Origin of the sequence: Enterococcus sp. AZ191, from assembly GCF_051713845.1 — a bacterium.
GTDB lineage: Bacteria > Bacillota > Bacilli > Lactobacillales > Enterococcaceae > Enterococcus_B > Enterococcus_B durans.
Window position 1 is genome coordinate 833,015 of the sequence record NZ_JBIOQS010000001.1, and the last position, 115,343, is coordinate 948,357.

At 35.6% G+C, this 115,343-nt stretch carries 103 protein-coding genes, 6 pseudogenes, 1 riboswitch and 2 other annotated features (1 of these 112 cut by a window edge); of the genes and pseudogenes, 82 read left to right on the forward strand and 27 right to left on the reverse strand.

Annotated elements, in window-relative coordinates; all coding sequences use genetic code 11:
• Positions 1 to 4 precede the first annotated feature (4 nt).
• A complete protein-coding gene (locus tag IGI47_RS03960) occupies positions 5 to 178 on the forward strand; it encodes a hypothetical protein (protein WP_161569456.1) in 174 nt (57 codons plus the stop codon).
• 99 nt (positions 179 to 277) lie between these two features.
• Here IGI47_RS03960 and IGI47_RS03965 read toward each other — a convergent pair whose 3' ends face one another.
• Together IGI47_RS03965 and IGI47_RS03970 are read right to left on the reverse strand one after the other, a co-directional pair.
• The gene (locus IGI47_RS03965; RefSeq protein WP_438783401.1) at positions 278 to 1,450 is read right to left on the reverse strand and encodes a glycoside hydrolase family 73 protein; all 1,173 of its coding nucleotides are present in this window, start codon (positions 1,448 to 1,450) and stop codon (positions 278 to 280) included.
• 173 nt (positions 1,451 to 1,623) lie between these two features.
• Complete coding sequence (locus tag IGI47_RS03970) at positions 1,624 to 3,102, reverse strand: helix-turn-helix domain-containing protein (RefSeq protein WP_438783402.1); 1,479 nt, start codon at positions 3,100 to 3,102, stop codon at positions 1,624 to 1,626.
• Positions 3,103 to 3,236: 134 nt separating this feature from the next.
• On the opposite strand from IGI47_RS03970, the gene IGI47_RS03975 reads away from it, so the two are divergent.
• The 8 genes from IGI47_RS03975 (at position 3,237) to IGI47_RS04010 (ending at position 11,047) form a co-directional block, all read left to right on the forward strand.
• Positions 3,237 to 4,934, forward strand: coding sequence for a hypothetical protein (locus tag IGI47_RS03975; protein WP_438783403.1), 1,698 nt, complete (start codon positions 3,237 to 3,239; stop codon positions 4,932 to 4,934).
• Between the two features lie 147 nt (positions 4,935 to 5,081).
• Positions 5,082 to 5,663: a hypothetical protein gene (locus IGI47_RS03980; protein ID WP_438783404.1), complete on the forward strand. Its 582-nt coding sequence runs from the start codon at positions 5,082 to 5,084 to the stop codon at positions 5,661 to 5,663.
• 52 nt (positions 5,664 to 5,715) lie between these two features.
• Positions 5,716 to 5,967: a hypothetical protein gene (locus IGI47_RS03985; RefSeq protein WP_438783405.1), complete on the forward strand. Its 252-nt coding sequence runs from the start codon at positions 5,716 to 5,718 to the stop codon at positions 5,965 to 5,967.
• A gap of 53 nt (positions 5,968 to 6,020) precedes the next feature.
• Positions 6,021 to 6,266 (forward strand): hypothetical protein, encoded by a 246-nt coding sequence (locus IGI47_RS03990; protein ID WP_438783406.1) that lies wholly within the window; start codon positions 6,021 to 6,023, stop codon positions 6,264 to 6,266.
• Positions 6,267 to 6,811: 545 nt separating this feature from the next.
• Positions 6,812 to 7,558, forward strand: a complete 747-nt coding sequence (locus IGI47_RS03995) for a hypothetical protein (RefSeq protein WP_438783407.1) — start codon at positions 6,812 to 6,814, stop codon at positions 7,556 to 7,558.
• Between the two features lie 17 nt (positions 7,559 to 7,575).
• Positions 7,576 to 9,990, forward strand: coding sequence for a hypothetical protein (locus IGI47_RS04000; RefSeq protein WP_438783408.1), 2,415 nt, complete (start codon positions 7,576 to 7,578; stop codon positions 9,988 to 9,990).
• A gap of 65 nt (positions 9,991 to 10,055) precedes the next feature.
• A complete protein-coding gene (locus IGI47_RS04005; RefSeq protein ID WP_438783409.1) occupies positions 10,056 to 10,592 on the forward strand; it encodes a hypothetical protein in 537 nt (178 codons plus the stop codon).
• A 95-nt stretch (positions 10,593 to 10,687) separates the two neighbouring features.
• Positions 10,688 to 11,047: a DUF7006 family protein gene (locus IGI47_RS04010; protein WP_438783410.1), complete on the forward strand. Its 360-nt coding sequence runs from the start codon at positions 10,688 to 10,690 to the stop codon at positions 11,045 to 11,047.
• Between the two features lie 73 nt (positions 11,048 to 11,120).
• On the opposite strand, the gene IGI47_RS04015 is transcribed toward IGI47_RS04010, so the two are convergent.
• Positions 11,121 to 12,131, reverse strand: a complete 1,011-nt coding sequence (locus IGI47_RS04015) for a YncE family protein (RefSeq protein ID WP_438783411.1) — start codon at positions 12,129 to 12,131, stop codon at positions 11,121 to 11,123.
• 1,479 nt (positions 12,132 to 13,610) lie between these two features.
• Between IGI47_RS04015 and IGI47_RS04020 the strand changes: the two genes are divergently transcribed.
• The 5 genes from IGI47_RS04020 (at position 13,611) to IGI47_RS04040 (ending at position 16,683) form a co-directional block, all read left to right on the forward strand.
• Positions 13,611 to 14,315, forward strand: coding sequence for a WxL domain-containing protein (locus tag IGI47_RS04020; protein WP_438783412.1), 705 nt, complete (start codon positions 13,611 to 13,613; stop codon positions 14,313 to 14,315).
• Positions 14,316 to 14,379: 64 nt separating this feature from the next.
• On the forward strand, positions 14,380 to 15,399 hold the full coding sequence (locus IGI47_RS04025) for a DUF916 and DUF3324 domain-containing protein (RefSeq protein ID WP_438783413.1): 1,020 nt from the start codon (positions 14,380 to 14,382) through the stop codon (positions 15,397 to 15,399).
• On the forward strand, positions 15,396 to 15,887 hold the full coding sequence (locus IGI47_RS04030) for an LPXTG cell wall anchor domain-containing protein (protein ID WP_438783414.1): 492 nt from the start codon (positions 15,396 to 15,398) through the stop codon (positions 15,885 to 15,887). Before IGI47_RS04025 ends, IGI47_RS04030 begins: the two co-directional genes overlap by 4 nt.
• Position 15,888: 1 nt before the next feature.
• Positions 15,889 to 16,095 (forward strand): hypothetical protein, encoded by a 207-nt coding sequence (locus IGI47_RS04035; RefSeq protein WP_311930345.1) that lies wholly within the window; start codon positions 15,889 to 15,891, stop codon positions 16,093 to 16,095.
• 51 nt (positions 16,096 to 16,146) lie between these two features.
• Positions 16,147 to 16,683 (forward strand): hypothetical protein, encoded by a 537-nt coding sequence (locus tag IGI47_RS04040; protein ID WP_438783415.1) that lies wholly within the window; start codon positions 16,147 to 16,149, stop codon positions 16,681 to 16,683.
• A 56-nt stretch (positions 16,684 to 16,739) separates the two neighbouring features.
• On the opposite strand, the gene IGI47_RS04045 is transcribed toward IGI47_RS04040, so the two are convergent.
• The 8 genes and pseudogenes from IGI47_RS04045 to IGI47_RS04080 form a co-directional block, all read right to left on the reverse strand.
• Positions 16,740 to 17,249, reverse strand: a complete 510-nt coding sequence (locus IGI47_RS04045) for a hypothetical protein (protein ID WP_438783416.1) — start codon at positions 17,247 to 17,249, stop codon at positions 16,740 to 16,742.
• A gap of 192 nt (positions 17,250 to 17,441) precedes the next feature.
• Complete coding sequence (locus tag IGI47_RS04050; RefSeq protein ID WP_311931384.1) at positions 17,442 to 17,945, reverse strand: YbhB/YbcL family Raf kinase inhibitor-like protein; 504 nt, start codon at positions 17,943 to 17,945, stop codon at positions 17,442 to 17,444.
• Positions 17,946 to 18,077: 132 nt separating this feature from the next.
• Complete coding sequence (locus tag IGI47_RS04055; RefSeq protein ID WP_311931383.1) at positions 18,078 to 18,404, reverse strand: winged helix-turn-helix transcriptional regulator; 327 nt, start codon at positions 18,402 to 18,404, stop codon at positions 18,078 to 18,080.
• Positions 18,405 to 18,537: 133 nt separating this feature from the next.
• The gene (locus tag IGI47_RS04060) at positions 18,538 to 19,554 is read right to left on the reverse strand and encodes a hypothetical protein (protein WP_438783417.1); all 1,017 of its coding nucleotides are present in this window, start codon (positions 19,552 to 19,554) and stop codon (positions 18,538 to 18,540) included.
• A gap of 407 nt (positions 19,555 to 19,961) precedes the next feature.
• Complete coding sequence (locus IGI47_RS04065; RefSeq protein WP_438783418.1) at positions 19,962 to 21,986, reverse strand: putative mucin/carbohydrate-binding domain-containing protein; 2,025 nt, start codon at positions 21,984 to 21,986, stop codon at positions 19,962 to 19,964.
• Between the two features lie 45 nt (positions 21,987 to 22,031).
• Positions 22,032 to 23,876 (reverse strand): M60 family metallopeptidase, encoded by a 1,845-nt coding sequence (locus IGI47_RS04070; RefSeq protein ID WP_438783419.1) that lies wholly within the window; start codon positions 23,874 to 23,876, stop codon positions 22,032 to 22,034.
• Positions 23,877 to 24,083: 207 nt separating this feature from the next.
• Positions 24,084 to 24,589: pseudogene (locus tag IGI47_RS04075) on the reverse strand (transposase); the annotation flags it as partial.
• Positions 24,590 to 24,712: 123 nt separating this feature from the next.
• Positions 24,713 to 24,973, reverse strand: coding sequence for a hypothetical protein (locus IGI47_RS04080; protein ID WP_438783420.1), 261 nt, complete (start codon positions 24,971 to 24,973; stop codon positions 24,713 to 24,715).
• A gap of 493 nt (positions 24,974 to 25,466) precedes the next feature.
• Here IGI47_RS04080 and IGI47_RS04085 point away from each other — a divergent pair, with 493 nt between their 5' ends.
• Complete coding sequence (locus IGI47_RS04085; protein WP_438783421.1) at positions 25,467 to 28,766, forward strand: immunoglobulin-like domain-containing protein; 3,300 nt, start codon at positions 25,467 to 25,469, stop codon at positions 28,764 to 28,766.
• Between the two features lie 176 nt (positions 28,767 to 28,942).
• Here the strand turns inward: IGI47_RS04085 and IGI47_RS04090 are convergent, their stop codons facing one another.
• The 3 genes from IGI47_RS04090 to IGI47_RS04100 all read right to left on the reverse strand — a co-directional run bounded on the left by IGI47_RS04090 (position 28,943) and on the right by IGI47_RS04100 (position 33,765).
• Entirely contained in the window at positions 28,943 to 30,298 is a 1,356-nt protein-coding gene (locus IGI47_RS04090; protein ID WP_438783422.1) for a hypothetical protein, read from the reverse strand.
• A gap of 1,252 nt (positions 30,299 to 31,550) precedes the next feature.
• The gene (locus IGI47_RS04095; protein ID WP_438783424.1) at positions 31,551 to 31,871 is read right to left on the reverse strand and encodes a hypothetical protein; all 321 of its coding nucleotides are present in this window, start codon (positions 31,869 to 31,871) and stop codon (positions 31,551 to 31,553) included.
• A 952-nt stretch (positions 31,872 to 32,823) separates the two neighbouring features.
• Positions 32,824 to 33,765, reverse strand: a complete 942-nt coding sequence (locus IGI47_RS04100; protein WP_438783426.1) for a glycosyltransferase family 2 protein — start codon at positions 33,763 to 33,765, stop codon at positions 32,824 to 32,826.
• Positions 33,766 to 33,997: 232 nt separating this feature from the next.
• On the opposite strand from IGI47_RS04100, the gene IGI47_RS04105 reads away from it, so the two are divergent.
• Positions 33,998 to 34,468, forward strand: coding sequence for a methylated-DNA--[protein]-cysteine S-methyltransferase (locus IGI47_RS04105; RefSeq protein WP_438783427.1), 471 nt, complete (start codon positions 33,998 to 34,000; stop codon positions 34,466 to 34,468).
• Positions 34,469 to 35,198: 730 nt separating this feature from the next.
• On the opposite strand, the gene IGI47_RS04110 is transcribed toward IGI47_RS04105, so the two are convergent.
• Positions 35,199 to 36,239 carry a YeiH family protein gene (locus IGI47_RS04110; RefSeq protein ID WP_438783428.1) on the reverse strand — a complete coding sequence of 347 codons (1,041 nt, stop codon included), beginning with the start codon at positions 36,237 to 36,239 and terminating at the stop codon, positions 35,199 to 35,201.
• Between the two features lie 159 nt (positions 36,240 to 36,398).
• Positions 36,399 to 37,361, reverse strand: a complete 963-nt coding sequence (locus tag IGI47_RS04115) for a TDT family transporter (RefSeq protein WP_438783429.1) — start codon at positions 37,359 to 37,361, stop codon at positions 36,399 to 36,401.
• Positions 37,362 to 37,694: 333 nt separating this feature from the next.
• Between IGI47_RS04115 and IGI47_RS04120 the strand changes: the two genes are divergently transcribed.
• The 13 genes and pseudogenes from IGI47_RS04120 to sufB all read left to right on the forward strand — a co-directional run bounded on the left by IGI47_RS04120 (position 37,695) and on the right by sufB (position 49,237).
• The gene (locus IGI47_RS04120) at positions 37,695 to 38,534 is read left to right on the forward strand and encodes a LysR family transcriptional regulator (protein ID WP_438783430.1); all 840 of its coding nucleotides are present in this window, start codon (positions 37,695 to 37,697) and stop codon (positions 38,532 to 38,534) included.
• Positions 38,535 to 38,703: 169 nt separating this feature from the next.
• Positions 38,704 to 39,891 carry an FtsW/RodA/SpoVE family cell cycle protein gene (locus tag IGI47_RS04125; protein ID WP_311931398.1) on the forward strand — a complete coding sequence of 396 codons (1,188 nt, stop codon included), beginning with the start codon at positions 38,704 to 38,706 and terminating at the stop codon, positions 39,889 to 39,891.
• A 6-nt stretch (positions 39,892 to 39,897) separates the two neighbouring features.
• On the forward strand, positions 39,898 to 40,254 hold the full coding sequence (locus tag IGI47_RS04130) for an arsenate reductase family protein (RefSeq protein ID WP_311931399.1): 357 nt from the start codon (positions 39,898 to 39,900) through the stop codon (positions 40,252 to 40,254).
• A 1-nt stretch (position 40,255) separates the two neighbouring features.
• Positions 40,256 to 40,594 (forward strand): glycine cleavage system protein H, encoded by a 339-nt coding sequence (locus IGI47_RS04135; protein ID WP_311931400.1) that lies wholly within the window; start codon positions 40,256 to 40,258, stop codon positions 40,592 to 40,594.
• A gap of 85 nt (positions 40,595 to 40,679) precedes the next feature.
• Positions 40,680 to 40,944: a binding site (T-box leader), on the forward strand.
• A gap of 65 nt (positions 40,945 to 41,009) precedes the next feature.
• Entirely contained in the window at positions 41,010 to 42,044 is a 1,035-nt protein-coding gene (locus IGI47_RS04140) for a methionine ABC transporter ATP-binding protein (protein ID WP_438783431.1), read from the forward strand.
• Positions 42,037 to 42,723, forward strand: coding sequence for a methionine ABC transporter permease (locus IGI47_RS04145; protein WP_081134545.1), 687 nt, complete (start codon positions 42,037 to 42,039; stop codon positions 42,721 to 42,723). Before IGI47_RS04140 ends, IGI47_RS04145 begins: the two co-directional genes overlap by 8 nt.
• Positions 42,724 to 42,746: 23 nt before the next feature.
• Positions 42,747 to 43,601, forward strand: a complete 855-nt coding sequence (locus tag IGI47_RS04150) for a MetQ/NlpA family ABC transporter substrate-binding protein (RefSeq protein ID WP_005879211.1) — start codon at positions 42,747 to 42,749, stop codon at positions 43,599 to 43,601.
• A 102-nt stretch (positions 43,602 to 43,703) separates the two neighbouring features.
• Positions 43,704 to 43,835, forward strand: a pseudogene (locus IGI47_RS04155) (DUF3788 family protein); the annotation flags it as partial.
• A 244-nt stretch (positions 43,836 to 44,079) separates the two neighbouring features.
• Positions 44,080 to 44,850 carry a Fe-S cluster assembly ATPase SufC gene (gene sufC, locus IGI47_RS04160; protein WP_438783432.1) on the forward strand — a complete coding sequence of 257 codons (771 nt, stop codon included), beginning with the start codon at positions 44,080 to 44,082 and terminating at the stop codon, positions 44,848 to 44,850.
• 12 nt (positions 44,851 to 44,862) lie between these two features.
• Positions 44,863 to 46,152 carry a Fe-S cluster assembly protein SufD gene (gene sufD, locus IGI47_RS04165; RefSeq protein WP_438783433.1) on the forward strand — a complete coding sequence of 430 codons (1,290 nt, stop codon included), beginning with the start codon at positions 44,863 to 44,865 and terminating at the stop codon, positions 46,150 to 46,152.
• Positions 46,149 to 47,384, forward strand: coding sequence for a cysteine desulfurase (locus tag IGI47_RS04170; RefSeq protein ID WP_438783434.1), 1,236 nt, complete (start codon positions 46,149 to 46,151; stop codon positions 47,382 to 47,384). Before sufD ends, IGI47_RS04170 begins: the two co-directional genes overlap by 4 nt.
• Entirely contained in the window at positions 47,371 to 47,841 is a 471-nt protein-coding gene (sufU, locus tag IGI47_RS04175) for a Fe-S cluster assembly sulfur transfer protein SufU (RefSeq protein ID WP_113845315.1), read from the forward strand. Before IGI47_RS04170 ends, sufU begins: the two co-directional genes overlap by 14 nt.
• Positions 47,842 to 47,845: 4 nt before the next feature.
• Entirely contained in the window at positions 47,846 to 49,237 is a 1,392-nt protein-coding gene (gene sufB / locus IGI47_RS04180; RefSeq protein WP_438783435.1) for a Fe-S cluster assembly protein SufB, read from the forward strand.
• Between the two features lie 154 nt (positions 49,238 to 49,391).
• On the opposite strand, the gene IGI47_RS04185 is transcribed toward sufB, so the two are convergent.
• Complete coding sequence (locus IGI47_RS04185) at positions 49,392 to 49,694, reverse strand: tyrosine-type recombinase/integrase (protein ID WP_311930025.1); 303 nt, start codon at positions 49,692 to 49,694, stop codon at positions 49,392 to 49,394.
• A 276-nt stretch (positions 49,695 to 49,970) separates the two neighbouring features.
• Here IGI47_RS04185 and IGI47_RS04190 point away from each other — a divergent pair, with 276 nt between their 5' ends.
• The 10 genes from IGI47_RS04190 to IGI47_RS04235 all read left to right on the forward strand — a co-directional run bounded on the left by IGI47_RS04190 (position 49,971) and on the right by IGI47_RS04235 (position 58,633).
• Positions 49,971 to 51,362, forward strand: a complete 1,392-nt coding sequence (locus tag IGI47_RS04190) for a radical SAM protein (RefSeq protein WP_438783437.1) — start codon at positions 49,971 to 49,973, stop codon at positions 51,360 to 51,362.
• A gap of 225 nt (positions 51,363 to 51,587) precedes the next feature.
• Positions 51,588 to 52,451, forward strand: coding sequence for an ATP-binding cassette domain-containing protein (locus tag IGI47_RS04195; protein ID WP_438783438.1), 864 nt, complete (start codon positions 51,588 to 51,590; stop codon positions 52,449 to 52,451).
• Positions 52,452 to 52,494: 43 nt separating this feature from the next.
• Complete coding sequence (locus IGI47_RS04200) at positions 52,495 to 53,271, forward strand: ABC transporter permease (protein WP_438783439.1); 777 nt, start codon at positions 52,495 to 52,497, stop codon at positions 53,269 to 53,271.
• 328 nt (positions 53,272 to 53,599) lie between these two features.
• Entirely contained in the window at positions 53,600 to 54,307 is a 708-nt protein-coding gene (locus IGI47_RS04205) for a LytR/AlgR family response regulator transcription factor (RefSeq protein ID WP_438783440.1), read from the forward strand.
• 1 nt (position 54,308) lies between these two features.
• Positions 54,309 to 55,598, forward strand: coding sequence for a sensor histidine kinase (locus tag IGI47_RS04210; protein ID WP_438783441.1), 1,290 nt, complete (start codon positions 54,309 to 54,311; stop codon positions 55,596 to 55,598).
• Between the two features lie 15 nt (positions 55,599 to 55,613).
• Positions 55,614 to 57,365, forward strand: a complete 1,752-nt coding sequence (locus IGI47_RS04215; protein WP_438783442.1) for an ABC transporter ATP-binding protein — start codon at positions 55,614 to 55,616, stop codon at positions 57,363 to 57,365.
• A 154-nt stretch (positions 57,366 to 57,519) separates the two neighbouring features.
• Positions 57,520 to 57,642: a hypothetical protein gene (locus IGI47_RS04220; protein WP_311930032.1), complete on the forward strand. Its 123-nt coding sequence runs from the start codon at positions 57,520 to 57,522 to the stop codon at positions 57,640 to 57,642.
• A 203-nt stretch (positions 57,643 to 57,845) separates the two neighbouring features.
• Entirely contained in the window at positions 57,846 to 58,025 is a 180-nt protein-coding gene (locus IGI47_RS04225) for a hypothetical protein (RefSeq protein WP_311930033.1), read from the forward strand.
• A 133-nt stretch (positions 58,026 to 58,158) separates the two neighbouring features.
• Positions 58,159 to 58,398, forward strand: a complete 240-nt coding sequence (locus IGI47_RS04230; protein WP_438783443.1) for a hypothetical protein — start codon at positions 58,159 to 58,161, stop codon at positions 58,396 to 58,398.
• 10 nt (positions 58,399 to 58,408) lie between these two features.
• On the forward strand, positions 58,409 to 58,633 hold the full coding sequence (locus IGI47_RS04235; RefSeq protein WP_438783444.1) for a hypothetical protein: 225 nt from the start codon (positions 58,409 to 58,411) through the stop codon (positions 58,631 to 58,633).
• Positions 58,634 to 59,429: 796 nt separating this feature from the next.
• On the opposite strand, the pseudogene IGI47_RS04240 reads toward IGI47_RS04235, so the two are convergent.
• A pseudogene (locus tag IGI47_RS04240) lies at positions 59,430 to 59,666 on the reverse strand (transposase); the annotation flags it as partial.
• 83 nt (positions 59,667 to 59,749) lie between these two features.
• Between IGI47_RS04240 and IGI47_RS04245 the strand changes: the two are divergent.
• Entirely contained in the window at positions 59,750 to 59,917 is a 168-nt protein-coding gene (locus IGI47_RS04245) for a hypothetical protein (RefSeq protein WP_438783445.1), read from the forward strand.
• Positions 59,918 to 59,964: 47 nt separating this feature from the next.
• Here the strand turns inward: IGI47_RS04245 and IGI47_RS04250 are convergent, their stop codons facing one another.
• Positions 59,965 to 60,759 (reverse strand): helix-turn-helix domain-containing protein, encoded by a 795-nt coding sequence (locus tag IGI47_RS04250; RefSeq protein WP_438783446.1) that lies wholly within the window; start codon positions 60,757 to 60,759, stop codon positions 59,965 to 59,967.
• Between the two features lie 79 nt (positions 60,760 to 60,838).
• A complete protein-coding gene (locus IGI47_RS04255; protein ID WP_438783447.1) occupies positions 60,839 to 61,138 on the reverse strand; it encodes a hypothetical protein in 300 nt (99 codons plus the stop codon).
• A 207-nt stretch (positions 61,139 to 61,345) separates the two neighbouring features.
• On the opposite strand from IGI47_RS04255, the pseudogene IGI47_RS04260 reads away from it, so the two are divergent.
• From IGI47_RS04260 to IGI47_RS04285, 6 genes and pseudogenes are all read left to right on the forward strand, one after another.
• Positions 61,346 to 62,215, forward strand: a pseudogene (locus tag IGI47_RS04260) (glycoside hydrolase family 3 N-terminal domain-containing protein); the annotation flags it as partial.
• Positions 62,213 to 63,544, forward strand: a complete 1,332-nt coding sequence (locus tag IGI47_RS04265) for a glycoside hydrolase family 3 C-terminal domain-containing protein (RefSeq protein WP_438784442.1) — start codon at positions 62,213 to 62,215, stop codon at positions 63,542 to 63,544. The pseudogene IGI47_RS04260 and the gene IGI47_RS04265, both read left to right, overlap by 3 nt.
• 22 nt (positions 63,545 to 63,566) lie before the next feature.
• Positions 63,567 to 64,445: an ROK family protein gene (locus IGI47_RS04270; RefSeq protein WP_311930041.1), complete on the forward strand. Its 879-nt coding sequence runs from the start codon at positions 63,567 to 63,569 to the stop codon at positions 64,443 to 64,445.
• Complete coding sequence (locus IGI47_RS04275) at positions 64,445 to 65,794, forward strand: glycoside hydrolase family 1 protein (protein WP_438783448.1); 1,350 nt, start codon at positions 64,445 to 64,447, stop codon at positions 65,792 to 65,794. The genes IGI47_RS04270 and IGI47_RS04275 overlap by 1 nt, the downstream gene beginning before the upstream one ends.
• Before the next feature lie 22 nt (positions 65,795 to 65,816).
• On the forward strand, positions 65,817 to 66,815 hold the full coding sequence (locus IGI47_RS04280; protein ID WP_438783449.1) for an alpha/beta hydrolase: 999 nt from the start codon (positions 65,817 to 65,819) through the stop codon (positions 66,813 to 66,815).
• The gene (locus IGI47_RS04285) at positions 66,812 to 68,509 is read left to right on the forward strand and encodes a DUF4091 domain-containing protein (RefSeq protein WP_438783451.1); all 1,698 of its coding nucleotides are present in this window, start codon (positions 66,812 to 66,814) and stop codon (positions 68,507 to 68,509) included. The genes IGI47_RS04280 and IGI47_RS04285 overlap by 4 nt, the downstream gene beginning before the upstream one ends.
• A gap of 183 nt (positions 68,510 to 68,692) precedes the next feature.
• On the opposite strand, the gene IGI47_RS04290 is transcribed toward IGI47_RS04285, so the two are convergent.
• Positions 68,693 to 69,745 (reverse strand): zinc-binding alcohol dehydrogenase family protein, encoded by a 1,053-nt coding sequence (locus tag IGI47_RS04290; RefSeq protein WP_438783452.1) that lies wholly within the window; start codon positions 69,743 to 69,745, stop codon positions 68,693 to 68,695.
• A gap of 379 nt (positions 69,746 to 70,124) precedes the next feature.
• Between IGI47_RS04290 and IGI47_RS04295 the strand changes: the two genes are divergently transcribed.
• The 4 genes and pseudogenes from IGI47_RS04295 to IGI47_RS04310 all read left to right on the forward strand — a co-directional run.
• Entirely contained in the window at positions 70,125 to 70,298 is a 174-nt protein-coding gene (locus IGI47_RS04295) for a hypothetical protein (RefSeq protein WP_311930046.1), read from the forward strand.
• Positions 70,299 to 70,432: 134 nt separating this feature from the next.
• Positions 70,433 to 71,128 carry a DUF4767 domain-containing protein gene (locus IGI47_RS04300; RefSeq protein WP_438783453.1) on the forward strand — a complete coding sequence of 232 codons (696 nt, stop codon included), beginning with the start codon at positions 70,433 to 70,435 and terminating at the stop codon, positions 71,126 to 71,128.
• A gap of 206 nt (positions 71,129 to 71,334) precedes the next feature.
• Complete coding sequence (locus IGI47_RS04305; protein WP_438783454.1) at positions 71,335 to 72,219, forward strand: diacylglycerol/lipid kinase family protein; 885 nt, start codon at positions 71,335 to 71,337, stop codon at positions 72,217 to 72,219.
• A gap of 101 nt (positions 72,220 to 72,320) precedes the next feature.
• Positions 72,321 to 72,455 (forward strand): annotated as a pseudogene (locus IGI47_RS04310) (DUF3788 family protein); the annotation flags it as partial.
• 212 nt (positions 72,456 to 72,667) lie between these two features.
• Here the strand turns inward: IGI47_RS04310 and IGI47_RS04315 are convergent.
• Genes IGI47_RS04315 through IGI47_RS04325 form a run of 3 tightly spaced genes read right to left on the reverse strand, consistent with a single transcriptional unit; the run spans position 72,668 to position 75,364 of the window.
• Complete coding sequence (locus tag IGI47_RS04315; protein WP_438783455.1) at positions 72,668 to 73,150, reverse strand: PTS sugar transporter subunit IIA; 483 nt, start codon at positions 73,148 to 73,150, stop codon at positions 72,668 to 72,670.
• A gap of 11 nt (positions 73,151 to 73,161) precedes the next feature.
• Positions 73,162 to 74,664 (reverse strand): PTS transporter subunit EIIC, encoded by a 1,503-nt coding sequence (locus IGI47_RS04320; RefSeq protein ID WP_311930050.1) that lies wholly within the window; start codon positions 74,662 to 74,664, stop codon positions 73,162 to 73,164.
• A 10-nt stretch (positions 74,665 to 74,674) separates the two neighbouring features.
• Positions 74,675 to 75,364 (reverse strand): N-acetylmannosamine-6-phosphate 2-epimerase, encoded by a 690-nt coding sequence (locus tag IGI47_RS04325; protein WP_311930051.1) that lies wholly within the window; start codon positions 75,362 to 75,364, stop codon positions 74,675 to 74,677.
• Positions 75,365 to 75,524: 160 nt separating this feature from the next.
• Between IGI47_RS04325 and IGI47_RS04330 the strand changes: the two genes are divergently transcribed.
• Both IGI47_RS04330 and IGI47_RS04335 read left to right on the forward strand, forming a co-directional pair.
• Positions 75,525 to 76,343, forward strand: a complete 819-nt coding sequence (locus IGI47_RS04330; protein WP_016177002.1) for a MurR/RpiR family transcriptional regulator — start codon at positions 75,525 to 75,527, stop codon at positions 76,341 to 76,343.
• 161 nt (positions 76,344 to 76,504) lie between these two features.
• Positions 76,505 to 77,698: an MFS transporter gene (locus IGI47_RS04335; RefSeq protein WP_438783456.1), complete on the forward strand. Its 1,194-nt coding sequence runs from the start codon at positions 76,505 to 76,507 to the stop codon at positions 77,696 to 77,698.
• 183 nt (positions 77,699 to 77,881) lie between these two features.
• Here IGI47_RS04335 and IGI47_RS04340 read toward each other — a convergent pair whose 3' ends face one another.
• The gene (locus tag IGI47_RS04340; protein WP_438783457.1) at positions 77,882 to 79,090 is read right to left on the reverse strand and encodes an MFS transporter; all 1,209 of its coding nucleotides are present in this window, start codon (positions 79,088 to 79,090) and stop codon (positions 77,882 to 77,884) included.
• Positions 79,091 to 79,349: 259 nt separating this feature from the next.
• Between IGI47_RS04340 and IGI47_RS04345 the strand changes: the two genes are divergently transcribed.
• The 19 genes and pseudogenes from IGI47_RS04345 to IGI47_RS04435 all read left to right on the forward strand — a co-directional run bounded on the left by IGI47_RS04345 (position 79,350) and on the right by IGI47_RS04435 (position 97,771).
• A complete protein-coding gene (locus tag IGI47_RS04345) occupies positions 79,350 to 79,721 on the forward strand; it encodes a winged helix-turn-helix transcriptional regulator (protein WP_016177004.1) in 372 nt (123 codons plus the stop codon).
• Positions 79,722 to 79,848: 127 nt separating this feature from the next.
• Positions 79,849 to 80,175 carry a nucleotide pyrophosphohydrolase gene (locus tag IGI47_RS04350; RefSeq protein WP_438783458.1) on the forward strand — a complete coding sequence of 109 codons (327 nt, stop codon included), beginning with the start codon at positions 79,849 to 79,851 and terminating at the stop codon, positions 80,173 to 80,175.
• A 21-nt stretch (positions 80,176 to 80,196) separates the two neighbouring features.
• On the forward strand, positions 80,197 to 80,910 hold the full coding sequence (locus tag IGI47_RS04355) for a class A sortase (protein ID WP_311930055.1): 714 nt from the start codon (positions 80,197 to 80,199) through the stop codon (positions 80,908 to 80,910).
• A gap of 237 nt (positions 80,911 to 81,147) precedes the next feature.
• Positions 81,148 to 81,999, forward strand: a complete 852-nt coding sequence (licT, locus tag IGI47_RS04360; protein ID WP_311930056.1) for a BglG family transcription antiterminator LicT — start codon at positions 81,148 to 81,150, stop codon at positions 81,997 to 81,999.
• Positions 82,000 to 82,123: 124 nt separating this feature from the next.
• Complete coding sequence (locus IGI47_RS04365; RefSeq protein WP_438783460.1) at positions 82,124 to 83,992, forward strand: beta-glucoside-specific PTS transporter subunit IIABC; 1,869 nt, start codon at positions 82,124 to 82,126, stop codon at positions 83,990 to 83,992.
• Positions 83,993 to 84,005: 13 nt separating this feature from the next.
• The gene (locus tag IGI47_RS04370) at positions 84,006 to 85,448 is read left to right on the forward strand and encodes a glycoside hydrolase family 1 protein (protein ID WP_438783461.1); all 1,443 of its coding nucleotides are present in this window, start codon (positions 84,006 to 84,008) and stop codon (positions 85,446 to 85,448) included.
• Between the two features lie 450 nt (positions 85,449 to 85,898).
• Positions 85,899 to 86,600, forward strand: a complete 702-nt coding sequence (locus IGI47_RS04375) for a GntR family transcriptional regulator (protein WP_311930059.1) — start codon at positions 85,899 to 85,901, stop codon at positions 86,598 to 86,600.
• Positions 86,601 to 86,895: 295 nt separating this feature from the next.
• Positions 86,896 to 88,233, forward strand: a complete 1,338-nt coding sequence (locus IGI47_RS04380; RefSeq protein ID WP_438783462.1) for a PTS sugar transporter subunit IIC — start codon at positions 86,896 to 86,898, stop codon at positions 88,231 to 88,233.
• A 24-nt stretch (positions 88,234 to 88,257) separates the two neighbouring features.
• On the forward strand, positions 88,258 to 89,355 hold the full coding sequence (locus IGI47_RS04385) for a DUF871 domain-containing protein (protein WP_438783463.1): 1,098 nt from the start codon (positions 88,258 to 88,260) through the stop codon (positions 89,353 to 89,355).
• The gene (locus tag IGI47_RS04390; protein ID WP_311930062.1) at positions 89,355 to 90,464 is read left to right on the forward strand and encodes an amidohydrolase/deacetylase family metallohydrolase; all 1,110 of its coding nucleotides are present in this window, start codon (positions 89,355 to 89,357) and stop codon (positions 90,462 to 90,464) included. The genes IGI47_RS04385 and IGI47_RS04390 overlap by 1 nt, the downstream gene beginning before the upstream one ends.
• The gene (locus IGI47_RS04395) at positions 90,451 to 91,551 is read left to right on the forward strand and encodes a DgaE family pyridoxal phosphate-dependent ammonia lyase (RefSeq protein WP_438783465.1); all 1,101 of its coding nucleotides are present in this window, start codon (positions 90,451 to 90,453) and stop codon (positions 91,549 to 91,551) included. Before IGI47_RS04390 ends, IGI47_RS04395 begins: the two co-directional genes overlap by 14 nt.
• Positions 91,552 to 92,292, forward strand: a complete 741-nt coding sequence (gene dagF / locus IGI47_RS04400) for a 2-dehydro-3-deoxy-phosphogluconate aldolase (protein ID WP_438783466.1) — start codon at positions 91,552 to 91,554, stop codon at positions 92,290 to 92,292. It abuts the gene before it with no gap.
• Between the two features lie 9 nt (positions 92,293 to 92,301).
• Positions 92,302 to 93,309, forward strand: a complete 1,008-nt coding sequence (locus tag IGI47_RS04405; RefSeq protein ID WP_438783467.1) for a sugar kinase — start codon at positions 92,302 to 92,304, stop codon at positions 93,307 to 93,309.
• Between the two features lie 1,032 nt (positions 93,310 to 94,341).
• On the forward strand, positions 94,342 to 94,704 hold the full coding sequence (locus IGI47_RS04410; RefSeq protein WP_438783468.1) for a MarR family winged helix-turn-helix transcriptional regulator: 363 nt from the start codon (positions 94,342 to 94,344) through the stop codon (positions 94,702 to 94,704).
• Positions 94,705 to 94,797: 93 nt separating this feature from the next.
• The gene (locus IGI47_RS04415; RefSeq protein WP_438784443.1) at positions 94,798 to 95,100 is read left to right on the forward strand and encodes a hypothetical protein; all 303 of its coding nucleotides are present in this window, start codon (positions 94,798 to 94,800) and stop codon (positions 95,098 to 95,100) included.
• Positions 95,033 to 95,522, forward strand: a pseudogene (locus tag IGI47_RS04420) (ATP-binding cassette domain-containing protein); the annotation flags it as partial. The gene IGI47_RS04415 and the pseudogene IGI47_RS04420, both read left to right, overlap by 68 nt.
• Before the next feature lie 513 nt (positions 95,523 to 96,035).
• Complete coding sequence (locus IGI47_RS04425) at positions 96,036 to 96,611, forward strand: TIGR00730 family Rossman fold protein (RefSeq protein ID WP_311930069.1); 576 nt, start codon at positions 96,036 to 96,038, stop codon at positions 96,609 to 96,611.
• The gene (locus IGI47_RS04430; RefSeq protein WP_193808799.1) at positions 96,611 to 97,051 is read left to right on the forward strand and encodes a nucleoside 2-deoxyribosyltransferase; all 441 of its coding nucleotides are present in this window, start codon (positions 96,611 to 96,613) and stop codon (positions 97,049 to 97,051) included. Before IGI47_RS04425 ends, IGI47_RS04430 begins: the two co-directional genes overlap by 1 nt.
• Before the next feature lie 15 nt (positions 97,052 to 97,066).
• Entirely contained in the window at positions 97,067 to 97,771 is a 705-nt protein-coding gene (locus IGI47_RS04435) for a deoxynucleoside kinase (RefSeq protein ID WP_081133976.1), read from the forward strand.
• Positions 97,772 to 98,373: 602 nt separating this feature from the next.
• Here the strand turns inward: IGI47_RS04435 and IGI47_RS04440 are convergent.
• On the reverse strand, positions 98,374 to 98,799 hold the full coding sequence (locus tag IGI47_RS04440) for an LptM family lipoprotein (protein ID WP_081133974.1): 426 nt from the start codon (positions 98,797 to 98,799) through the stop codon (positions 98,374 to 98,376).
• Positions 98,800 to 99,127: 328 nt separating this feature from the next.
• Here IGI47_RS04440 and IGI47_RS04445 point away from each other — a divergent pair, with 328 nt between their 5' ends.
• The 4 genes from IGI47_RS04445 to IGI47_RS04460 all read left to right on the forward strand — a co-directional run bounded on the left by IGI47_RS04445 (position 99,128) and on the right by IGI47_RS04460 (position 104,911).
• A complete protein-coding gene (locus IGI47_RS04445) occupies positions 99,128 to 100,525 on the forward strand; it encodes a glycoside hydrolase family 1 protein (protein WP_438783469.1) in 1,398 nt (465 codons plus the stop codon).
• Positions 100,526 to 100,978: 453 nt separating this feature from the next.
• Positions 100,979 to 101,566, forward strand: a complete 588-nt coding sequence (locus tag IGI47_RS04450) for a hypothetical protein (protein ID WP_311930072.1) — start codon at positions 100,979 to 100,981, stop codon at positions 101,564 to 101,566.
• A gap of 191 nt (positions 101,567 to 101,757) precedes the next feature.
• Entirely contained in the window at positions 101,758 to 103,833 is a 2,076-nt protein-coding gene (locus IGI47_RS04455) for an LTA synthase family protein (protein ID WP_438783470.1), read from the forward strand.
• A gap of 205 nt (positions 103,834 to 104,038) precedes the next feature.
• Positions 104,039 to 104,911 carry a helix-turn-helix domain-containing protein gene (locus IGI47_RS04460; RefSeq protein ID WP_438783472.1) on the forward strand — a complete coding sequence of 291 codons (873 nt, stop codon included), beginning with the start codon at positions 104,039 to 104,041 and terminating at the stop codon, positions 104,909 to 104,911.
• Between the two features lie 109 nt (positions 104,912 to 105,020).
• On the opposite strand, the gene ndk is transcribed toward IGI47_RS04460, so the two are convergent.
• Positions 105,021 to 105,473: a nucleoside-diphosphate kinase gene (gene ndk, locus IGI47_RS04465; protein ID WP_311930075.1), complete on the reverse strand. Its 453-nt coding sequence runs from the start codon at positions 105,471 to 105,473 to the stop codon at positions 105,021 to 105,023.
• Between the two features lie 184 nt (positions 105,474 to 105,657).
• Positions 105,658 to 105,832: riboswitch (M-box (ykoK) riboswitch) on the forward strand.
• Between the two features lie 350 nt (positions 105,833 to 106,182).
• On the opposite strand from ndk, the gene mgtA reads away from it, so the two are divergent.
• From mgtA to nhaC, 7 genes are all read left to right on the forward strand, one after another.
• Entirely contained in the window at positions 106,183 to 108,831 is a 2,649-nt protein-coding gene (gene mgtA, locus IGI47_RS04470) for a magnesium-translocating P-type ATPase (protein WP_438783473.1), read from the forward strand.
• Between the two features lie 348 nt (positions 108,832 to 109,179).
• A complete protein-coding gene (locus IGI47_RS04475; protein WP_081134021.1) occupies positions 109,180 to 109,851 on the forward strand; it encodes an HAD family hydrolase in 672 nt (223 codons plus the stop codon).
• Between the two features lie 75 nt (positions 109,852 to 109,926).
• Positions 109,927 to 110,163, forward strand: a binding site (T-box leader).
• A gap of 342 nt (positions 110,164 to 110,505) precedes the next feature.
• Complete coding sequence (locus IGI47_RS04480) at positions 110,506 to 111,579, forward strand: methionine ABC transporter ATP-binding protein (RefSeq protein ID WP_005877242.1); 1,074 nt, start codon at positions 110,506 to 110,508, stop codon at positions 111,577 to 111,579.
• A gap of 1 nt (position 111,580) precedes the next feature.
• On the forward strand, positions 111,581 to 112,261 hold the full coding sequence (locus IGI47_RS04485) for a methionine ABC transporter permease (RefSeq protein ID WP_311930078.1): 681 nt from the start codon (positions 111,581 to 111,583) through the stop codon (positions 112,259 to 112,261).
• A gap of 14 nt (positions 112,262 to 112,275) precedes the next feature.
• Positions 112,276 to 113,118: a MetQ/NlpA family ABC transporter substrate-binding protein gene (locus IGI47_RS04490; protein ID WP_311930079.1), complete on the forward strand. Its 843-nt coding sequence runs from the start codon at positions 112,276 to 112,278 to the stop codon at positions 113,116 to 113,118.
• 28 nt (positions 113,119 to 113,146) lie between these two features.
• Positions 113,147 to 114,373 carry a M20 family metallopeptidase gene (locus tag IGI47_RS04495; RefSeq protein ID WP_438783474.1) on the forward strand — a complete coding sequence of 409 codons (1,227 nt, stop codon included), beginning with the start codon at positions 113,147 to 113,149 and terminating at the stop codon, positions 114,371 to 114,373.
• Between the two features lie 384 nt (positions 114,374 to 114,757).
• Positions 114,758 to 115,343 carry the beginning of a Na+/H+ antiporter NhaC gene (gene nhaC / locus IGI47_RS04500; protein ID WP_438783476.1) on the forward strand. The gene runs 830 nt beyond the window's last position, so 586 of the gene's 1,416 nt are visible here — the first part of the coding sequence; it begins with the start codon at positions 114,758 to 114,760; the stop codon falls past the right edge of the window.

Here is a 115,343-nt window from a genome sequence, read left to right on the forward strand (position 1 = left end):
AAAAATGCAAGTATGTCTGGACAAAAGAAAAATGTATCAATGCAAAGTAATTGGAGAAAAAGAGACTTATCAAGTTCGCATCGTAACTATTTTAGAAAGAACAGTGGTTGTTGAGATAACAGATGGTGTCGCTAAACTGGCCTTAGCTAGAAAATCAGAATTGAAAGAAATTGCTTAACGGTTCAATCATGGGATATACGCAAATAAGACTGCCTCACATCGGATTCTTGATCAGATGTGAGGCAGTAATGTGTTTATTTGATGTGTTTATCAGGAATCAGTTTCCATAAAAAGCTATACCTTCATAACGCCAGCCTCTTTTTACTAAGGTGTTTTTTTCATTAACATCAGCGGTGTAATGATGCGTGCCTGTTTTGGCATTTGGATTAAATAGTCTTAGAATTGCTTTTGAGCCACCAGAATAAAAGCTCAGTCCTTCATAACGCCAACCAATCTTAGTCAGTGAGTTGATTTCTCCTTGATTTGACGTATAGTGGTGGTCTCCATTATTCGGATTATACAGACGATAGACAGGGGTTCCTCGATTAGGGGCAGACCACGCAACTCCTTCGTAGCGCCAACCAATGTTTGCTAACTGATTTTTTTCAGCAGCATTCAATGTGTAGAAATGTTCACCAGTATGTCGATTATACAGACGATACATCGCTGAATAAGTTGCTGAATTATTGGATGAAACACTATCATACTTTGTTAGGTTATATGTCTCGATAATATTATTTAATTTAGATCCATAATTTGGATCAGTTGCATAACGACCAGTTAACCAAGCGGTTGCTTCTTTATAGGATTTTGTATTGCTTTTCCAAGCGCCACTATAATAATAAACACCAGGTTGAAAAGAAGTCGTTTTTAAAATTTTTGCGTTATCTTCTAAAGATTCTTTGTAAGAAGGGTATTTTCTAAAAGCTGCTTGAACTGTTACCCATTTGCCATTTAGATACTCCTGTGTAGGTAGCGTAACAGATTGTCCATTATAGGTGCCTTTGATTCCAAATAAATTGTGATTTGGGTAAGAAGCTAGCGTACTTTTCCCCCAGCCACTTTCGATAATCGCTTGAGCAATCATAATGGAGGCATAGAGATTATTTTGATGCGCTAATTGTTGTGCATCACTCGCAATAGACTGGATAAAAGTTTGTTGACTATTCCTAGCAGTAGCTGAAAAAAAAGCTTCGTCTTCGGTTGTAGAAGTACTTTGATGAATCAACGTTTCTCCAGTAACCAAAAGATTTTCAATTGTAGTCGGACCAGCCATAGGATCCTCACTATTTTCTACGGGGATCGCCCCCTGTATTGATTCTTGTGACTGCAAATGTGATGATGTGGTCTCCTCACTAGAGTAAGGGACTTCGTTAGCAAATGTCGGGGTAGTCACTGAAAATAATGTCCATAAGCAATAAGTATAAATTAGAGTTTTCTTTCTTTTCATCCTCTTCTCCTTTTATTTTTGATATCACAAAAATAATAGTAAACAAAAAAAACAACATTTTTTTTCTGAATTTGAAAAAAATGTTGTTTTTTTGGGAGAAAATGAAAAAATAAGTTTTTTAGCATTCGAATGCAAGGCTTATTTTGTGAAAGAAATTAAGTTAGCCTCGCTTGTTATTCATTTTTCTGTTTGAATAAAATATTCGGATTCATTAAGTTAAGTTCATAAAAAGAATCAACAATGTATTTTGTATCTTTGAGTAAGGTATTTCTTGAAATATAAAAGAAATTGGGTTCTAACTGTGTGTATCTTGTTTGCAGAGTTCGTTCACAGACAATAATGTGAGGCCATTGTTCACGATAGACAGGGATATCATCTATCGAATAATAGAGATTTTCATCGATAAAAATAAATTCTGGATTTAACCATTTTTTGAGTGTATGACGATAAATAATATGGGATAACTCTGTTTCTGCAATAATCATACAGACATATTTTTTCTCTCTTTTTATGGTCAAACTAGGCAAAATCTCGGAGGTGAATTTCACGATAGATAATGGATTAAAATGAAGTGTATTATCATTAGTCGTTTCCTTCCAACGATTGAGTACGTTTTCGACCCGCGATACATAATGGAGTTGTGTTGTAGACAAATAGTAGTTTCTTTCTAAATAATAATTTTGGATATTTTCCCATAATGAATAAACGAAATAAATAAAAGGAATCTCAAAACTTTCATTATGGAAAAGGACCGTTTCGAATTCTTCTTCAAATAAATTAATAAGATATTTGATCTGTTGTTGATTCTCAATAATCCGGATACGTTCATTTTGGTAATTTAATTCAATTATGGAATAATTTTTTGCTCGAATTGGTAGAATACTACAAATCGCAGTTAAAAAAGTCAGACTTTTTGAAGAAAGCTCATTTTTTTTGAAAATTTTTTTTGCAATTACTGAAAGTTGTTGGTATTCAATTCTAGTTTGAGTAGTTGTTTCATTTGCAAAAAACATCTGTTTTTCTGATCTTGAAAGGCAAAGATACGTATGGTAAAGCAAAAATTTATATTGACGATTATTTAAATGATAATTAGAAGAAAAAGTCTCAAAGATTTGTTTCACAAAAGAAGAAGCTAATACTAGGAGTTGTTGATCGATTATTTTGTTGATAAGATCTGTACGCATCCAAATAGTAACGAAAAGCATCCGATAAGTTAATTCGTCGGCTTTAAATTGTTCTCCAATTTTTTGAAAGTTTTGAGCAATTAAAAAATTTTCTACATTTTTTTTAGTACGAAAAGCTTTCGTTGTTGACACAAAATCTTCCTCAACAATTGTTAAATAATTTGTTTCTCCCAGTAAATAGCGAGCAACGACTTTAAGGAAATGCGATTCTTTATACACTTCTTTGACTAAATCATAATCAGTTGCTTCTTTTGAAAATAACATCGTGATATGTGTCGTAGTAAGCATATTATACGTAATAAAAGGTGCTAATTCTAACATCAGTTTATGGATGTCTGCTTTTATTGTATTGACAGTAACATCAAGTCGTTCACTTAGTTCACGTAAGCTAATCGTTTTTAATTCGAAAATATATTCCACTAATTTTACTCGACGAATAACATCTTTTTCAATAAATTCTTCAATCATACGTTTATGTTCACAACCCTTTCTTTCCTACTTATGGTCTATTAAATCATAAAAATCAAAATTATGAAAATAATGATGAAATAAAAGGCTCGTTTTTTCTTCAGGTCTATCATAGTAGAAAAGGAGTGAGTGATGTGCTTGAAGAAAAACTACAATTGTTACAAGGATTATTAGCACAGGAACCAGCTAATAAATTTGAACTAAAAAAAATAATTTTTACATTATCTTCATCAGAAAAAAGCGAAATTATCGATCGATTGTCTCCTAAAGAACAAAAAAAATTTATTGAAGTTACATTTTCAACTGAATACAGATTCTATGTTCAAGCTTTAAAACAAGGCCAAGAAGAGTATAAGAGATATCGTCATTCACAAGATTATATAAAGGATTTAATGAAACAACATGTTCCAATAAATAAAAAATTAGCCCAAGAAATGATAAAAGAAGTAGAGAAAGAACGAGCAGAGTTAGTTCATAGTGAAGAATATGCTTCACTTTTGTATAGTGCATTATGCCAACATGCAAATTATCAACATAGTAATTTAACGATTTTAGATTATCTATCACAATTAGATTTGAATTTGGAATATTTGACACTGTATTTAGATTTTTTGACAATGCATGCAGATCAATTCATGGAAAGAAATGTGGATTCTTTAAAAGAATCGATTAAAAACAGTATTTATTGTTCCAGAAAACCATTACTTCTAGAGCAAACATTAGCTTCCTTGGAAAATAATAATAAGGATTCTTTTTTAGTTTTACCAGTGATTCAAATGCTTCCTCAAAATGGTGTTCATAGCAGTTCGTTAATTGTCCATAAAGAGGACAACAAAATTAAAGTGACGATATTAGACAAAGGTATGCATTATTTAGATAAAATAAGCAATACTTTACCAGGAATCAGTGTGAAAGAAATCTCAGATCTAGGGATTGGTGGTTTTTTAAAAGGATTATTTATAGGAGGAATTGACAAAAATCTTAAAGTTGCTCTTCCTTATGTTTTGAAATTTCCCAATACGTCAGAAATGAGAACACAATTGACTTATATTTTTGCGTTGGGAACGACATTTATAGGTAGAGATCTACAGTTAAGCCTGTTTTCTGAGAAAAAGGAATCCCTATTGATACAGAGTAAGCTTTTAGAATTAGCAGAATCTTCTTATTGGGGAAGACAAATATATGACGGGCAATTTTTTGGTAAAAATTGTTATATCAAATCTGTTAGCGCCGCAATGCAACACGTTTTAGGAGACAAACAAACGACGAATAAGTATATGGTAAATGGGAAAGAGGCAGAATTAAGAAAAATCCCTGGTCATTCTGCAAAAGAAGTTCTTGTTACACTAGCGGAAATAATGAAAATTCGTGTACAAAAACTCGGCTATTCTTCAAAAGCAGTTGAAGCAATTGACGCATTAACAGCTGAATACTGTGAACAAAAGGCCCGCCCACGCACGGCAAGAGAAAAAATCAATGATTTAAAAGAACTAGGTTCAAAATATAATATGAAAACAATTGAGTTGTTTGAAAAATTAACACCTGCTAGAGTAAATGTTGCTTTAAGTCCAGTAGTACAATCTTCTCTTTATTTTGCAGCACAACATAAACTAGGAAATTTTGGAAAGAGCACTGAACAAAAGATTCTACAACTTTGTTCAGTGGAAGAACTCGAAACAGTAAAAGCAGCAATCCAAACAACTTTATCCGCTTACCAAGATAAAACAGCTGAAAGACGAACGTTAAGTGAAGTTTCCAAGACGAAAAATGATTGTAGTAAAATGAAGGAATCTCCAGAGAAACAATCCCAAAAGGATAGTCTAGAACGCTAATTACTTAAGTGAATGACAAAATACTTTTTTTAATGGAACCTTTATTTCTCACTATTTTCAAAAAAAAGAAAAAACTGATCTTGTAAGATGAATATCATAAACGAGTAATAGAATGAAGAAATAAAATATTTTTAAAGGGGAGTAAAAATGGGTAGAGTACGAAAACTTATTGAAAAATTTGAAAAATTTGTAAAAAATAAAGCAACTAAAAAGCCAAAACATATGCCTCAGAAAAAACAACCTGAGGCACAATACCCAATGCATTATGGAACAATGCTAGAAGAAATGGTCAAGCGGTTACCTGAAAAAGAGAACCAACGACCAATTGTTTTTTTTCAAGAGTATTCACAGGTATTTGATCAAGTTCATCAAAAAGAGGAAGAGCATATCTACGATGAGATTGATCCAGAACCAATCTATGATCGAGTATCTGATGAAGGAATCTATACCACTATTATGAAGGAAAACTTTTACTCGGGAGAGGAAAAGAAAGAAACACCTAAAAAACCATTACGTCGTAAATTGTTGCAACAACAACATACGTATGAAAATACATTTCCTAAAAAGGATCCAATTTATGACCAAGTACCAGGCTCAGGTAAACCAATTATTCCACCTAAGCCGAAGTTAACTAAGGAATTTTTGGATGAAATGAAACAAAAGTCTCATCGTCAGAATCAACAAAAAAAACTGCATGAACCATTAAATAAGCAGAATAAGGAACGATAATCGTTCTTTGAGCAGTATAATAACAAGTGGCAATAAGTGGAGGAGCATTCATATGAAGTATTCAGGAATCATTAGTATTTTAATTGGTATTTATGTCAATTTAGCTCTATTTACCCAACTGTTTGGCATGATTTTTGATACGGTGATCCCAGTTTTTTTAATTGGCTTTGCGGGAATAGCTGTAGCTATACTAAGTTTAAGAGAAAACAAAGGAACCTATTATACTTGTTTGTCCAGTGTCGGGCTATTAGTCAATCTGCTACCATTGATGGTTTTTCTTTACCTTTTGATTGGTATTGGTTAAAGAGCGTATATTGAAAGCAATTTATAACATATAGAGAAACAGAGGAACTAATTATGAAAATTTTAGGAATACCTAGCATTTTAATTGGTGTGTATATTAATGATGCGCTATTTATTCATCTATTTACATCAGCTTTTGCAATAATGATAATATTCCTCATTGGTTTGATTGGGATCCTCTTTGCCTTTACTAGTTGGAAAACAAGCAATGAAAAAGGGTATCGTTATTTGTCCATTATCGGATTATTATTAAATGGGTTGCCTATGTTGATCTATCTTTATCTGTATGTGATTCTCTAAGAAAAAAGAGACAACTTCGAGAGAAACAAAGTATCTAGTTCTTAATAAAATGACTAGATTGTTCTTGTTTCTTTCGAAGTTTTTACTATGCATTAAAAGTTTTTTCAAATGCTTGCATCGAAATCACAAGTCAAAAATGATTCACCTCTATTTTTTATCTTTTAGGAATGATTTTTCTTATTCATGTAAAAAGTGAGAATGAATAAGGAGATTTCTAAATAAATATTTTTCTTTTTTTCAGAATTATGCTTTCTACTGAATAAAAAATGACATTTAGTTAAAAAATAAGAAGATAAGAGAAGCAGACAAAACTTTGAGATAATCTTTAAAAGTTGTGTTTACTTCTTTTTTAATAAACAAAAAAAGAAGTGATATGTGTTGTAAATCACAAAATAATCGATTTGTGATTTGTCAATAACTAAAAATCACTTTTTTAAAAAATGAAAAAAATTTGGTATTACTTTTTGTTTATATTTTTATGTCACATGTGTTTATGAGTTTACAAAGAAAAATTTAATAAATGTTAGTACTAGAAGGAGTCTGAAATGAAGAACAAGAAAAAACAAGCAATTTATGACAAACAAAATAAAAAGTACATAACTTATCAGACTAAAAAAGAAATGGAACAACAACATTCCGATGGTAACTATCTTGTCATCGGAGAAGTTGAAAAGAACAGCAAACCATCAAAAAAAGAAGGGATCAAAAAAAAAGTAGGAGATCAAGAACTAACGATGTATCCTATTGGGACTTATGAGGAAAAACGGTATTATACCGTTGGATATATTCCTTGTAACGAGACAGAATACATTGCTGTCAAGGGTAGAAGACACAACTATTTTCTTTTTATTCTAGTGTTGCTATCGCTTTTTTTCGCAGGTTATTATTTTTTCAACCAAGCAACAGTTACAGATATTGATCCACAAGCGGAAGACTATCTGTCTCAGTTGAAACGTCCAGAGAACATCGATGATTCTAAAATACTGATTCCAGGATATGGTACGTTTACTTTAACTAAAGGGAGTGACACGATCGATACGGTTTTATTCAATCCAGAGGATAATCCATGCTTCTTTAAATTTATTTTAACGGATAAAGAAACTGGAGAGACACTATACGAAAGTAAACTTGTCGCTCCAGGAAAAGGAATCAGCCCAATCAAATTGGTAAGACCATTTACTGAAACAGGTACGTATGAAGCAGTATTGATGTTTCAAACATTTGATTTGGAAGACACAGACATTGCATATAACTCCTCAAACGTTGATGTAAAAATCAATGTTGTGGATTAAAAGGAAAGGAGGAAAAGATGGAAAGGAAAAAGAATTATCTCTATCGAAGAATTGCGTGGTTAACAATTTTTTTGCTGACAGTTGGTTCATTTCGTATCAAAGAAATCGTCGAAGCCATTACGGCTGCCCCATTGATTGAAGCCAATGTAGTATATAACGAAAATCAGACGAAAGCGAGTATCGTATTTGACCTAGCAAGTGTTGATCAAGGAACGAATGAAATTGTCAAGATTACAAGTGAACGTGAGGGGGAAGTCGTTTATGATGCGAGTCTTATCAATCAATCCTCTGACTATGATGTAGCTGAAAATGGGAATTACCAGTTTACTGTGACGTATCGTTCGACTTCTTTGTTAGTCAACCAAAGTGAATCTACTTCAGTTGAGTCAGACGTACTAGAGACCACTCAGGTGAATGTCCAAGTTGATGGCATCCAACCAACATCTGAGACAATCAGTTCAGAACAATCATCAAGTGTTGATTTTGAGGGGGATATTGAAGAATCAACAATAGAAACAAGTGAAGTAGTCCCAAGTACTGAAGTAGTTGAAACTGTTTCTTCTACAGATATGTGCCAAGAACAAACAGAAATAAGCACTACAGAAGAAACAATTACTTCCACTGAGACCAGTCAACTGGAGAAAGCCAATGAAATGCCAGTAAAAGAAAATAAGGCAACTACGGCGTATCCGCAAGAGATATTGCTCAAAGGAATCGTCGGAAATGGAAAAGCACAAAAAGCTAAATTTACTGTGGATCCATCTACATTTCGGTTTACTGGAACAGTTTTAGGAACAGTTGGTGGATACCATCAGAATGTTTCAGGGACGTATTATAAAGTTACTGCATACAAAAGAAACTCTAAATTACATGATTCAGGGACAGTTGTTTTCGAAGTAAAAGGAAAACAAACTCCAAATAAGTCTGACTTTACTACTATTGAAGCGTTTAATTTTGAAGAAGGTGATATGATAGAAATTTGGTCTGCAGAAAATAAATTTAATTTTATAGGAGATCCTGTTATTGCAACTGATAATGTTAGTACGATTGATTATTCCAATCGCACTGTTCCAAAGGAAAAATTTAGAAATTCAGTTTATGAGATAACGAGCCGAGGATTTAAAGAAATTTATAATGCAGTACCTACAGCCACGGGTCAAGAAATTCCTTTATATTCCCTTTATGGGCAAGGAGATTGGTCAGATGGCGGCTTGCAAACTGCACCAATCTATTCTGATATGGTTTTTAGAGATGATCGAGACGAACAAGGTATATATCAATCTAATGGCTATACGATTAATGAAAAAATAGGCTCAATTAATTATGTCGTTACAAATAGGCCAGCAGATGATATCGTTTCTGGTGGTTGGACAACAAGTTATATGATTACTGATTCATGGGGCAGGCAAGCTACTATAAGTCGCTTAACTATTAAGTTGCCTAAATTTGACCCTAGGATAACGATTAGTGAGATGGAGGATAAAATTGTCGCTGGGAAAAAAGTGGAAGGCTTTGTCCATTTTCCTAGAGCAACAGTTAACACAAAGGATCAGATAGTGACACTAGCTTCTAGCGCAGTTATCAATGCTGATGCACAAGACGAAGATTTTTTAATTATTCCCTATGGTACAACTAGACAAACCAGAATGTTAAAAAGTCTTACCGGAGATTTACAAGAAGTCGACCTTGGAGGGAAATATAGTATACCAACTGACCATGTGATCTCTGTAACGATAACAAAAGATCCCTTGACAGTGATTGCAACAGATTATCAAGTGAATTTATCAGAAACACAGATTGTCTCTTTAGAGGAACCTGAGCTAAAAGAAAAAATCAAAGAACAATTAGCTCAAGTAATTGGAACGACTAGTTCGGAACTTTCTGATGCAGATATAGTTCTTGATACGACTTTAGATAAAACGAACCCAAAGGCAGGGAATTATCAAGCAACTCTTAAGTTTACAAATACAAGTGGAACCATCGAACAAACCTTTAGCTTAGAGGTAACCGAAAATCCTTGGAGTTATGATACACCAGAGCGTACAGAAACGAATGGTGCCTCCGGTTTTGTAGTGATTCCAAAAGGGATTAATTTGCAACGTGATAAAACTGATACGAGTCAACTTTCAGCAACAGCAGAAGTTTATTTTGCAAATTATGGGAATGCTACAGGTGTCAATTACCAAGTTTCCGTAGATGAAACTTTTGAGATGATGAATGTTGTAGATACTTCCAATAAATTTACTGTAACAGCTACCTCAAAAAATGGACAAACAGGAGCGACTAATAACATTCTTTCTCTAGGTAACTTAGCGTTGACAAATACTAGAGGAAATGGGCTAAGTGTCACTTTTACTGCTCCAGCAGAGCAAGTTAATAAGACCAAAGGACGCTGGCAAGGAAATGTTCAATTTTATATTGAACGTCAATGATTATGTGATCAACATAGGCAACTATGTTTGAATAAAAAATTAACAATTAAAGGAGATTAAAATAGATGATCAATAAAAAAATGATGGGTACAGTAGCAGCATTAGGGATGATGCTAACAGGAGGTACGTTGGTTAGTGCACAAACCAGAACAGCACCGTCTGATGAGAATATTCCTGTAACTTATGACAATAGAAATGTATTACCAGATAGCAATGCACAGTATGGAATGGTTATTCCTACTGCACTTTCATTTACAGATAATAGTCAAACCGCAGATGCGTTATTAGAAATTGTCGGTATTGGTGGATATGATATTGACAACGATTGGCAAGAATTAGAAATTAATGTAAAAGTTTCTTCTAAAAATGGATTCAAACTAAAAAAAGATACACAAGAAGTGGATTATAGATTAACAGTAGGTACGGATGAGTTTACTTCTGGAACTGACGAAAAAATAATTACAACGAAATTTGGCAAAGGAAACAGTACAGTAAAAAAACAAACAGGTACTGCTAATTTAGTAGGAAAAGCAAAAGAAAAAGGTCAATATACAGATACACTAACTTATAAATTTGAAGAAACAAAAAATACACGTGTATAATGTCTGAGAGCTAAACTAATCTAGTTAAAAATATATTTTAACTAGATTAGTTTATTCCATAATATATAAATACTTATTTTTTTAAAGGAGATATCATGAACCATCAAAACTATTTCTCCTACTTTCAGCAAGAATGTCAAAAGGATTATTTAGCATTGGGCTATCCTTTGATCAAAGCGGAAGTGGAGGAACTATGCTTAGTGATGCAGGAAAAAATTGCTGGTATCAATAGCAACAACTTTTTTGAAACGCATGCAGAGATTTTGGGGATTGATGCGCGCTTACAAATCATTTTTTCACTGTTGACAAAAGAAGAAAATGGCATTTTAAGCTATTTAAGTGAGGAAGAAATTTTAGAATTATCAAGGAAAGATTATCCGTATTATATGCGTGAATTATGTGGGTTTCGATCGATTGAATCGACCCCTCATTCGTTGCATTTTTATTGTCAGTAAAAACGGTTCAACCATTGATTCATTGAGACACCAAAGAGGCGCTGTTGCTTAGTTCAACAGCGCCTCTTTGGTTTTAGGCTGTGAGCGTGTCCAAAATGATGCCCTTTTGGTAATCGATGATTGCAACAGACAAATCTTCATTTAAGACGTAGGCTTGATTGGCTGTTTGACTGAGTCCGATTGCTTGACGTGGTGCTTTCAATCCTTGAATGGTTCGAATAACTTGGTTCGTAGTTAAATCAATGACAGAAACCTGGTTACTTCCTTTTTCACCGGTTAAAAGCAGACTCTGATTTACGAGTAAAATACAGCCATAGGGTTCTGTCCCCACAGGTATTTTATTCAAGAGGTTTCCTGTAGTAGAATCAACAATGTTGATCGTATTTTCACTGCTTGAAGCACCGTATAGCAAATTATTTCCTTCATCGAGCGCAATTCCACGAACTTGAGGAATATTTTTTAGGGTGTTGATGATTTGCTTCGTAGTGAGATCTAAGACACGGACATCATCGCCTTGGAAATTGGTGACGTAGGCATAATTATCCGTTGAATCGATCAAAATCCCTTGACGAGGACCAGAAAAACCAGGGATGATTTCTTGTTTTTTCGTAGTGAGGTCAAGAATTGTGACAGAATTTTCGGCTTGATTATTGGCGATGATTTTTTTGCCATCTGCTGTTAAAGCAAACCCAAATACTCCTTTTTTCATAGGATAATTGGTAATGCGTTCAAACGTCATAACATCAAATTCTTGGATACTTCCTAAAGAGCTATCAGAAACAAAAAAGGAACTACTATCTTTTGAAAAAATAATATTTCTTGGAGTAAGGAATCCCGATAATTCTTTGATTTTTTTCTTTGTTTTTAGATCGTATACGAGTAGTTTTTTGCTATCACTTTTACCGACGATTACGATATCTCCTTTTGGTCCAACTGCTAATGTATTATTTTTGATTTCTGGATCAAATAAATTAGAAGACAATGATTTGTTATCATTGGTTTTCGGACGATGGGTATAAAAGCTATACAGGAGACCTGTAACAAATAATAAAATCGCTAAGATATAAGCAGTTTTTTGAAACATAGAAAATCAAACCTTTCATTTTAAGTAGTACATATTTGTTTAACTATCTAATATTAGATAGGAATAATTTCTTTTATTATTGAAATAAGATTGCTCTTAATCATTGAATGATAAAGAATTTTATCAAGAAGGGAATAGGACACTTATAAAGTATATAGTTATATAGTAAGCTATTTTTGAATATGGCTGTATGCTTCAATCGTGATTGTTTTAGATTAGTAGTGCATTAAATATATAGGAATAGAAATGAAAACTGGGGTACTCTTCACCCCAGTTTAGTTGATTTATCTAGATAGTAGAAATACATAGTTTTTAATGTAATCAGGATGAGGGTGTTTAATATAAACTTAAATTCTACTATCTAGATAATATAAATTAAGGGAAAAATATAAATAAACAGGATAAAGACATCATAAAATAAAAAATAAAAGGAGATAAAAAAAAAGCAAAAAATTCTTTTTTTCTTTTTTTTAGATATTTTTTCATTATAAGAAGTATAAAAATATATATTTTAATTTTTTCTAAAATAGTTAGTTTTATTTTTGTATAATTGACAAAAAGTTCTAGAATTTTGTTGTAGTTATACTTAAGTAAGAATAATTTTTTTATTAAATAAAGTGAAAGAACGAAGTGGTAGAATTAGGCTAGGTTGGACTTGATAATGTTTTATTTTTTAGTAGAAATTAACAGATTTCTGTATATGAGATTGATCCAATAATATTGGATCATAAAAAAGAAAAAGTACAATTGATGAGTTCCTAATGAAAGAATATTCATATTAATCAAAGAAACTGTCAGTGTTTACCAATGAATTAGGTGTACTAGTAGACAGAGATTTCCTTAAGAGAAATACATAGTATAAAAAATCGAGTAAAGAGCTTAATGATAAGCTGTTAGATGTTGTTGAAAAAAGTTTTAGTATTATATTGTTAGAAATATACGATTAAGGAGAAAGAGTTCTGCTTTTAGTATTTTTATTCTCCACAGGATTATTTCAATCCTTTATCTGTAGTATGTGCTGTATTGACATTAAAAGATATAAAATGAGGAACAAGATGAATTTTATTGACAGAAACTAGTTAATCATAAAAATAAGTTATTAATATAAAAGAGGTTGAGATAAAAGTGTTTCGCATCAAGAAATAAGAAGGAATTTTCGAAAATGCTACTTTTGTCTCATCGTTTATCCGTTTTTAGAGATATTAAAAGAGACTGAGACATGTGTTGTCTCAGTCTCTTTTTGAAGTTGAATATTTGTACAACTTCTTTGTTCTGAGTGTAGAAAAATAAAAAATGGTTAGTATAGAAAAATGGAGAATGTAATTAGTTGATATCTTATCAGATTCAACTAATTACATTTTATCATTCTAAAAAAAAATAAAAGATAATAATCGATTTTTTGGATAAAAAGAAAAAAGTGATATATAGGATTTTGATATCATTTTATCAAATCAGATGGAAAGGAGAATAGAGAAAAGAATGAAAAAAAGGCTGTTTGTATTAGCATTAGTAACGTTTGGAATGTTAGCGAGTGGACCAGCATTTTCGGAAGAAATAAAAGAAGAGACGACTCTTGGTGTGACAATTACTATACCAGAAAATGGAGGAGAAACACCCATTCCACCCTCTGCTGCGTCTGATTTTACAATTTCCGATCCAGAGAATCCTGGTAATAAAGGAAATAATTTACAGTCTGCTTTTGGGATAGCTTATCAACCAGACATCTTTAATTTTGGACAAGTAGTGTTAAAAGAAAACGGGGGACAAGAAATTTTAGCTAAATTACCACAAACAGGAGATAAAAAATTCCATGTTGGCGTAAAAGCGAAACAGAGAGATGCAACAGGTTGGACATTGAAAGTCGGATTGAAAGGGGCGCTAACTGAACAAGCAGGAATAACGATTGAAATAGGAAATGGAACTGGTGAGGTAAAAGTAAATCAAGGAGACGCTGTGGCTGCTCTTTTGATGGACGCTCCTACAGATATGGTTTTTGGTTCAAAAAATATTCCTGTCAGCAAAACTGAAACTATTGTCATGAAAGGGAAATCTGGTGCAATCCATAATGATGTTTATGACTATGAACTTGGTGAAGTAAAGATGAAGATTGCTGAAGTGAGTCAGGTTAAGGTAGGCGATTACTCTCAGTCATCCTTACAGTGGAATTTGGAAAAGGCACCATAATTGATGTAGGAAGCACCATTTTTAACTTAACAGAGAAAATGATAAGCAAGAGAGGATAAACAAATTGAACAAGATCTGGAAATTATTGGGGGTAGCTTACCTATTGTTTAATTTCGGAATACAGCCTGTAGCGGCCAAAGAAATGGGCGGGTATACCATTGAGGGAGTGCCGAATATCAATCAACTTGATCCTAATCTGGGTTATTTTTACTTACATGAAGAGGTAGGTTCTACTGATACCGTCAAAGTGAAATTGATCAATACTTCCTCTAAAGAAAAAATATTACGAGTAAAAGTGACAAACGCTGTAACTAATAGTAATGGTTTAATTGACTATACCGGAATTTTAGCAGAACATTCTTCGTTGAAGTATCCACTTACAGAGCTTGCAGAAGTTACTCAAAAAGAAGTGGTGGTTCCACAAGAAAGTGAAGTGGAAACAGAAATTAAGCTTACGATGCCAAAAGAACGATTATCAGGAGTAATCATTGGCGGGATCGTTGTATCAGAAAAGTCAACGGAAAACCAAACAAATGGACAGATCTCCTTAGAAAATGCGTATAGCTATACTTTAGGATTAGTGGTTACCAATGAATTAAAAGTAGAACTGAATAAGCATCTGTCAATTGAACTAGAGAAGGTACAAGCAAAATTAGATGCTGGAAGAAAAATCATCGAAGCAAGCTTTTTAAATCCAAATCCTTATATATTTTCCGATGCAAAAGTACAAGGGACTATAGTGAATAAAAAAAATAATCGAGTAATTAAACAATTAACAACGGAATCTGTCAATATTGCCCCGTATTCGGTATACCCTTTCCAATTGGATTGGAAAAAAGAAGATTTAATGCCAGGAACTTATCTATTTAAGGGAATAGTCACAGCCGTGGACAAAAAATGGACACTTGAGAAAGAATTTTCCATTAGCAATGAGCAAGCGAAAACGATCAATCAGGAATCTGTTTATAAAATATCTATTCCATCATGGTTACGTTATATGACTTTGGGAACAGTTAGCGGTAGTTTCTTTGGAACCTTTTATTTGATCTTGAGGAAACGAGTGAAAGTGAGGAAACAAAAATGAAAAAAGCTATATATTTTTTCTTATTGAATAGTTTAGTGTTTACACTGGCTACAGCACAGATAGAGGTCGAGGCAGATGAAAGATCAGAAACTGAAATCGGTGTAACGTTTGTGCGCCCTATTACACCTAATCCGGATAATTTACCTGGTGGAATGAATTCGGAAGAACATAATGGGAATACAGATAACAATAATGAAGAAACAAATAATACACAAGATGAACAGCATGAAAATACGACTAATTATTCAAGTAATCAATCAGTCTCTTTACCTTTCCAAAAGGTAGAAGTGACTACTTTATTAAATAAGAAAGAAGATCACAATAGTAAATATTCAATACCGGAAGATAAAAATTTTACTTTAGGATCACAGGTAAAAAGTTATCCTTCTACAGGCGAAAAGTCCGATCATTTTCTAAAATGGATAGGAGGAATTTTACTGATACTTTGTGTCTGGTTATGGAGAAAAAAAATGAAAGAAGTGGTATAAAATGTATTGGCAACCTATTTTATTATTGGGAATAGGCGGATGCCTACTGATTGGAAATGTCCTCATTTTACTCAGAGATTATAAGCATAATCTGATAGTAGAAGGCCGCAAGAACAAACTTTGGATAAATGCTTTAGTAATTCTTTTATCTATTGGGATTGCTGTCCTAGGGACGATCTATCTTTTTATAATTGATCAGCAACTATAAATAATAGACTAACTTAGGGAGAAAATATGGGAGTATAAAGAGGGAAAAAAGATGAAAAAAAAGTATAAATCAATTGTGTTATTAGCGACAGTAAATCTACTTGCGTCGCCTGTCATCACAACGTATGCGGAAGAGATTCTAGCTAATCCTAAAGTAATGATTGCTGAGGGAGAAGAGAAGAATAAAGAGAAAACAGTAGAAACTGTTTCTACTGCTAATCTTAGTTCGAGTGAGGGAACAGTGCAAACAACAGAAACTTCAACTTCCGAAAAAATAAAAGAAAACCAGGAAGTAGTGACAGATTCATCGAAAAATGGACTGATTAAGTCTACTGATCAACAAGTTACAAGCAGTATCAGTGAAAAGATCGAAACGTCTGTCAGTGAACAGGATAGTGCAGTAGAAAAAAGTGAATCATCAGTAAATAATTTAACTGGAACTAGTGAAAAAACAACGGAAATAATTACTTTTGATTTTTTGGGATTGAGCAATCGTAACTTTGCGACGCTACAATACGAAAATAATGGAAAACTTTCACTGACATTTAAGGGTGGACAAGCACATTCGGGATTTGGAACAAGTACGTAATTTGTTCAGAATACAAAAAATTATTCATATTAGTCATTAGTCTTTCTATCGAAGACTTAACGCTCATGTCCTATCCCAATTTTTTGTTGTTTCAGAGAAGCTTTCGTTTGTGCTATTCCTGATGTCATCCATGGAAATACCCTCTCATAAAGATTATCTAGTGATTGTCGGGATTGATCTTTTAGATTTTCATAAATCGGTTCTGTTTTTCTAGAAGCAGATGTTCCCTTAATTTCAGCATAGATTGTTTCAGGTTTTCTAATATGTGAGCCTATTCCTTTACTTGATGTACTTAAGTCAAGATCAGCATAGATAATTTCTTCCACTTTTACAGTTACATCACTAATTTTTTCTTCTAGTCTTCTTTGGGAGACTCTTTCTCTGTTTCCTTGATTTTTTTTAGCAGATTCCAGTAACCTTTTGCAAATTTCTTCTTTTTGTTGTTTAGTCATAGAGGTATCCACTTTTTTATAGCTAATTGTCGTTTCTTTTCTCTTAGGACGATCTGCTTGCTCTTGTTTTTTTCGTGGCTTTAAGTTTTCGACTAATTGACTAAGCTTTCCCATATGAAAACACTCCTATCAATTTATTTCTGTATAGCTATTTTATTCAGAAACACCTATATAGATTGAATCTATTCGTTTTTTATTGGATTTTGAATATTATGATAAAAATAGCATTAGCAAAAAACAAACCAATATGAAAATTGGTTTGTTTTTTTATTTTGATATAATACTTCTTACCATTTAATACTATCTTTAATTACGATATCTTCCTTTTAGCGTATACATAGCTAATACCTTACCTTCCATCTTTTGAAATAGCTCATTGAACATAAAACCATTTTCTAATTCTAACAAGGTATTTAACGCATACACATGAAATTCATAAGTGTGTGGTTCGTTTGGCGGTGCCATACCTCCATAGCAAGCAGATAATTCTTTTTCTTGCTTGCCTCCTTGTATACTGATCCAGCTATTTAATCCTTGGACAAAATCCTTTGCTTGTTGACTTTCATTTTCTTCGATTTTGGTTCGCGTGATATTAGCAGCTACCCAATGAACCCAAGAAAAACCACCACTGATAGGACAGGCATCTTTATCTTCTAAAAAAATAGCAAAGCTTTTTGTTCCTTCAGGCGCATCAAAAATTTCAAAGGGAAGAGAATAGGTAGGAATCCCATTTTCATTAAAGTGTGTTCCATGTTTTCCATATTTATCGTCAATTATTCCATTTACAACTCCCGAGCTAATCACATACATTGACAACATCCTTTCATCATTATTTTTTCATTTATTATAATGTGCTTTTTTCCCTAGGTAAATTACCCACAAATTTGTCAGTAAGATTTTTCTAGTATTTTTGAAAAACACTATTAACCTTATAGCTTGATCTTATTGTTGATTTTTTTCAATTTCTATACCGATCTGTTGCATGATCATCAAAGCTTGAATGATCTGTTGACCAAAGCTGTCTGTTAAAAAGTATTCTGTTTTTAAAGGATAGACTTTCGTTGCCTCTTTGTCGACAAAACCATCCACCTGTAATTCCTTTAAATGTTCCAACAACATTTTTTGTGAAATTCCTTTGATGTCTCGTTGTAATTGAGCTAGTGTTGTTTTTCCCAAACGTAAACGCCATAAGATAATGGGTTTCCATTTACCACGAATCATGTCATGAACTAGCTCTAAAGGACAGGTATATTTTTTTCTACGTTTCATTTTACTTCCTCCTTTTTTAATAAAAATTTTCTTCCTGCTCTATAGATAACATGTTACTTGAATCAACTATATACCACCATGTTTTCATCATAAAAAATACACTTCCATTTCCAATTTAAACCTATTTGGTCGCTTATCTACATACTAGAGAATCACGTGATAAAAAATCAGTTGGAACTTTAATCGATCCTTGGTATCCCTCCTTAGAAATATATTTTGCTCTACTTACCTTTTTACTTAGTGGTACTTTTTTTGAATGATCCAACTTAAATACTTGGATTTTTTTCTGGATTTCTTTGATTTCTGCTTTCTTTTTTTCAGGAATTTCTCCTGATTTAAAATGCGTGTGAATTAGCTTTTTCGTGATTTTATTCTCTGCAGTTTCTAAGTGTTTAACTTGTTGGACTAAGGCTTTTTTCAAGTGTTTATCTGATACTACTTTCTTTCGCCCAATTTTTTTAATAAAGGATTTATTCGTGTACTCATTCACGAATGATGCCCCTTCCAAGTCATTTAGTTTCTCCAGTAAAGTTAATCGCTGGATTTGGCATAGTTTCTTTTTATAGATCAAAAAGTCACTAAAAGTATATTTCAGCGTTATTTTATCGCAAGAAATTCTATTTGAAAGAGGTAAATTAAGACAAATCCCCCGTAAAGATATTTTATAAGACAGTACTTCTTCTAATTGTTGTGCTAGTATTTTAACCACTTCACTCATTTGCATTTTGCTTTGATTTTGTATTTCTCCAGGAGTAACTTTTGCTTTAGAAAAATTAGTATGTAATTGATCGACATTGTAAGAAGCCATCAATTTATTTAATCCGGCTTTATTCCTATCAATAATCCGTTCCGTCACTTGATTGGTCGATTCTATGACTAATTTTCTCAGTTTATATTTGTTAGTTCCTGTATAAGCCTTCTGATTAATTAACTTCAATACTTCTTCAAATTGATGATCCGCAAATCGTAAAGATTTTTGAATATCTTTTTCTTCAATCTGCAAAGGTAATTGTTTTAATGATGGCAACGAGCCACTTTCAAACGCCGTCAGTAGAAAAATCATCTTCTTTTGATTTGATTTCCTTAATAAATTTAGTTCGACCATATTAGTGTAAAATTTTACTAATTGATTTTTAATAATTGGATCCATTATATTCACCTTTCTTGATATACCTAAATTTTGCTACCAAGGTGAGATTATAAAGATGGCGTTACTTGCTGTCTAATATAATTTTTTATTTTTTATTGATAAAAATAAAAAAAAAAGAAAAATAGTGATTTCGATCAATTTATTTTATTTTTCAATTTAATAGAAAACAGTTTGTATCAAATATATTAATTATTGATTAATCTAATTTAAAAATTTGTTTTTTTAGTTAATATAAAACGAAAGATGAAGAGGATATGATAAAAATGATGAATCAGTCTATTTTCCAATTCCTATCAAAAATAAGCTGAAAACTCTGAAAATAGCTTCACCTATTTTCAATATTTTCCAGCTTAGTACTTCACTAAAATCTCCAACTACAAGAATCTAACTCTTTAATTCGTTATTATTTACGGAGCAGAAGTCAAATTCCATTCAATCATTGCTTGATAATCACCTTTTGCAACAGTTTCAACAGCAGGAATCTCTAAAGTAACCTCTTCTAAGTTATAATCATAGACTCCATCTACCATCGGACTTTCTCCACTCATCAAAACAGAAGGGACTGTATCAATTTTAACATGCGAGTAACCAGTCAATGTCGGATGACCAGACAACTCTTTTAAATCAGTCGTTGCATCGAATTTTTTTGATCCGTCATTGATGTTTTTAGTTATTTTTCCTGTTTCATTCGTGGTCTGAATATAGGCCCCAATAATCAGATCTTTTAACCATTTTAATTTAGCCGTCAATGTCCATGAGCTAGGGGTTTGTCGTTGGTCAAGAACTCCCACATTAAAGGATTCTTTTTTCTTTACTGGGATACTTTGTTCACCTTTTTTATTTAATATCGTGGTATCTGCTTCAAAATTTTTAGGAAAATATGCAATTCCAAACGAATCATAGATATAATCCACTTTATGATTATCACTCGCAGAATAGATCGAGGCTTCTTTCCAACTTGCGATATAAACAGTATCTAATAATTCAAACACTGTGTCTTTATTTTTTTCCTGATTAGCTTTCCAACCATTAAACTCATACCCTGCTCTAACAGGTATGTTTGCTTCTTTAAATGCTTCAAAATTCGCTAATTGGATTTGTTCTACTGTAACAGCACATGAAGTTAAGTAGTGTTTTACTGTCGCAGTATTCGTCGTCCCATCTTGAAAAGTACCACCATTAGCCATTAACTTAGGGAAAGTATGTGGTATCCGATGATCTGATGTAAAAGTGTACTGAAATAATCGTTGATCTTTTGTAACTACCACCAAAGATTTCTGCTGATAAACAAAAAACATGAAACCTTTATCTGTAACATTACTTAAATCAAAACTTGACAAGTCAATTTTTTCTAGACTATCACATTCATTGAACATACGGTTCATATTCGTTGCTGCACTCGTATCAAAGCCAGTCAGTTGAACATTTACAAGTTTTTTACAATTAGAGAACATTCGGGAAAAATCTTTAACTCCTGCTGTATCTAAACATCTAAGATCGACCTCTGTCAAATTAGGGAACGTATCAAATGCACTTTTTAACGTTTTGTTTTGTAACGTCACTTTTCCTGTACCTTCCTGACTAATCGAAAAACTTGTAATATCTTTTGGTATGACAGTACTATTGATTGCTTTTAATTGGACTGGTAAGCCATTCATTGTTTTCGGTACAACAACTTCTTTTGAGGTACCAATATACTTAGTCAAAATGATAGAGTTTTCTGTTTCAGTGTAGTCCCAATCTTGTTGAACTTTAGAAATTTTTCCCTCTTCATCAATCTGATAATTAATAGTGGTTTGATTTCCCTTGGCTTTTAAATTCTCATCATTTACCTGTAATCGGCTTGGCTCAACATGTGTCATTGTGATTATGGTTCCAGCTTTTAACGTCCAACTAAATGTTTCAGCCGATAATTTTTCAGTAGCATTTATTTTTCGATCATAAATTACTGTACCATCTGCTTCCTTAATTTTCAGCATAAAGTAAACTGAATTCCCATACGAAGAATGGGGTTGTGTGCTGCTTGTAGTGAATGAAAAACGATTGCTACCATCTTCAAAATACTTAATTCGACCAAATGTTGCATTACCTAATCCTTTGGTTAGCCATTGTTTAAACATTTCTTGCGCTCTTTCAACTAATGCTATATTCGCTTCTTTTTGTGGACCATCAGCTAATTCGTCTACTAGTACTTTTGCACGATCAATTTTTTCCTGTGTTAAATCACTTACTAAGGTAGTATATTCATTCGTTTCATAAAGTTCTTGTACTCTTTTTAAAATATAGTTATTGATGGCAGTTAACTCTATCGTTCCATCTTCTTTTACATAGAGATACTGTTTATCAAAGAGCACCTGATCATTACTTGATTCAATCGAGTAAACTCCATTCGGCATATTTTCAAAACTTACCTGATTTCCTTTTACTACCACTTCTTTGACAATATCCTGACCATTTTTTAAGCGTAATGAGCTATTTTATATCAATTCGCTATTGTTGATTTTAATGGTCACTTGGCTCTTTAAATTTAGTTTCTGTAATTCATGATTTGTAACAAGTGTCAGTTGTGAGTCAAGATCACTAGACAAGCCTAAATTTTGTAAAGCCTGCGTGATTTGGTTTTCTGGAACCACTTGGGTTACCATAGCAACTGGCTGACTATCATTTTTCAAAAATTGATTGGCAGTTCGATCATCAACCGTCAAGTTCAACAATTGAAAATACGGGATCAGATTATAGTTTTGGGACTGATAACCAAACTCAATAAATAATTGTACAAGATCATTGACCGTCTTTCCTTTACTTGCTAGCTTACGGTGATATTTATTAAATTCGGCAAAACCTTTTTGACCTAACCGCTCTGCAATGAGCATAAATAAAAGTAATTTTTCTTGATAGCCCTGTTGATTATATCCTACATGATTGTCTAGTAAACTTGTTTTTACTCTGTTGATTAATCCCTGTTTATCATTTCTAAATAGCCAACTATCTTTAATAAAATTCGTTAAATATTTTTGCTGATAGTACGTACCATAGACATTATTCAACACATCAACAACGGTCATTTCCTTACTTGGTACCTCATAACCATGGGCAATTTCATGGATCGGTAACCAATTGATTGAAAGATAAGAGGCCATACTTGTAGAATTTTGTGCAGTCCAGTTCCTTCCATAATAGGCTGCACCAGCACCGTGGGCATCTGCTTTGATGAAATATCGTTGTTTTTCCTCTTCATGAATTGGGTCTGGACTGTTGACTTCTAGTCCTGTTAGCTCATCAATCAATTTAAAAACCTGATTATCATATTCATAAACTAATTTAGGAAGGTCAATTTTTCGGATAGTATTGAGATCATTGATAGGAATCAACATTTGAAATTTTTGTCCCTTCACAACAGCAAAACTTGCTTTGCTCTGATTCCATTTATCAAGAAAATCGTTTATTTTTGTGTGTTCATCATAAGCAGGAATTTTTTTAGCTACGCCTTTAGTGATCTTTATTTCAATTTTAGGTTTTTCATTCATCTGTGTACTTGAATACGGTGTGTCGATATATGGAACTAATGAATTAGCTACGTCGATCGTCGTCCACTCCGTAGAAATAGTTTTAGACATTTCCAATTTTGAATCATTTCCAAGCAAACGTAAAGTCACATTCGATTTATACTGACTATTGATTTGACGCACTTGAATCTGTGTTTTACCTTCAAGTACGATGCCTAAGTCTTGTCTATCATGATTTGCTGCCATACGTCGACCTTCTTTTAAAAGATGAGAAGGTTGTGGTAGAGTAAAAATTTCTTGAGTAAGAACACTATTTACTGGGACTATTTCTCCTATCTGATCCAACAGTTTTTGAGCATCTGTTAATATCTGTAATAAGTCAGTCTTCTCTTGTTCTCCAAGTTGATAAGTTCCACTCATCAACTTATTGGTCAACTCGTTGATTTTTACTTGATTGGCCGATTCTGATAACTCTTTTTTTTCTTCATTTTTAAAAAGCGCTAGCACTTGTTCTTTGAGATAAGTACTATCTGTTATATTTGTCAAGGTTTTGTCAGATGCTACTTTATAAGTATACGTTTTTAACGTTCCATCCTTTGACTTATAGTTTTCATCATACACCTTAAAACGGCTAGGTTCAGCGTGATAAATCGTAAGTTGGTCTCCTTCTTTCAATGTAATTTCCTCTTTTTTATTGGATAACCATTCATTACCTTTTATCACTTTAGTATAGGTCTCTATTCCTTGATTTACTATTTTAATTGATACATAAAGTAAATAGACGTAGATATTAATAAACTGAAGATGAAGTAACAATGTGCTTCTTTTAGTGTTTTTTAGGAGTAAGACATGGCGGGGAGGTATTTGTTTTCCTTTGTACGCTTATAAAGAAAAATAAATATGGCTTTTCGTCAAATGGTGTTGGGAGAGATAAATTTGAATAAAAACTTAGTTCAATATCCGGTGTGTACTGTGTGTTCATATTTTTCGGTTTTCAAAAATTAGTCCTTGTTGCAAATAGATTCATACACGAAAATGATAGAATTTGTGGTAACCAAAAGCAATTCGTTTGATCAACCTGATTTTGTTGTTTAGGCCTCTGTGAAGTCATCTAGTGAGATACGTTGAAGGAATTCGAAATATCCGATTGGTAGTATCAAAAGATCATGAATTTATTTTTAAACGATTGCGGAAATGTAGGTGCAAGCATTTAAACTTCTTTTGAAAACCGTTCTGATTTTGTTTAACAAAATAATAGTGTAATAATTAACTAAAGGAATACGTTGTTCGCGTAGCTTCATTGTAGCTTAAGAGTCCATCAACGATTTCTGTTTGACTGATTCGTCATTTAAACAGCTTGTGATAATGACTTTTGATTGGCTTCAATGTCTAGAGATCTTTGAGTAATAGTTCTCAACATCACTTAAGTTGGGTCCTTTTTGATATTCAGCGTGTGAGAGTTGCAAATGATTCATGATCTGTATACGTAATTAACTGAAGCTATAATTGATATGTTGGACAATGTTAAAGTGTCTAGAACAAAATATTGTAGAACCCCAAAAATTACAGTATTTATTGGTAATTAGAAAAAGAAATCCTTGACCAAAACGGCCAAGGATTTCTTTTTAATTTCATATAATAATGATTACTTATTAGCCAATAGCAAAAATAAAAAAGATAAAGTAGGCTATTGGAAGTATATTGATTGTGCAACCAATTCCACAAATCACATAAGAATACCAATTTGTTAACTTTATAAATCCGATAATAGCAAAAACTGTCCCAATAATACTTAAAATAAAAACTGGAATTACTGTAGTAAACCCAATAGCTAAGCTTAAATTATCGACGAATAATAAGAGATTAACTAAAATACCTAGCAGTATACTTAAAATTCCTGAATATTTTATCATTATTACTCACTTCTAATAATTTTTATATATTTATTATAAGTAATCTATTAATTATGAATTCTAATTATTCTAATTTTTATAATATATGAAATAAATGAAAAAATTCACATTGTATTAAATGCTGATAGTAAAAAATTTCACTAAATTATAGACTGATAAAATTGCAAAAATAAAGTTGATGTCTGATTTAAAAAAGTAAATAGTAGTTTTTTGAGTTGTTTTTCCTAAAGAAAGCTAACTAATATAAGTAAGATAGTAGAGTTATTCATGTATATTTAATTTTAATTACATTAAATATCTAAATTTTTCAAATAATGAAAAAATAGAAAATGAATAGTATGATAATATCTAATGCATACTCGAAAGTAAGGGAGTGAAGCATATAGTTTTTTACAATATAATCCTTTAAGGCTTTAGACTAAGTTTTATGGGGATAGCACATAGTTATAAATATAATGATTTTAAAAATAATTATATAAAGAGGAAGATAAGTTTGGATTTCTATATTTTAAAAAAATATATTTTTTTATCTTTATTTACTTTTATATTATGTTGTACATGTACTATCAGTGTTTATGGAGAAGAAAATACTATTTATTATTCCCAATCTAGGCCACCAAGATTTTATGGTGCTAAAGAAGTACATTTGAAAGTAGGAGAAGACTTCGATGTTAATGATTCAAGGTATAGAGTTTTTGCGATAGATTTTGAAGATGGTGATTTAACAAATAAAATAGAAATCAAAAGTAACAATGTTGATATTCAACACGTGGGAAATTACGAAGTTGTTTATAGAGTAAACGATTCACATGGTAACGAAACGCTGTTTGAAACAACCGTAATTATTTCAGAATCTCCAGACTCAAAAGTTATTCGTAAAGTATATAATAATTTTTCAACTTGGAACACAACGTTACAAGGAATCTTAAGGGGAGACCATCAAGATCGGCAAATGTTAGGGATAGGGATCCCAGAAGGAAAAGTAGCAGAAGTAAAAGTGATAGAGGGACCAGATTTAAAAATTAGTACTTTAACAAATGATTCCCATAAAGATGGTACAAAAATGAATATCACTAAAAATAGTTATACACAGGTTTCTAGTGTATCAGATAATTCTGTCCCTTTTGTTTATACTCCTTTGAATACTAAAGAAGAAGCCGATTTAGAAAAGGAAATTTTGCTTGAAGTTAAATTAAGTGATGGTATAGAAAGGATTCCTTATTATCACCAAGGTGATGATGAAGTAGCTTTTTTTGATATGTGGGAAAAACAAGTAGATAGATATGCCGTGATAGAAGGTGAAGCGCTAACTGTACTTGTTCCATATATGGATAGAAAGAAACTAGTGAACCATTGGGCAAAATCCTTTAAAACATTAGATGATTTTTTATTATATTATAAAAAAGTCAGAGATCGTTATGATCAACTAATAGGATTAGAAAGACAGCCAGTTGATGTGTTAGATCAAGTAGTAAATACTAGATTTTTTGTTCGTGCAAATGCTCATGGCATAGGAGCCGCTTATTATGGAACAGATCATATTGGAGTAAATAATACAAGCGTTGCTTCCTTTTTCGAGGCTAATTGGGGAGGTCTTCACGAGCTTGGGCACGGTTATCAAGGAGATTTAAGAGATGGGGCCATGCAATTGGGAGAGGTTTCTAATAATTTTTTAGCTTATGAGATCCAACATGATAAAGAAATTTATCCTTGGAATGATTATTATATGTATATTAGTAGAGATGAACAAAAATATAATAATCAAAGATTAAATGAAAATAAAACATTTTATGATGTAGATATCACTGGTAAGCTATATATACTAGAAAATTTACTTCAATCATTTAATAACAAAAATGCTATTTATAGTGAAATGAATAGCTGGTATAGAAGACAAAAATCTCAAGGAAATAGTCCAAGAAATGAAGAAGCTTGGATCAGAGCGTTTGCTAAAGTTTCCGATGTCAATATATTGCCATATTTTGATTCATGGGGAATTACTGTATCTGAAGAATTAAGGGAAGAAATTTCCAACATAAAACATTTGAAGAATAGTTCTATTTTAGGTGACATCATTAAGGATAAAGCTATAATAGAAGAAATTAAAGGAAATAAAAGTAAAGATACGTATTCAGCTGTTACGAATAGCGAAGTTGCAGAATATGGGCTCAATGGGTCTTTAACTATTAAACTCTCTGATGAAATTTATGATCTAGTACAAAATAAAATTATTCAAATTATTGATGAAAATAATATAATCAATAATATCACTATAAATCAAAAAGAAATAGTACTTAAAAATATACCTATCGGGACTTTTTCGATAGTTACTCCATATATTAACGAAAATTATTTTATAGAACCTCAGTGGGTAACCGTTCGCCAAAATGAGAATAGTGAAGTTAATGTGAACTATGACAAAAGAACAGAATTCACATATGATGGGGATCAATTTTATATTCAAGGTATATACAATACAGATGGAATTAGGGGGATACTGAATAAAGATTTAACAAGTTTAACCATTAAATTAGGTGCTGCCAATTTAGGAAATGGTTCTTGGCCAGAAAACCAACTATATTCGAGTGTGTCTATTATTAATAAAGAAGATGGTTCGATCAAGAAATCATATCAAGTTAATGGTAAAGGGTACTATTCTTATCTTGATCCAGATAATCTAACTCAGGAAATTCCGATTAAAATAGGTGATAGAATAAAGATTTATCATGAACAACCCCATAAAATTAGTTTTGTTAGTGGAATCACTAATGAGGTAATCAAAATTAATGCTACAAATACAAAAGAAACAGAATATATTATTACTTCAACCGGGTTTAAGAAGCTTGACTTATCTGATACAATCTATCAGGATTCTATTTATCAATTGAAAAAAAATCAGACTAATATAATATTAAGAAATGCAATGAATGAACTAAGTCAAGAAGAAATAGAAAATAGAACTGTCAAAATCAACTATAAAAACAATTTGATTTTACTATATAATTCTTTGCTAGAAATAGATAAAACCGAATTTACAGATTTTATAGAAAAGATAAAAAAAGGTGGATCACCTAGGTTACAAAGTATTTCTAACAATATTACTCTTAAACAAGATGAAATAATCGATTTATATTCTTTGATTAAGGCAATAGATCCAGAAGATGGAGAATTAACTATCAGTCCTGATAATACAAAAATAGAAACAACATTTAATCCATCAATTATAGGAACATATCCTATAAAATATACTGTTTTTGATTCGGACAAAAATGAATCAACTATAGAGTTAAGTATTCAAGTCATTAGTAATGATAACACTAATAACAGTAGTTCAGAAAACACTGAAGCAAGTGAAGATACGAGTACTAGTGATTCGGTAAGCGCTGGAACGAGTGGAGATACAGGTACTAGTGATTCAGTAGATGCTGGAACAAATGGAGAGACAAGTACAAGTGATTCAGTAAATGTTGAAATGAGTAGTAAGCCAAGCAATAATGATTCAGAAAATATCAACTCAGAAAGTAAGGAAATCAGTAAAAATAGTAGTTTAGGAAATAGAGGGACAAGAAATTTTAACGATAGAAGTATGTCAAAAATCGATAGGGCTAGTGATCTAACTGGAGGTTCTAGAAAGAATTTCTCAACAGAAAAATTGAATGAATCTAAAAAAGAATTTCCACGTACCAGTGAAAATTCTTCACTTAATAGATTATTTAGTATCTTAGGAATAGTCTTACTTCTCTTGTGTATAATTCAGAAAAAGTATTTAAAACGAATAGAACGAGCGAAGTAATTATATAAATCTGAAAAGAAGTAAATAAATCATATGTGAACAGAAAGATGTCTCTGTTCACATATGATTTTTAGTTATTTAATAATATTCAACAAGATTTTATCAATTAAATAATGTAAAGTAATTATTTGATTATTTATGGAAATTATTAATTTACTAGATAAAGTATACAATTATTATAATGAATGATCAGGTTGCTTATAGATAATACTTTTTTTGAATTTTTTTTGTTGTGATTTTTTTTCTTTTTTTGCTACATCTTTTAGTAAGTGTAAATGTTTAGGTACACTAGTTGATTCTTGATTTAACAAGTATTTGATAGAATTGATATTCTGGATGTTCATATGAAGATGATCAGTATGAATATTTGTAGAAATACTTTTTGAAATAGATAAATTTTGATTTTTATAAAATTTATTTGTTAAATAAGTTTGTAATTTTTTTGTCAGAGGACTATTTTCACGGCAACATTTTAAATAGGAATAAATGGAAAAAATATCTATTGCTATTTCTTTGCTCATTAAAGAATCAAATTTTAATGTATCTAAACGATCTAATAATATAGATATCAAGGATAGGTAGATTTCTTTAGTTGAACTAATCCCTGGTATTTTAGAAGTATATAAATATCTACCTTGAATCCCTTGTAAAGAAGGAGAGAATTTTATTTTGGAAATTTCACTAAATTTCCTTTCTCCTAAAGCTACTTTTAGAGCAATATCTAATTCTTTAATTACACAATTTCCAACGAGGTTTTGTGAAGTACTAGTAATGTCACCATAATGTTCATTTATAGAAAGATTCTTTATTTTAGAAAAAAATATTTCTTGAATATTTGATTTTTCTTTATTTTGACTATATTTTTGAGATTCTTTTTTTGTAATAATTTCATTAATTTGATTGCGTACATGTATAGTTCCTAATGAAAGAATGAGAGATAATTGATTTATTTTTTCCGGAGAAATAATATAGAAATAATTAATAATGTCCCTTTTATTACGTATTTTAGAATGGGGATCCATAGTTACTTGCTTGAAGTTTTTTCTGAGAGAATGAAATTGGTGTGCTTTATCAAAAAATTCTAGTTGAATATAATTATTTTTATTTTGTATCCTGCAGCTGATTTCATGGAGACTCCAATCTACTAATAAAGTATCATAGGAAACTATTGTAAGGGGGAGTAATAAAAAACTCTCCTTCTTATTAGGAACTAATTTTTTTATTTCAAAAGCTAATAGCTCGGGTACAATTGTGGCATACATACTATTATCTAAAGACTTTTTTAATAATTCTATATCCTGTGAATTGAAACTTTTTTCATTTAGTTCTAGATAATTTTTATATAAAGAAATAAGTTCAATACTAGGTTTATATTGTTCTATTTCTAACAGAGATATTTTATTTTCCATTAGATTGAGGAGTTGTAAAATAATCTGCATTGAAAAAAAACCGTATTTTTTAGAATTAATAAATGATGTTCTCTGAGATTTAGCCCAGGATAATAAATGTGAGTAGTACTCATCTTGATTCATGCATGGACACTCTCCTTTTTAATTTAATGATAATTAAAAACTGATTACAGTTGATAGATTTATCAAAAAAATCTAAAAAAAAACTATTTGAGAGATGTTTTCTCAGCATTAATTGAGCAACAAATGATAGTTTTTATTACCAATAATAAAAGAGGTTATTATACAAAAAGAATTTATAAAAATGACTAGAAATGGCAGTATATGAACCTAAAGTTGAAGTTTGATTTATTCTAGATGGCCTATATTAGTTCATAAAGATAAGGAATTCGACTGTATTAAGAAATCAGAATTATGTTATATTTATAGGGATTGATATATATTTGAGGGAGATATAGAATTTTTTGAATAAAAGAATTGTATACCCTTCTTTGGTCTAATATTATAGACTGGAGAATAGGTATATATCTAAAAAAAATATAAAGAGATTTTTTATGCTTTATAAGTCTCTACTTTCTTCAAACCAATATTTTTCTTTCTATCAAGCATGGTGTCAAATTCCATAAACGGGTTCAATTTTGGATAAATGCTTATCGAGAAATTAGAGAAGAAGTACTCCTGAGAAAACGACGAAATCAGAAATATTCTATTCAAGCCAAATACGACAGAGTAATATCAAACAAGTAAGATGTCCTACCGTGAACTGTCCAACACCTTAAAAATAAACAATTCAGCACTTATTATAGCTTAGATGCGTCAATTTCGTATAGCGAAAATTGAGGAACTCTCCAAATCGAAAGGACGTCCACGTAGCTTGACTAAAAAATGAGCACCCGAATAAATCAATATTAAAACAACAATCGAAGACCAATATCATATCAATACGCTCCAAAAATAAGTGCGCTTGCTTCAAATTGAAAATGCTTTTTTAAAATAATTGAGGAAGCGATTCAGGTTATGGATGATTGTCCGTATTACCGTATATTCCAATCAGATCAAGGGGAGATCAAATGAGTGCTTATTCGTATAAACTGAAAGAACACAACATTTTCTAAAGCATGTCGCAAAAAGCGAAGTGTTTAGATAATTAACCAATGGAAAGTTTCTTTGGCTTATTGAAGCGAGCGATAGATCAGTATATTTATTATTACAACTATAGGAGAATGAAAACGAAATTGAGCTGGTAAGACCCCGTTCAATTTTATGAAACAACACAATTAGATGACTAATATTTGATTTTTTGCACGAAAAAAAGAGTGGATTTCTCCACTCCATCTAACTTTTTGGGATCACTACAAAATGATAGGTCTTTGTATTATAGTTCCATATTACTTTGTTGGAATCGATTCATTAGTTGGATATTCTGTTTAGTATGTGGTGGATTTTGCGGAGCAAATCGTGCTAGTAGTTCTTGTAATGATTTTCCCTCGTGCCCACTTTTTCCTGGATAAGGTGTGTTTACAGTTGGATATCCAGACATCTGTTGTTGAACAAATCGTGCTTCTTTTTGTACTCTTTTAAATGTACCTCGGTCACATGGATTTTTTATAAAAAATAGATTTTTAGCTTGTACTGTTGCCGATGATCTATGTTTGGTATGTTTAAATAGTTTGGTAAATAAATTGAGTTTATTCATATATATCACTCCATGGCTTTTTAATTTTTGCTTATTTTACTATCGTGACATCATAAAAAAATTTTTTTGTCTTTTTTATTTTTTTAGAGAGAAATTTGGTGTACATTCTCTACAATTTATTGATGAAATCTGAATAGAGTTAGATCAATTGACTAAGATTTTAGTTTCATTTTTTTAATATAGTTTATCTCTCTGCTACAAACTATACTAAAAAATTTCTTACTCTTTTGAAAGAAAAATACCTAGAATAAACAATACTACTAAAATGATTAGTTAATACTATAATTGCTTGGGTCAATAGAAGTTATCGTGTTGTTTGGTTATAATGGTTATTTACATTTTTATAGTATGATAGATAGAAATAGGAAAACAAGTAATAAATACATAATTAATAAGAGAAGCATTTATAAAAGGAATAATCCAATATAAAATTCCAAAGCTGAATCGAGTCGAAAAGAACGTTCTTAATCATCGTTACACCTAGCGACTTATTTGATATGGCTAAATTGTGATAAGTTATCTGGCTGTATGGGTGAATTGTATACAAGACTAGTTGATGAGGAGAAATTAACTAGTCTGTCAGGAACTACTTATGGTCCATCTGGTAAACAATTTTTACGTTTGAATGTTGGGTGTTCAAGACAAAAGTTAGAGGATTTATGAGGATTGACCAAAAGGCTTCAAACAGGCCTTGCGTGTGATGTCTCGTCGTTTAGCGAAAGGAATTTAGATGATCAAATCATTTAGCGGATGGCCTAAAGATTAGCAAAAAGAGGCTGGGACAATACTTGTCTCAGCCTCTTCTCGTATCTCTAAAAACGGATAAACGGTGAGACAAACGTAGCATCTTCGAAAATAAGCTGAAATTTACCAAAAATTTGAGAAGCAATTTTCGAAAAATCCCCTCTTGTTTCTTAATGCGAAACACTTTTATCTCAACCTCTTTTTAGTTTTATTCATCAATTCGAGGCGTTTTTTTCTTTTCGGTTTCTCGGATGATATAAACTGGCCGTTGTTTAGTTTCTAAGAAAATCTTACCAATATATTTTCCGATGATCCCTAGACAGAGCAATTGGATTCCGCCAATAAATAAGAAGATGGATACCATAGATGGCCAACCAGAAGTTGGATCTCCAAATAACAGCGCACGAAAAATAATAAATAGTATGGCGATCCCCGAACCAACGCAAGACAATGCACCTACAAAAGAGGCAATTGTTAGGGGAGTATCAGAGAAATTGATGATCCCATCGATTGAATAATTGAATAGTTTCCAAAATGACCATGATGTTTCGCCAGCAGCGCGCTCACGATTTTCAAAAGAGATGTATTCTGTTTTAAAACCAACCCAACTAAAGAGGCCTTTTGAAAAGCGATTGTATTCAGTCAATTCTAATACGGCATCGACCATTTGGCGAGTCATCAAGCGAAAGTCTCTCGCACCATCAACCATTTCTGTATCGCTGATTTTATTGATCAATCGATAGAATGCACGGGCAAAGAAACTACGAAGGACTGGTTCTCCTTCACGTGTTGAGCGTCGAGTTCCTACACAGTCGATATCCGTAGTAGTGATTTTTTCGATCATGACTGGCAGTAGTTCGGGTGGATCTTGTAAATCCACGTCCATCACCGTGATCAGTTCACCAGTTGAAGCTTGTAAGCCGGCATAAAGAGCAGCTTCTTTACCAAAATTTCGGGAAAAAGAAATGAATCTGACGTAGTGGTAGTTTTTGGCTAACTGTTTGATAGCCTGTAGCGTACCGTCTTTCGATCCATCATCAATAAACAAGTATTCAAATTCATGAGGCCCTTTAAATTTTTCTACTTCATCGAAAAAAAGTGGTATTGTTTTTTCTTCATTAAAGCAAGGGACAACAATTGATATTTTCATCGTTTTGATCCTTTCACGTAGAGATTACTTTTGTATTATATGAATAGTAAACTTATCCTCAAATAAATACGCATATAAGAATAGTTTTTTTAGAAGACGTCAGTTTTAGTTTACCATCTGGAGTAAATTTAATAAACTTTTAAATTGCAAGTTTCATAAAAATAAAGGAAGATAAATGAAAATATGTAAAAGTGAGGGAAGTCTAGATCAATGAAGATCATTAGACGATGAGATGAAAATAAAAACAATAATCGGAGATATATGGATGGCTGCGGACAATTGTGGCTTGACCTCTGTTTCGTTTCAACCAATTGTCGAAGGAGAACAAGCAAATCAAGAAATTTTACTGCTGGGGAAAAAACAACTCCAAGAGTATTTTCGAGGGGAACGACAATCATTTGATGTGCCACTATCAATCAATAGAGGGACGATTTTTCAAAGGAAAGTTTGGCGAGCACTACAGGCTATCCCATTTGGTGAAATACGAAGTTACAAAGAGGTTGCGATAGCTGTCAGCAGTCCTAAGGCAGTGCGAGCGATTGGACAAGCCAACCGTACGAATCCTTTGCCAATCTTGATTCCTTGTCATCGAGTTATTGGTCAAAATGGTCAATTAACAGGATATATGGGAAATATAGAAGAAGGGATTGCGATCAAACGTCAATTGTTAGTATTAGAAGGATATTTTTCGGAGAATGAATAGAAGAAGGGGTTTCTAAATAGAAAATAGCTGTAGGCAAGAATGTGGTGCGCTCCAAAAGTTGTATGTGTAAAGGACAATTTTGGAGGTGCACTTTAAAAGTAGTTGCCTCACGCTTAAAAATGAATAAACGAGCAGAAATAGTTCCTTCGAATATGCCAAAGTTCTTTTTATAAATTTTATTTGTAGTATCCCCTTTCATTTCCGTAAAAATCGTTATGTATGTTAAATGAATAGATTATTCAAAAGCTTTAAGCGAGTGAATCGTCAGTTCAGTACTTGTTTGTCTCCTAAAACTTATTTAGCCTATAATTAGAAACTTATAGCATAAGTGAAGAACAGCATTCTTATTATTACCTTAATAAGAGTAAAAGAACAACTATGGGAAAAATGATGGTGTAAATATTCTCTTTCTCTTTTACATAATAACAATAAATATAAAAATAATTTACTATTCCAAATAAACTGAATACAAGTAGAGTGATCCAAGTGACGATTCCGTGTGTAGGATTAGAATGGGACAAAAATCAGGTTTTTTCTGATTTTTGTCCCATTCTCGTTCCAATTATTCTAAGATTTTTATCAACATCATTTGACAATGAGCCAAATTTTTATGTTGCTTTAATACTAGAAAAATGTAAGAGCAACTAATAAAGCTGGGTGGTGATGGTTATTTGTTCGATGATCTGTTCTCCAGTTCTTGAGCAAAATCCCTCTTTTCACGACTTTCTCATCATAATTTCGTTAACCAGATGAAGAGCAATGCCATCGTTGTCTGCAATAAACCAACAGATAGACCATAGGATAGGAAACGAGGGCCTTCTTTCATGAATTTAGCAAAATCCAAACGTAAGCCGATGGCAGCTAAGGCAGTGATCTCAAACCAGTTACTAATAAAATGGGCAGTATGATCGATAAATGCTGGTAGAGTAAACAAGCTATTGATCAAACAAAAAATGACAAATCCTAAAACATACCAAGGTAAGGGCAACTTTCTTTTCGTTTGTTTTGTATGAGGTACGTGAGTAGTAGCAACTGTTTTTTTCTGCATAAATTTTTCAAATAGATAGACGACAACGACCAACATCATGATGCGCAGTATTTTAAAGAGCATCGAAAATTGGACTACTGAATCATCAAGCAAGCTGGCGCCTGCCACGACTTGACCAACGGATTGCAGTGTTCCGCCTAACAATGCGCTTTTTTCGATCAGATTGTCGTCGAAGAGATGCAAACCTAAAAAGGGTAAGGTCAACATCATAACGGTTCCTAGTAAGTTGACAAGCGTGATGATCTGGCCTTTTTCTTCTTCTTCTGCGTGGATAACTGGTGCAATAGAAGCAATCGCTGAAGAGCCACAAACAGCATTTCCACCCGCCATCATCAGAGAAGAAGTGTCACTAAAGCGTAGTTTTTTTCCGATCCAATAAGCGCCTATGATCGTGACGCTCATCTGCAACAAAACGAACAGGATCCCTTTGATGCCAATCTGGGCAATCGTCTGGGCTGTGACGGTGGCACCTAGCAAAAAGACAGAGCATTCCAATAACTTACTTTCAGCAAATTTCGTGCCAGCAGCAAGAGATGTTTGTTTAAAAAAAGTATTTCCTAATAGGATACCCAACAAGATAGCAATGGTAGCAGCACCTAGTTGAGGGACTAGCAGTGCCAACAATTTGCTGGCGATAGCCACTAAGAGCGCGAGTAATAACCCAGGAAATATTTTCCGTATGTTCAATTGTTTGAAGCGATTAATGGGTGAGTGTACATTCATTTCATAAATTCCTTTCATGATTGTTACGCAAAAAAAGAGAAGCGTAAATGATATCTTGGTAATAGTAGCATTGTTCCGTTTTTTTGACAAAATGTTTAAAACGCAAAAAGTCTTCTGCCTTTTCCATTTTTTGAAAAAGACAGAAGTTGTGTAGATCTATTAAATATTTTTAGGGAATAAGTGATGATTTTTCCCATGTTCCTTTAATAGGAAGAGTAGGTAATGTCCTAGAACATAAAGAACCATCACCGTAGCAATCCCACATTCGATGACTTTCAAAATGTTTAAAACACCTGTGTTCATTCCCTGTGAATCAAAGTAATGAACAGCTGTGAATAGAGCAGTTGCCGAGATCACTAATGGGAAAGTAAACGCCGCGTAACTTGGATAAAAATGTAATTTCAATAGGTGCGGTAACATTGAAAGAACGATAAAATACAAAATTTGAGACAGGATAAACAGTCCAAGAACTAAGTAGAGATTTGGTTGTTCAAAGTTTTTCAAGTATCCTGTTAAACAAAGAGATCCAGGTGCTGCAACGATTGTGATCAGTGGCAAGGTTGGCTGTGCCATATTTTTAACAAAAAAGACACGTTTGATAATGATTGGTAGTAAAAATGCGTAGCAGGCAAGGGAAACCCAAAAAAAGATCTTACCGATAAGGGGGAAGAAATTTCCAGCCGTTACAGTAATTACACCAAAGCCCACATAAATGATGAACCAACTAGGATAAACGGCTTCAATCGAGAGATCCGCTTTTACAACATGATGGTACGTAAAATAAAGAACCAACACGATTTGGAAGACCACTGCACTTAGCCAAATCACCTTCACGAGAGGAGCGATACTCGTAAATGAAACGAAGTAAGTACAGATGACCATTAATGCCATAGTAAATGTTGGTGAAACAGAACCGATAATTGGGTCATGTAACATTTGTCTTGTATGTTCAAATAGAATGAATAATTTAATAAACATCAAAACCATCAAGATCATGCTTATACAACCGATAAGATTACCTAATGAAACCAAATGATATTCTTTGAATAGATTTCCTAAAGACGCCAAACCAAGAATCAGTCCGCAAATTGGAATTGGAATAATCTTCAAAAAATTCTTCATTTACATTCTCCTTCTATAAATTTTTTTTGCCAGAAACTGTATCAAGAAAACTCAAGGTGTAGCGATAAGTAATTGGAAAGGGTTGATAGTAATTCGAACAAATTTTTTTAAACTGTTCAGTGGGAAATAAACAAATATGTTAAGAGTTTTTTACTTATCGCTACTTGAACAAGGTCGTTTGTTCAAACTCCTGAGTAATGATTGGAAAAAGGATCTGTCCTCTTTCCAATTTCAAGCGATGTGCTTTACACTTACTATTATAATCATTTTCTGTTATATTTAAATCAAATAGTTATTATAGTAATTATAACAAAAAGTTATGGAAGTGAGCTTATGTTGAAATTATTGACAACTTTTCGTGTTGTTTACGAAACAAGAAACTTTTCACGTACTGCAGAACTATTGTTTTTATCCCAACCAGCTGTTTCCAACCAAGTGAAACAGTTAGAAAGAGAGCTAGGCGTCATTCTTTTTGAAAGGAATGGCAGAAAAGAAATGAGACCAACAAAACAAGCGGATCTTCTCTATGAACGAGCGCTGATCCTGTTGGAAGAATGGCAAGTAACACAACAGCAACTATTAGATGAACAAAATGAAGAAGAAGTATGCCGGATCGTTGCTTCGCATACATTTGCAGTATATTTGTTGCCGAAACTTTTGCGTTATCTGATTCCAAAATTCCCAAAAGTAAATTTTGTTGTCGCTTTTGCCAATTCCCATGACTCGTTGGATCAAATTGCGAAGCATGATGCTGATTTTGGTTTTATTGAAAAGCCTTTGGAAACATCAGGAGTACAGCGATTTTCTTTGATGGAGGATGAACTAGTGATTGCTGGTGATCCAGAAAGTAAACTTTGGCTAGTCAGAGAATCGACTTCTGGTGTTTTTCACTATACCCAACGCTATTTTGAAGAAAAAAATATCCATGGAAAGAAGATGCTCGTTAAAAGCAATGAGGTAATTGCTGCCTTACTAAAAGAAGGAGTCGGACGATCGATTTTATCGAAACGTGCGGTACCGGAAGGCGTGAAGTTTGAATCTTTGGAGTATAAACGGAAATTTTACCTCGTTCAGCGAACCAATCTAGTTTCAAAAGTTCTCCAATCAATTGCCAAAGAAATACTTGTTTACAATGAAATCTATCAAAGAAAAGAAAAAGACCCTCGAGAATAAAGACACGTTTCTTTGGGATTTCTGCAAAGAAACAACTTGAAAATGAGACGGATATGCTTAAATGAGGGAGAGTTTAAAATTTCTCAAATGTCCTTGCTTTAACTTTCTTTTATTTAGAGAGACCGCTATAATAAAGAACAGTATGGTTTTTTAAGAAAAGGGATGAAACATGGAAAAAAAAGTAAAAGCTTCTAACGATAATCGGATCGATTATGGCGTGATTTTACCGGTCTTTTTATTATGTTTGATTGGTTTACTGTCTTTATACGTTGCGCTTAGTCATGATCCCAACAATCCGTCAGTAATAAAGGGCGTAGGCATGCAACTTCTTTGGTACTTAGTCGGATCGGTTGCTATTATAGTGATTATGCATTTGAATTCAAAATGGATCTGGAAACTGACTCCTTATCTATATGGGCTAGGATTAGTAGTTATGGCGCTCTTATTGAAATTTTATGATCGTAATTTAGAAGCGTCTACAGGTTCGAAAAACTGGTTTAGTTTTGGTTCCTTCACTTTTCAGCCCGCTGAATTGATGAAAATCGCGTATATATTGATGATGGCACTGATCGTCACGAAACATAACACGCAATTAAAAGAACGGACAACAAAATCAGATTTTTGGCTGATAGGGAAAATGTTGATCGTGACACTCCCTGTTTTAGCACTGATCATGGCTCAAGATGATTTTGGGACGATGCTTGTCTTTTTAGCTATTTTTGGAGGAATATTCCTCATGTCAGGAATTTCTTGGCGAATCATTGTGCCTGTGATTGCTTTAGCTGTTCTTGTTGGCGCAGGAACGATTTTTTTAGTTACTACAGACGGCGGAAGAGAATTGCTCTATAAAGTGGGCTTTAAATCGTATCAGTTTGCCCGCATCGATTCCTGGCTCGATCCGTTTCACGATACCTCGGGCATGAGCTATCAGCCTGCTCAAGGGTTATTAGCCATCGGAACGGGTGGTTTGTTTGGGAAAGGATTCAACGTAAGTAATATCTATGTGCCCGTGCGTGAGTCAGATATGATCTTTACAGTCATTGGTGAGAATTTTGGCTTTATTGGCGGTGCCTTTGTCATTTTCTTGTATTTTATCTTGATTTATCGTATGATACGGGTCTGCTTTGATACGAATAATGAATTTTATGCGTATATCGCAAGTGGCTTGATCATGATGCTCTTGTTCCATGTCTTCGAAAACATTGGTGCAAACATTGGCTTATTACCATTGACTGGGATTCCTCTTCCTTTTATCAGCCAAGGGGGATCATCCATTTTAGGAAATATGATCGGTATCGGTTTGATCTTATCAATGAGATACCAAAATGAGGCACCTGCAAAAACTTCTAGGAGGTAACAACAGTTGTATTGTTTTTATTGGTACCCTAAATGTTCAACTTGCAAAAAAGCAAAAGCTTGGTTAGATGCACATCACATTGACTATCAAGTCATTGATATGATTGCAGATACACCATCAGCAGAAACAATAGAAGAATGGCTCACCCATAATGAAATACCGATGCGCCGTTTGTTCAACACAAGCGGAATGAAGTATCGGGAGTTAGGACTGAAAGATCAAATCGCTGATTTTTCAGTAAAAAAAGCTAGTGCTGTTCTTTCTACTGATGGAATGCTCATCAAACGTCCGCTGATCGTCAAAGACAAACAACTCGTCGCAATTGGCTTTAATGAAAAAACATACGAAGGAGTATTGATATAAAATGGCTGGGAAACACTTGAAGAAAAAAAATAATCTTTGGATATTGTTCAATGGCAAAGAATATTGTGTTGGCTTAACGAATGAAGCACAAGAAGAACTTGGGGATATCACTTTTGCGAATTTACCAAAAGAAGGACAAACTTTTAAAAGCGGTGAACCGTTGATCGAAGTGGAAGCAGAAAAAGCAGTCAATGAATTTGCTAGCCCATTGTCAGGGATCATTTCTTCGGTGAATGAAAAAATCAATGAAGACATCAATATCTTGAATGATGAAGATGAAATGAATGCATGGATCTTGAGTTTCAAAGAGGTCGATCCAAAAGAATTTGAAGAAATATAAAACAAGAACTTTCAGAAAATAGTAAAAAGCTTTGGATAGAATATTGACACGTAATTTTACAACTGATATAATCAGAACAATCATAGATAAAGCTTTGAAAAGAAGAGTACATGTCATAGACGTTTGAAGAGAGCCCTGTTTGCTGAAAATGGGTAACGAACATGAGATGGAAGATGGTCTTAGAGCAGAGTAAGTGAGCCATGGCAAACTTACTACGGGAGTGCCCGTTAAAGCATAGCGGTATACGGAACTGTTTTTGAAGATTCTATCCAAGTACTGTTTAAGGTTGTTATTGTGAAATAGCAGCGAATCAAGGTGGTAACACGGAAGTTTAAGCTTTCGTCCTTTTGCTTAAAGCAAGGGGACGAAAGCTTTTTTGTTTCTAAGTAAAAAATAAAAGGAAGATGTGAGCGATATGTCATTGATCCAATTAACGAATGTCAAAAAAACATTCGGCGGAAAAAATGGAACGATCCAAGCAGTAGATGATGTTTCATTAAACGTTGAAAAAGGTGATATTTATGGAATCGTCGGTTATTCCGGAGCAGGCAAAAGTACGTTAGTTCGACTGCTGAATGGATTAGAACTACCCACTAGCGGAGAAGTCATCGTCAACGGTCAAGAAATCACTAAATTGAAAAATAAAGACTTAAGAAGTTTTCGTAAAAAAATCGGGATGATTTTCCAACATTTCAACTTGTTATGGTCACGAACAGTGTTAGAGAATATTCAGCTTCCTTTAGAATTGGCCGGAGTCCCTAAAACAAAGCGCAAAGCACGTGCGGAAGAATTACTCGGTCTGGTTGGTTTAGAAGGACGTGGAAACGCATATCCTTCTCAATTATCTGGTGGCCAAAAACAACGTGTCGGGATTGCCAGAGCCTTAGCCAATGACCCAGAAATCCTACTTTGTGATGAAGCGACTAGTGCATTGGATCCACAGACGACAGAAGAAGTGCTAGATCTCTTGTTAGCGATCAATAAAAAATTGAATTTGACAATCGTCTTGATCACACATGAAATGAACGTCATTCGTAAAATCTGTAATAAAGTAGCAGTGATGGAATGTGGGAAAGTCGTTGAAGAAGGCGATGTCTTGACGGTCTTTAGAAACCCAAGACAAGAAGTCACAAAACGATTTGTGCAACAAGACATCGAACCTGAAGCAGATTCGAGTGAATTGTTAGCGACATTGATCAAAGAAAACCCTAAAGGACGCTTAGTCACTTTGACATTTAATGAAAAGAATGCCAATGAACCAGTGATTTCACAGGCAATCCGTAAATACAATGTAGATATCAATGTGGTCTACGGAAAAATCAAACAAGCAAAAGAAGGCTCTTTTGGTTCTTTGACCACTCTGATGACAGGAGAGGAAAAAGAATTGGATCAAGCAGAATTGTTTATTAAAGAACAAGGTGTTGGGGTGGAGGTGATCCACCGTGGATAAAAGTTTTGCAGAAACGTACCTAGATTTTAGTAAAATCAATCCAGAAACAATGCAACAGGCGATTATCGATACTCTCTACATGACGTTGATCTCCATGGTCTTAGTCACGATTATTGGGTTGATCTTAGGCTTGATCTTGTACTCTATCGGGCGGAAAAATAAGCCATATGCACGAATCATTTATGGGATTGTTTCAATCATCAGTAATATTTTCCGTTCAACGCCGTTCATGATCTTGATGGTCTTGATCATTCCATTTACAAAAGCGATCGTGGGAACGATGTTGGGAGCTGAAGCAGCAATTCCAGCGCTAGTTCTATCAGCAGCTCCTTTTTACGCACGTTTAGTTGAAATTGCTTTTCGTGAAGTAAGCCCAGGCGTAGTGGAAGCAGCTGACGCAATGGGTGCCAGTTATTGGGAAATCATCTGGAAAGTTCTGATTCCTGAAAGTGTACCTGCACTAATTTCTGGATTAACAGTTACAACGATTTCGATGATTGGGTTTACTGCCATGGCGGGTGCAATCGGTGCTGGTGGACTAGGTGGCCTTGCTTGGCAAGAAGGCTACCAACGTGGTAATCTGACCGTGACATTTGTTGCGACTTTAATTATATTAGTAATTGTTTTTATTGTTCAAGGAATCGGTGATTTCTTAACGAAGAAAACAGATAAAAGATAGTAAGATATAGGGGGATATAGGATATGAAAAAGAAAATTTTTGGATTTGCAGCAGCATTATTGCTGACTGTGGGATTAGCTGCTTGTGGCAACAGTGGCGACACGAAGGACTCAGCATCAAGTAGTAAAAAAGATGATACAACTTTGAAAATCGGTGCTTCACCAACACCTCACGCGGAGATTTTGGAACATGTCAAACCATTGTTAAAAGATGAAGGAATCAAACTAGACATCGTTAAATTCGACGATTATGTCTTACCGAACCAATCATTGGAAGAAGGAGATATCGATGCCAACTACTTCCAACATATTCCTTACTTAAACAAAGAAATCAAAGACAAAGGATATGATTTTGTCAATGCTGGTGCTGTCCACATCGAACCAATGGGCTTGTACTCAAAGAAAATCAAAGATATCTCTGAATTAAAAGATGGTGCAACAGTGATCACTTCAAATTCAGAATCTGACTGGGGAAGAATCATCACGATCCTTAAAGACGCTGGTTTAGTGAAAGTCAAAGACGGTGTTGATTTGGAAACAGCGACATTTGATGATATTTCTGAAAACCCTAAAAACTTGAAATTCAATCACACGATCGATCCATCATTATTAGCTTCAACGTATCAAAATGATGAAGGCGATCTAGTGGCAATCAATGCAAACTTTGCTTATGGTGCCGGTTTGAATCCTCTAAAAGATGCAGTGTTGCTTGAAAAAGACAATTCACCTTACGTGAATATCATCGCTACACGTAAAGGGGACGAAAATAGCGATAAAATCAAGAAATTGATCGAAGTTCTACACCGTGAAGATGTGCAAAAATGGATCGAAGACAAATGGGGCGGTTCTGTTAAACCTGTAGATGCAGACGCAAAATAAAAATGTTGAAAAATGATGGGGTCGAGAAAAAAACGAACAATACGCTTTTTGTATTGCTCGTTTTTTTTTTGAAACAAAAAAACTGACTTTTGGACGCCGTTTATTCGAGAGAGGCTGGGACAGAAGTGTTTAACTCCGAGAAATAAGAAGAAATGAACGAAAATTGCTTTTCAAATTTTTGTGAATTTCGGCTTATTTCCGAAGGAGTTGCTTCTGCTCTCGCCGTTTATTCGAGAGTCTGTAGCAAAACTGATTTTTAGTTTTGTCCCACACTCATCCAAAGAGTGAGATAAAAGAGAGTTTTAACTTTTAACTTGCTCTTTTTTTTATTTTACTATATATATATTATTATTTAGAAATCATAATTTAATGATAATACGTGAAAAAACATTTGATTTTAAGCACTTATAACATTGCGATTCATTCTCAATTAGTCTAAAATGAGTGAGAACGAAACAGAATTTGGAGGTAATTTGGCATGTCTGTCTTAGAAATAAAAAATTTACATGTGTCGATTGAGGAAAAAGAAATCCTTAAAGGCGTCAATCTAACAATGAAAACAGGAGAAATCCACGCAATCATGGGACCTAACGGAACTGGGAAATCTACGTTATCTGCTGCAATCATGGGTAACCCAAACTACGAGGTAACAGAAGGCGAAATCTTGTTTGATGGGAAAAATGTATTAGACTTGGAAGTCGATGAACGTGCACGACTAGGTCTGTTTTTAGCCATGCAATATCCAAGTGAGATACCAGGAATCACCAATGCCGAATTCATGCGAGCAGCAATCAATGCCAAACGTGAAGAAGACAACAAGATGTCTGTGATGACATTTTTGAAAAAATTAGATGAAAAAATGGCTCTTTTGAATATGCCAGAAGAAATGGCTGAACGTTATCTAAATGAAGGCTTTTCTGGTGGGGAAAAGAAACGAAATGAAATCCTACAACTATTGATGCTCGAACCAACTTTTGCCATTCTAGATGAAATCGATTCTGGACTAGATATCGATGCATTGAAAGTCGTTGCAAAAGGTGTCAATGAAATGCGTAACAATGAGTTTGGTGCATTGATCATCACCCATTATCAACGCTTATTGAACTACATCACACCAGATGTGGTGCATATCATGATGGAAGGCCGAGTAGTGATGACTGGTAATGCGGATCTTGCGAAACGTCTGGAAGCCGAAGGATATGCGGGAATCAGTAGAGAATTAGGAATCGACTACAAAGAAGAAGCGTAAGGAGGAGCAGACATGAAAGAGAAGAAATGGCTCGAACAACTTGACGCTGTCACAAATTTTTCTTTAAGCAAAGGCGAACCTGAATGGATGACGAAATTTCGCCAAGAGGCTTTAGCTAAAGCCGATGAACTACCACTTCCTCATATCGATCGTGTAAAATTCCATCGTTGGCCACTATTCGATATCGAAGACATGGCAGATCAATACAGTGAAGCAAGCAACGTCGCTGCTTTTGATGAGATGAAAGATAATCCAGTGCTGGTCCAACAAGGTACATGGACAACATTTGAACAATTATCAACTGAATTAGCTGAAAAAGGCGTCATTTTTACCGATTTGTTCACTGCACTGCAAGAACATCCTGAGTTGGTCAAAGAATACTACATGCAAAAAGCTGTAAAGATGGACGAAGACCAATTGACCGCTTTGCACGCGGCCTTCATGAATACCGGATTGTTTTTATATGTCCCTAAAAATGTGGTGATCGATGAACCAATCGAAGCACTATTTTTCCAAGCTGGCGACATTGCACAACATTACTTTAAGCATGTGCTGATCGTAGCCGATGAGCATAGTGAATTTTCTTACTTGGAACGATTCCAAACCACAGGGGAAGAATTGAAAAAAGTATCAGGAAATATCGTTGTTGAAGTCATCGCTAAAGCTGGTGCAAAAGTGAAATATTCAGCAGTCGATCAATTAGGTGAATCGATCACTTCTTATATGAATCGCCGAGGATACATCATGCGCGATGCCACAGTCGATTGGGCAATCGGTGTCATGAACGATGGCAATGTGATCGCAGATTTTGACTCTGATCTAGTAGGAGAAGGGGCACACGCAGAAGTGAAGATCGTGGCAATCAGTTCCAGAAAACAAACACAAGGGATCGATACACGGGTAACCAATAAAGCACCTCATACGATTGGCCATATCTTGCAACACGGCGTGATCAGAGAAAGAGGAGCCTTAACATTCAATGGGATCGGTCATATCTTAAAAGGTGCAAAAGGTGCAGATGCACAACAAGAAAGCCGAGTATTGATGCTTTCAGATAAAGCGCGAGGAGATGCCAATCCGATCTTGTTGATCGATGAAAATGAAGTAACTGCAGGACATGCCGCAAGTGTCGGGCGCGTCGATCCAGAAGAAATGTACTATCTAATGAGTCGCGGGCTACACAAAGAAGAAGCCGAACGCTTAGTCATTCGTGGTTTCTTAGGTTCAGTGTTAACAGCTATTCCAGTAGAAGCTGTGCGAAAAGAATTAGTGGAAGTTATCGAAGGGAAGTTGAAAGCATGATTTCAGCAGAAAAAATCCGACAAGACTTTCCTATTCTTTTTCAAGAAGTCAATGATGAACCCCTTGTTTATTTAGACAATGCGGCAACCACCCAAAAGCCAAAAGCTGTTTTAGACGCATTGACAGATTATTATGAACATGAGAATGCCAATGTCCATCGTGGAGTGCATACTTTAGCCGAGCGTGCCACGCATTCATATGAAGCCACAAGAGAAAAAGTGCGAAGCTTTATCAACGCATCTGAAACTGCGGAAGTGCTATTTACTCGTGGAACAACTACAAGCCTAAATTGGGTCGCACGAAGTTTTGGTGAACAGTTTATCCATGAAGGTGATGAGATCTTAATTTCTTATATGGAACATCACTCAAATGTTATTCCTTGGCAACAATTAGCCAAAAAAACGGACGCAAGCTTAAAATATATCGAGTTGACGGAAGAAGGCTTTTTAGATATGGAAAAAGCCAAAGAACTGATCAGCAGCAACACAAAGATCGTATCGATTGCTCATGTCTCAAATGTCCTTGGTGTCATCAATCCAGTTGAAGAACTGGCACAAATGATCCACGAACAAGGCGGCATACTAGTAGTCGATGGCGCGCAATCTACACCACATATGGCAATTGACGTACAACAAATCGATTGTGACTTCTTTGCTTTCAGCGGACACAAGATGTGTGGGCCAACAGGTATCGGTGTATTGTATGGCAAAAGAAAATGGCTCGAACAAATGGAACCCGTTGAATTTGGCGGAGAAATGATCGACTTTGTCGAGTTGTATGACAGCACTTGGAAAGAACTCCCATGGAAATTTGAAGCAGGGACACCCAATATCGCAGGAGCAATTGCTCTAGGCCATGCAATCGATTATTTAGAAGCAATAGGTATGGAGAACATCCATCATTATGAAGAAGAGTTAGTCGCTTATGTGTTGCCGAAATTACAACAAATCGAAGGGCTAACGATCTATGGTCCACAAGATCCAGCAAAACGTACAGGTGTGATTGCCTTCAATCTTGACGGTCTCCATCCGCATGATGTGGCAACAGCCCTTGACATGGAAGGAGTAGCGGTCAGAGCAGGTCACCATTGTGCGCAACCGTTACTGAAATATCTACAAGTCGCGGCCACTGCACGAGCAAGCTTTTACTTTTACAATACAAAACAAGATGCGGATCGTTTAGTCGATGCAATTCTCGCAACAAAGGAGTTTTTCCAACATGGCACTATCTAAACTAGATAATCTTTACCGCCAAGTCATCCTCGATCATTCCTCCCACCCGCATCACCGAGGAACGTTGAGCGCATCAACCAGCAAGATCGAATTGAACAATCCTACTTGTGGCGACGTCATCGAATTGCAAATCGAAGTTGATGAAGGAATCATCAAGAATATCGCATTTGATGGCAGCGGCTGTTCGATCAGCACAGCCAGTGCATCTATGATGACAGATGCAGTCATCGGGAAGTCAGTCGAAGAAGCCGAAAAGTTAGCCGTTGATTTTTTACAACTTGTCCAAGGTAAAGAAGTCGCAGACCTAGATAAGTTAGGAGATGCAGCAATGCTAAGCGGTGTCGCTAAATTTCCTGCCAGAATCAAATGTGCCACTTTAGGCTGGAAAGCTTTAGGAAAAGCAATGGAAGAAGACGGTACTGCAACCTTCCATCATTACCATAAGGAAGAGGAGTGAGAACATGGGCGTACCAGAATTAGAAGAATACAAATTTGGTTTTCACGATGATGTAGAACCAGTTTTTAGTACAGGAGAAGGACTAACAGAAGAAGTTGTTCGCGAAATGTCTAAAATCAAAGGCGAACCAGAATGGATGCTTGAATTTCGCTTGAAATCACTAGAAACATTCAACAAAATGCCAATGCAAAAGTGGGGACCTGATCTATCAGACATTGATTTCAATGCTATCAAATATTATCAAAAACCAAGTGACAAACCAGCACGTGACTGGGAAGATGTACCAGATAAAATCAAAGAAACCTTTGAAAAAATCGGTATACCAGAAGCTGAACGTGCATACTTAGCCGGCGCTTCTGCTCAATACGAATCAGAAGTCGTCTACCATAACATGAAAGATGAATTTGAAAAGTTAGGAATCATCTTTACAGATACAGATTCTGCCTTAAAAGAATATCCAGAACTCTTCAAGGAATATTTTTCAAAACTTGTTCCACCAACAGACAACAAATTAGCCGCTCTCAATTCAGCCGTTTGGTCTGGCGGTACATTCATCTATGTACCAAAAGGCGTGAAAGTCGATGTCCCATTGCAAACCTACTTTAGGATCAATGCAGAAAACACAGGACAATTCGAACGTACACTGATCATCGTAGACGAAGGTGCCAGCATCCACTATGTCGAAGGTTGTACTGCGCCAACCTATTCCAGCAATAGTCTACATGCCGCAATCGTCGAAATCTTTACTAGAAAAGATGCGTATTGCCGGTATACAACAATCCAAAACTGGTCTAGCAATGTCTACAATCTAGTAACTAAACGCGCAAAAGCTTATGAAGGTGCCACAGTCGAATGGATCGACGGCAATTTAGGCGCAAAAACAACAATGAAATACCCAAGCGTTTACTTAGACGGGAAAGGCGCACGCGGCACGATGCTTTCAATCGCATTCGCCGGAGCCAACCAAGTCCAAGACACAGGAGCGAAAATGATCCACAATGCACCTAACACTTCAAGCTCGATCGTCTCAAAATCAATCTCAAAAGACGGCGGCGAAGTAAACTACCGTGGACAAGTAACTTTTGCAAAAAACAGCCCAGGTTCTATTTCCCACATCGAATGTGACACGATCATCATGGACGAGTTATCCAAGTCCGATACGATCCCATTCAACGAGATCCACAACAGCCAAGTCTCTCTTGAGCACGAGGCCAAAGTCTCAAAAATCTCAGAAGAACAACTCTACTATCTAATGAGCCGCGGCTTGACCGAAGCCGAAGCCACTGAAATGATCGTCATGGGCTTCGTCGAACCATTCACCAAAGAACTACCAATGGAATATGCGGTCGAACTGAACCGATTGATCAGTTATGAGATGGAAGGCAGTGTGGGTTAGCCATCAAAAATAGTCTCTAAGTATTGATGTATCAATACTTAGAGTTTTTTTATTTGTTTAAAATAAAATTGAATGCCACTTTAGAAATTGAAGTAATCAGCGAATCTTTTACCAGTTTCTTTTACTTTTTCTGGCGAGACATGAACGTATATATTCATAGTTGTTTTGCATCTTTATGCCCCAAGCGTTCTTGAACTTCTTTGATACTAGCTCCTGATTCAAACAACAGACTAGCATGAGTATGACGAAAATCATGTAATGTAATCTTTGGCAGCTCATATTTTTCGAGTATGTTATCAAACCAGTCATTAGGAGCTTGAGGATAATAAAGTTTGTTAAACTTGTTTGTAAAAAGGTATTGGTCTTCTTTAGATGTGCTATAACCTAATTTAAAATACCATTGCATTTGATTGCTACGCCATTCATGAAGAGTTTTGATGGTCTTTTTATCAAGCATGTTAATTCGTTGTGATCTTTTAGTCTTAGGCTCTTGAACAATGATTTTACCATCTTCATCTAAGGAAAGAGTTTTTTCCGATGTTCAGAGAATGGCTGAATAAATCAATTTTTGGCTCGGTTTATTTTTTCATTTAAAAAAAACTAGAAAATTAAGATAAATGGAATAGGATATTAATAATAGTTTTGTCAATTTTTACATTTAAAGTGCTAAATAATACAAAGTTATTTAAAAGCATATTGAATTCAATTATCCTACTAACGAAGAGGTGATGAAATGGATAGTGGAATTCAACATAATCAAAACTTTGAAATCTTTTCAGAGGATGATGTAAATATTTTAATTGAAAAGCCAAGTATGAGGTTCTATTTAATTCACGATAAAGAGTTATTTTGTCGTATGAATGCCCATTTAAATGGTACATACGATCAAGAAATATCAGAGATTCTCAAGAAGTCTACGACAAATCCAGTGGAGAAAAGCATGATAGAAACTCCACAAGAAGCAGTTCCTGAAAATTTTACAATTAAAAGACTGGCATTAGTACTCACTTCTGATTGTAATTTGAGATGTAAGTATTGTTATGCAGACTGTGGTATATACTCATTTGTAACTAGAACCGTAATGAAAAACGATTCATTACAAAGTATACTAGATTACTTTTTGACATCATTTAAAAATGTAGAAACGATTCAGTTTTTTGGTGGAGAACCGAGTTTAGGTGTTAAACAAATCGAATTTTCAGTTAATTATATAAACAATTATTGCAAAAAAAATCCGGACTACATTAAACCGAGATATGGAATAGTCACAAATGGTTACGCCTTATCAAGTAAATTATTAGACATATTTGAACAGAATGATTTTACTGTAACATTGAGTTTAGACGGACCAATAAATGTAAATGATGCTCTACGAATTGATACTCAAGGAAAAGGATCGTATAAACGAATAGTAGAAAGCTATCGGAAAGTGAAAGACAGACAGCTGGCTAATGTAGGATTTGAAGGAACCTACTCGAATGAACATTTAATTCAAAAAGTGTCATTGGTTGAGTTAGTTCAATTTTTTGGATCAGAATTTGGAGTGAATATTCCACATATTGCACCTGTACAGTTCGAGGAATCAAATTTATTAGATTTATACAATAATTTAGATTTGTGTAAAAAGTATTTGACGGATTTAGTGGATTACACTTTCGAGTGTATCCTGAATGAAGAGGATATCAAAACAACAGTGATTACTTTAGGGATTATGAAATCTGTTATTGAAAGGAAGTTTACTGATATTATTTGTCCTGCTGGTGTTGGAACACTATCAATTGCTGAGGATTTAGTCGTACAACCCTGTTTTATGTATACAGCGAGCCGCGGATCAAAATTAGGCGAAGTCGGAGATGATCCCCAAACAATGGTAGATTCTATTTTAGAATTTACAAATAATAAAAATAGCAAAGCTAAATATGCTGCATGTCAACAGTGTGTAGCAAAAGAAATTTGTTCTTCTTGTTTAGGAACTTTTGATATTGAAAAGCAAAAAAAACAAGTAGATATGACTTGTGTAACAATTATAACGACATTAAAGAGAGTTTTATACCAATTTGCTAAAGTTCAATCAGATCCTGAACAATGGTCTAAACTGGCTAAACAATTAAGTTTAGTCGGTTAAAGATAAGTTTAATATGAGGAGGAAAACAGATGACTGAGATTCAAGTGCAAGCGCAAGATACTACTGCACCAGGAATTGATACTCGTGGCGGTATAATATGTGGTATTGGTTGTGATGGTGGTTTGTGTGGGATATTTTGTTAATTAGCTAATGAAGCGTAAGAAGGAGCTTACTTAGGTAAGTTCTTTCTTTAACTTTTACTATTTTGAGAAAGGGACGCTAGTTATGAGTGGAGCAATATTAAGTACGTTAAACTTGACTAAACAACTAGGGACTTCTGAATTGTTGAGTAATGTGAACATGACGATTTCTCGTGGAGATATATATGGATTTATTGGAAATAATGGAGCTGGCAAGACTACATTTATGAGAACAATTACTGGTTTAATGAAGCATGATTCGGGAGAAATTAAACTTTTTGGTGAAAAATTTTCTAATAATAGAGAACTTTTAAAAAAGGTTGGAGCATTGATAGAAAGCCCTGTATTTTTCCCTGAGATGACAGGATATGATAATCTAAAGTATTTTTCAATTTTAAATGGGAAATCTAAAGAAGATGTAGACGAATTGATACAAATAATGAATTTAAAAAAAGTTGCTGGAAAGAAAGTAAAAAATTATTCACTTGGAATGAAACAGCGATTAGGTATAGCAATTACTCTTATTTCTGACCCAGAATTTATAGTGTTGGATGAGCCATTAAACGGCTTAGATCCACAGGGGATTCAAGATATAAGAAAATTGATCTTAAAATTAAAGGAAGAGCGGAATATTACATTTCTTATATCTAGTCATATACTAAGCGAATTAGAACAGATTGCAACAAAATATGGAATAATGCATGATGGAAAATTATTAGAAGAGTTTTCAATTGAAGATTATGAGAACCTAGGATTTATTGGGTTTACTATTGAAACAGATCAATCATTTGAAACACTAGCTTTCCTAAAAGAACGATTTCCAGAGAATCAAATTACTATTGAGAATAAAGGTGAAATATATATTGGCTTAGGCGAGGATGATGAAGGCATACTTCAAGACGTACTTCAAAAAAAATTCATAAGTTCATTCTATATAAAAAAAGAGTGAAAGATATGGAAGAATACTTTTTAGAGAGAGTTGAGAATGTGCAATGATCATAAAATCAGATTTTTTTAGGTTTTTTAAGAATAAAATGAATGTCTTTTTATTGATGGTGAGCTCTGGAATAGCAATTTTAACCTTTCTGGTAAGTTGGAATTCTAAAAGATCTGTAACCATTGGATTACAAAATCTACTAGGAACGAATGGAAGTTACCCAACTTCAATTGAAAATTCGATGATTGAAATGTTGCATGCTTCTGATATGGTTTTATTATTTATGCTGTATCTTATTTTTTCTTTTTGGTTAAGTGACTTCGATAATGGAAGGATAAAGCAACTATATTTATCTTCAGGAAACAGAGTTGTAATTTATATTAAAAAGCTTGTGTCTATTTTTAGTCTGACTATGTTATATTATTTCATGTATTTAGTAGCTTCCTTTATGATCTCTGTTTCTATTTTGGGATTCAATGACTCATTTTCATTTATTGAACTACTAAAAGCTATTAGTTTTCAGATTTTGATGATTTTTTTATTTCTAGTTATTTTACTACAGTTTGTTTTCATTTTAAAAAATACACATCTCATCATAACAAGCTTGTTTATGTATCCCGTAGTTATTCAGTTGATATTCATTCTATTAAAAACAATTATCAATGAAAATCAATTAATGAAAATTGCAGAATTCGAACCGTTAACCTTATTTAGTAATTTTGGAAGTACACAAACAACAAATTTTGGTACAGTCTATTTGTTCGTTGTTTTGTTAACTATTACTTTTCTTTATACAGGAATCTTCTTGTTTAAAAAGAGTGAGTTAAGATAGATGAAAACACAAACATTTTAAGAGTTTTGAATAAGTATCATTTTAATAGAATAATTTTTTATTTTCCTTTGGTAGAAAGTGTCTGTTTTTCTTTTTTAATCTTAATTTTTTGTTATTTATCATCAGTACAGTTATCCATTTATAGTTATTTTTATATATTTTTATTAAGTGGGCTTATTTTGTATACTGTAAGTAAATCTAAAAATGGTATACCACAGTTTCTATTATATGTGATTTTGCTAACAAAAGTAGTTCTTTCAATCTAATGAGAATAATATTATGGTATATTTTTCTTATACTGTTATTTTTTAAGGGGGGAGAAGTACGTATGGAAATTGCTATTTGTGATGATGAACAGATTTGGTTTGAAGAATTAAAATTAATTTTAGATAGACTGAAATTTCCTAAGAATACTATAGTACAATTCTATTTCACAGGAGAGGAACTAATAGCTGCTGTGAAAGCTGGAAAGATATTCGACTTAATTATCTTAGATATTTATTTTTCTGGGGAAGCGGTTGGTTTGGATATCTCTAAAGAGATTTATAAGATAAATTCGGAAATACCACTATGTTTCTTAACAACATCAGCTGAGTTCGTTTTTGACGGATATGATGTTCAGGCGATCTACTATTTATTGAAGCCAATTACCGTTGAACAGTTTTTGAAAGTGCTTAAGCGTATTGAAGTAAGAACTAAAAGTGAGTATTGCATCGTTAGCAGTAATTACGAAACACACAAAATCTATATTAAAGATATTTTATATATAGAAAGTAGCAAAAGACAACTCATTATTCATTCTAAGAATAAACCAGAATTAACGATTTATTTTAAGCTAAAAGTGTTCTCAGATAAGTATCTAACTTCTGATTTTTTACAGTGTCATCAATCTTACATTGTTAATATGGAGCATATAGATGAGATATCCTCTAACCAGATTATTTTATTAGGAGAACAAGGGATTTTACCTATAAGTAGAAAATTTAAAAAAATCGTTATGAAGACGTTTAAGAATTTCATGTTTAAGGAGAACTGATATGGGAAATATAGCGGATTTTCTTAAAGAAACGTCTGGTTTTTCATTATTTGGTTTCTTAACTAGCCTATTTGAAGCGATGATTATTTTTTATTTTTTACAATCTTTTTTTCAAAAGAATAAGATTTCATTGCTGAAAACGGCAGGATTAATTTTTAGTGGTGCGATTGTAGTATCGATATTGACACAAGTTTATCATTTTCCAAGTAGTATTGTATTCATATACTTTTTAGCCTCCACATGCCTTTTTGAGGCATCCATTAAAGAGAAATTGATTATTATTTTCCACTTTTTTGTGATTATAGTGACAAGTGGAGTTATCGTGAATGGAGTAAATAATTTTTATTCATTAATTACTCATATGATTCTTCAAGAAGAAGTAAAACAACAAATATTTGATGTTTATTTATCAGATCTAACCATCTTTGTGTATTTATTCTTTATTAGGAACAGAAAAATGAAACCATTATTGCTTATAGGGGCTATAGTTCCTATGTTATTGCTATATATTTCAAATGGCTTTGCAGTATTCGTGATTAGTGCAACTTTAGGAGAAAGCAATCAAGATTACTTGGTTATCACTTTAAATGTTGTCGTGCTTTCTCTACTGCTAGGAGTTATGTTCCTATTTTATAATGTTGAATTTAGAAAGAAAACCTACCAAATGCAGCTTGAAAGTAATTATTTGAGATATGTTCATCAGATTAAAGAAAAAGAAGTAATAGCAATTAAAGAAAACAATTTAGAGATTTATAAATTGAAACACGACATGAAGAATCAACTATTTATGGTATGTTATTTGTATAATAAAGAACTTTCAAGCGGAGAAGAATACATAAAAAAACTTTTGGATAATTTTGATTATGCTGAGGGTAAAAAAATTTTCACTGGACAAACGATTATTGATTACTTCTTAAACCGATTGTCAGTATCCTGTCAAAAATTTGAAGTGACCTTAACAATTGATGCGGAAAAGCTTCCTAAGATGAAATTAGATGACGTCGACCTGACAATAATCATTAGTAACATTCTAGATAATGCGATTGAAGCGACAAAATCGATTGAGGATGCACATATCGACATTCAACTGAAGATGAAAAATAATTACTTTGTCTTTAGTTGTACAAATAATTATTCTAGTGACTATGCTACAAAAAAGAAATCTAGTAAATTAGAAAAACATGGTTTGGGGTTGGATAATGTTACGCATGTTATTAGGAAATACAATGGTGAAATTAAGATAGAAGATAGCGAAGAGGTATTCAGAATTTCATTTTTTGTAAAATATTAGAAATTAGGTGTTCAGATGAAAAAGGAATCGTTGAAACAAGGTATTCTGTTTTTGTTGAATAAATCAAAATTCTCTCGATTAATTACAGGTGCTGCAATTCTATTAAGCATTATTAGCACAATTTGTAGTTTAGCAATTCCTTTAATTATCCGAAATGTTATTGATAGTTTTTCATATGCAGATATAAAGAGGAATGATTTCATTTTATTTGGGGTATTACTAATTTTGCAGTTGTTATTTAGTTATGTATCTAGTTTAATTTTAGCATTCCAAGGTGAGAAAATAGTTGCTGATACTAGGTGTTTAATCTGGAATAAGTTGCTTAAATTGAAAATAGGCTATTTTCAAAAAATGAGTCCAGGAGAGATGACTAGCTATTTGATAAGTGATTCAGTTTCAATAAAAAATTTGGTCACTGTCCAGATACCTACTTTCCTAAACAGTTGCATTGTATTAGTGGGATCACTAATCGTTTTAATTACATTGGATATTCAAATGACTGTGCTAATAGTATTAGTGGTACCCTTGATAGCGCTTGTAACTATTCCTATTGGGAAAAGACTATCTTCACTATCTAGAAAAAATCAAGATGAGCTAGCAAAATTAACTGGTTTTTCTAATCAGATTCTTGGGGAGATTAAGCTAGTAAAATCTACAAATTCCGAAGGTTTTGAAGTAGACAGAGGGAATCAAAAGATTGCTAACTTGTTTAATTCAGGGTTTGCAGTATCTAAGTTGCAATCAATTGTTACGCCAATAATATTACTATTGTTAATGATTAGTTTCTCTGGTGTTCTAGCATTTGGTCAGTATAGAGTAGCTCAAGAAGCATTAACAAGTGGGACGCTAATGGCATTTCTTTTATACATGTTTCAGCTGATTAATCCACTATCAAATATGGCTTCTTTCTTTAATGCTGTTCAGACTACAAATGGTGCAGTGCAAAGGATTTTAGAAATATTGAATTATGAAGTAGAAGAATATGAAGAGGACTCTATGCTAAGCACACTGAATATAGAAAGTTTAACATTTTCAAATGTGACGTTTAAGTACCAGAATGATAGTGATCCAGTATTATCAAAAATATCTTTCCAAGCTAAAAAGGGTCAAAAAATAGCTATTGTAGGTCCAAGCGGTGCAGGAAAGACAACGATTCTATCTTTAATTGAACGGTTTTATTTACCAGAAAGCGGTAGAATATTTACCCAAGAAGGGGATATTAATGCTGTTTCTCTTCAAACATGGAGAAATAATATATCATATGTTTCTCAAGATACTCCGGTTGTATCAGGGACGTTATACGAAAATCTAACTTATGGTATAGGAAGAGAAATAACGACTGAGGAATGTAGAGAAGCGTTGAAATTAACCAATCTTTCAACAATGCTATCAGATAATATATATGATTTACAAAAGGAAATTGATGAACGAGGAAAAAATTTGTCTGGTGGAGAAAAGCAACGAGTAGCAATTGCTAGAACCTTTTTAAAAGGAGCCCCCATTTTAATTTTTGATGAGGCTACAGCTAATTTAGATGCAGATTCCGAAAAGGTTATTCAAAATGCGATAAAAAGAATATCGAAGGATAAGATTACGATCATTATTGCACATCGATTATCAACTATTGTGGACTCTGATGAAATTATATTTATAGAAGAAGGGAGAGTGACAGGAACTGGAAAGCATTTTGATCTTATGGAATCACATAATGTATATAAAAGGTATGTAGATAATCAGTTTTTAGTAAGAGCTGCTAGCGATGCTTAAGTAGTGAACAATACACTGTAACTAAAGAAATATTGTTTTAATACACGAAGAATTTACAAAGAGAATGTAGTAGCTAAATCCCTTAAGCGAGTAGAAATATTAAGTTTTAAGTGGTTAATATACAGCTAATTTTGATACAAGGAGGTGCAAAGATATGCAAGAAGTAACGGTTTATTCTAATTCAGCAAACGAAGAAAGCAGACCAGACGGACGTATTGGGTTAGGTGTAATCTGTGGTGGTTTATGTTTAGGAGCAATTTGTGGGTTGCTATGTTGAGTTTTTAACATGAATGGAAGATTGATGCTAAGAGCGATGATTTCGGTCGCTCTTTGTCAAATGATGTTGGTAAAGAGAAATCTTAGAATAATGGCTCTAATTTTTTGATTGAATATTTTCTTTTTTCTCATCAAGCGTCAATAGATAATCCAAAAAGTCTGATTATGTAAGAAATTTTCTTTGGAAAAGTGAAAACTGTTTAAGTGAAGCAGGATATTGATACAAACAGAAAATTAGAAGAGTTTGGAACCTTCAGATTTGAAATCCATCTGATAGCTAAAACAAAAATAAAAATTTATCTTTTTAATCAACAGCAAGCAACACTAATAGATTTACTTACAACTAAAGAACAAGTGGCTGTTAATCAACAGGAATTGAATTGAAGGGATAAATATATGGATAAAGGCAGAAAAAAGACTTAACGACTCTACCGACCAAAACGAACGTTAAAGGTGTAACAATGATTAGAATAGCCTGTTTTGTTATCGTTCTAACACAAATAAATGGAGGAATAAAATGAATAAAAAATTATCTGATGACGAGTTGCAAGAAAAAGATAGTAACCTTACTTTTGTGGCTACGCAGATACGTATGGTAGAAAGATTACTAGAAACTATAGAGTATGCTAAATTAAATAATGATTCCTTTGCTATCTACCATCAAATTAATACCGGCGTATTTAATGATATCAATGATGTTTTGCAAAATATAAGAGTATATGTGCAAAAAATATCAGACGAAATATGTCCGGAATGAGGTGGAAAGAATGGAAGAAACAACTATTGATCTTGTCGATTTAGTAATTGATTCTACAAATATCGCTAGCGCCTTAGAAGGTATAAGCCTTTTTATAGGTGAACTCAACGTGCATTCTCTTAAAGTGGAGAACTTAAATATTTTAAATGGGATGATTGTATCTGTTACATGCTTAGCAAAGCAACACTCGGAGGATGTTATTCATCTTGAAAGTAAGGTTCCTGTAAATGAATAAGTGAAAAAAACTATTTTACTAGTTTTTTAGGCAAGGCATTAAAATATCTATTATACTCGTTGTAAAGGAAGACAAAAATGAACATAGCTTATTAAACCTACAATATGAGTACCTTACCAAGAAAATTAAAAAGTATCAGGAAATTTCGCCAATCGTTGGAAGGACTTAGGTATTTAACTAATAGTAAATAGCAGAAAAAAGATGGTGTCCGAAAATTCGGCTGAACTTTTTGATGGAAAAGGTAGAGTATTTTTTCTTGAGTGATCTTTATTTTATCAATCCAATTATAAACCCTCTTGTTACAATGCTTGTAAAGGTAAACATATATTATGATCAAGGTGTAGAGGAGTTGAGTATTTTGAATTCATCTATAAATGAAATGTTAGGAGATTCAGCCGGATATCAAATTTTGCATACAATGAGACAGAAAAAAAATTTAAGAAACAACATCCTAAGTTTATAACAAACTAGCTTATTGAAGAGATGAGTAGTGAAGGTATTTATTAAATTTAAATTGATGATAAAGGAAGAAGTTAAGAAATGAATTACCAAAAATACATAATATTTTAAAGTTGGGGTATATCGCCACAACTTTAACAAAGGCAAAGATGGTAAGTATGTTAATTTAGACTTTGCTTACTTAGATGATCTGGCTACTTTAGCTATGCGTTTTCGAAAAATCTTACTAAATATATCATTAGATTTAGAGTATTCTGTCTCATTGTCAAATGATGTTGATAAAGAGAAATCTTAGAATAATTTGGGCAGAAAGAAGAAAAAGTTCTCTCTGTTCTTTTTATTTAGTTAAAATAGTTTTACCGTGACGGATCATGATCCGTCGTTTGAAATTGTAAAAGCTGCGAAAGCCATACGCATTGCGTTTTAATACTTTGATATGGTTGTTTAAACATTCCAATGATCCGTTTGAATAGCTGTAGTGAAGGGCATTTTGAATCTGTGGAAGATAATTTTTAAATGTTCGCAAGGTTGTTGTATAGGTTTCAGGCAGATGGCTAATTTCTCTGGTTAATAACGTAGTTCTTGACAGGGGAAAATATGTGCAGATTTAACTTTAGAATTTGCTAACGTAAAACAAATACGTACAAGGAGTGTAATATGGAAAGTTACGTAGAAGAAATCACTCATACAGGTATTATTGAAATTGGAAATGTACAAATGTATTCTCTCGTTACGAAAACAGGGAAACGTTTAATCACAGCTAGCGATGTTTTTACTGCTGTGGGGAAAAGTCGTTCGAGAATCTGTAGCAAAACTGATTTTTAGATTTGTCCCAAATTCTTTTTTGTGCAGTAAGACTACTTCCTTATCGATCAAAAAATAGGGAATACATATTTATTTTTGAATTCTAGAGGGGTCAGCTTTTCAAATTGTTTGAATACTTGGATAAAGTGACTTTGACTTGAAAAATTGAGTAATGGCGCGATTTCTTTATAGGATTTATCTGTGAAAAGCAGCAGATGTTTGGCTTCGGCAATTTTCCTCTGATTGATATAGGTGTGGATGGTCTGACCGAGGGTCTTCTTAAATTCTGCTGTAATATGTGTCGGATGTTTTTGCACATAGGCTGCTAGTTCTTTGATCGTGACCCGATCGTAAATATGGGCATCAATATAATTCAATAGATTTTTTACTAGATAATTTTTTTCGGAATAAGGATAATCGTGGATCAATTGCATGAATTGTAAAGAGCTTGCTTTGATATAGGACATGCATTCCGATATTGTATGGATCTCTTTCAGGTTTTGGATCAATGAGTCAGAGAGGCTGTATGCTTGGCTGACTGGAACGCCTTCATTGACGCTTACTCGGGTCAAGATCGTGATGAGGGCGGAGTATTTATATTTCAGATTTTCGATGCCATTAAGTGATAGTTTAGAATTATACGTATGATTTACTTTTTTGAATAACCATTCGATTTTTTCGGGTTCGTTTCGACGAACGGCTTCTACATATCTGCGTTCGAATTCAAAGGAATCGAGAAAGGGGTCTTCAAGTCTTCGATTATAAAGATTGTCGGTGACGATTGTTTCTGTATGGGCGCCGGTTCTTTGATTTTGGAAGATCCATTTGCGTTGTTCTTTAGAAAGAAGCTGACCTTTCAGCAAGGCATAAAATACTTCGACAAACTCAACAAATGCTTGTTGGGTTTCTTTGGTATAATATACGCCAGCTAAATAATCGTGGTCATGGAAAGTAAATGTGCTTTTTTTTTGTACCTAAGATGCCACATGGTCCGATCAATACTCGACAAGTATCATAGTTGGGCAGCTCACACTTAAAATTACAAAAAAAGTAGTGAGGTTCCTCGAAAAAATGGACGAGATCTTCTGGGGCAGAATTTAAATAGTGATGATCTAAGTAGTCACCAGTCCAGTCAGAGTGTTCAGGGATGAGGATATTGTTGTTTTCATCAAGGATAAAAAATGGGATCAAATATTTATGATAAAGTTGTTTTAAAATCAGCGCTAATGCATCGAATTCCATGGAATACTCCTTTTTTGATATAAAGTCATCTATTTTAATATATCTTAGTATGGATTCTTTATATAATCAAGCTGTAATTTAAAACGGTTACAGGAGGGCGAGATGGAAGAACAAAAGTTAAGAGAATTATTTCACAGATTATCGGTCCATGATAAGATTGCACAGACGATCCAACTGAATGGCGATCTTTTTGTTGAAAGTGGCGTGATGAACACTGGACCTGCCAAAGATCTAGGGTTTAAAAAAGAACCAAATTTTTATGAGATTGGTTCAATCTACAATGTGAATGATCACCAAAAACTATACCAAATCCAAAAAGACGTTTTAGAAAATAGCTCTCATAAAATTCCATTGTTATTTATGTCGGATATTGTTTATGGTTTTCGGACAATTTTTCCAATGCCTTTGGCGCAAGCTGGTTCTTATGATTTTGATTTGATCCAACGGGCAGCAGAGATTTCTGCGAAGGAAAGTTATTTGAATGGGATCCATGTTGTATTCTCTCCAATGCTAGATTTAGTGCGTGATCCACGCTGGGGTAGAGTGATGGAATCACCAGGAGAGGATGTTTACACGAGTAAAGAGTTTGCCAAACGTATGGTGACTGGTTATCAAGGAGTAAAGGCCGACTATTTACAAGAAAATCATGTGGCTGCTTGTATCAAACATTTTGCGGCATATGGCGCGCCAGAGGGTGGTCGGGAATACCAACAGGTGGAACTGTCGAATCAAAAATTATTCAATGAGTATCTACAACCTTATGAAGCTGCTGTAGAGGCGAATTGCGAATTAGTCATGACGGCATTCAACTTATTGAATGGGGTGCCATCGACAGGGAACAAATGGCTGAATCGAGATATTTTGAGAGAGCGCTTTGGCTTTAATGGTGTACTGGTATCGGATTATGCGGCGGTCCAAGAATTAGTGTCACATGGTTTTGCAAAAGATGAACAAGATGCAGCCAAAAAGGCGCTAGAGGCGGGTGTTGATTTCGATATGATGACGGCTGTCTATGCCAATGCTTTACCGGAACTAGCCAAAGATCGAGCTTTTGCAGAATTGCTGGACGAAGCGGTGTGGAGAATACTGATTTTAAAAAATAAATTGGGGCTATTTGAACAGCCTTTTAGAGGATTGACTGAACCGAATACGGGAGAAGTTTTGACAGATGAGGCAAAGGAAGTAGCCACTAAGTTAGTTGAAAAGAGTTGTGTCTTATTGAAGAATGAAGCGGTACTTCCTTTAAAGAAAGCGAAGAATCAAAGGATCGCGGTGATCGGCCTATACGCTGAAAGTCATTTTACTCTGGGCTTTTGGGCATCAGTTAGTGGAAGGTCCTCGGATGTATTGACGCTGAAAGCAGGGTTGTTGGAACAATTTGGACAAGACCAACTTCTATTTTCAAGAGGCTTTAACTTGTATGAAGAATACAGTTCTTTTGGACCGTTGAAAGCAGGATTTGAACAATTGAATGGACCGATTGAGGATGAAGAATTTCTATTGGAACAATCACTGGAACAAGCTAAAAAGGCAGATGTGATCCTTTTGACGATTGGTGAAAACTTTTTAGAAAGTGGAGAGGGTGCCTCGAAGACGAATCTGCGATTACCTAAAAAACAAATTCGACTGATCAAAAAATTAGCAGAGTTGAAGAAACCGATAGTGGGATTGCTTTATACGGGACGTCCTTTAGTTTTGACAGAGGTTGAATCGTATTTGAATTCGTTGGTTGCAAGTCCGATCTCGATCATCATCATCATGGAATTGTTGGCAGTATTATGGTTCTTTGGTATCCATAATGCTGTATTACAGGGACCACTTGGAGCAATCAGTATGACGATGATCGTTGGGAACATGACTGCTTTTCAAAGTGGTGAAAAACTGCCTTATTTGATTCCTTCTGTTATCTATATGGGAATGTATGCTGCTGGTTTTATGGGATTTGTGACATTCTTCATGATTCGTTGTCAGTCAGCGAAGATGAAACAACTAGGGAAACTTTCCTTTATTCCGTCACTTTTCAATATTACTGAGCCGCTGATGTTTGGGATGCCGATTATTTTAAATCCTATTTTCTTTATTCCACAAGTCTTTACACAGCTGATTGCTGGCTTTGTGACATGGGGCTTGACGACGACTATTTTACCGATTTCGCTAAATCCAACAATGTCATTGCTTCCATGGACAACGCCTACTTTTATAAAAATGCCTTTTGCTGGTGGTTTAAATTACACTATTTTAATGGTGATCTGCTTAGCCATCGGGGTAATTATGTGGTATCCATTCATCAAGATTGCTGATAAAAAGGAATATGAATTAGAACGTGCATTAGAAGAGAAGAAACAAGAAGAAGTAGAAACGTTACAAACAGCAGCAATCACAGAGAACAACGAGATCCAAGCATAGGTTGATGAAAGGTTAGAGAAAAATGAAAACATTAAGTATCGATATTGGTGGGACGTTTATTAAAACGGCGATGGTTTTTGACGGGCAGTTAATGAATAAAAAAAGCGTAGCTACACCGAAAAACTTACCTGATTTGACCCAATTATTTCAAGAAATCATCCAATCCTATCACCAAGAAACAGCATATGAGCGAATAGGTGTGGCTGTGCCTGGGGCAGTAAGTGAAACAGGAAAAGTAGCGTTTGGTGGGGCAATCGCTTATTTAGATCAAGTCAACCTGATCCAACTTATTCAGCCGTTTTTTTCAGGCGAGATCGTCATTGAAAATGATGCCAAGGCAGCCGTACTTGGAGAATGGAAAAAAGGAAATTTACGAAAAACTAGAAATGCTGCAGCGGTGGTCCTTGGAACAGGTATTGGTCTGGGGATCATCCTCAATGGGGAACTCTATCAAGGAACACATCGGCAAGCGGGTGAGGTGAGCTTTTTCATTCGTGACCGTGAGATTGCAGGGACTAATTCATTCGCAGGGATGGGGCTTTCAGCAGTGGTACTTATTCACCGCCTTGCGAAGTTATTGGATGTTCCAGCAGATGGGAAAGAAGTTTTTCGACAATTGAAAAAAACGGAGCATGCTGAAGCGCAGCAACTTTTTAACAGTTATTGCCATGGGGTTGCAGTTCTTTGTTTTAATTTACAAACGATCTTAGATTTAGAAAAAATCGTCATTGGTGGGGGAATCAGTCAGCAAGAAATAGTGATAACAACGATTCGACTATATTATGAGAAACTATTTCGAACTGCACCAGTGATTGAGCAGACATTAAGAAAGATCCCAATCGAATGCACTGCATTTAAATCAGCAGCAAATTTGATTGGTGTTGCGGAGGTTCGTAGATAATGAGAGATGATTTTTTATGGGGTGCATCAACTAGCGCCTATCAGGTGGAAGGTGCATGGTCAGCAGATGGGAAAGCACCTTCTGTTCAAGATGTCAAAGAGATTCCGGAAGGAACGACAGATTTTAAAGTAGCAATTGATCATTATCACCGATTTAATGAAGATGTGAAATTGTTCAAAGAGCTAGGGTTAAAAGCTTATCGCTTCTCTATTTCTTGGAGTCGGGTGTTACCAAATGGACAGGTGAATGAAACAGGGCTGGTGTTTTATGAAAACCTGATCGATGAATTGATCATGCAAGGGATTGAACCGATTGTCACAGTGTTCCATTTTGATCTGCCAGTTTATATGGCGGAAAAAGGGGGCTGGGAAAACAGAGAAACAATTACTGAATTTGCAAACTATTGTGCGCTTTTATTTGAACGTTTTAGTCACAAGGTTCGATACTGGCAAACGATCAATGAGCAAAATGTGATGGCGTTAGCGGGATCAGTCATTGGCACAAGTAACAAAACGATGAAAGAAAAATTTCAGGAGAATCACCATATGTTAGTCGCGCAAGCATTGGTAACGAAGAATTTCCATGAACAAGCTTATCCTGGGAAAATCGGTCCAGCACCGAATATTGCTAGTGTGTATCCAGCTAGTGACCAACCAGAGGATCAGTTAGCTGCGTTATATATGAGTGCATTGCGAAATTGGTTGTTTTTGGATGTGGCCGTTTTTGGTGTCTATAATCATAATGCGTGGCATTTATTAGAAACAATTGGTGCAGCATCTGTGGTCACTGAAGAAGATCAAGAAATCTTAGCAGCTGGAACATGTGATTATATTGCGTTCAATTACTATAATACGATGACAGTGTCGGCGTATTACGAAAAAGAAAACAAGGTGGATCAGCAGTCCGGCTTTGGTATTCCTGGTTTTTTCCAAGTAACGGAAAATACCCACTTGCCTTTAACTGAATTTGGTTGGCCTATTGACCCAGAAGGTTTTCGATTTACATTAAACGAAATTTATTCACGTTATCGTTTGCCGCTGTTGATTACTGAAAATGGTATTGGTGCAAAAGATACCTTGACACCTGATGGATATATCCATGATGAGTATCGGATCGATTATTTGCGACAACATATCGAGCAAATGGAATTAGCCGTACAAGATGGTGTTGAAATCATTGGTTATTGCCCTTGGAGTGCTATTGATTTGATCAGCACGCATGAAGGAATCGAAAAACGTTATGGATTTATTTACGTGAATCGAACGGAAACAGAGTTATTGGATTTTGCTCGTTATAAAAAAGATAGTTTTTATTGGTATCAAAAAGTTATAAAAAATAATGGAGTATAACGAATGATCGAGAGGAGCGGCTATGTATATTAAAAAAATCGTTTTTGATAAACGTGCTGATTCTGGGGTGACTTTTTACTTGCATGATCAAAAAACAGCGATGGAGCGTATCGAAGAACGACCGTTTGTTTTAGTGATCCCTGGGGGTGGCTATAGCTTTTGTAGTGAGAGAGAGGCTGAACCAATCGCTTTATCATTTGTAGCAAAGGGATATCATGCTGGCGTACTACGTTATCATGTGGGTGAACACCGAGATTTCGAACGATCATTAGATGATACGAAACAGGCATTAGCAGAGATCAGAAAGATCGATGCGAAATACAAAGTCGCGCAAGATCAGATTGCGGTTATTGGTTTTTCTGCTGGTGGACACCTTGCAGCAGCGATGTCTACGTTGTTAGAAGAAAAACCGAATCTTTGTATTTTAGGTTATCCAGCGATTTTGTCGTCATTTGCTGAGGTGATGAAAATCAAAGCGCCTTCTTTAGATACTTGTGTAACAAAAGAAACACCGCCAACTTTTTTATTTTCTACGTTTGAAGATAATGTCGTACCAATTGAGAATTCTTTGCTGTATTTGAGTGCTTTGGAAGAACATGATGTGCCATTTGAAGGCCATATTTTCCAAAAAGGACGTCATGGACTTTCACTGGGAACTAAATGGTTTGGTGCATCACCAGAAATGATCGACTTACGCTTTGCGCGTTGGTTGAAGCTTGTTTGTGAGTGGTTAGAGTTGAACTGGGAGCAAGAAAACCAGCCAATAAATCAAACAGTCAACGGACCAATGGAAAAAGATGCTCTCGAACTGCCGTTAGAGCAATTGCTAGAAGATAGAACGAATCAAGCAATCTTATTCCAAGAATTCCCCAAATTAGCGGAAAAGAGTTATTACAAGATCCTTCGTCGGTTTTCATTGAATCAATTGCAGCAATTCTCACCAGAAGTTTTCTCGACAGCACGTATAGCAAAGGTGCATGAACAAATGAAACTATCACAAAGGGTAGGTGGAAAAGAATGAAATTTCTGATCGTAGATGAAAGTTATAAAGCTTCAACGGAACTTTCCTATGAAGAACCAACACAAATCGCCACGATTACTAGTTCTAAAAATAGTTATGCCGCTTTTCAGCTTTTATTACATGATGGCAAAAAGAATCACTTTATTTTAAATAAGCAATTTTCGATACCTGATGAGATCGAGATCCCCATGTACCGAATTGCCATCAAAAGTGATTTACCTTATCAAGCACAATTTATTGACTATTATTTAGGAATAGATGGATTGGCTTATGCGGATAAGCTGATTGGAGAAACAGCGTATACGTATAGTGGCGATCGCTATGCACCTATTTATATAGAGATCCCTATCGATAAACAAGTAAAACCAGGTACTTATCCAGTCCAACTTTCTGTATACCGTTCGTTCATTAATCAAGAGGATCAATTAGTCGCGGAAAAATCAATTGAGGTATCTGTTTTAGATTTTACTTTTCCAGATGATGTGCAACAAGACTTTCGACTGGATATCTGGCAGCAACCTTCCAATTTGGCACGCACCTTCCATGTGCCTCTGTGGGGAGAAGCTTATTTTGGCTTGATTGATCAAATGGCAGACAAGTTAGCTGCAATTGGTCAAAAGGCAGTGACAGTGATCGCAGGTGAGATTCCTTGGAAAGGCTGGTTCAACTATATTGTCAAAGATTATCCAGCGAATCTATATGAATATTCAATGATTCCCATTCGGAAAAATATGGAAGGGACACTTATTTGTGATTTTTCGATTTTGGATCGCTATCTTGCTTGTTTTGAAAAATACGGTATCAATCAAGAAATCAATCTATTTGGTCTTTTAGGTGTTTGGAAACCACCTTATTTTCCTTTGAATGAGCAGTCGGGACATTCAGAAAAAATCGTCTTACGCTATTTTGATGAATCAACAGATAAGATTGCGTTTATTGAACAAGTAGCTGATTTTACTGCATATTTAAAACAACTTGTTTCTCATTTGAAAGAGGTTGGGGTGTGGGAACGAACCTATGTGACCGCAGATGAACCTAAGTCACATGAAGTAAAAGCATTTATCCAAGCGGTCAATGACTTAAAGGCCATCGAGCCATCTATTCAAATCAAAGTTGCTTTTGACAAAGAATCGGTTTTGAACGCATTAGAATCAGTCATTGATTATCCTGTGACTTCTTTTTATTGTACTTGTAACAACCAACAGCGATTACTAGAAAAATTTGGAAAAAAACTGAACTACTATATCTGTAATTATCCAACGAAACCTAATACCTTTTTACACAGTCCATTGCTTGAAACACGAGTCCAAGGGTTACTTGCTTATTACTTTAAAACGGATGGCTTATTGCGTTGGGCACTGAATTGCTGGCCAACAAATGTTCGAACAGATATCCGCTATAACACGGGGGCACTTCCAATTGGCGACAATTGTTTGATCTACCCAGGCTATAACGGTGATTTATTACTATCCCTTCGCTACAAACAACTTCTAAGAGGAATAGAAGACTTTTGGTTATTGAAACACACAGAAGAACAAAACGAAAAGAAAGTCCAACAACTGCTTGATGAATTTTTAGTTGTTACTGACCCTAAAGATTGGATGCTGAATAGTCATCAGGCGAATCCTGAGGCATTTCAGTTAACTGAAGAAAAGTACCAACAATTAAGAAACGCACTGATCCGAATAAATTAGGGGGAATAGTGGAAGAAAAAATTACGATTGGTTCTTTTGGTAAGCTCTTTTAATTAAAAAATTGATGTGCGTTCCCAAATTTGTCGTTTGCACGGAACATTTTTGAAAACGCACATCATGTGTTTATTGTTCAGCCTTTATTTCAAGTGATGGAATGTATCAAAAGAAGACTTGCTTCAACTTTTAAAATGGAGCAACTTCGCCGTTGAATGCACCGCTAAGAACAACTTTACCTAACATGTGTCCAGATTCGACTTCTTTTGTAGCTGCCCGTAAATTTTTTGCGTTGATGCCATCCGAGTAGACTTTTGTCAAGGTTGTTTTTAGGAGGCCTCTTTCTGCTAGCGAAGCAATCATTGCCAATGCTTCACCTTGTGTTTCGATTTGGTAGTCATGATCAGTTTTCGCAAACATGTACTCCCAATCAAAGCTGACCGATAGATTTTTCCAAGCACTTAAGTTCAGCGGTTCATTGACCCCAACGATCGTGCCTACATGTCCAAACGGTTTGATCAAGTGAGTGATTTGTTCTAAATAATGGGTGATATCGAATAAGACGGCGATATAATCAACAGCCTCTAAACCTAGTTCCTGCAAGCTTTGTTTTAAATCGTGATGATAATCTAGTGGATGATCTACACCAACTGAAGTGAGCCATTCAAAGTTTTTAGGACTAGAAGTAGCATAGATTTCTAACCCTGCCCATTTAGCTAACTGGTTCAAGATAGAGCCCACACCACCTGCACCATTGATCACTAAGATTTTCTTTCCTTGATTGGCATTTTCCTCTGGAATCAATCCGAATTTATCAAACAGTAGTTCATAGGCCGTTAAGGAGGTAAGGGGAAGGGCTACGGCTTCTTCATCTGATAGATGCTTTGGTGCTAAAGCTGCAATCCGTTCATCAACGAGTTGATATTCTTGATTACTGCCAGAACGTGTTGTAGTACCTGCATAAAAAATTCGATCCCCGATTTTGAACTTAGAAACTTTTTTGCCTATTTTGACGATTTCACCTACGCCATCAAATCCTAGTACTTTTAGCGTATCGCTTTTAGGTGCGGTCTGTCTTAACTTAGTATCAACAGGGTTGACGGATACTGCTTTGACCTTTACCAGTATATCCCTTGCTTCAGGAATAGGGATTTCTTTTTTTTGATCAATGAAACTTTTAGGATCATCGATCGGCAAGCCTTCAAAAAAGCCAACAGCCTGCATCATTGGATCATTTGACATAAAACTTCCTCCTCTGCTAGTGGACAAAACGTCTTCCTTTATTTTGACGTAAAGGAAGTGATATAGAATCAGCTTAGAAGGTCGAAAGATAGGAAAACGAGCATCACTTGGTGATTGTCTCCTGAATCCATCCGAAAACTAATCATTATTTCAACAGCATTAGCTTAAATCTTTTCATTTCTATTGTAAAACAAAGCATCTTTGATACGCTATATTTCTTCTATAAAAGTCGCGTGCTGTATCAAAAGCATCAGTGTGATACAAGAAAAAGCGAATCTGTATTTTTCCGGACATAAGTTCTATATAAAGATATAGCGAGAGCAACAACGATTTAATCGACTAGTTCCTATAAAATAAAGGAATTAAAGTGGATGGAACTATGCTATATCCAGAAATCATTCTTTCGAATCCTATCCAACAACTCGCTGCTTTTGAATTTCGTTCTTCTTTTTATAACATGATTTTCTATGTGGTAAGCAGATGGTCACGAGAGAATCGAGGAGTGATTTTTCTCGGGAAAGCAGGTGAGCAGGGTAAAGAAGACAGCATATGAAACCTACATCTTACCTCAATAACCAAGAGGAATATATTATCGATCAAGTGCTAAAATAAGTAATTGTATTGTTATAAAAACAAGCTTATAATAAGTTATAAAAAATTGAGGGTTGGGGAATAAGGAGAAAATAGATGAAAAAAACGGTGATGTTTTGTTTAGTATTGTCAACAGTGTTATTGGCTGCATGTCAACAAACAAAAAAAACGACGGCTCAGTCTTCAAAGGCTGCTGAAAGTAGTATAGCAGTGACAAAAGAATCGAGTAGCAAAGCAAGTTCAGAAAGCAGTACAACAAGCAGTACAACAAGCAGTACAACAAACAGCACAACGACTAATTCAACAGTTAGCACAGATACCAGCTCTAGTACAGCAACAGAAACAACTACGGTTTCAAATCTGTTGTGGAGTGCAGATAAAAGCAATCAATTGGCTAGCTTTATGGCTAGTTGGGGTCAAACTATGGGACAAAGTTATCAAGCCTATGGACCGGGTAATAATGTAAATCTCTATGGATTACAGTTACCTGATGGAGTTTTGAACCATATGAATGGTTGGCAAGTAACGGTTGCCAATACACCCATTTCGTTAACTTGGTCAGAAAATGGAGAAGTACCATCTGGCTATGGATTAGTAGCAGTCTATTCAGATGCGCAAACACAATCTGGACAAGAAATAAGACACGTTTACTTTTTCACCATTGAGGGAGGAACTCCTAAAGTTTTGGTCACCAGTCAAAATCAAGGGAATCCGAACAACTATCTTGAGTTAAGAGAAACAGATAATCAAGAATTGAAAAATGGATTTTCACAAATCGTTACTGGACAATAAGCGTAAGAATGGATCATTACCTAAAACAAATGAACGAAAATTTTCCTTTATTGCTTTTTGTGGAACGATCCTTGTAGGAATCATTGGGTATGCTTTTGTTAGAAAAATAAGATAACTATTACTTGAAACTCGAAATGTCTATAAGTAGATGTTTCGAGTTTTTCTATGCTATAGTTGAAAAAAAGCCATAGAAAGGAAAGAGTACTATGCAAAAAGCGTTGTTAGTGGTGAACCCAAGTTCCGGAGGAGAGAAAGCAAAAGAATATGAACAACTTGCCCATGAAAAATTAAAAACGATGTTTGATAAAGTGGTTGTTTTGCACACTAAAAAAGCAGGTGATGCGAAAAACTTTGCACGTGAAGCTACGATTGAAGGATATCACAGTGTTTTTGTCATGGGAGGAGATAGTACCGTCAATGAAGGAATCAGCGGTATCTCTGAACAGGAACATCGACCAAATTTTGGTTTTATCCCTTTAGGAACAGTGAATGATTTAGCTCGCGCTTTAGAGATCCCATTAGAACCAGAAGAGGCAATTGAGAATCTTTCAATTGATTCTTTTAAGTCTTTAGACATTGGAAAAATCAACGAAGATTATTTTATGAACGTGGTAGCAATCGGTACGATTCCTGAGGCAATCAATGATGTCGATCCTGAAAAGAAGACAAAGTTAGGTAAACTTGCTTATTTTATTTCTGGGATCAAGCAATTAGCTGGGACACAATCCTATTCTTTCCATTTAACTGTGGACGGTCAGGAAGAAAAAATCGAAAGTAGTACGTTATTGGTTGGCTTGACCAACTCTATTGGTGGTTTTGAAACATTGATTCCCGATGCAAAAGTTGATGATGGCAAGCTCCATCTGATTTATTTAAAAGATTCTTCTCTCCTTGATACGTTGAAAACTTTACCAGATTTATTAAAAGGTGTGGATGAATCAACGGATAACCTAGCATATCAAGCATGTGAAAAAGTCGAAGTTTCTTTGTCAGACAATGCGGAACTAGCCACAAATGTCGATGGGGACGAAGGGGCTAAACTGCCTGTTAAAATCAGTATCTTACCGGCACATTTACCAGTTTATTGTTAAAAAATGACCAAATGAACGAGTGTGGGACAAAACTAAAGATCAGGGTTGCTACAGACTCTCGAATAAACAGCGTCCAAAAGTCAGGTTTTTCGGAAATTTGAAAAAAGAGGTTAGGATAGAAGTGTTTAACTCCGAGAAATAAGAAGAAATTAACGAAAATTGCTTTTCAAATTTTTGTAAATTTCGGCTTATTTAAGAAGGAGTTGCTTCTGCTCCCACCGTTTATCCGTTTTTAAAGAATGAGACAAAAGTGTTTCTTACTTTTGTCCCACACTTTTTCTCTCCAATTTCTCAAACTTAAACGACTTTTGTCTCGACCTCTGTTCATTTGGTTTTATTTTTGAAGGCAAATACTAAAAACAACATCAACCTTCTTTTGATTTTGGCTTTTGAGGGAAAGAACTATGAAAGATTCAGAGTATACCGGTCTTTCTTGGAGATGACATCTTTATTTCATTCGCTCGATCGTACCACACGCTTCTCCATGAAGAAGTGCACCATTTTGTAAGACCAACTCGCTGATCTGTTCTGCTTCTGTGAAAACAACAATCACGGCAGGATCTTTTTTTGCTTGTATGATCTGATCAAAATCCACTTCAACCAAAGGGGTGTCAATGGTGATCTGTTCGTTTTCGTTTACAAGGATCGTGAAAGGTGCGCCTTTCATCTCTACCGTATCAAGACCGATATGGATCAAATAATCGATTCCTGAGTCACTTTTTATACTGATGGCATGTTTTTTTGGGAAAATCGTTGTTACTCGACCAGCCAGTGGTGCATAGATTGTCTGATCCTCTGGAATGACAGCAAAGCCGTCTCCTAGCAATTTTTGTGAAAAAACCGGGTCCTTCACAGCAGAAATTGGAATCACTTTTCCTGAGCAGGGAGCGGTAATCGTTTCTTGTTTTTTCTTTTTGAACATTTTGAACATAACAAGTCCTCCTAATTATCCTTTTTCAAAATTTGATTGATTTCTTGACTGAGTAAGTCGGCTTTTCCACCGAAGACAGCTTGGATACCACCTTTTACCTCAAAAACAGCAGTAGCGCCTAATTGTTGGATCGTTTGTTTATCGACGATTTGACCATCCATTACAGCAACGCGCAAACGAGTGGCACAGGCTTCGACTGTTTCGATGTTTGCTTCACTACCAAGAGCTTTAATGATTGTTAAAGCTTCTTCGTGTAGTGACGTATTTTTGTTCAATGGTTGTTCAGAAAGGGTATCTGTTTCTTCAGTCATACCTGGGATAGCGACTTTGAATTTTTTGATGAAGAAAGTGAAAACGACAAAGTAAATGACTGCCCAAGCAAGTCCAAAAGGAATCAATTTGATCCAGTTGGTTTTATCATTTCCTTGAAGTACACCAAATAATAAGAAATCGATCAGGCCGCCTGAAAAAGAATTACCTACTCGAATATTTAAGATATCTGCAAAATAAAAAGATAATCCGTCTAAAAAGGCATGGATAACATATAACCACGGAGCAACAAATAAAAACATATACTCTACAGGCTCAGTGATCCCAGTTAAAAATGAGGTTAATGCACCACTGAAATAAAGCCCACCATTTTTCTTACGATTTTGTTTAGGAATAGCACGATACATTGCGTAACAAGCTGCAGGGAGACCAAACATCATCGTTGCAAATCTGCCAGCAAAGAAACGAGTACCATAAGTAAATAATCCAGTATGATTTGGGTCAGCTAATTGGGCAAAGAAAATATTTTGTGCGCCGGATACTGAGACACCGGCTACGCTCTCTGTACCGCCCAAAGAGGTATACCAGAAGAGTGGATAGATCGTGTGATGCAGACCGACAGCGCCAGTAAGACGAAGTAAGAAGCCATATAAAAATGTTCCTAGACTGCCCATTTGTGCAATGTGTTCTCCGGCAACTACTAAACCATTCTGAATGGGTGGCCAAATCAAATAGAAGAAGGAACCAATAATAATTGCAGCTAAACTAGAAATAATTGGGATAAAACGTGATCCACCAAAGAACCCTAAGAATTGCGGTAGTTCGATTTTTCGATAACGATTGTGTAAGAATGCAACGGTTCCACCAATAGCAATAGAACCAACAACTCCAGTATCAAGAGTTGCTCCTTTGGCAGAAAACAATTCAAGAAAACCGCTGATCGTTGCCGTATAGACTAAATAAGCGACACCGCCAGCTAAACCAGCTGTTCCTTTATCACCATTTGCAAGTCCAACAGCAACACCAATAGCAAAAATCAAGGCTAAATTGGCAAAAACAGCATTTCCGGCGTAGCTCATGATACTTAAAATCGTATGGAGCCATGGTTGTGCTAAAATTGGGTAGGCGTTTATGGCGCTTTCATTTGTTAGTGCACCTCCGAGTCCCAAAAGTAATCCGGCAACAGGTAAGATAGCAATCGGCAACATGAATGCACGGCCTAATTGTGAAAATTTCTTAAACATTTTTCTCCTCCTAATTTAATGCATGAATAAAACGTTCAGCAATTTCTTGTGGTCGAGTAATCGCACCACCAACAACGATTCCAGCCACACCTAGTTCTTTGATCTGTCTAGCCTGTTCCGGGGTGTGAATTTTCCCCTCTGCAATGACACAAATTCCAGCTTGGACTAGTTGCTTGATCAATTCGATATCTGGACCATCTTGTTTTTTACTTTCTTCCGTGTAGCCACTTAACGTTGTTCCGACAAAATCAATTCCAGCTTCATAAGCGTTTTTTCCTTCCTCAAAAGTAGAGATATCTGCCATGAACAGCTGATGAGGATACTTTTCTTTGATCTGAGCAATAAACGCATTGATGGATAACCCGTCATGGCGTTTGCGAAGCGTACAATCCAAGGCGATCACTTCTACGCCAGTAGCAACGAGTTCATCTACTTCGCGCATAGTTGCTGTAATGAATGGCGCTTCGGGGGGGTAGTCCCTTTTGATGATGCCGATCATAGGCAAGGAAACTTTTTCTTTGATTTCCAAAATGTCACGAACAGAATTTGCACGGATACCTACTGCACCAGCTCTTTGTGCAGCTAGAGCAAAATAGGGCATAAGACCTCCTTCCTCTGTATAAAATGGTTCACCAGGTAATGCCTGACAAGAAACGATCAGACCACCTGAAATTGCTTCTAAAAATGATTGTTTGTTCATTCTCCTAAACACTCCGTTTTTGAATTATTTTCGGATAATAACTCCGAATTAAATATAGCACCCGCTTTCATAACTGTAAAGTAAAAATTGGATAATTTTGGAGTTTTATTTCTTTTTTTGGAGTATAATGGAGAAAATGACTTGCTATAAAGGAGTTTGTATGAATTATATTTATCTGATCAAAGAGCATTATCCATTATTGACTAAATCCGAAAAAAAAGTTGCTGATCTTATTCTTACCTCAGGAAAAACGATCATTTATAGTACGATGAGCGATATCAAAGAAAAAACCAAAGTTGGAGATGCAACAATCATTCGGTTTTGCCAAAAATTAGGGTTTTCTGGTTTTTCAGATTTGAAAATCGAAATTGCAAAAGAAGATTTTAGTCAAAAAAAAGAACAACCATCTAGTGGGAAATATTACGATGAAATTGCGAATAATTTAACTGAAGCTCTTCATTCTACGGCTCGTTTGCTAAATGAAGAAAAATTAGATGAGGCGATTCAACTAATTAGCGAAGCGAATCATCTCTATATATTTGGGGTAGGGTCTAGTGGAAATACGAGTCTTGACCTAGAAAGTATGTTTTTACGTGTGGGTGTCCAAGCAAAGGCCGTTTTAGATCCGCATTTTCAAGCACAAGTTGCTTCTTTGCTGAAAGAAGGGGATGTAATCGTGGCATTCTCGTTATCTGGAAAAACGAAGGATACGTTCGATTCAGTAGAAATCGCTAAAAAAAATGGCGCAAAAATCTTAGCAATCACCAATTATATCCATTCCCCCATTGGGCAAACAGCAGACCTTGTCTTACAAACAGCCATTGAAGAATTTTTGAATGGTGGATCTTTAGCAGGAAAAATCTCACAACTGTATATTTGCGATTTACTTGTACAGGGATATGAGCAAAAGAATAACATCAATGCAGTCGAGTTACGGGAAAGAGTACTACGATCCATCTTAGATAAAAGCATTGATTGATAGACTAATAATTCGAATAAAAAGTGATAAAAAAACAATTGCATCTCTTATAAATGGTGTTTTTTGTTATTTTATAATAAAAAACTAAAAGTTCTTGCATTTTCCTTGGATTTTATATATGATTTTATCAATTTAGGGTCAAGGAAAAGGGGTAAAAAGGAATGTCGAAGTATCAACGAAAAGTCTTATTGTCAACATCAGCAGGAATCGCATTAGAGAATATGGATATTATGTTTTTAGCTTTTTCTTTATCTTCAATGATTACAACTTTTCATATTAGTGGAACGCAAGCAGGAATGATTGCTACGATCACTAATTTGGGGATGCTCGTTGGAGGTATTTTTTTTGGTCTTATGGCAGATAAATATGGACGAGTGAAGGTGTTTTCTCAAACGGTGCTACTTTTTTCAATCGCCTCGTTATTGATGTTCTTTGCTTCAAACATTTATCTTGTCTATCTTTTTCGATTTATTGCAGGAATCGGGGCAGGAGGAGAATATGGGGCGTGTATGTCTTTGATCTCTGAAAGTTTTTCAAAAAAACAAATTGGACGAGCTTCTTCGATCGCTGGAATCGGTGCACAAGTAGGAGCTGCCTTGGCTGCGATTTTAGCTGCTGTTGTTATTCCTTGGTTGGGTTGGAAAATGTTATACGTTATCGGGGTGCTACCTGTATTGATGGTCTTGGTCATTCGCCGAGACTTAAAAGAACCAGAGGATTTTCAAAAAACAAGAGCTACTGGTAAAACGACGAAACTAAGTCATCTCTTTGAAACAAAGCACCTTGCATGGCAAACAATCGGCCTAAGTATCATGGTAACAGTCCAAATCGCGGGTTATTTTGGCTTGATGAACTGGTTACCATCGATCATGCAAGCACAATTAGGACTATCAGTATCTGGCTCTTCACTATGGATGGTCAGTACGATCGTCGGAATGTCCTTAGGTATGCTGACCTTTGGGATCATCATGGATAAATTAGGGCCAAGAACCGCATTTACGATCTTTTTGATCTGTTCCTCCTTCTCTGTGTTCCTACTAGTGATGGCACATAGCCAGTGGAGTTTAGTAGCGGCTGCTGTTGTTGTTGGTTACTTCATCAATGGAATGTACGGCGGCTATGGAGCAATCATCAGCAGCTTATATCCAACTGAGATCCGAGCTACCGCCAATAATTTCATCATGAACTTAGGACGTGCAGTCGGTGGATTTTCTTCCATTGTGATCGGATTTTTGATGGATCACTATAATTTAACAGCCGTTATCATCTTCTTAAGCAGTATTTATTTAGTCAGCTTACTCGTTTTGATGACTATCACGGGAGTAAAAGAATTGAAAATCAGTTTGCAAGAATAGAGGCATTTGAAAGATGCTCTGCTTCAAGAATTAAGCCGAGTAATTTGAAAATAGTTTTCCATATTTTTGAATTATTCGGCTTAATTCCGCCGAAGCAATCTTTCAAATGCCATTCCTCCGTTTTTAGAGATATTAGAAGAGACTGAGACAAGTTTTGTCCCAGTCTCGTTCTTTAATAGTTAGCTATTCAGCTATTTTTTCTTTTAATGAAGAAGTCTTTTTTGTAATGTGTAACAATTGAAGAACTAGGAATACTGCTAACAGGACAATGATGGCACCAAAAATTGGTGTATAAGTGACGCCAATCGATTTTGTTACTTGTGCACCAACGAATGAACCAAATGCAATACCAATATTAAACGCTGAGATATTGAATGCTGAGGCTAAAGTAATATCTTTAGGAGTGTATTCTTCAGCTAGCTGAACGACATAGAGTTGTAGCCCAGGAACATTCATAAATGAAAACAATCCTAAGACCAAAGTAGCAAGAGTTGCCAAAATCAATTGATCACTCAATATCGCTACAAATAAAAAGACAAGGGAGAGAGAAAGAAGTCCGAACATCAGGCTAAGTGATTTGAGCGGCTGTTGATTTGAAAAATGCCCACCTATTGTATTTCCTATAGCAACCATGATGCCGTAAACTACTAGTAAAAGTACTACAGCATGAGCAGAGTACCCAATTTTATCTTCTAAAATCGGTGTTAAATACGTGTAAGCTGCAAATGTGCCACCATAACCAAGAGCAGTGACGATGAATGAACCTAACAGAAACTTATTTTTAAAAATACGGATGATTCCTCTTAAATCTACAATTCCAGGGATCGGTAGGTGTTTTGGAATCAAAAAGAAATTTGCAATCAAGCCTATAGCTCCTATGATCGCAATAAAGATAAACGTGAAGTGCCAATTTGTTTGTTGACCAATAAATGTTCCTAGAGGTACACCAGTTACAGTGGCAACAGTAAGACCAGTAAACATGATAGCAATGGCGCTTGCTCGTTTATTTTGTTCAACGACATCTGCCGCGATGACACTAGAAACAGACATAAACAGACCGTGGGCTAAAGCAGAGATGATTCTTCCGGCTAAGAGTATAGAAAACGAGAGTGCAAAAGCTGCTACTAGGTTTCCTATAATAAATAGAAGCATGATGACGATCATCAGATATTTTCGATTCCATTTTCCTGTTAAAACGGTCAATAATGGCGCTCCGATGGTCACGCCTATTGCATAAAGGGAAACTGTCAAGCCAGCTTGTGCCAAAGTGACGTGGAAACTGTTAACGATCAGTGGCATCAAGCCTACGCTGATAAATTCTGTTGAGCCGATAGCAAAAGCATTGATAACTAATGCTAGTAATGTAAGTATGGGTGAAATTCTTTTATTCATTTGATATCCTCCTTGTTTTTTCCTGACGAATACATAATATAGTCTGTATTTCCCTCAAAAAGAAGTACCTACTTTTTGGTACGATAGTTACTTTTTAGTAATAATTGTTGATAGAGGCATTTCTAACGAATAATTTAATGAGTATTTTCTAATTTTTGTTTATAAAATGCACGTATTTTATATTTTTAAACATTTTCCCTTTTCAAATAAGCAATAGGGTGCTACTATTTGATGCGTATCTTTTAAAAGGAGAAAAAACATGGAAAAAATCTATCATATCGGCGTTGAAGCAACATTAGAAGTAATCGGTGGGAAATGGAAACCCATTATTCTATGTCATTTAGGGAATGGTCCAATACGAACAGGTGAATTGAAAAGACAAATACCAACGATCACTCAGAAAATGTTGACACAACAATTACGAGAGTTGGAGGAAGATCGTATCGTTGATCGAAAAGTCTACAATCAAGTACCTCCTAAAGTAGAATATTCATTAACAGAAGAAGGAAAATCATTACGGGAAATCTTAGTTGCAATGTCTGTTTGGGGAGAAGAACGGATTGAACGGCAACAAGAAGCGGGAAATGAAGTGACCTTGTTACATACACATGGTGGTTATTTGAATTATTAACGATTCTTTTAGTCAGTGAAACTAAAAATTTCAATTTAATGAAAATGTTAAAAATAAATTTGCTCTTTTTTTCTTCATAAATATGATATGATAAATAGTGATCGTATTAGAAAAAGGTGAATGATAGATGAACAGTATGGATAAAGTAAATCAATTCAGAGATGAGCGGGATTGGCGAAAATTCCATAATGAAAAAGACTTGGCTATTTCTATTTCTTTGGAGGCCTCTGAATTGCTTGAACTGTTTCAATGGAAACAGCCAGAAGAAGTAACAGCGAACAATCTGGAACGGATCAAAGAAGAACTAGCAGACGTCTTGATCTATTCTTATATGATGGCAGATAATTTAAATCTTGATCTTGATGAGATCATCGAAGAAAAGTTGAAGAAAAATTGTTTGAAATATCCATTAGAAAAAAGTAAAGGTCAACGAACAAAATATACGGAACTGTAGGGCAGAAAAGGAGGTGTGGTAGTGAAAAAAGAAGGAAAAGTAAAGAAATGGCTGATCAATATTCTTCTATTCTTATTGTTACTAATTGGATTGGCGCTGATTTTTAATGAACAAATCAAAGATTTTTTTGTTAAAAACACAGGAGATCAATATGCGATTGCAAACGTGACGAAAGAAGATATCAATAAAAATAAGGAAAAAGACGCAAGTTTTGATTTTGATGCTGTCGAATCCATGAGTACAGAAAGTGTGTTGAAGGCACAGTTGAACCATACAGAGCTACCAGTTATTGGAAGTATCGCCGTACCATCTGTCTCAATCAATATCCCTATCTTCAAAGGATTGGATAATGCCAATCTGCTTTATGGTGCTGGTACTTTGTCACCTGATCAGCAGATGGGCAAGGGCAATTATGCTTTAGCTAGCCACCGGGCAAACAATCCAGAATTACTTTTTACTCCTTTAGAGAATCTAACATTAGGCGATAAAATCTATTTAGTCGATTTGGACAATGTGTATACGTACAAAGCGACGTTCAAGCAAAAAGTCGCCCCAACAGACACACAATTACTGAATGTCCAAGAAGGAAAAGAACTTGTTACCTTGATTACTTGTGGAGATATGAACGCAGTGACGCGCTTAGTTGTTCAAGGCGAATTGGAAAAAATCACTCCGATGAAAGAAGCCACACAGGAAATGAAAAAAGCCTTCAATATGCCAACACGAACCTTTTGATCCAAGTAGTTCTTTATGAAAATGACAGACACTCTTGCTTGAATATAGTAAGGGTGTTTTTTCTATTGAAAGAAAAAATAAAAAACGTGGTGAAAGGGGTTGCAAAGCTAAAGAAAGGATGTTATGCTTATTTCAGATAAGAAATGGATTGTTACTGTGTGGCAGGCAAAACCAGAATTCAGCTCGTTGTTAGGCGGATTCTAGGTTTTTTTATTTTTTTCGAGAGGGCGAAGCAGAATGGTCATTGAAAAAGTATTGAATAATAATGTCGTCGTTTCTAAAAATGAATTGGGTGAAGAGATCATTTGCATGGGAAAAGGCATCGCTTTTCAAAAAAAGCTAGGCGACCATATCTCAAAGAATGACGTTCAAAAAGAATTCATTTTAAAGGATTCTTTTGCTACCCACCAGTTTCAACAATTGATGGCGGATGTGCCGTTGGAGGAAGTCGAACTAGTGAAGTCCATTGTTGATTTTGCCGAAGAAAAAATACAAGTTTCGTTTTCTCCTAATATTTATCTGACGTTGACGGATCATATCCATTATGCGATCAGTCGTGCAAAAGAAAAGATTGAGTTACCTAATCCATTATTATTTGAAACTAAAAAATTCTATCCTAAAGAATACCAAACAGCAATAGCTGTTCTTCAACTTATTGAACAAAAAATGGGCATTTTACTACCGATGGATGAAGCTGGTTTCATTGCGTTTCATTTTGTCAATAGTCAGCAAAGTAATGGAGATATGCAAGTGACGATGACAGCTACAACGATGGTTCGAGATGTAGTAAGTATCATCAGTAAATTTTTTGGGATCGTATTCGATGAAGATTCGTTGAATTACCAACGACTCATCACACACCTTCAATTTTTTGCGCAGCGATATCTAAAAGGAGAAAGCTCAGGCGAACAAGATGAATTTCTTTATGCCTTGGTTCAAGGCAAGTATCCAAAAGCATTTCGCTGTTCTGAACGGATCAATGAGTACCTTGTCCAGACGCAAAAAGAACCAATGGGTGTAGCAGAACAAATTTATCTTACGATCCATATCCAACGTGTAGTAACTGAAAAACAAAGTACCCAATCTTAAGGATTGTTACTGGTAAAGCAGGCAAAACCTAGATTGAAAAAATAAGGACACGTGATTTCGCGTGACCGTTTTTTCAATCTAGGTTTTTTATTTTATAAAAAATAAATGGAAAGAAGGAAATGAAATGGATAATCAAGCAGTTGGTAAAAGAGTTTGGGAGGCAGTCGGCGGTAAGAACAATGTGAACAGTTTAGTGCACTGTGCGACTCGATTGCGTTTTAAATTGAAAGACGAATCTCTTGCGAAGACACAAGAACTAAAAAATGATCCTGATGTGATCCAAGTTGTTCAAAGTGGTGGTCAGTATCAAGTGGTGATCGGCAGCAATGTAGCGGATGTGTACCAGTCCATTGTAGATGAGCAAGGCCTAGCGGATCATGCGGATACAGAAGAAAAATCAAAGAATCCATTAAATCGTTTCATTGATATCATTTCGAGTATCTTTACTCCCTTTTTAGGAGCAATGGCTGCAGCTGGTATTTTGAAAGGATTCCTATCTTTAGCAATCGTATTAGGTTGGCTGACCGTTGATACAGGTGCTTATCAACTCCTATATGCAGCAGCAGACGGTGTTTTTACCTTTTTACCAGTAATGCTAGCATTTACCGCAGCAAAAAAATTCAAGGCCAATCAATTTCTATCTGTGGCGATCGCGATGGCTCTGGTTTATCCAGCCATCACTGAACTTGCAGGAGCCGGTGGCGCTGTTGACTTCTTTAGCTTACCAGTCATTCTCTCGCCATCTGGCTATACATCTTCTGTAATTCCGATCATTTTGGCTGTATGGGTCCAAAGTAAATTTGAACCACTAGTGAAAAAGGTGATTCCACAATTTTTACAAATGATCTTTGTTCCGATGATCGTGTTGTTAGTAATGGTTCCACTCACATTCCTTGTTTTAGGACCAATCGGGACGGTTATCGGTAATGGCCTAGGTAGTCTTTTCAATTCCATCTATGGCTTTAGTCCATTAGTCGCAGGCTTTATCATGGGAGCGTTATGGCAAGTATTCGTGATGTTTGGTATGCACTGGGGATTTGTGCCGATCATGTTCTTGAATATCGAACAATATGGCTTTGATGTATTGATGCCAATGCTTTTACCAGCTATTTTAGCACAAGGAGGAGCAGCTTTAGCTGTAGCTGTACGCACAAAGGATGCAAGACTTCGTTCATTAGGGATCTCTTCTATGATCACTTCGCTGTTCGGAATTACTGAACCCACAGTCTATGGAGTAACACTACCACTGAAAAAACCATTCATCGTTGCGTGTCTTTCAGGAGGAATCGGAGGAGCAATGATCGGATTTGCAGGCGTCAAAGCTTTTTCTAGCGGATTAGTTAGTTTGTTGACGATCCCAACATTTATTAGTACAAATGAAGTAGTCGAGTCTAGTGTGATGATGGCAGTGATTGCAACAGCATTATCATTTATCTTAGCATTTGTAGGTACATTGATTATTGGTTTTGATGAATCTGCACAAGACGAAAATCTAGAAGGAAACAAGCAAACGACAGCTGGGGACTCCATTGGAACAGCTCGTCATAATCTAAAAAGTCCATTGAGCGGTAAAGTCTTACCTCTAAGTGAAGTACCAGATAAAGTCTTTTCTTCTGGAGCGATGGGTAAAGGGATTGCGATCGAACCAGAAAATGGTGAATTGCTTGCTCCGGCAGATGGGGAGATCACGACGATTTTTCCAACAGGTCATGCAGTAGGGATCACTACCACAGATGGTATCGAGTTATTGATGCATATCGGAATGGATACAGTCGAACTTGAAGGCAAAGGCTTTGAAGTATTTGTGAAACAAGGAGATACTGTTCATACAGGCGATTTACTTGTCCGTTTCGACATCGATACGATCAAAAAGGCAGGCTATAGTGTGATTACGCCAATCGTTGTAACGAATACAGATCATTTTGCCGATGTTTTAGAGCTTGATCAAGAAGAAATCATTGCTAGTGAAGATTTTCTAGCGATTGTAAAATAAGGAGGAAGCAAGGATGACAACACGTTTTTCAAAAGATTTTTTATGGGGCGGCGCAACAGCTGCTAATCAACTAGAAGGCGCCTACGACCGTGATGGCAAGGGATTATCTGTGGCAGATGCAATGCCTGGTGGGAAAAAACGCTTTGAGATTATCGGTAGCGAAACATTTGACTGGACGATCGATTCAGAAAACTATAACTATCCGAATCATCAAGGTATCGGTCATTATGATCGTTTTAAAGAAGATATCGCGTTATTCGCTGAAATGGGTTTTAAATGTTACCGTTTCTCGATTGCTTGGACACGAATCTTTCCTCAAGGGGATGAATCAGTGCCGAATGAAGCCGGTCTTACTTTTTATGAGCAAGTAATTGATGAATGTTTAAGCTATGGGATCGAACCAGTAATTACGATTTCCCATTATGAAATGCCTCTAAATCTAGCTAAAGCATATGGGGGTTGGAAGAACCGCCAATTGATCGACTTTTATGAACGATTTGCCAGAACAGTTCTTGAACGTTTCAGTAGTAAGGTGAAATATTGGATGACCTTCAATGAAATCAATTCAGCATTCCATTTTCCGGCATTGAGCCAAGGATTGGTAAAAAGCAATGGTGCGGGTGAGTATCAAAATATCTTCCAAGCATGGCACAATCAATTTGTAGCAAGTAGTAAAGCAGTAAAAATCGCCCATGAACTACGTCCAGATATCCAAGTAGGTTGTATGATCATCTACGCAACTACGTATAGCATTGACGCAAATCCAATCAATCAGGTCGCAACATTGATCCAAAACCAAGCATTCAATTTCTTTTGTACAGATGTACAAGTCAGAGGCGAGTATCCAGCCTACACGAAGCGTACCTATGAAAAATATGGTGTAGATAGTCAAAAATTAGAACAGACAAAAGAAGATTTTGACTTATTAAAAGCTTATCCAGTGGACTATATCGGGTTTAGCTACTATATGTCGACAGCAATCAATGAAACCGATCCAACAGCGGCAACATCAGCAGGTAACCTACTCGGTGGTGTGAAAAATCCATTTTTAGAAGCTAGTGAGTGGGGCTGGCAGATTGATCCGGAAGGGTTGCGAATTGCTTTAAACGAATTGTACAATCGTTATGAGAAGCCATTGTTCATCGTGGAAAATGGACTAGGTGCGATCGACAAAGTCGAAGAAGATGGAAGTATCCATGATGATTATCGAATCGACTATCTACGTCGCCATATCGAAGCAATGGGTGAAGCAGTAGCAGATGGTGTTGAACTTATGGGATATACGCCTTGGGGCTGTATTGATCTGGTCAGTGCTTCAACGGGTGAAATGAGTAAACGCTATGGTTTTATCTATGTGGATTTAGATGATGAAGGCAAGGGAACTTTGGACCGTTCAAAGAAAAAGTCATTTGATTGGTACAAAGAAGTTATCTCCTCAAATGGGGAAAAGCTGTAGAAGGAGCGTGGAACAAAAGTAAGAAACGCTTCTGTCCCAGCCTCGATTCGTTCTGATACGTAAAATGGAAGTTTCAAAAACTACTCTCTTTGTTTAGAGCAAGTTTGCTTTATTCCAAAAAGTAGATAATCAAATGATGTGAGTCAAAACAGGTCGAGACAAAAGTCGTTTAGGTTTGAGAAATTGGAGAGAAAAACGAGTAATACGCTTTTTGTATTGATCGTTTTTCCCGAAATTTCCGAAAAACCTGACTTTTGGCCGCCGTTTATTCGGATTTAGAGTCTGTGGCAAAACTGATTTTTAGTTTTGTTCCACACTCTTTTTTTATTTTTCATCCTTTACTATTGCTCAGATCAAAACGCTCTTTTCATAACCTTGATTCTCTTTTATATTCTTTTTTTATTTTATCTATGCTATTCTTTTAGTAACAGTAAAACGAAAGGTGACGCCATGAAAAGAACCCGTGTATTATATTTAGAAGTTGCAGATAAGATTAAAGAGGATATTTTTTCAGGGAAATATCCAGTTGGCACGATGCTGCCTACTGAAAATGAGCTAGAGGAATTGTTTCAAGTGAGCAAAATAACTGTTCGTAAGGCAATTGAATTACTAGCGGCAGATGAGTATGTTGAAAAGAAGAGTGGTAGAGGAACTACGGTCCTAAGTAATCGCCCGTATAATCGATTATCAAAAGCAGCAAGTTTTACGCAAATTCTCGAAAATTCACAATATGAAGTTCGAAAAGAAACGCTAGAATTAAAAAAAGTTGCTTTAAAAAAAGATGATCCATTGTATGGTTACTTTGGCTCGTATGCTACCCGATTTAAGCGCTTATATTATTTGAATGATGAGCCCTATATTTACTTTATCCATTATTTGCCGAGTGAGATGATCAGAGTGAAACGCAAGGAATTTGATGAAGAATCCCTTTATCGATTGCTGACTCAAAAAGGAGAATACATCGATGTATTTTCAGATGATTTTTCTGCTATTTTTCTCAGCGAGGAAGAGCAAGAAATCTTAAAGACATCTGCACAAATTGGCATAAAGAGAATTCGTCGATCATTCAATCAACAAGGAGAAATCCTTGAATATTCAGAAGCAATCTATCATACAGATTTACATCCGTATCATATTGACTATGAAACATAATGTCTGGCAATAAATACTTTGCTTAATAAGTGGACAGATCTGAGTAGTATTTCTTATCTCTCAGGAAAGTTCACTTGTTAGGCAGGGATATTTATTTCACTATAAGAAAATAATCTGGATAAACATCCCAGTGAAGGACTAGCTGGGTAGCCCATTTTGCAGGTGATGGGGCAGGAAGGCTATAGTCTAGTATCAACTTCTTTTTTTAAACATTATGAAAAACGTTTACATTTGAAGGCGGTTATGCTACTATCAATTCATAAACATTATAATGTTATATAAGGAGAGAACGCACATGGATAAATTTATAGGGATCATCGAGCGAAGAATCATGCCGGTTGCCAATCGTATCGGTACTCAGCGACACATGACAGCAATTAGAAAAGGGATCATTGCCACCATGCCGCTAACGATCGTCGGTTCGTTTTTCACCATTCTACTGAACATACCCATCGAATCAGTGGCATCAGTCATTGAATCCTATCGTGAAATATTGGATATTCCTTTTCGTTATACAGTAGGAATCCTTGCATTGTATGCTACATTTGGCATTGCATCATCATTAGCCAAAAGTTATAAACTGGATTCTTTGACTGCAGGTATTTTAGCTTTGATGTCCTTTCTGATTGTAGCAGCGCCACCGCTTCGAGTAGTCGAAGATTTGGAAGGGGTTACGGCTGGCCGTTATATCAATATTGCGAATTTAGGTTCTGGATCATTATTTGGCGCTATCGTTACAGCAATTGTTTCTGTTGAAATCTATCGTTTTTTTATTGAGAAAAAGATTACGATCAAAATGCCTGATGGTGTACCACCAGAAGTGACGAATTCTTTTGTAGCATTGATTCCAGGTGCAGTTATCTTGATTTTTTTCTGGGTAGTGCGTCATATGTTGGGATTTGATTTAAACGGGTTCCTAAGCCAATTATTGATGCCTCTAAAAGGTGTACTAGCTGGTAATAGCTTGTTTGGCGGCTTGTTGACTGTCTTTCTGATTTGTTTCTTTTGGGTTCTTGGGATTCACGGTCCTGCAATCATGGGACCAGTCATTCGACCATTTTGGGATATCTCGATTGCCGAAAATATTGATGCATTCAATGCTGGAACAAATGCTCAGAACATGCCCAATATTTTTACAGAGCAGTTCTTGCAATGGTTCGTCTGGATCGGAGGAGCTGGGACAACGCTAGCTTTAGTTGTACTATTTATGTTTTCTAAATCAAAATACCTGAAAAGTTTAGGACGATTATCTATTTTACCTGGTCTTTTCAATATCAATGAGCCAATGATTTTTGGTGCACCGATCGTCATGAATCCTGTCTTAGGTATTCCTTTTATTGTTGCTCCATTAGTGACAACCACCTTGTCTTATGTATTGACAGTAAGTGGAATCGTACCGATGATGGTGGCACGATTACCTTTTGCGATGCCTGCACCGATTGCCGCATGGATGAGTACCAATTGGAGTGTGGCAGCAGGAGTTCTTGTTGTCGTGAATTTCTTGATCACTCTGGCAATTTATTATCCATTTTTCAAAGTGTTTGAAAAACAACAGTTGGCTCGTGAAGCAGAAGAACTAGCTAAAGAAGAAGCGGCTAAAATGATGGACGGCATCACACAGGAGCAAGCATAGTAAGTAAAGAAGAGAGGGAGAAAAATGAAGCGTTCATTAGGCGTGTCCCTTTATCCAGATCATAGTGATTTGGATGAGGACAAAGAATATTTGAAATTAGCACAAAAATATGGGTTTACGCGCATTTTTATGAGTATGTTAGAGGTAACAGAGGACCCTGAAATCGTAAAAGAAAAATTTCGTCAGCTGATTACTTTTGCTAAAAGTTTGGGATTTGAAACGATTTTAGATGTCGCACCGAATATTTTTGAACAGCTGGATATTTCTTACGACGATCTTGGCTTTTTCCATGAAACAGGTGCAGACGGAATCCGTTTAGATTTAGGTTTCGATGGCAAAAAAGAAGCATTGCTTACGTATAACCCCTATCAATTAGCAATCGAGTTGAATATGAGTAATGATGTGGCCTATCTGGAAAATATTTTAAGTCATCAAGCAAACCAGCCATTTTTATATGGATGTCATAACTTCTATCCCCAAGAAGGAACGGGATTACCCTATGCCTTTTTTCAATCTTGTAGTGAACGATTTAAGAAGCATGAAATTCGAACGGCGGCCTTTATTTCGTCACAGGCGGGAACGATCGGACCATGGGATATCAATGATGGGTTGCCGACATTGGAAATGCACCGACATTTAGCGGTAGAAACGGCGACGAAGCACCTGTTTGCTACCAATTTGATCGATGATGTGATCATTGGGAATGCCTATGCTTCAGAAAAAGAACTACAAGCTTTAGGAAATCTGGATCGTTACCAAACAACGTTTACGGTCGAATTTGTATCTGAATTAAATGAAGTTGAGCGAGCAATCATGTTGAATGAACAACATGTTAGACGAGGAGATATTACGGAACAAGTGATTCGTTCGACAGAAGTGCGCAAAAAATATGGTGGACAAAACAATCCTGCCCATGATACAACCTTTGAATTTCAACGAGGAGACGTTGTTATCGGAAACGATAGCTTTGGCAAATATAAGAATGAATTGCAAATTGTTTTAGAACCACATAGTGATTCTAGAAAAAACAAGGTCGGTTCGATCATTCCGGAAGAAAAAATCTTACTTGATTTTATTCATCCGTGGTCAAAATTTAAATTTATAGAAAAGCAGGCGCGATGATGTTTGATTTGGTAATCAGAAAAGCTCATACAGTAACAGGAAAAACAATGGATATTGGAATTGAAGATGGGAAAATCAAAAAAATTGCTCCGACCGTTCGAGAAAAAGGAAGAAGAGAAGAAGTCTTAGCTCCTGATCAGTATTTATCTGCTGGTTGGATCGATGATCATGTGCATTGTTATGAAGAAATGACACTTTACTATGATTATCCTGATCAAATTGGGATAATGAAGGGTGTGACAACAGTCATTGATGCAGGAACTACTGGTGCTGAAAATATCAGTCGATTTTATGAACATGCCCAACAAGCAAAAACCAATGTCTATGCACTATTGAATATTTCAAAATGGGGAATCATCAAACAAGACGAACTAGCGGATCTGACAAAGATCCAAAGTGACTTAGTGAAAGAAAAATTAACAGAATTACCTGATTTTATTGTAGGTATTAAAGCGCGAATGAGTAAAACAGTTGTGGGAGAAAATGGGATCATCCCACTTCATATGGCAAAAAAAATCCAACAAGAAAATCAAAATTTGCCCTTGATGGTCCATATTGGTTCTGCTCCACCACATTTATCTGAAATTTTAGATGGACTGGACCGCGGAGATGTCTTGACGCATTGCTTTAACGGAAAAGCAAATGGGATCATGGATCAACAAACGAAAGAAATCAAGCCTTTTGTTAAAAAAGCAATAGAAAAGGGAATCATTTTTGATATTGGTCATGGGACAGATAGTTTTAATTTTGAGGTAGCTGAAAAAGCGTATGAACAAGGAGTCAAGGCAGATTCGATCAGCACTGACATCTATATCAAAAATCGTAAAAATGGTCCTGTTTATGATTTAGCAACGACAATGGAAAAGTTGCACTTGATTGGGTATACATGGCCTGAAATAATCGAAAAAGTGACGATTGCCCCTGCTGAAAATTTTCAGTTAAGAAAAAAAGGGAAGATCGAAGAAGGTTTTGATGCTGATTTCACAATATTCGAATGGCGAGATCAAAAGAAAACAGTGACTGATTCAAACGGCAATCAACGAACGATAACGGAACAAATCAGACCAGTGTACACGATTATTGGAGGAAAGAAATATGAGTGTGAGTAATGAAAAATTCAATCTAAAAGAAGTCATCAACGCTTCAGGAAGAATGACAGTGCTGGGTGTGTCGAAAGTTTCAGAAGCTGTTCTTGAGGCCCAACGTTTTGGTGGTACACATTTTTTTGAAATGGCTGACCTTAGTGAAAAAACGGGAGGTTATTTAGCTCAACTCTTAGGCGTAGACGATGTCCAAATCGTCTCTTCTGCCTCAGCCGGCATTGCGCAATCCATTGCCGCAGTCATTGGGCAAGGTAGTTTGACTCATGTATATCATCCTTATTCAGATACCATCAAGAAAAAAGAAATCATCTTGCCAAAAGGACACAATGTTGATTATGGTACTTCTGTTGAGTTGATGGTGCAACAAGGTGGTGGGAAAGTCGTTGAAGCAGGCTATGCAAATATGTGTACACCTGAACACCTCGAAATGATGATCACAGAACAAACAGCGGCAATCTTGTATATCAAGAGCCATCACACCGTACAAAAGAGTATGCTGACCATTTCGGAAGCAGTCGAGGTGGCAAAGAAGAACGATTTGCCTTTGATCGTTGATGCTGCAGCGGAAGAAGATTTATTGAAATATACACAATTAGGTGCAGATCTAGTTATTTATTCAGGTGCAAAAGCAATCGAAGGACCTAGTGCTGGTATGGTTATTGGAAAAAATCCTTATGTGTCGTGGGTACGTATACAATCAAAAGGGATTGGACGTTCGATGAAAATCGGGAAAGAAAACGTCCTTGGTTTTACTCAAGCAGTCGAAGATTATTTGCAAAATGGGAGTGAATCAGGGGAATCAATGAAAAAACGATTGCAACCATTTATAGAAGAATTGAACAAGATCGAACATCTTGATGCAAAAATCGTGCAAGACCCATCTGGAAGAGAAATCTATCGTGCAAGTGTGAAGACCACAGGGAAATCTGCAAAAACAGTTATCAGTGAATTAAAAGAACAAAATCCAGCAATCTATACCCGAGAATATCAAGCAAATAATGGCATCATTGAATTTGATATCCGTTCGGTTGATCAAACAGAGATGAAAAAAATCATTCAACGGCTAGAGGAAATAGTGAAGGAGAGAGCATAAATGACACGAACACTCAATTATTTAAAAGATCAGATTTGCTTGAATGTCTTAGCAAATTCGCTCCAAAATGCAAAAGAATGCTACGAAGCAGCAGAAGGACACATTTTGTTAGGGGTGCTTTCAAAAAATTATCCGAATGATGAAGCAGCAATCAAAGAAATGAAGCAATATCAAGAAGCTATCAATAATGCTTTATCAATTGGTTTGGGGGCAGGAGACCCGAATCAAAGTCAGATGGTCACTCGATTAGCCAAAGTCTTGCAACCGCAACATGTCAATCAAGTGTTTACAGGTGTAGGGGCAACACGAGCTGTCTTAGGACAGTCGGAGACAGTAGTCAATGGACTAGTTTCTCCGACAGGAAAAGAAGGATATGTCAATATTGCCACAGGACCATTAAGTTCACAAGGAACAGCGGGGGTGGTAACGATCGAAACGGCGATTCGCCTCTTGCAAGACATGGGAGGAACATCGATCAAATATTTCCCTATGAAGGGATTAGAACATCAGAAAGAATATGAAGCAGTAGCCCAAGCCTGTGCGCTTTATGATTTTGCTTTAGAACCAACTGGTGGCATCGATTTAGAGAATTTTGAAGAAATCGTTCAAATCGCAGTTGATGCAGGGGTAAAAAAAATCATTCCTCATATCTATAGTTCAATCATTGATCCGACTACTGGAAACACAAGACCTGAGGATGTTCGCAGACTATTGGAGATCACAAAAAAAATCGTAGAGTAAGGTGAAAAAATGAAAATTGGTGCATTTGGTGAAGTGATGCTGCGATTGACACCACCTGAATATTTGATGCTAGAGCAAACACATACACTTCGAATATCTTATACAGGGACCGGCGTGAATCTTGTAGGAAATTTGGCGCATTTTGGCATTGAAAGTTATTTGCTGTCTGCATTACCTGCTAATCGGCTAGGTGACGCGGCGTTAGCCAGTTTAAAAGGATTAGGTGTCCATACCACATACGTTATTCAAAAAGAACAGCATATCGGTACCTATTTTGCAGAAATGGGGTATGGTATTCGACCAACTGAGGTGACGTATCAAAATCGGAAGCATAGTTCTTTTGGACTAGCCGAAAAAAAGGATTATCAACTAGATGGATTTATTGAAACAGTTGATCTTGTGCATATCTGCGGTATCGGGTTAAGTTTGACTGATCTCTCAGCACAAACAGCAATTGCTTTGGCAAAAAAAGCAGATGAACAAGGGAAAAAAGTTTGTTTTGATTTTAATTTCCGTCCTAGTTTAAATCAAGAAAAAGATAAAAAAGCAGTGCTGAAACAACGGTATGAAGAGATTCTTCCCTACTGTACACTTGTACTAGGCTCGATTCGTGATTTGACGGAGTTGATGGAATGGCAGTCTGAATTTTCTGAGGTAGAAACGCCAAACGACTATATCCGTTCTTTCTTAGATTACTATGGGATTGAATGGTTTGCAGGAACCAAACGGACGGTGAGTGGGGGAAATAAACAATTAATTGGTTATTTGATTGCTTCACAAGAATCTGTAGAGACAGACTTGTATGATCTTTTTGTGCTAGATCGAATTGGTGCTGGCGATGCATTCGCAGCAGGGATTTTATTTGGGTATGCAGAAAAATGGACACTTTCACGAACTGTAGAGTTTGCCTTGGCAAATGCACGACTTGCACATGCTATCCAAGGTGATGTTCCTTTAACTACCAGAAAGCAAGTCCAACAATTGCTAGATGCACCAGATGTGGATCTGATCAGATAAAAGAAACAGTCGACGGACACAGACATCCATCAAGAGGGGCTATTCTGCCTTGTTCTGATGGATGTTTTTTGAATAATGGCAATGAATTATTTTTAATTATATAGATATTTTATTGTTCAGAAAAGTTGTCAAATTACTATTTTTCAGGGTATATACTGAATAAAAAAATTTTTCTACAAAAAGTTGGTGGAAAAACAGAACAGTTTTGTGTGATTTTTTGGATTCGCTTGACTACTGTTCAAGTGATCAGTATCATAAATGACAGATAGAAACAGCTAAATAAAAAAGGCGCCTCCATTTCTAGTGGCAGCTAGAAACAGAGGCCTTGAAAAGTCATACACAGTGACCAGTCAAGTTTGCCATAGTCAATGGAAACCATCGACTTCGTTTATTGTATCGAATCTTAGAGGAGAAATCTAGCCTTTTAGAGAGAAAAAATAAACAAAATGAATGCGTTTTATTTACTGTGTCAAAAAAGGATTGGGCAACGCGTGTCCAATCCTTTTTTATCCAATAAATACACCTGAGGATAAGAGTATCTAGCAAGGATTAAATGGCGGCCAGAAGATAGATACGTTGATGCAGTTCATCTGGTTGTGTTTATGGATCTTTTCAGGATAATGAATGACCTCGTGTAAGTGGCATTCAGCCAATCATTATTTGGTTGTTTTCTATCGTTAATCAAAAGGAAAAATGATCATGTATGCTAGGTGTTAAGGGGAAAAAGACCAAACGTTCATAATTGCTTACCAAGGAAATAAAATAAAAAAAGCAAGGGTTACCATCTTTTGTATGGTGGAAAGCCTTGCTTTTTTATTGCATGTTTATACATAAAAAGCTTTTTTTATTTACATAAGGTCTACTATAATAAGAAAAAAGTTACCTAAAGTAATTATTTTTGAGCGATAAAGGAGTGATAGAATGGATCGAGAACGATCAGAGGCTTATTTGGATGCTTGTATGATTGCGAAACGAACGACCGAATTTTTGCCGACACCACCAAATGGATTGTAGCGAAGGCATATTTATATTTTGAAAACTTGTTATCATTTGAAAGAAACAAACGGCACTGTGAAAATCAGTGATATCGCTAAAGCAATCAAAGGAACTCTACCGAGTGTGACAAAAAATATCGCAACCCTAGAAGAACTAGGGTATATGAAAAAACAAACAAATAAAAAAGATCGGCGCATCATCAATGTTGATTTAACCAATAAAGGCTTGGCTCTTTATCGTAAGGATGTTTCTGGATTCCATGAGCAAAATGCAGAAATTTTACAAGAAATCTCTATTGAAGATATGGATACGACGATTCGAACAATCAAACGAATCTATGAGTGGATGAACGATAGCATGGATTATCAGAAAGGAGAGAGGGAATGTATCGAACATTAGGAAAATCATTAAGGCAATATAAAAAAAGCGGCTGTATTTACGATGATCTTCATGGCTTTGGAGGTATCTATGGAAGTCATGCTCCCTTTTTTGATGGCAAAGATACTTGATCGCGGGTTTGAAACAAAAGATATCAGTTACATTTTCAAGATAGGTCTGCTTATGTGCTTGGTTGCTAGTCTATCGATGTTATTTGGCGTATTGGGAGGGAAATTCTCCTCAGACGCTTCTGCTAAATTTTCAGGGAATTTGCGGGAAGATATTTATAAAAATATCCAAAGCTTTTCTTTTCAGAATATTGATCGGTTTTCAACCTCAAGCTTGATTACTCGTTTTACAGGACACACACTTATTTACTGGAACGATCAAAGAAAATATCCGTTTCGGAAAACTTGATGCAACGGATGAAGAAATCTACGAGGCCTCTCAGTTAGTCAATGCAGATCATTTTATTCGTCAATTACCTAATGGCTACGATACAGAGTTGAGCGATGACGGAAGTTCTCTTTCTCAGGGACAACGACAATTACTTTCCATTGCTCAAGCAGCTATAGCTGATCCGACAGTACTCATCCTTGATGAAGCAACATCTAGTATCGACACTCGCACGGAGACAATCGTCCAAAAAGGAATGGATTCCTTGATGAAAGATCGGACTGTTTTTTGTCATTGCGCATCGTCTATCTACGATACGAAATTCGGATGCGATCATGGTATTGGATCAAGGAAGAATCATTGAGCGAGGAACACATGATGAATTGATTTCCCAACAAGGAGAATACTATCAATTATACACGGGGGCATTCAAGCATAGTTGATCGTTAGAACGATAACAAAAAATAGGTTTCAAGAAAAAAGCCGGATCACTTAAAAATCGCTGGATTTTTGAGTGATTCGGCTTTTTTGGTAAAAAATTGAGCGATACTAACTCTACAGGTGACTCATTATTTTGGAAAAAGTAATAGTGTGTATCAAAAGGAGATTTTGTAAAAAAGGTAGCGAAACATTTTCTATTAGTGAAACATAACATCTGAAAAAAATCAGGAATCAACTATTTCGCAAAAATGAAAGAAAACATTAGAATGAGAAATGTTATTGACGTATGAAGTGAAAGCATAGTTTTCTCCAGAAGAAAGTCGTTTCATATTTTTTTACATAGTTATTTATTTGTATTTGCTCATAAAAACGAGTCGGAAAGTATATCACTCTAAAACACTATATCTAGTGTTATGTGTTCTCTATACCATTAAAAAAGCACAAAATCTAGTCTTTTATTTTAAAAAAACAAGAGTAGAATAAAGATATACTTTTGAGTTAGGAAGTGTTTTTTTTTGAAACTGACAGTTTTTTGCGGCTCCCGTTTTGGCAATAAAGAAAGTTACAAATTTATTGCTCAAATGTTAGGAAAATATATGGCACAAGAAAATATTGAATTGGTTTATGGCGGCTCGGGCTCCGGCATTATGGGGGTATTTAGCCAAACCGTTCTAGAAAATAATGGAAAAGTCACGGGGATCTATCCTACCGGACTTTTCGAATTAGAAACTCCTAAGGAAGAAGTTACAACGTTCATTCCGACAGATTCAATCGATGAACGGAAAGTATTGCTCTTTGAAAAAGGCGATGCTGTACTGATTTTTCCTGGGGGATTAGGCACTTTGGAAGAGTTCTCGCAACTTCTTTCTTGGATAGCTATCGGTCTCACGCCAGATAAACCAATCGGGATTTTGGATATCGGCGGCTACTATAGCGGATTGCAAATATTGCTAGAGACATTTGCCAAAGAAGGCTTTATGGATGCAAAATGGCTAAATCGAATCTTTTTTTCAAATAATCCCTTGAAGCTAGTGGATCTATTACGAGAAGAAACAACTGGATTATCAACATTATTGAAGGAGGCAAAATAATGAGTCGAATCTATTTAGCAGGCCCATTTTTTTCAGAGGAACAAATCGAACGTGTAAGTAAAATCGAAAAGGCATTGGAAGAGAATAAAACGGTGAGCAGCTTTTATTCGCCACGACACCATCAAGAAAGCAATTATGAATTATTTACAGCAGGCTGGGCTCAAGAAGTATACGAAAAAGATATGGAAGAGTTAACTGCGGCTGACTTCGTCGTTGCTATTTTAGACTATGAACACCAATCAACTGATCCAGGAACAGCTTACGAACTAGGGGCTGCAACGATGATGAACAAACCAATGATCGTCTTTCAGGAAGAAACAGTTCCAACGAATTTGATGATCACGCAGAGCTTGCACACTTATTTGAAATCAGTAGATGAAATTCGCAACTATGATTTTGAAAAATTACCTGTAACAGCATATGTTGGCGAATACTTATAGAAAAGGAAGGATTGTATGTCAGTGATATTGATATCAGGAACAATTGGCGCAGGAAAAAGCAGTTTAACAGATATGCTTGCAAAAGAAATTGATTCAAAACCATTTTATGAAAGTGTAGAGGATAACGAAGTTTTACCGCTTTTTTATTCTAATCCGGAACAATACGCGTTTCTATTACAAATCTTTTTTTTGAATAAGCGATTTCTAGCCATGAAGAAGGCATTAGTGAATGATGACAATGTATTGGATCGTTCAATTTATGAAGATAGTTTACTCTTCCATTTGAATGCTGATTTAGGACGTGTAACAGATATCGAAGTCCAACAATACGACCATTTACTAGATACTATGTTGAATGAACTAGATGATGTGGCACCGAAAAAAAGACCAGATTTGATGGTCCATATCAAAGTATCATTAGATACGATGTTGGAACGGATCAAAAAACGTGGTCGTACGTACGAACAACTTGAAAGTGATGAAACGCTATATGGATATTATGAATCATTGAATCAGCGATATGATCAATGGTACGAAGATTTTGATGTATGTCCTAAGATCCAGATTGATGGAGATCGGTTTGATTTTGTAGAAAAACCGGAACATGCCCAAGAAGTGATCAAACAAATCCAACAAAAATTAGCTGAATTAGAAGGAGAGTCTTCTGGCAGTTACTTTACAGAAAACGATCATGCGAAAGGGCAAGGGCTTGGATTGTAAATAGAGTATCCTTTAAAGCAATAGTGAAAAAGTCAAAGGACAGAAATTAAAAATGAGGGTAGGATAAAAGTTTGTGTTACTTTTATCCTACCCTCATTTTTATTTAATTATAGAAATCTCCGACGAAGCTTTCTTTTGTATAAGTTTCAAATGATTTAAATGAATCTTTGATTAATTTATGACAATGGTCACAAATACTTAGGCTTCCTTGATCGCTAAATTCAGTATGAATATTCTTGCTATTTATACATGTACAGTAGTCGTGACTATCAAATATACTCATTGTGTTCTCCTTTATTTCAAACTGCTTACTTAATATAACAGAAAAATATGAAATATCCATAAGAATTAAGTAAAATTAAAAAACTGTTCCACGAATCAACAGAAGAATACAAAAAATGAGGTCGAGACAAAAGTGCTTCTTAATTTTGGCCCAACCTCTTTTTTGAAATTTTCGAAAAAACTGACTTTTGGACGCCGTTTATTCGAGAGTTTGTAGCAAAACTGATTTTTTGATTTGTCCAACATTTGCTAAACAGATAAATTTATTTCGGAGTTGGCTCATTTTTGTATGGACAACTCGTGTAGTCTATGCAAAACGATTAGAGGCTATAGATATTTCCATCCTCGTCTTCTATGCGATAATTTCCGATTTTAGTGAATTGAATCGACACGTCTTTTCCTTTTTCTTTTCCTGTGATCGTATAATTATCTGATTTAGTTTTTATCTTGATATCGGTTAAAGTGATTGCTTTTTTTGTAGTATTGGAAGTGTCCGTTTCATCTTCAGCATATGTGCGTACCCAAGTCATCTTATTATCTGTGAAGGTGAGTTGACCACTGATTAGATCCATATCTTTGCGCACCTTCAAGGAATACTGGCTATTTGTAATATCTGACTTATCTGCCATCAGAATAGATGAGTCAGTGGTTTGTTCGGATGATTGATCTGCCCCACCAAATAAACTACAGCCTGATAGAGTAGAACTTGCAAAAAGCAAAACAACCATTACGATTAATTTCTTCAAAATACTGCCCCCATTTTATAGTTATCAAAATTATACCATTAGACAGGAAAACATGAAACGGATGAGCGTGAAAATCCGTACTTTCAGTGAGTCAACTTTTTAAACAAGAAGGGAAAAATTATTTTTTCGAATTGGTTCTTCAAGAAAAACGTCCTGTACTTTGCTAAGTATAGGGTTATTTTAAAAAATGTCAATTGGTCTAATCCTTTTTAGAAAACGTTTCATAAATAGGCTTGTAAGTTGAGAAAACGTTTGCTATATTGATGGGGAAGTAACGAGTGATGAGATTCACAAAAGTTATTGTAACTCTATAAAAGAAGGTGCGACTATGACAAATTATCAATTTCCTGCTCACTTTTGGTGGGGGTCAGCAGCAAGTGGTCCTCAAACGGAAGGCCGTGTATCTGGTGATGGCAAAGGAGAAAATATCTTTGATTATTGGTACAGTAAAGAACCAGAAAAATTTTTCGATCAAGTAGGGCCGGGAAAAGCATCACAAGTTTATACAAAATACAAAGAAGATGTCCAATTAATGAAGCAGACAGGCCACAATTCATTTCGGACATCTATTCAGTGGAGTCGTTTGATTCCTGAAGGGATCGGCGAAGTCAATCCAAAAGCAGTTGAATTTTACCATAGCTATTTCGATGAATTGATCGAAAATGGCATCGAACCTTTTGTCAATTTATATCATTTCGATATGCCGATGGCACTCCAAGAAAAAGGTGGTTGGCTCAATCGGGAAACAGTGAAAGCATATGAACGTTACGCAAAAATCTGTTTTGAATTATTTGGAACAAAAGTCAAGAAATGGTTCACACATAATGAACCGATCGTACCTGTAGAAGCTGGCTATCTTTACCGCTGGCATTATCCGGAAAAGTCAGACATGAAACAAGCTGTTCAAGTAGGCTATCACGAAGCATTAGCATCTGCTTTAGCAGTTAAAGCGTATCATGAAATGGAACTAGAAGGTCAAATCGGTATCATTTTGAATTTGACACCAAGTTACCCTAGAGATGAAAAAAATCCAGAAGACGTGAAAGCAGCTGCAATCGCTGATGCCTTTTTCAATCGTTCTTTTCTAGATCCGGCGGTCAAAGGAGAATTTCCACAGGAATTAGTAGCAATCGTCAAAGAGCTAGGGATCATTCCTGCAATCAATGAAGGCGACTTGACGCTCATCAAAGAAAATACGATCGACTTGTTAGGGATCAATTACTACCAGCCTCGAAGAGTAAAGGCAAAAGAAACACCGATCGATCAAGAAAATGGTCCGATGCCAGAAGACTATTTTGATAATTATCAGATGCCTGGGCGTAAAATGAATCCTTATCGAGGATGGGAAATCTATGAAAAAGGAATCTATGATATTTTGGTCAATGTTCGTGAGAACTATGGCAATATTGACTGCTTTATTTCTGAAAATGGGATGGGTGTCGAAAATGAAGCTCGTTTCATCAAAGAAGACGGAATGATCCATGACGACTATCGAATCGAATTTGTTCAAGAACACTTGAAATATGTGCATCAGGCGATTCAAGAAGGTAGTAATTGTTTAGGCTATCATATGTGGACATGTATGGATAATTGGTCTTGGACGAATGCCTATAAAAACCGATATGGGTTCATTTCTGTCGATTTATCAAACGATGGAAAACGGACGATCAAGAAATCCGGCTATTGGTTTAAAGAGTTATCTGATAAAAATGAAATGATTTTATAGCAATAAAGAGGAGATCGAGACAAAAGTCGTGTAGGTTTGAGAAATTGGAGAAAAAAACGAGCAATACGTTTTTTGTATTGCTCGTTTTTTTTTGAAATCTCCGAAAAAACTGACTTTTGATCGCCGTTTATTGGAGAGTCTGTAGCAAAACTGGTTTTTACCTTTGCCCCACATTCTTTTTTAGTACAGACGGTAAAAAGGTGTCTGTTGTAATCATGTATAAGTTTATTTTGCAACAAGCGAATCTGTCATGGATATTTTCCTCAATAAAAGCATCAAGCAAATGGAAGAGAAAAAAGTGGTTCGAATTAGGAGAAATGGGTACGTGCATCCTTTTTTTAGATGATAAAAAATAATTCTAGTTTTTTAAAGCTTTTTTTTATTTTTTCCTCTATAAGACCCTTTTTTTGTATATAATAGTATAGGTAAAATTGAATAGGAGTGAAGGAAGGCATGAGAAAAAAGAGACCTTTTCTTCTCTTTTGGTTACTTGGTTTTTTCCTACTGCTTATTTTGTCTGCTGCGGCTTCAGGAAAACTGACAGCTGATATTTCTCAAAAAAATACAGAAAAAATAGTTGCAAGTAAAGAATCAGTAGATAAATTTAAAAAAGAATTTTCGACGTATTGGTGGGAAGATTATAAATTAGTAGCCAACTACGATAAGGGAGAATTAGAGATCTATTTGCCAAAAGATAAGGAAAATAATCAGTTCATCAATATAGATGATGTGCTGAGTGCGATTTCATTTAGACAATATCAATTCAAGGACAAACACTTGACGGTGTTATTACTAACCAACAAAGGGGAACGCTTGGCCCGATTAAAAAATGGCAAAGTAAAAACCAGTTATTCGGATAAAATCAATGTAGATATAGTCGATAAACGATTAAAAGAATGGATCAAAACAAACGAGCAAGTGAAAAAAAATTCAGAGTCTACCACTACATCAGATTCTCCGACAGAACCTCCTTCGACTAGTGGGGAAACAGCCGTAAATACGGTCAATAATCAAAGTGAGTTAAATCAAAATAATCAATAGAACTATCTAAAAAGAGTAGAAAAAAGAATCAGTTGTTTCTATTATTTTTTTAGTTGTTGAGACAAAACGGCCAATCAGATGGGCACATTTTTAGCTAATTTCTAAAAAAATCTTAAAATAATTTTTTTTTTAGAGAATTTTCATTTTTGAAGAGCAGAATATACAAAAATGAATAGAGAGAAGTGATATGTGTGACACGTTTGAAAAAATTGTGCCAAAATCGTCTGATGATTGTTCTGATCGCCAGTTTTTTCTTTTGGTTAAAAACAATTTTTGCCTATTGTATTGATTTTTCATTGGGAGTAGAAGGAAGTATCCAATACTTTATTTTATGGATCAATCCGATTGCAACGACACTGCTTTTTTTTGGCTTATCTTTATATATAAAGAAGCTCAAACCAGCGTTGTTTGTCCTTTTGATCATTGATATTTTAAATACATTAGTTCTATATTTGAATATTATCTTTTACCGTGAATTCACTGATTTCATTACGGTGAAATCTGTATTAGGATTTTCAAAAGTATCACAAGGTCTTTCAGGAAGCTCTTTTTCTTTGGTGGAACCCCATGATATTTTATATTGGTTGGATATTCTCATCTTTATTGGTCTACTTGGTTGGTTGATCGTGAAAAAAGTTCCACTAAAGAGTCCGGCTGTGCCCAAGCCAGTTGCGCTAGCCCTCACGTGTCTATCCGCTTTGATATTTTCTGGTAATTTAGCGCTCAGTGAAGCGAATCGCCCTCAGTTATTACAACGAACGTTCGATCGTTCTTACATCGTGAAATATTTAGGGATTGATGCTTATACGATTTACGATGGCATCAAAACAGGAATGACGAGTAGCGTACGCGCGCATGCAAGCAGTAATGGACTCGATGAAGTACTAGATTATACGAAACAACACTATGCTGAACCAAATCCCAATACATTTGGCATTGCCAAAGGAAAGAATATCATTGTATTACATTTAGAAAGTTTTCAGCAATTTTTGATCAATATGAAGGTGGATGGTCAAGAAGTCACTCCGTTCTTAAATAGTATTTTTCAAAATCAATCAACGATCAGTTTTGACAATTTCTTCCATGAAGTGGGTCAAGGGAAAACAAGTGATGCAGAAAATATGTTAGAAACTGGTACTTTTGGGTTGCCTCAGGGTTCATTGTTTACAGAGCTTGGCTCAGATAATGTCTTCCAAGCAGCACCCGCGATCCTTGGACAAAGCCAAGGATATACAAGTGCTGTCTTCCATGGAAATGTTGCTAGCTTCTGGAATCGGGATCACGTATACAAAAACCTTGGGTACGAGAATTTCTTTGATCGTTCTTATTTCAAAGATTCAGATGAAACTCTTGGATATGGCATTTTGGATAAAGATTTATTTAGTGAATCGACCCAATATTTGGAACACTTACAACAACCTTTCTATGCCAAATTCTTATCTGTCACGAACCATACTCCTTATTATACAGATGATAAGAATTTTGACTTTCCGTCATTGAATACAGGGAATAGTACGGTAGATAATTATGTACGAACTGCTCATTATCTTGATCAATCATTAGAACAGTTCTTTACGTATTTGAAGAAATCTGGTATTTATCAAAATTCGATGTTTGTGATCTACGGGGATCATTTTGGAATCTCTAACACAGACAATGCAGATCTCGCAACGGCGCTAGGGAAAGATGCTAAGACTTGGAATGAATTTGACGATGCTCAAATGCAAAGGGTACCGTTGATGCTCCATATCCCAGGATATACGCAAGGAAAAGTGAATCACGAGTATGGTGGAGAGATCGATGTATTACCGACTCTGTTGCATCTAGTAGGTATCGATGATAAGAATTATATCCATTTTGGAACAGACCTATTGTCTGCCAAACACGATCAAGTAGTTGCATTTAGAAATGGAAACTTTGTTACGCCGGATTATACCGTCTTAGGTGGAAAAACCTATAATAATCAAACAGGTGAAGTTATTGATGAAAAAACAGCAGGAATCGAGGAAGAGATCAAACAAGATCAAGATAAAGTGAAAAAAGCGTTAAGTCTCTCCGATAAATTGAATCAGGAAAATCTTCTAAGATTTTATGTCCCAGAAGGATTTGAAACGATCGATCCTAAAAAATATGATTATAAAGATGAAGCACAAAAAAATGAAGCAATCGAAAAACAAAAAGGAAATAGTTCAACGAGTGTCTATTCAAAAAATGGCAATAAAACAACGACGAACCTTTATCCAATAGAACCAGAAACAAGCAAATGATCATACTAAAAAACTTCTAAAGAGATTGGATGTTCCATTTCTTTAGAAGTTTTTTTATAATTCATGAATTTTTTATTTTTTGCGTATTTGATTAATGAATGAAACAAATTTTTAGTATTGAATGTTCTTGCTTCATTCTGTTCTTGGATGAGGGAAGAGCCAATACAAAAATCTGGATGTATTCAAACGATGGAGGAGGAATTTTATGTACGATGGGAAATTGATCAAACAACTTAGGGTGAACAAAAAACTGACACAATCGCAATTAGCACAAGGAATCTGTTCTAAAACGTCTTTAGTAGGGATTGAAAGCAATTCAGTAAAAAAAATATCCTTTTTGACACTAAAAGCATTTTTAGAACGATTAAATATTTCTTTGGCTGAGTACGAATGGTTACGTAATCAAATGGATGAACCAAAGAAAATCAAGAAAAGTCGTCATCTCTTAAACAAAGTCCAAGAAGATAATTTCGATCCTTATAAGGAAATTGCAAATAATCGCAAACAATTCAAAAAAACGACGGATCTCTATTATCTGGTATTGAATCTACAGATGTTTTGGGAAACAGAAGGGGAGTTGCAATTAGAGTTTTTAAAATATGAATGTCGGACAATCGAAGAGTATTTTATGCAAATGAGGGAATATGGACTCTTCGAATTGGGGATATTAGCTGAATTTCCTTACATATTCAGTGATTCATTCATTGATAATCATTATTTAAAAATCAAGAAAAGAATGAGGCTGTTGCCAGATTCAAAACTATCGGATCAATATTTATTTACTTTTTTAAAAAACTTAACCATTTACTATATTGATAAAAAACGTTTCAAAAAAGCCCGTAGTATCAATGAAGACATGTACCGCAGTTTAGCTCACAAAGAAAAGTCAACGATTATTTATGAGATGCTGATGCTTGAGTATTACCGGCGGATGATTGCTGCAGCTTTAGGCGAACCAATCATAGAAGGAGCGAAGACGCTCTTTTCTGTAATCGAATACACGTTGGGAAAGAAAGAGCGCGTGGCACTTGAAAAAAAATTAGTAGCCGTTGAACACCAGAAGAGCGAGGGAAGATAAACAAACTTAGTACAAAAAAGCATGACGATAACTAGCTAGAGAGTTCTAAATGATAAACACAATTAGGACTCTCTGGCTGAGTTATTCAGTGAAGGTTCTGGTATCATCTTTAATTGTTTAAATCGTGGTGGATGATCGCTTCCTTATTCTTTTGCGTATCAAATAAGGGAAAAAAACGGTTAATTTCGTTGGTTGCTGAATCACGGGAATCAGAAGCATGAATAATATTTTCTGTTCCTGGTAAAGCATAATCACCACGGATCGTTCCTGGAACGGCATCGACAGCTTTTGTTGCGCCAACCATCTTGCGGACGATGTCGATTACATCGTCACCAGCTAAGACTAGATAGACAACTGGCCCCGAAGTCATGTAGTCGATCAATTCAGAAAAAAAACTACGTCCAGATAAATGTTGGTAATGCTCTTTTGCTAATTCTTCTGTCATAGTAGCAAATTTCATTTCGGTGATTGCTAAACCCTTTTCCTCAAATCGTTGGATGATTCGGCCGATTAAATGACGTCTTACACCATCCGGTTTAATAATGACAAGCGTTCGTTCCATCTCAATCACTCCTGTTCAATTGTTATAGTCTTATTATACTTGTGTCTATAAAAAGGTACAAATATTAGTGAAGTCTAGAATAGGTGACTGACAATAAAAAAGTTAACACTCGTTATTTAAAGATTTTCAAAAAAATAAGTTTGACATTCCTTCTATATGTTGTTATATTTACGGAGGAAAACTAAATAAGATTTGTTAGGTGAGGCTCCTATACAAACATAGGCTACTGCCCAAAAACGTCGAGAGACGCCAATGGGTAGAACAGGAATTGTCGAGACAAGGCTTTTCATAAGGTAGCTAAAAGCAAGAAGTTGCTTTTTACGTTGTACAGTGTCAAAACTCAACGATGAGATCAAAGAAGCTTTTTTCGTGTGCTTTTTCGACCTTTCGCTGGATTTTGGCGAAAGGTCTTTTTGCTTTTTTTACATTAGTCTTCCAAATTATGCGTAAAAGGGGTGATTTTGTTGGGAAGTTGAAGCTGAAAATAGAAAAAAATATGTTGGAAAGTAAACAGATAAAGGAGATGAGAACAAATGGATGACAGTCCTGCGAAAAAACAAGAGCGAGAGAAACTGCTGGCTGAGACTATTATCTATCTGTTTTCAGCCCCTTTAGGAACAGCTTTTTCTTTCTCTCTCCAATAAAATAACTGATCGATAAAAAAGCTACCAGTACGTAGTTTTTGGCTGACAAAAAGGAGAAGAATGAGATGGAAAAAAAGAAAGATACACAAAAAATCTATGCTGCATTTGCAGGTACAACCAGAGAAGAATTACTACAATTTTTTCATTCAACAGATCATGGGATGGAAGAAGAACAAGTTGAACAAGCAAGAGAAAAGTATGGTGAAAACTCAATTTCTTATGGAAAGAAAACACCGTTTATTGTAGAAGTTTTGAAAGCATATATCACGCCTTTTACATTAGTTTTGATTGCTTTAGGTGTTATTTCATTTATCACAGAATATGTCTTAGCCGCACCCGGCGACAAGGATCTTTTTGGTGTTGCAATCATTTTTACAATGGTTATCGTCAGTGGAACAATGACATTGATCCAGTCTGTTCGTTCGAATCAGGCAGCTGAAAAATTAAAATCATTAGTAAAAGTGACCGCTGCGGTCAAACGAAATGGCAAATATACTGAAATCCCGATGGAAGAAATCGTCTGTGGTGACCTAGTAAGGTTATCAGCGGGGGATATGATCCCAGCAGACATGCGGTTATTATCCGCAAAAGATTTATTTATTTCTCAAGCGGCTTTGACAGGTGAAAGCTATCCAGTGGAAAAACAAGCACATGTTTATGAAGATGCGACACTTAGCGAAACAAGCTACGGTAATCTTGCATTTATGGGAAGTAATGTCATCAGCGGAAGCGCTGAGGGCATCATCATTTCTGTAGGAAATCAAACGTTGTTTGGACATGTTGCGCAGACCCTCTCTGAAAAACCAATCAAATCAAGTTTCGAGATAGGGATCCATAAGACATCGATGCTGTTGATCAAATTTATGGCGTTGATGGCACCAACGGTTATCGTTATCAACGGTTTTACTAAGGGGGACTGGTTAGAAGCCTTTCTATTTGGCCTATCGGTTGCCGTAGGATTGACGCCAGAAATGTTACCGATGATCGTCACTACTAACCTTGTCAAAGGTGCAAGTGTGATGGCGAACAAAGGAACAGTTATCAAAAATCTGAATGCGATCCAAAACTTTGGTGCAATTGATGTGTTATGTACAGATAAAACAGGAACGTTGACACAAGATAAAATCATTTTGGAATACCACATGGATTGTGAAGGAAAAGAAGATGACCGTGTGTTACGACATGCTTATTTGAATAGTTATTATCAAACGGGACTAAAAAATCTACTTGATGTCGCGATCATTGAAGAAGCAAAAGAAACATTGGCAACGGATAGCATCAATTATCGAAAAGTGGATGAGATTCCATTTGATTTTGAACGTCGTCGGATGAGTGTAGTAGTGGAAGATGTTGCGGGAAAAACGCAGATGATCACAAAAGGTGCAATTGAAGAAATGCTTAGCATCTCTAGCTATATTGATCTTGGGGGTGTTGTTAGTCCGTTAACGAAAGAGTTAAGAGAATCTGTCTTAGCAAAAGTAAGAGATCTAAACGAAGACGGTCTTCGGGTCATTGGAGTCGCACAAAAGACGAACCCAAGTGTAGTTGGAGAATTTTCTGTCAAAGATGAATCCGAAATAGTCTTGATCGGGTATCTTGCTTTTCTTGATCCACCAAAAGAAACAACAAAACAAGCACTAAAAGCATTGAAAGATCATGGGGTGGCCGTAAAAGTTTTGACTGGGGACAATGAGTTGGTTACCCGTTCTGTTTGTCGACAAGTTGGATTAGAAATCAATGAACTGATTACAGGAGAAAAAATCTCAGAGATGAATGATCGTGAATTGGCACAAGTAGCTGAAGATCATGAAGTCTTCGTCAAATTAAATCCGCAACAAAAAGCACGATTGACTACAGCTTTGCGCCAAAATGGGCACACGGTAGGATTTTTGGGTGATGGAATCAATGATGCACCTGCGATGAAAGTAGCTGATATCGGTATTTCAGTGGATACAGCGGTGGATATTGCCAAAGAATCAGCAGACGTGATTCTTTTGGAAAAAGACTTAACGATTTTAGAAAAAGGTCTTTTGTTAGGTCGAGAAACTTTTGGAAATATCATGAAATATATCAAAGCAACAGCAAGTTCGAATTTTGGTAACATGTTTTCTGTATTGATTGCTAGTACATTTTTACCATTTCTACCAATGTTACCGTTACAAATCTTGTTCTTGAATTTGATTTATGATGTTTCTTGTATCTCTCTTCCTTGGGATCAAATGGATAAGGAATATTTAACTGAACCTAAGAAATGGAAAGCATCTAGTATTGGAAAATTCATGGTCTATTTTGGTCCAACCAGCTCGATCTTTGATATCACCACATACTTATTGATGTATTTTGTGATTTGTCCAACTGTTGTTGGGGGGAACTTCCACTCATTGGATGCGAAACAACAAGTCGTATTTATTGCATTGTTCCATGCCGGATGGTTTGTCGAATCCTTGTGGACACAAACGTTGGTACTGCACGCACTACGTACACCGAAGATTCCATTTCTACAAAGTAACGCAACATTTGCGATGTTCATCATTACCACTTTGGGAATAGTCGTAGGGTCCATTTTACCATTCACAGGATTTGGTGCAGAATTAGGTTTGTTGCCTTTACCAGGAACGTATTGGATCTGGTTGATTGTGACGGTACTAGCTTACTTAGCTTTAGTCACGATGGTCAAAAAAATCTATATCAAAAAATTTGGTGAATTGTTATAAAATGAATTGATCTTATAAATCAAGACAATATAGAAGAAAGAGAGCCCATCTGAGCTATGGGTTTCTATCAAGCAGGAGAATGTGGGACAAAAGTAAGAAACACTTTTGTCTCATACTTTAAAAACGAATAAACGGTGGGAGCAGAAGCAACTCCTTCTGTCCCAACCTCTTTCTGTGTTGAATCGAAAGGACAGTTTTGACACTATTTATACGATGTAACTGCTATATAGTGATTTTGTCAGCACATTGATTAGGATAATTTTCATGAAATTTACACTCACTTCTATACTTTCAACTGGTACTCATGCTAAACTAAAGGTATTGTTTTTTGAAAGGATTAGTGAAAGTATGAAAGGCGCAATATTTGATTTAGATGGTCTATTAGTCGACACCGAAAAAACATATCGTGATGGGTGGCTATGGGGCTTTGAGCAATATGGAATAGAAATACCAAAAGAAATCGTAGATGCCTGGAGCGGTAAAAACTGGAAGCAGAGCTTTGACATTTTAGTTGAAGCTGCCGGCAGTCTAGAGAAAGTGCAAGAAGTCCGAGCAATACGGGAGGAATACTTTTACCAAAAACTACGTGGTGGAGAAATTGCACTCAAACCTTACGCAAAAGAAATTTTGACTGAGTTAAAAAAACGCCAACTCAAATTAGGTTTAGCGACTACGACTGTTACAAAAAGAGCCACAGATATCTTAGAACAATTTGATCTGTCGCACTATTTCGATACGTTGACCTTTGGTGATGAAGTAGCGGAAAATAAGCCTTCACCGATCCCTTATTTGACAGCCCTCGAAAAGACAGGATTGCTTGCACATGAAGCCTTTGCGATAGAAGATTCACTAGTGGGAGCTACTTCAGCTTCACGTGCTGGGCTAGGAGTTGTTTTGATTCCAGATGCTAGTTTTGATCGAAACTACTCCGCCAAAGAAAAAGCTGGATTAACATTATTGGTTGAAGGAAAAGATTTGCGTATCGTTGTTGAAATGCTCGATAAAAAAACAATAAATTAAGCGAGATATAATTTTTTTTATTTTTATGCTTGACTTTTAAATTTTGTTAAGGTAAATTATGTCCAACAACAAAATAACTTTTCGTTGATGAGGAAAGTAAACTTGAAAGACTTCTCAGAGAGACTCTGTTCGGTGCAAAGAGTCAAGTTCGCAAAGTTGAAAAATGGCCTCGGAGAATAATCTGTCGATAGGTAGGCAGGTTCGGTTCACGTTCATCCGTTAAAATGAACACCAATCTCTTCAAATGAAGATGTTGGGCAGAGGGAAGGAAACTTCCGAATAAAGGTGGTACCACGATTGATCGTCCTTTTACTAACACAAAGTGTGTTGGTAAAAGGATTTTTTTTTAATATTTTTTTGCGATGAGATAGTAAGTACAACTGGAAATCTTTTAACAGAGAGCTTCGACAGCTGAGAAGAAGCAAAGAGGAACAGTTAGAAAATGGCTATTGAGCATTTCACCCCGAGCAAAAATTGTGAGGCGGTGACGGTTGCGACCGATATCTTGCTAGAGTATGTATGTACTTGAAAAGGAGTTGAATGTGAGTTCAACTTGAAGATGAGGTGGTAACACGCAAAAGGCGTCCTCAAGAAAGTGATAAAGATCATTTTCTTGAGGATGCCTTTTTTAGTATAAGAAAAGGAGGAAACAAGATGATTGAATTACAAAATATAAGTGTCCGTTTTCACCAAAAAGATAAAGTGATCCAAGCTGTAGAAGATGTCGATTTGTTTATTGAAAAAGGGGACGTATATGGGATCGTTGGTTATTCCGGTGCAGGAAAGAGTACGTTGGTCCGAGTGATGAATCTGTTACAAAAACCTACAGAGGGAAAAGTCATCATCAATCAAACTGATTTAGGTAAGCTTTCGGCAAAAGAGCTAAGAAAAGAACGAAAATCGATTGGGATGATTTTTCAACATTTCAATTTGATGGAGAACCGCACGATTTTTGACAACGTTGATTTTTCACTGAAGTATACGGGAAAGTCAAAACAGGAACGTCGTCAAAAAGTGAGCGAACTTCTAGAGTTAGTTGGATTAGAAGAAAAAACATCTGCCTATCCGAATCAACTATCGGGAGGGCAAAAACAGCGTGTAGCGATTGCTCGCGCATTAGCAAATGAACCGAAAGTTTTATTATGTGATGAAGCCACGAGCGCACTTGATCCAAAAACGACACATCAAATCTTAGCCTTGCTAAAGGAACTTAACCGTAAGCTGGGATTGACGATCGTCTTGATCACGCATGAAATGCAAGTAGTCAAGGAAGTATGCAACAAGGTGGCGGTGATGGAAGATGGGAAAATCGTAGAAAAAGGTAGCAGTGTCCAGATATTTAGCCATCCACAAGAAGCGTTGACAAAAGATTTTATTCGTACAGCTACGCATTTAGATCAAGCACTTGAAACAATTATTGGACATCGAGCTTTTGCAGAACAAATCACGAATAAATGGTTGGTTGAATTGAGTTATGTGGGGAATCAGACAAATGAACCGTTGATTGCACAGCTCTACAGCAAATACCAAGTGACTGCTAATATCCTCTATGGAAATGTTGAATTGTTGCAGGAAACACCGCTTGGAAGTTTGATCGTGACACTCGCAGGTGAAACGAATCAACGGCAAAAGGCACTGGACTATTTGATACGTTTGGGTGTTCGAGTCAATGTGCTACAGAAGAATGAAGAAAATGAACAAATCAAAATTGCAGAAGGGGGAATTTGACATGAGCAGTTTAGTTGAAAAATATCTACCGAATGTTTACTTGATTCCAGATGAATTCATTGAAGCGACAAAACAGACCCTGTATATGTCTTTTTGGACAGCGTTGATCGGTGGTATTTTAGGAATTATTTTAGGTATCACGTTAGTGGTAACTAGACCCAAAGGATTGTTAGAAAATCGTTTATTCTTTGAGACTTTGGATAAAGTGATCAATGTTATCCGTTCTATCCCGTTTATTATTTTGTTGTCTTTACTAGCAGTGACTACCAGATTTCTAGTAGGTACAACGATCGGTGCAAAAGCAGCACTCGTTCCTTTGATTTTTGGAGTCGTTCCTTTCTTTGCCCGCCAGATCGAAAACGCCTTACTAGAAGTTGACCCAGGAGTCATTGAAGCAGCAGAAGCAATGGGAACGAGTCCTATTGGAATTATTCTTCGTGTTTATTTATTAGAAGGCCTACCCGGAATCGTGCGAGTATCTGCTTTGACGATTATCAATGTGATTGGATTAACTGCAATGGCAGGTGCTGTCGGAGCAGGAGGACTAGGGAATTTAGCTATTTCTAGAGGATATAATCGGTTCCAAACAGATGTAACGATCGTAGCAACATTATTGATATTAGCGCTTGTCTTTTTAAGTCAATTCATTAGTAATTTAATCATAAAAAAAATAGCACATTAAGTTGGAGGAAAAAAATGAAAAAAATTATTCGATTTACCACGCTTGTCATTATTGCTCTGATTTGGTTAACAGGATGTTCCCAAGGAAAGGCAGCTACAAAAGACACAACAAAGGAAACTACCGTAAAACTGGGGATCATCGGTGAAGATACAGATGTATGGGATGATGTAAAAGTACGTCTCAAGAAAGAAAATATCAATTTGGAATATGTAAAATTTACCGACTATAATCAACCAAATGCTGCACTAGCAGATGGATCGATCGATTTGAATTCATTTCAGCATCAGTTCTTTTTGGATAACTACAACAAAGAACATGGAACAGATTTAGTTTCGATTGGGAACACTGTGAATGCACCATTAGGTATTTATTCAAATAAAATAAACGACGTGAAAAAAGTCAAAGATGGAGCTAAAGTAGCTATTCCGAACGACGTCACTAATGGAGGCCGAGCATTATTACTTTTGCAAACAGCAGGATTAATCAAAGTGGATAAATCAAAAGGTCAAACACCGACAGTTTCAGACATTACTGAAAATAAAAAACAGTTGGATATTTCGGAATTAGATGCTTCACAAACAGCCCGATCATTGAATGATGTGGATATTTCTGTTATCAATAGCGGTGTGGCAGTAGATGCAGGATTTACCCCTACAAAGGATGCAATTTTCTTAGAACCAGTAGATGACAACGCACGTCCATACGTGAATATCATCGTTGCTAGAAAAAAAGACGAAAAGAACAAGACTTATCAAAAAGTAGTAGATGCGTACCAGACAAAGGAAACAGCGAAAGTGATTGAAAAAACATCAAAAGGGTCAAGTGTAGTAGCATGGGACACATTTGGTCGTAAATAATAAAACAAAATTAGAGGAGGAATCACTTATGACAGCATCAGCAATTACAACAAACCAATTACAGGAAGCTATCCAAAAGAGATTATCTGATTACCAAGAACTAGCACTAGATATCCATAATCATCCGGAAGTGAGCAACTATGAATTCTATTCTACAAGCGTATTGGTCCATCAATTGGAAAAAGAAGGATTTGACGTAAAGACTGACGTAGCAGGACATCGCACTGGCTTCGACGCTCGATTTGTTTCTGGCAAACCAGGTCCAGTGATTGCTTTCCTAGCTGAGTTTGATGCTTTACCAGGTATTGGTCATGCGTGTGGGCATAATTTGTTTGGCACATATTCAGTGTTAGCAGCAAGTATCATCCGTGAAAGAATTGCAGAAATCGGTGGAGAAATCCGTGTATATGGTACTCCTGGCGAAGAAGGAGGAGAAAATGGCTCAGCAAAAGGCAGTTTTGTTCGTGAGGGATTTTTCGAAGATGTAGACGCAGCATTATGTGTGCATCCTGCATATCGCTATGGAAAAACAACAGAGTCATTAGCGAATGATCCAGTGGATATCAAATTTTATGGTGTAGCCTCCCATGCAGCAGCAGCTCCAGAAAAAGGAATCAATGCATTAGAAGCACTGATCCAAGTATTTAACGGCATCAATGCATTACGTCTTCAATTGCCAAAAGATGTCAATATCCACGGTATCATCACAGATGGTGGCGTAGCGGCAAATGTTATCCCAGAATATGCTGCAGGAAGATTTTATTTGAGAGCAAGCAATCGACCAACATTAGATGAAGTATACAAAAAAGTGGAAAATATCGTTAAAGGGGCAGCATTGAGTACAGGAGCAACTTATGAATTTGGCCTATTCCAAAATGCAGTTGATGATGTGATCGTTACACCTTCATTTGATGAATTGTTCTTCCAACATACTGCAGAAGCAGGAGTTCCGGAGGAAGAAATTGAACGGAAACTACGTACAAGCTTGGGCTCTTCAGATGTAGGTAATGTCAGCCAAGTGATTCCTACCATCCAACCAACTGTGTCGATTTCAGAAGATTATATTGCTGGCCATTCGGAAGAATTCAAAGCAGCGGCTAAGAGTGAAAAAGGATTGGCTTCGATTGCGATCGCGGCTGAATGTTTAGCAGCGACAGCGTTGGATCTTTTTGAAAAACCAGAATTGTTAGCACAGATCAAAGAAGAGCATCAACAAATCGTAGCAAAGAAAAAGGATGAGGGCTCTACGTTCTAAGCAATTCGTTGCAACGTTATTTTCAGAAAAATAAGAAAATTATTCCATTTAGGTTGACAAACAAAGAAGAAGAAGGTAAACTTCATGAAAGTCAACTTTTCACATAGTAGTATTTGGGTGTTTAGTCCAGAAAGTCGGTGGTTGCTGTGAACCGATCAAGCCTTGATGACGAAGTACATGAAAAGGATTCAATAATTGAATAGCTAATCAAAGTGAAAAACAGATCTGTTTTTAATTAAGGTGGTACCGCGGAGTCATTCGTCCTTAGTTGAAAACAGGTCTTTTTGTTTTAAATGAAGGAGGAAACGCAGATGAATTGTGGCGGGGTCATTCGATATTTACTCTTTTTTAGGTCTTAGATTAACTTAAAAAAGGAGAATTATCATGGAGAGAAAAGTAAAACCAAGTTTTAAAGAAGCAGTTTTAGTGTTAACAGTGATTGTATTAAGTATTGCGATTGGGGTAGTTGGGCTAAAATTATCACCCAATATCACAATTTTGGCAGCGATCGGCATGGTCATGCTTTACGCTGTTGTGAAGAGATACCCAACGGAATGGCTTCATGAAGGAATCATCAACGGGATAAAACCAGGGATCATTCCGATTTTTATCTTCATATTAGTTGGTTCACTGATTGCGGTATGGATACAAGCAGGGATCATTCCAACATTGATGGTCATTGGCTTCAAACTAATTAGTGTTCAATGGTTCGTTCCATCTGTATTTGTTGTTTGTGCAATTGTTGGTAGTGCAGTCGGTAGTGCCTTTACCGTTATGTCTACGATCGGCATCGCCTTTTTCGGCATCGGTACAACATTAGGACTGAACCCAGCTTTAGTAGTAGGTGCTATCGTGTCAGGGGCTGTCTTTGGTGATAAAATGTCACCTCTATCTGAATCAACTAATTTAGCAGCGGCAATCGTTGATGCGGATCTATTCAAACATATCAAGCATATGATGTGGTCAACAG

Bases quoted from the DNA above. Each gene is read 5' to 3' on its own strand.
- IGI47_RS03960 (WP_161569456.1), top strand. From the start codon at position 5: ATGCAAGTATGTCTGGACAAAAGAAAAATGTATCAATGCAAAGTAATT.
- IGI47_RS03965 (WP_438783401.1), bottom strand. From the start codon at position 1,450: ATGAAAAGAAAGAAAACTCTAATTTATACTTATTGCTTATGGACATTA.
- IGI47_RS03970 (WP_438783402.1), bottom strand. From the start codon at position 3,102: ATGATTGAAGAATTTATTGAAAAAGATGTTATTCGTCGAGTAAAATTA.
- IGI47_RS03980 (WP_438783404.1), top strand. From the start codon at position 5,082: ATGGGTAGAGTACGAAAACTTATTGAAAAATTTGAAAAATTTGTAAAA.
- IGI47_RS03985 (WP_438783405.1), top strand. From the start codon at position 5,716: ATGAAGTATTCAGGAATCATTAGTATTTTAATTGGTATTTATGTCAAT.
- IGI47_RS03990 (WP_438783406.1), top strand. From the start codon at position 6,021: ATGAAAATTTTAGGAATACCTAGCATTTTAATTGGTGTGTATATTAAT.
- IGI47_RS03995 (WP_438783407.1), top strand. From the start codon at position 6,812: ATGAAGAACAAGAAAAAACAAGCAATTTATGACAAACAAAATAAAAAG.
- IGI47_RS04000 (WP_438783408.1), top strand. From the start codon at position 7,576: ATGGAAAGGAAAAAGAATTATCTCTATCGAAGAATTGCGTGGTTAACA.
- IGI47_RS04005 (WP_438783409.1), top strand. From the start codon at position 10,056: ATGATCAATAAAAAAATGATGGGTACAGTAGCAGCATTAGGGATGATG.
- IGI47_RS04010 (WP_438783410.1), top strand. From the start codon at position 10,688: ATGAACCATCAAAACTATTTCTCCTACTTTCAGCAAGAATGTCAAAAG.
- IGI47_RS04015 (WP_438783411.1), bottom strand. From the start codon at position 12,131: ATGTTTCAAAAAACTGCTTATATCTTAGCGATTTTATTATTTGTTACA.
- IGI47_RS04020 (WP_438783412.1), top strand. From the start codon at position 13,611: ATGAAAAAAAGGCTGTTTGTATTAGCATTAGTAACGTTTGGAATGTTA.
- IGI47_RS04030 (WP_438783414.1), top strand. From the start codon at position 15,396: ATGAAAAAAGCTATATATTTTTTCTTATTGAATAGTTTAGTGTTTACA.
- IGI47_RS04035 (WP_311930345.1), top strand. From the start codon at position 15,889: ATGTATTGGCAACCTATTTTATTATTGGGAATAGGCGGATGCCTACTG.
- IGI47_RS04040 (WP_438783415.1), top strand. From the start codon at position 16,147: ATGAAAAAAAAGTATAAATCAATTGTGTTATTAGCGACAGTAAATCTA.
- IGI47_RS04045 (WP_438783416.1), bottom strand. From the start codon at position 17,249: ATGGGAAAGCTTAGTCAATTAGTCGAAAACTTAAAGCCACGAAAAAAA.
- IGI47_RS04050 (WP_311931384.1), bottom strand. From the start codon at position 17,945: ATGTATGTGATTAGCTCGGGAGTTGTAAATGGAATAATTGACGATAAA.
- IGI47_RS04055 (WP_311931383.1), bottom strand. From the start codon at position 18,404: ATGAAACGTAGAAAAAAATATACCTGTCCTTTAGAGCTAGTTCATGAC.
- IGI47_RS04060 (WP_438783417.1), bottom strand. From the start codon at position 19,554: ATGGATCCAATTATTAAAAATCAATTAGTAAAATTTTACACTAATATG.
- IGI47_RS04080 (WP_438783420.1), bottom strand. From the start codon at position 24,973: ATGATAAAATATTCAGGAATTTTAAGTATACTGCTAGGTATTTTAGTT.
- IGI47_RS04090 (WP_438783422.1), bottom strand. From the start codon at position 30,298: ATGAATCAAGATGAGTACTACTCACATTTATTATCCTGGGCTAAATCT.
- IGI47_RS04095 (WP_438783424.1), bottom strand. From the start codon at position 31,871: ATGAATAAACTCAATTTATTTACCAAACTATTTAAACATACCAAACAT.
- IGI47_RS04100 (WP_438783426.1), bottom strand. From the start codon at position 33,765: ATGAAAATATCAATTGTTGTCCCTTGCTTTAATGAAGAAAAAACAATA.
- IGI47_RS04105 (WP_438783427.1), top strand. From the start codon at position 33,998: ATGAAAATAAAAACAATAATCGGAGATATATGGATGGCTGCGGACAAT.
- IGI47_RS04110 (WP_438783428.1), bottom strand. From the start codon at position 36,239: ATGAATGTACACTCACCCATTAATCGCTTCAAACAATTGAACATACGG.
- IGI47_RS04115 (WP_438783429.1), bottom strand. From the start codon at position 37,361: ATGAAGAATTTTTTGAAGATTATTCCAATTCCAATTTGCGGACTGATT.
- IGI47_RS04120 (WP_438783430.1), top strand. From the start codon at position 37,695: ATGTTGAAATTATTGACAACTTTTCGTGTTGTTTACGAAACAAGAAAC.
- IGI47_RS04125 (WP_311931398.1), top strand. From the start codon at position 38,704: ATGGAAAAAAAAGTAAAAGCTTCTAACGATAATCGGATCGATTATGGC.
- IGI47_RS04135 (WP_311931400.1), top strand. From the start codon at position 40,256: ATGGCTGGGAAACACTTGAAGAAAAAAAATAATCTTTGGATATTGTTC.
- IGI47_RS04140 (WP_438783431.1), top strand. From the start codon at position 41,010: ATGTCATTGATCCAATTAACGAATGTCAAAAAAACATTCGGCGGAAAA.
- IGI47_RS04150 (WP_005879211.1), top strand. From the start codon at position 42,747: ATGAAAAAGAAAATTTTTGGATTTGCAGCAGCATTATTGCTGACTGTG.
- sufC (WP_438783432.1), top strand. From the start codon at position 44,080: ATGTCTGTCTTAGAAATAAAAAATTTACATGTGTCGATTGAGGAAAAA.
- sufD (WP_438783433.1), top strand. From the start codon at position 44,863: ATGAAAGAGAAGAAATGGCTCGAACAACTTGACGCTGTCACAAATTTT.
- IGI47_RS04170 (WP_438783434.1), top strand. From the start codon at position 46,149: ATGATTTCAGCAGAAAAAATCCGACAAGACTTTCCTATTCTTTTTCAA.
- sufU (WP_113845315.1), top strand. From the start codon at position 47,371: ATGGCACTATCTAAACTAGATAATCTTTACCGCCAAGTCATCCTCGAT.
- sufB (WP_438783435.1), top strand. From the start codon at position 47,846: ATGGGCGTACCAGAATTAGAAGAATACAAATTTGGTTTTCACGATGAT.
- IGI47_RS04185 (WP_311930025.1), bottom strand. From the start codon at position 49,694: ATGCTTGATAAAAAGACCATCAAAACTCTTCATGAATGGCGTAGCAAT.
- IGI47_RS04190 (WP_438783437.1), top strand. From the start codon at position 49,971: ATGGATAGTGGAATTCAACATAATCAAAACTTTGAAATCTTTTCAGAG.
- IGI47_RS04195 (WP_438783438.1), top strand. From the start codon at position 51,588: ATGAGTGGAGCAATATTAAGTACGTTAAACTTGACTAAACAACTAGGG.
- IGI47_RS04200 (WP_438783439.1), top strand. From the start codon at position 52,495: ATGATCATAAAATCAGATTTTTTTAGGTTTTTTAAGAATAAAATGAAT.
- IGI47_RS04205 (WP_438783440.1), top strand. From the start codon at position 53,600: ATGGAAATTGCTATTTGTGATGATGAACAGATTTGGTTTGAAGAATTA.
- IGI47_RS04210 (WP_438783441.1), top strand. From the start codon at position 54,309: ATGGGAAATATAGCGGATTTTCTTAAAGAAACGTCTGGTTTTTCATTA.
- IGI47_RS04215 (WP_438783442.1), top strand. From the start codon at position 55,614: ATGAAAAAGGAATCGTTGAAACAAGGTATTCTGTTTTTGTTGAATAAA.
- IGI47_RS04220 (WP_311930032.1), top strand. From the start codon at position 57,520: ATGCAAGAAGTAACGGTTTATTCTAATTCAGCAAACGAAGAAAGCAGA.
- IGI47_RS04230 (WP_438783443.1), top strand. From the start codon at position 58,159: ATGAATAAAAAATTATCTGATGACGAGTTGCAAGAAAAAGATAGTAAC.
- IGI47_RS04235 (WP_438783444.1), top strand. From the start codon at position 58,409: ATGGAAGAAACAACTATTGATCTTGTCGATTTAGTAATTGATTCTACA.
- IGI47_RS04245 (WP_438783445.1), top strand. From the start codon at position 59,750: ATGGAAAGTTACGTAGAAGAAATCACTCATACAGGTATTATTGAAATT.
- IGI47_RS04255 (WP_438783447.1), bottom strand. From the start codon at position 61,138: ATGGAATTCGATGCATTAGCGCTGATTTTAAAACAACTTTATCATAAA.
- IGI47_RS04270 (WP_311930041.1), top strand. From the start codon at position 63,567: ATGAAAACATTAAGTATCGATATTGGTGGGACGTTTATTAAAACGGCG.
- IGI47_RS04275 (WP_438783448.1), top strand. From the start codon at position 64,445: ATGAGAGATGATTTTTTATGGGGTGCATCAACTAGCGCCTATCAGGTG.
- IGI47_RS04280 (WP_438783449.1), top strand. From the start codon at position 65,817: ATGTATATTAAAAAAATCGTTTTTGATAAACGTGCTGATTCTGGGGTG.
- IGI47_RS04285 (WP_438783451.1), top strand. From the start codon at position 66,812: ATGAAATTTCTGATCGTAGATGAAAGTTATAAAGCTTCAACGGAACTT.
- IGI47_RS04290 (WP_438783452.1), bottom strand. From the start codon at position 69,745: ATGTCAAATGATCCAATGATGCAGGCTGTTGGCTTTTTTGAAGGCTTG.
- IGI47_RS04295 (WP_311930046.1), top strand. From the start codon at position 70,125: ATGCTATATCCAGAAATCATTCTTTCGAATCCTATCCAACAACTCGCT.
- IGI47_RS04300 (WP_438783453.1), top strand. From the start codon at position 70,433: ATGAAAAAAACGGTGATGTTTTGTTTAGTATTGTCAACAGTGTTATTG.
- IGI47_RS04305 (WP_438783454.1), top strand. From the start codon at position 71,335: ATGCAAAAAGCGTTGTTAGTGGTGAACCCAAGTTCCGGAGGAGAGAAA.
- IGI47_RS04315 (WP_438783455.1), bottom strand. From the start codon at position 73,150: ATGTTCAAAATGTTCAAAAAGAAAAAACAAGAAACGATTACCGCTCCC.
- IGI47_RS04320 (WP_311930050.1), bottom strand. From the start codon at position 74,664: ATGTTTAAGAAATTTTCACAATTAGGCCGTGCATTCATGTTGCCGATT.
- IGI47_RS04325 (WP_311930051.1), bottom strand. From the start codon at position 75,364: ATGAACAAACAATCATTTTTAGAAGCAATTTCAGGTGGTCTGATCGTT.
- IGI47_RS04330 (WP_016177002.1), top strand. From the start codon at position 75,525: ATGAATTATATTTATCTGATCAAAGAGCATTATCCATTATTGACTAAA.
- IGI47_RS04335 (WP_438783456.1), top strand. From the start codon at position 76,505: ATGTCGAAGTATCAACGAAAAGTCTTATTGTCAACATCAGCAGGAATC.
- IGI47_RS04340 (WP_438783457.1), bottom strand. From the start codon at position 79,090: ATGAATAAAAGAATTTCACCCATACTTACATTACTAGCATTAGTTATC.
- IGI47_RS04345 (WP_016177004.1), top strand. From the start codon at position 79,350: ATGGAAAAAATCTATCATATCGGCGTTGAAGCAACATTAGAAGTAATC.
- IGI47_RS04350 (WP_438783458.1), top strand. From the start codon at position 79,849: ATGAACAGTATGGATAAAGTAAATCAATTCAGAGATGAGCGGGATTGG.
- licT (WP_311930056.1), top strand. From the start codon at position 81,148: ATGGTCATTGAAAAAGTATTGAATAATAATGTCGTCGTTTCTAAAAAT.
- IGI47_RS04365 (WP_438783460.1), top strand. From the start codon at position 82,124: ATGGATAATCAAGCAGTTGGTAAAAGAGTTTGGGAGGCAGTCGGCGGT.
- IGI47_RS04370 (WP_438783461.1), top strand. From the start codon at position 84,006: ATGACAACACGTTTTTCAAAAGATTTTTTATGGGGCGGCGCAACAGCT.
- IGI47_RS04375 (WP_311930059.1), top strand. From the start codon at position 85,899: ATGAAAAGAACCCGTGTATTATATTTAGAAGTTGCAGATAAGATTAAA.
- IGI47_RS04380 (WP_438783462.1), top strand. From the start codon at position 86,896: ATGGATAAATTTATAGGGATCATCGAGCGAAGAATCATGCCGGTTGCC.
- IGI47_RS04385 (WP_438783463.1), top strand. From the start codon at position 88,258: ATGAAGCGTTCATTAGGCGTGTCCCTTTATCCAGATCATAGTGATTTG.
- IGI47_RS04390 (WP_311930062.1), top strand. From the start codon at position 89,355: ATGTTTGATTTGGTAATCAGAAAAGCTCATACAGTAACAGGAAAAACA.
- IGI47_RS04395 (WP_438783465.1), top strand. From the start codon at position 90,451: ATGAGTGTGAGTAATGAAAAATTCAATCTAAAAGAAGTCATCAACGCT.
- dagF (WP_438783466.1), top strand. From the start codon at position 91,552: ATGACACGAACACTCAATTATTTAAAAGATCAGATTTGCTTGAATGTC.
- IGI47_RS04405 (WP_438783467.1), top strand. From the start codon at position 92,302: ATGAAAATTGGTGCATTTGGTGAAGTGATGCTGCGATTGACACCACCT.
- IGI47_RS04415 (WP_438784443.1), top strand. From the start codon at position 94,798: ATGGCAAAGATACTTGATCGCGGGTTTGAAACAAAAGATATCAGTTAC.
- IGI47_RS04430 (WP_193808799.1), top strand. From the start codon at position 96,611: ATGAGTCGAATCTATTTAGCAGGCCCATTTTTTTCAGAGGAACAAATC.
- IGI47_RS04435 (WP_081133976.1), top strand. From the start codon at position 97,067: ATGTCAGTGATATTGATATCAGGAACAATTGGCGCAGGAAAAAGCAGT.
- IGI47_RS04445 (WP_438783469.1), top strand. From the start codon at position 99,128: ATGACAAATTATCAATTTCCTGCTCACTTTTGGTGGGGGTCAGCAGCA.
- IGI47_RS04450 (WP_311930072.1), top strand. From the start codon at position 100,979: ATGAGAAAAAAGAGACCTTTTCTTCTCTTTTGGTTACTTGGTTTTTTC.
- IGI47_RS04460 (WP_438783472.1), top strand. From the start codon at position 104,039: ATGTACGATGGGAAATTGATCAAACAACTTAGGGTGAACAAAAAACTG.
- ndk (WP_311930075.1), bottom strand. From the start codon at position 105,473: ATGGAACGAACGCTTGTCATTATTAAACCGGATGGTGTAAGACGTCAT.
- mgtA (WP_438783473.1), top strand. From the start codon at position 106,183: ATGGAAAAAAAGAAAGATACACAAAAAATCTATGCTGCATTTGCAGGT.
- IGI47_RS04475 (WP_081134021.1), top strand. From the start codon at position 109,180: ATGAAAGGCGCAATATTTGATTTAGATGGTCTATTAGTCGACACCGAA.
- IGI47_RS04480 (WP_005877242.1), top strand. From the start codon at position 110,506: ATGATTGAATTACAAAATATAAGTGTCCGTTTTCACCAAAAAGATAAA.
- IGI47_RS04485 (WP_311930078.1), top strand. From the start codon at position 111,581: ATGAGCAGTTTAGTTGAAAAATATCTACCGAATGTTTACTTGATTCCA.
- IGI47_RS04490 (WP_311930079.1), top strand. From the start codon at position 112,276: ATGAAAAAAATTATTCGATTTACCACGCTTGTCATTATTGCTCTGATT.
- IGI47_RS04495 (WP_438783474.1), top strand. From the start codon at position 113,147: ATGACAGCATCAGCAATTACAACAAACCAATTACAGGAAGCTATCCAA.